The organism is Vibrio barjaei (assembly GCF_001639065.2).
GTDB classification, from domain to species: Bacteria; Pseudomonadota; Gammaproteobacteria; order Enterobacterales; family Vibrionaceae; genus Vibrio; species Vibrio barjaei.
This window is the reverse complement of the sequence record NZ_LQXO02000013.1, coordinates 57,672-173,014: the sequence shown is the minus strand read 5'-3', so window position 1 is coordinate 173,014 and position 115,343 is coordinate 57,672. Positions and strand designations below refer to the sequence as shown.

General features: G+C 43.4%; 121 protein-coding genes. 73 read left to right on the top strand and 48 right to left on the bottom strand.

Annotation, left to right across the window (positions count from 1 at the left end):
* Positions 1-167 precede the first annotated feature (167 nt).
* Together AWH66_RS09080 and AWH66_RS09075 are read right to left on the bottom strand one after the other, a co-directional pair.
* Positions 168-1,019, bottom strand: coding sequence for an alpha/beta fold hydrolase (locus tag AWH66_RS09080; protein ID WP_063604775.1), 852 nt, complete (start codon positions 1,017-1,019; stop codon positions 168-170).
* A 63-nt stretch (positions 1,020-1,082) separates the two neighbouring features.
* Positions 1,083-1,667 (bottom strand): TetR/AcrR family transcriptional regulator, encoded by a 585-nt coding sequence (locus AWH66_RS09075; RefSeq protein WP_063604774.1) that lies wholly within the window; start codon positions 1,665-1,667, stop codon positions 1,083-1,085.
* A gap of 130 nt (positions 1,668-1,797) precedes the next feature.
* Between AWH66_RS09075 and AWH66_RS09070 the strand changes: the two genes are divergently transcribed.
* The 4 genes from AWH66_RS09070 to AWH66_RS09055 all read left to right on the top strand — a co-directional run bounded on the left by AWH66_RS09070 (position 1,798) and on the right by AWH66_RS09055 (position 5,164).
* Positions 1,798-2,754 (top strand): AEC family transporter, encoded by a 957-nt coding sequence (locus AWH66_RS09070; RefSeq protein WP_063604773.1) that lies wholly within the window; start codon positions 1,798-1,800, stop codon positions 2,752-2,754.
* A gap of 104 nt (positions 2,755-2,858) precedes the next feature.
* Entirely contained in the window at positions 2,859-3,650 is a 792-nt protein-coding gene (gene thiM, locus AWH66_RS25665; RefSeq protein ID WP_063604772.1) for a hydroxyethylthiazole kinase, read from the top strand.
* A gap of 9 nt (positions 3,651-3,659) precedes the next feature.
* Positions 3,660-4,289, top strand: a complete 630-nt coding sequence (thiE, locus tag AWH66_RS25660; protein WP_063604771.1) for a thiamine phosphate synthase — start codon at positions 3,660-3,662, stop codon at positions 4,287-4,289.
* Positions 4,290-4,297: 8 nt separating this feature from the next.
* Positions 4,298-5,164 carry a hypothetical protein gene (locus AWH66_RS09055; protein WP_063604770.1) on the top strand — a complete coding sequence of 289 codons (867 nt, stop codon included), beginning with the start codon at positions 4,298-4,300 and terminating at the stop codon, positions 5,162-5,164.
* A 30-nt stretch (positions 5,165-5,194) separates the two neighbouring features.
* Here AWH66_RS09055 and AWH66_RS09050 read toward each other — a convergent pair whose 3' ends face one another.
* The gene (locus AWH66_RS09050; RefSeq protein WP_063604769.1) at positions 5,195-5,758 is read right to left on the bottom strand and encodes an SPOR domain-containing protein; all 564 of its coding nucleotides are present in this window, start codon (positions 5,756-5,758) and stop codon (positions 5,195-5,197) included.
* A 202-nt stretch (positions 5,759-5,960) separates the two neighbouring features.
* Between AWH66_RS09050 and nhaD the strand changes: the two genes are divergently transcribed.
* On the top strand, positions 5,961-7,403 hold the full coding sequence (nhaD, locus tag AWH66_RS09045; RefSeq protein ID WP_006070121.1) for a sodium:proton antiporter NhaD: 1,443 nt from the start codon (positions 5,961-5,963) through the stop codon (positions 7,401-7,403).
* Between the two features lie 84 nt (positions 7,404-7,487).
* Here the strand turns inward: nhaD and AWH66_RS09040 are convergent, their stop codons facing one another.
* Complete coding sequence (locus tag AWH66_RS09040) at positions 7,488-7,922, bottom strand: Mpo1 family 2-hydroxy fatty acid dioxygenase (protein WP_063604768.1); 435 nt, start codon at positions 7,920-7,922, stop codon at positions 7,488-7,490.
* Positions 7,923-8,096: 174 nt separating this feature from the next.
* On the opposite strand from AWH66_RS09040, the gene AWH66_RS09035 reads away from it, so the two are divergent.
* The 8 genes from AWH66_RS09035 (at position 8,097) to AWH66_RS09000 (ending at position 18,714) form a co-directional block, all read left to right on the top strand.
* Positions 8,097-9,107, top strand: a complete 1,011-nt coding sequence (locus AWH66_RS09035; RefSeq protein ID WP_063604767.1) for a linear amide C-N hydrolase — start codon at positions 8,097-8,099, stop codon at positions 9,105-9,107.
* Positions 9,108-9,351: 244 nt separating this feature from the next.
* Entirely contained in the window at positions 9,352-10,470 is a 1,119-nt protein-coding gene (locus AWH66_RS09030; protein ID WP_063604766.1) for a DUF1254 domain-containing protein, read from the top strand.
* 208 nt (positions 10,471-10,678) lie between these two features.
* On the top strand, positions 10,679-11,566 hold the full coding sequence (locus AWH66_RS09025; RefSeq protein ID WP_063604765.1) for a LysR family transcriptional regulator: 888 nt from the start codon (positions 10,679-10,681) through the stop codon (positions 11,564-11,566).
* Complete coding sequence (locus tag AWH66_RS09020) at positions 11,567-12,106, top strand: hydrolase (RefSeq protein ID WP_063604764.1); 540 nt, start codon at positions 11,567-11,569, stop codon at positions 12,104-12,106.
* A gap of 129 nt (positions 12,107-12,235) precedes the next feature.
* Positions 12,236-13,222, top strand: a complete 987-nt coding sequence (gene ebgR / locus AWH66_RS09015; protein ID WP_063604763.1) for a transcriptional regulator EbgR — start codon at positions 12,236-12,238, stop codon at positions 13,220-13,222.
* 414 nt (positions 13,223-13,636) lie between these two features.
* The gene (gene ebgA / locus AWH66_RS09010; RefSeq protein ID WP_063604762.1) at positions 13,637-16,726 is read left to right on the top strand and encodes a beta-galactosidase subunit alpha; all 3,090 of its coding nucleotides are present in this window, start codon (positions 13,637-13,639) and stop codon (positions 16,724-16,726) included.
* A 3-nt stretch (positions 16,727-16,729) separates the two neighbouring features.
* The gene (locus tag AWH66_RS09005; protein WP_063604761.1) at positions 16,730-17,182 is read left to right on the top strand and encodes a beta-galactosidase subunit beta; all 453 of its coding nucleotides are present in this window, start codon (positions 16,730-16,732) and stop codon (positions 17,180-17,182) included.
* Positions 17,183-17,274: 92 nt separating this feature from the next.
* Complete coding sequence (locus AWH66_RS09000; protein ID WP_063604760.1) at positions 17,275-18,714, top strand: amino acid permease; 1,440 nt, start codon at positions 17,275-17,277, stop codon at positions 18,712-18,714.
* A gap of 73 nt (positions 18,715-18,787) precedes the next feature.
* Here the strand turns inward: AWH66_RS09000 and pdxR are convergent, their stop codons facing one another.
* Entirely contained in the window at positions 18,788-20,245 is a 1,458-nt protein-coding gene (gene pdxR, locus AWH66_RS08995) for a MocR-like pyridoxine biosynthesis transcription factor PdxR (RefSeq protein WP_063604759.1), read from the bottom strand.
* Between the two features lie 91 nt (positions 20,246-20,336).
* Here pdxR and AWH66_RS08990 point away from each other — a divergent pair, with 91 nt between their 5' ends.
* The gene (locus AWH66_RS08990; protein ID WP_063604758.1) at positions 20,337-20,996 is read left to right on the top strand and encodes a pyridoxamine 5'-phosphate oxidase family protein; all 660 of its coding nucleotides are present in this window, start codon (positions 20,337-20,339) and stop codon (positions 20,994-20,996) included.
* Between the two features lie 152 nt (positions 20,997-21,148).
* Here the strand turns inward: AWH66_RS08990 and AWH66_RS25905 are convergent, their stop codons facing one another.
* The 5 genes from AWH66_RS25905 to AWH66_RS08980 form a co-directional block, all read right to left on the bottom strand.
* Positions 21,149-21,319, bottom strand: coding sequence for a hypothetical protein (locus AWH66_RS25905; RefSeq protein ID WP_167360938.1), 171 nt, complete (start codon positions 21,317-21,319; stop codon positions 21,149-21,151).
* Between the two features lie 303 nt (positions 21,320-21,622).
* Positions 21,623-22,825: an NRAMP family divalent metal transporter gene (locus AWH66_RS08985; RefSeq protein WP_240495609.1), complete on the bottom strand. Its 1,203-nt coding sequence runs from the start codon at positions 22,823-22,825 to the stop codon at positions 21,623-21,625.
* Between the two features lie 173 nt (positions 22,826-22,998).
* Positions 22,999-23,148: a hypothetical protein gene (locus AWH66_RS25900; RefSeq protein ID WP_167360937.1), complete on the bottom strand. Its 150-nt coding sequence runs from the start codon at positions 23,146-23,148 to the stop codon at positions 22,999-23,001.
* 22 nt (positions 23,149-23,170) lie between these two features.
* Complete coding sequence (locus tag AWH66_RS25895) at positions 23,171-23,320, bottom strand: hypothetical protein (RefSeq protein WP_167360936.1); 150 nt, start codon at positions 23,318-23,320, stop codon at positions 23,171-23,173.
* 85 nt (positions 23,321-23,405) lie between these two features.
* Entirely contained in the window at positions 23,406-24,020 is a 615-nt protein-coding gene (locus AWH66_RS08980) for a MarC family protein (protein WP_063604756.1), read from the bottom strand.
* A 234-nt stretch (positions 24,021-24,254) separates the two neighbouring features.
* Here AWH66_RS08980 and AWH66_RS08975 point away from each other — a divergent pair, with 234 nt between their 5' ends.
* Both AWH66_RS08975 and AWH66_RS08970 read left to right on the top strand, forming a co-directional pair.
* Complete coding sequence (locus AWH66_RS08975) at positions 24,255-25,136, top strand: LysR family transcriptional regulator (RefSeq protein ID WP_063604755.1); 882 nt, start codon at positions 24,255-24,257, stop codon at positions 25,134-25,136.
* 119 nt (positions 25,137-25,255) lie between these two features.
* Positions 25,256-26,941, top strand: coding sequence for a thiamine pyrophosphate-binding protein (locus AWH66_RS08970; RefSeq protein ID WP_063604754.1), 1,686 nt, complete (start codon positions 25,256-25,258; stop codon positions 26,939-26,941).
* 38 nt (positions 26,942-26,979) lie between these two features.
* On the opposite strand, the gene AWH66_RS08965 is transcribed toward AWH66_RS08970, so the two are convergent.
* The 3 genes from AWH66_RS08965 to AWH66_RS26120 are packed head-to-tail and all read right to left on the bottom strand — an operon-like array spanning position 26,980 to position 29,892.
* On the bottom strand, positions 26,980-28,839 hold the full coding sequence (locus AWH66_RS08965; RefSeq protein WP_063604753.1) for an FUSC family protein: 1,860 nt from the start codon (positions 28,837-28,839) through the stop codon (positions 26,980-26,982).
* Entirely contained in the window at positions 28,840-29,688 is an 849-nt protein-coding gene (locus AWH66_RS08960; protein WP_240495608.1) for an efflux RND transporter periplasmic adaptor subunit, read from the bottom strand.
* Positions 29,689-29,691: 3 nt separating this feature from the next.
* Positions 29,692-29,892, bottom strand: a complete 201-nt coding sequence (locus tag AWH66_RS26120; RefSeq protein WP_240495607.1) for a hypothetical protein — start codon at positions 29,890-29,892, stop codon at positions 29,692-29,694.
* Between the two features lie 220 nt (positions 29,893-30,112).
* Here AWH66_RS26120 and AWH66_RS08955 point away from each other — a divergent pair, with 220 nt between their 5' ends.
* From AWH66_RS08955 to AWH66_RS08945, 3 genes are all read left to right on the top strand, one after another.
* Complete coding sequence (locus tag AWH66_RS08955; protein ID WP_063604752.1) at positions 30,113-31,180, top strand: acyltransferase; 1,068 nt, start codon at positions 30,113-30,115, stop codon at positions 31,178-31,180.
* Between the two features lie 42 nt (positions 31,181-31,222).
* Positions 31,223-31,948 carry a nitroreductase family protein gene (locus tag AWH66_RS08950; protein WP_063604751.1) on the top strand — a complete coding sequence of 242 codons (726 nt, stop codon included), beginning with the start codon at positions 31,223-31,225 and terminating at the stop codon, positions 31,946-31,948.
* A 141-nt stretch (positions 31,949-32,089) separates the two neighbouring features.
* Entirely contained in the window at positions 32,090-32,563 is a 474-nt protein-coding gene (locus AWH66_RS08945; protein ID WP_063604750.1) for a Dps family protein, read from the top strand.
* 42 nt (positions 32,564-32,605) lie between these two features.
* Here AWH66_RS08945 and AWH66_RS08940 read toward each other — a convergent pair whose 3' ends face one another.
* A complete protein-coding gene (locus AWH66_RS08940) occupies positions 32,606-33,397 on the bottom strand; it encodes a hypothetical protein (RefSeq protein WP_063604749.1) in 792 nt (263 codons plus the stop codon).
* A gap of 169 nt (positions 33,398-33,566) precedes the next feature.
* On the opposite strand from AWH66_RS08940, the gene AWH66_RS08935 reads away from it, so the two are divergent.
* Positions 33,567-34,187, top strand: a complete 621-nt coding sequence (locus AWH66_RS08935; protein WP_063604748.1) for a glutathione S-transferase family protein — start codon at positions 33,567-33,569, stop codon at positions 34,185-34,187.
* Positions 34,188-34,492: 305 nt separating this feature from the next.
* Here the strand turns inward: AWH66_RS08935 and AWH66_RS08930 are convergent, their stop codons facing one another.
* The 10 genes from AWH66_RS08930 to AWH66_RS08885 are packed head-to-tail and all read right to left on the bottom strand — an operon-like array spanning position 34,493 to position 41,536.
* Complete coding sequence (locus tag AWH66_RS08930) at positions 34,493-34,708, bottom strand: hypothetical protein (RefSeq protein ID WP_051868391.1); 216 nt, start codon at positions 34,706-34,708, stop codon at positions 34,493-34,495.
* 16 nt (positions 34,709-34,724) lie between these two features.
* The gene (locus AWH66_RS08925) at positions 34,725-35,168 is read right to left on the bottom strand and encodes a F0F1 ATP synthase subunit epsilon (RefSeq protein WP_006070145.1); all 444 of its coding nucleotides are present in this window, start codon (positions 35,166-35,168) and stop codon (positions 34,725-34,727) included.
* Positions 35,169-35,179: 11 nt separating this feature from the next.
* Entirely contained in the window at positions 35,180-36,565 is a 1,386-nt protein-coding gene (atpD, locus tag AWH66_RS08920) for a F0F1 ATP synthase subunit beta (RefSeq protein WP_063604747.1), read from the bottom strand.
* 20 nt (positions 36,566-36,585) lie between these two features.
* The gene (gene atpG, locus AWH66_RS08915; protein ID WP_063604746.1) at positions 36,586-37,443 is read right to left on the bottom strand and encodes a F0F1 ATP synthase subunit gamma; all 858 of its coding nucleotides are present in this window, start codon (positions 37,441-37,443) and stop codon (positions 36,586-36,588) included.
* A 24-nt stretch (positions 37,444-37,467) separates the two neighbouring features.
* The gene (gene atpA, locus AWH66_RS08910) at positions 37,468-39,006 is read right to left on the bottom strand and encodes a F0F1 ATP synthase subunit alpha (RefSeq protein WP_063604745.1); all 1,539 of its coding nucleotides are present in this window, start codon (positions 39,004-39,006) and stop codon (positions 37,468-37,470) included.
* A gap of 12 nt (positions 39,007-39,018) precedes the next feature.
* Entirely contained in the window at positions 39,019-39,561 is a 543-nt protein-coding gene (locus tag AWH66_RS08905) for a F0F1 ATP synthase subunit delta (RefSeq protein WP_063604744.1), read from the bottom strand.
* 11 nt (positions 39,562-39,572) lie between these two features.
* Positions 39,573-40,043 carry a F0F1 ATP synthase subunit B gene (locus tag AWH66_RS08900; RefSeq protein WP_063604743.1) on the bottom strand — a complete coding sequence of 157 codons (471 nt, stop codon included), beginning with the start codon at positions 40,041-40,043 and terminating at the stop codon, positions 39,573-39,575.
* A 35-nt stretch (positions 40,044-40,078) separates the two neighbouring features.
* A complete protein-coding gene (gene atpE, locus AWH66_RS08895) occupies positions 40,079-40,315 on the bottom strand; it encodes a F0F1 ATP synthase subunit C (protein WP_004727739.1) in 237 nt (78 codons plus the stop codon).
* Between the two features lie 40 nt (positions 40,316-40,355).
* Positions 40,356-41,126 (bottom strand): F0F1 ATP synthase subunit A, encoded by a 771-nt coding sequence (gene atpB / locus AWH66_RS08890; RefSeq protein WP_006070151.1) that lies wholly within the window; start codon positions 41,124-41,126, stop codon positions 40,356-40,358.
* Entirely contained in the window at positions 41,126-41,536 is a 411-nt protein-coding gene (locus AWH66_RS08885; RefSeq protein WP_063604742.1) for an ATP synthase subunit I, read from the bottom strand. The genes atpB and AWH66_RS08885 overlap by 1 nt, the downstream gene beginning before the upstream one ends.
* 691 nt (positions 41,537-42,227) lie before the next feature.
* On the opposite strand from AWH66_RS08885, the gene AWH66_RS08880 reads away from it, so the two are divergent.
* Positions 42,228-43,604 carry a sensor histidine kinase gene (locus AWH66_RS08880; protein ID WP_063604741.1) on the top strand — a complete coding sequence of 459 codons (1,377 nt, stop codon included), beginning with the start codon at positions 42,228-42,230 and terminating at the stop codon, positions 43,602-43,604.
* The gene (locus AWH66_RS08875; RefSeq protein WP_038230815.1) at positions 43,604-44,236 is read left to right on the top strand and encodes a response regulator; all 633 of its coding nucleotides are present in this window, start codon (positions 43,604-43,606) and stop codon (positions 44,234-44,236) included. Before AWH66_RS08880 ends, AWH66_RS08875 begins: the two co-directional genes overlap by 1 nt.
* A gap of 99 nt (positions 44,237-44,335) precedes the next feature.
* Here AWH66_RS08875 and AWH66_RS08870 read toward each other — a convergent pair whose 3' ends face one another.
* Complete coding sequence (locus AWH66_RS08870) at positions 44,336-44,719, bottom strand: DUF1090 domain-containing protein (protein WP_063604740.1); 384 nt, start codon at positions 44,717-44,719, stop codon at positions 44,336-44,338.
* 326 nt (positions 44,720-45,045) lie between these two features.
* Between AWH66_RS08870 and AWH66_RS08865 the strand changes: the two genes are divergently transcribed.
* Both AWH66_RS08865 and AWH66_RS08860 read left to right on the top strand, forming a co-directional pair.
* A complete protein-coding gene (locus AWH66_RS08865) occupies positions 45,046-45,735 on the top strand; it encodes a response regulator transcription factor (protein WP_063604739.1) in 690 nt (229 codons plus the stop codon).
* On the top strand, positions 45,732-46,997 hold the full coding sequence (locus tag AWH66_RS08860; protein WP_338062021.1) for a sensor histidine kinase: 1,266 nt from the start codon (positions 45,732-45,734) through the stop codon (positions 46,995-46,997). The genes AWH66_RS08865 and AWH66_RS08860 overlap by 4 nt, the downstream gene beginning before the upstream one ends.
* Positions 46,998-47,053: 56 nt before the next feature.
* On the opposite strand, the gene AWH66_RS08855 is transcribed toward AWH66_RS08860, so the two are convergent.
* A complete protein-coding gene (locus AWH66_RS08855; protein ID WP_063604738.1) occupies positions 47,054-47,989 on the bottom strand; it encodes a LysR family transcriptional regulator in 936 nt (311 codons plus the stop codon).
* Positions 47,990-48,109: 120 nt separating this feature from the next.
* On the opposite strand from AWH66_RS08855, the gene AWH66_RS08850 reads away from it, so the two are divergent.
* The 3 genes from AWH66_RS08850 (at position 48,110) to AWH66_RS08840 (ending at position 50,288) form a co-directional block, all read left to right on the top strand.
* Positions 48,110-48,778, top strand: coding sequence for an SDR family oxidoreductase (locus AWH66_RS08850; RefSeq protein ID WP_063604737.1), 669 nt, complete (start codon positions 48,110-48,112; stop codon positions 48,776-48,778).
* A 37-nt stretch (positions 48,779-48,815) separates the two neighbouring features.
* The gene (grxB, locus tag AWH66_RS08845; RefSeq protein ID WP_063604736.1) at positions 48,816-49,460 is read left to right on the top strand and encodes a glutaredoxin 2; all 645 of its coding nucleotides are present in this window, start codon (positions 48,816-48,818) and stop codon (positions 49,458-49,460) included.
* A 63-nt stretch (positions 49,461-49,523) separates the two neighbouring features.
* Positions 49,524-50,288 (top strand): DoxX family protein, encoded by a 765-nt coding sequence (locus AWH66_RS08840; RefSeq protein ID WP_063604735.1) that lies wholly within the window; start codon positions 49,524-49,526, stop codon positions 50,286-50,288.
* A 52-nt stretch (positions 50,289-50,340) separates the two neighbouring features.
* Here AWH66_RS08840 and AWH66_RS08835 read toward each other — a convergent pair whose 3' ends face one another.
* Positions 50,341-51,921, bottom strand: a complete 1,581-nt coding sequence (locus AWH66_RS08835) for a BCCT family transporter (protein WP_063604734.1) — start codon at positions 51,919-51,921, stop codon at positions 50,341-50,343.
* A gap of 302 nt (positions 51,922-52,223) precedes the next feature.
* Positions 52,224-52,829, bottom strand: coding sequence for a class I SAM-dependent DNA methyltransferase (locus tag AWH66_RS08830; protein WP_063605146.1), 606 nt, complete (start codon positions 52,827-52,829; stop codon positions 52,224-52,226).
* 161 nt (positions 52,830-52,990) lie between these two features.
* Here AWH66_RS08830 and AWH66_RS08825 point away from each other — a divergent pair, with 161 nt between their 5' ends.
* Positions 52,991-53,617, top strand: a complete 627-nt coding sequence (locus AWH66_RS08825) for a HAMP domain-containing protein (protein WP_063604733.1) — start codon at positions 52,991-52,993, stop codon at positions 53,615-53,617.
* Positions 53,595-55,985 (top strand): hypothetical protein, encoded by a 2,391-nt coding sequence (locus AWH66_RS08820; protein WP_063604732.1) that lies wholly within the window; start codon positions 53,595-53,597, stop codon positions 55,983-55,985. Before AWH66_RS08825 ends, AWH66_RS08820 begins: the two co-directional genes overlap by 23 nt.
* A gap of 78 nt (positions 55,986-56,063) precedes the next feature.
* Here the strand turns inward: AWH66_RS08820 and AWH66_RS08815 are convergent, their stop codons facing one another.
* A complete protein-coding gene (locus AWH66_RS08815; protein ID WP_006070170.1) occupies positions 56,064-56,720 on the bottom strand; it encodes a GntR family transcriptional regulator in 657 nt (218 codons plus the stop codon).
* 187 nt (positions 56,721-56,907) lie between these two features.
* The gene (locus tag AWH66_RS08810) at positions 56,908-57,489 is read right to left on the bottom strand and encodes a HupE/UreJ family protein (protein ID WP_063604731.1); all 582 of its coding nucleotides are present in this window, start codon (positions 57,487-57,489) and stop codon (positions 56,908-56,910) included.
* Positions 57,490-57,763: 274 nt separating this feature from the next.
* On the opposite strand from AWH66_RS08810, the gene larC reads away from it, so the two are divergent.
* Genes larC through larB form a run of 3 tightly spaced genes read left to right on the top strand, consistent with a single transcriptional unit; the run spans position 57,764 to position 60,433 of the window.
* Positions 57,764-58,987: a nickel pincer cofactor biosynthesis protein LarC gene (gene larC / locus AWH66_RS08805; RefSeq protein WP_063604730.1), complete on the top strand. Its 1,224-nt coding sequence runs from the start codon at positions 57,764-57,766 to the stop codon at positions 58,985-58,987.
* Positions 58,962-59,783: an ATP-dependent sacrificial sulfur transferase LarE gene (larE, locus tag AWH66_RS08800; RefSeq protein WP_063604729.1), complete on the top strand. Its 822-nt coding sequence runs from the start codon at positions 58,962-58,964 to the stop codon at positions 59,781-59,783. Before larC ends, larE begins: the two co-directional genes overlap by 26 nt.
* Complete coding sequence (gene larB, locus AWH66_RS08795) at positions 59,771-60,433, top strand: nickel pincer cofactor biosynthesis protein LarB (RefSeq protein ID WP_063604728.1); 663 nt, start codon at positions 59,771-59,773, stop codon at positions 60,431-60,433. Before larE ends, larB begins: the two co-directional genes overlap by 13 nt.
* A gap of 43 nt (positions 60,434-60,476) precedes the next feature.
* On the opposite strand, the gene AWH66_RS08790 is transcribed toward larB, so the two are convergent.
* The 4 genes from AWH66_RS08790 to AWH66_RS08775 all read right to left on the bottom strand — a co-directional run bounded on the left by AWH66_RS08790 (position 60,477) and on the right by AWH66_RS08775 (position 64,874).
* A complete protein-coding gene (locus tag AWH66_RS08790) occupies positions 60,477-61,772 on the bottom strand; it encodes a nickel pincer cofactor-dependent isomerase, group 22 (RefSeq protein ID WP_063604727.1) in 1,296 nt (431 codons plus the stop codon).
* A gap of 79 nt (positions 61,773-61,851) precedes the next feature.
* Entirely contained in the window at positions 61,852-62,847 is a 996-nt protein-coding gene (locus tag AWH66_RS08785; protein WP_063604726.1) for a TRAP transporter substrate-binding protein, read from the bottom strand.
* A gap of 256 nt (positions 62,848-63,103) precedes the next feature.
* Positions 63,104-64,390, bottom strand: a complete 1,287-nt coding sequence (locus tag AWH66_RS08780; RefSeq protein WP_063604725.1) for a TRAP transporter large permease — start codon at positions 64,388-64,390, stop codon at positions 63,104-63,106.
* Position 64,391: 1 nt separating this feature from the next.
* Positions 64,392-64,874 (bottom strand): TRAP transporter small permease, encoded by a 483-nt coding sequence (locus tag AWH66_RS08775; RefSeq protein WP_231892996.1) that lies wholly within the window; start codon positions 64,872-64,874, stop codon positions 64,392-64,394.
* A gap of 208 nt (positions 64,875-65,082) precedes the next feature.
* On the opposite strand from AWH66_RS08775, the gene AWH66_RS08770 reads away from it, so the two are divergent.
* The 6 genes from AWH66_RS08770 to AWH66_RS08745 all read left to right on the top strand — a co-directional run bounded on the left by AWH66_RS08770 (position 65,083) and on the right by AWH66_RS08745 (position 70,413).
* Positions 65,083-66,096 (top strand): C-terminal binding protein, encoded by a 1,014-nt coding sequence (locus AWH66_RS08770; RefSeq protein WP_006070179.1) that lies wholly within the window; start codon positions 65,083-65,085, stop codon positions 66,094-66,096.
* A 2-nt stretch (positions 66,097-66,098) separates the two neighbouring features.
* Entirely contained in the window at positions 66,099-66,752 is a 654-nt protein-coding gene (locus AWH66_RS08765) for a bifunctional 4-hydroxy-2-oxoglutarate aldolase/2-dehydro-3-deoxy-phosphogluconate aldolase (RefSeq protein ID WP_063604724.1), read from the top strand.
* A gap of 2 nt (positions 66,753-66,754) precedes the next feature.
* Positions 66,755-67,441 (top strand): RraA family protein, encoded by a 687-nt coding sequence (locus AWH66_RS08760; protein WP_006070181.1) that lies wholly within the window; start codon positions 66,755-66,757, stop codon positions 67,439-67,441.
* 50 nt (positions 67,442-67,491) lie between these two features.
* Positions 67,492-68,472 (top strand): 2-dehydro-3-deoxygalactonokinase, encoded by a 981-nt coding sequence (locus tag AWH66_RS08755; RefSeq protein WP_063604723.1) that lies wholly within the window; start codon positions 67,492-67,494, stop codon positions 68,470-68,472.
* Between the two features lie 76 nt (positions 68,473-68,548).
* A complete protein-coding gene (locus tag AWH66_RS08750) occupies positions 68,549-69,541 on the top strand; it encodes a zinc-binding dehydrogenase (RefSeq protein ID WP_063604722.1) in 993 nt (330 codons plus the stop codon).
* Between the two features lie 11 nt (positions 69,542-69,552).
* Positions 69,553-70,413: a DMT family transporter gene (locus tag AWH66_RS08745; RefSeq protein WP_063604721.1), complete on the top strand. Its 861-nt coding sequence runs from the start codon at positions 69,553-69,555 to the stop codon at positions 70,411-70,413.
* A gap of 60 nt (positions 70,414-70,473) precedes the next feature.
* Here the strand turns inward: AWH66_RS08745 and AWH66_RS08740 are convergent, their stop codons facing one another.
* Genes AWH66_RS08740 through AWH66_RS08730 form a run of 3 tightly spaced genes read right to left on the bottom strand, consistent with a single transcriptional unit; the run spans position 70,474 to position 73,992 of the window.
* The gene (locus AWH66_RS08740) at positions 70,474-71,655 is read right to left on the bottom strand and encodes a lactonase family protein (protein ID WP_063604720.1); all 1,182 of its coding nucleotides are present in this window, start codon (positions 71,653-71,655) and stop codon (positions 70,474-70,476) included.
* A 58-nt stretch (positions 71,656-71,713) separates the two neighbouring features.
* Positions 71,714-73,141 carry a sugar porter family MFS transporter gene (locus tag AWH66_RS08735; RefSeq protein ID WP_063604719.1) on the bottom strand — a complete coding sequence of 476 codons (1,428 nt, stop codon included), beginning with the start codon at positions 73,139-73,141 and terminating at the stop codon, positions 71,714-71,716.
* Between the two features lie 32 nt (positions 73,142-73,173).
* Positions 73,174-73,992 (bottom strand): NAD-dependent epimerase/dehydratase family protein, encoded by an 819-nt coding sequence (locus AWH66_RS08730; protein WP_063604718.1) that lies wholly within the window; start codon positions 73,990-73,992, stop codon positions 73,174-73,176.
* A 447-nt stretch (positions 73,993-74,439) separates the two neighbouring features.
* On the opposite strand from AWH66_RS08730, the gene AWH66_RS08725 reads away from it, so the two are divergent.
* Positions 74,440-74,850, top strand: a complete 411-nt coding sequence (locus AWH66_RS08725; RefSeq protein WP_062461879.1) for a VF530 family protein — start codon at positions 74,440-74,442, stop codon at positions 74,848-74,850.
* Positions 74,851-74,937: 87 nt separating this feature from the next.
* Here AWH66_RS08725 and AWH66_RS08720 read toward each other — a convergent pair whose 3' ends face one another.
* The gene (locus AWH66_RS08720) at positions 74,938-75,921 is read right to left on the bottom strand and encodes an arginine deiminase-related protein (RefSeq protein ID WP_063604717.1); all 984 of its coding nucleotides are present in this window, start codon (positions 75,919-75,921) and stop codon (positions 74,938-74,940) included.
* A gap of 470 nt (positions 75,922-76,391) precedes the next feature.
* Between AWH66_RS08720 and AWH66_RS08715 the strand changes: the two genes are divergently transcribed.
* Entirely contained in the window at positions 76,392-78,233 is a 1,842-nt protein-coding gene (locus AWH66_RS08715; RefSeq protein ID WP_063604716.1) for an ABC transporter ATP-binding protein, read from the top strand.
* Positions 78,234-78,337: 104 nt separating this feature from the next.
* On the opposite strand, the gene AWH66_RS08710 is transcribed toward AWH66_RS08715, so the two are convergent.
* The 5 genes from AWH66_RS08710 to AWH66_RS08695 all read right to left on the bottom strand — a co-directional run bounded on the left by AWH66_RS08710 (position 78,338) and on the right by AWH66_RS08695 (position 83,094).
* Positions 78,338-79,366: a phage integrase gene (locus AWH66_RS08710; RefSeq protein ID WP_063604715.1), complete on the bottom strand. Its 1,029-nt coding sequence runs from the start codon at positions 79,364-79,366 to the stop codon at positions 78,338-78,340.
* A gap of 83 nt (positions 79,367-79,449) precedes the next feature.
* Positions 79,450-79,614 (bottom strand): hypothetical protein, encoded by a 165-nt coding sequence (locus AWH66_RS25890; protein ID WP_167360935.1) that lies wholly within the window; start codon positions 79,612-79,614, stop codon positions 79,450-79,452.
* Between the two features lie 118 nt (positions 79,615-79,732).
* The gene (locus tag AWH66_RS08705; protein ID WP_063604714.1) at positions 79,733-81,271 is read right to left on the bottom strand and encodes a hypothetical protein; all 1,539 of its coding nucleotides are present in this window, start codon (positions 81,269-81,271) and stop codon (positions 79,733-79,735) included.
* Between the two features lie 2 nt (positions 81,272-81,273).
* The gene (locus AWH66_RS08700) at positions 81,274-82,308 is read right to left on the bottom strand and encodes a nucleoid-associated protein (RefSeq protein ID WP_063604713.1); all 1,035 of its coding nucleotides are present in this window, start codon (positions 82,306-82,308) and stop codon (positions 81,274-81,276) included.
* 78 nt (positions 82,309-82,386) lie between these two features.
* Entirely contained in the window at positions 82,387-83,094 is a 708-nt protein-coding gene (locus AWH66_RS08695; RefSeq protein ID WP_083399984.1) for a helix-turn-helix domain-containing protein, read from the bottom strand.
* A gap of 141 nt (positions 83,095-83,235) precedes the next feature.
* Between AWH66_RS08695 and AWH66_RS08690 the strand changes: the two genes are divergently transcribed.
* The 20 genes from AWH66_RS08690 to AWH66_RS08595 all read left to right on the top strand — a co-directional run bounded on the left by AWH66_RS08690 (position 83,236) and on the right by AWH66_RS08595 (position 97,415).
* The gene (locus AWH66_RS08690; RefSeq protein ID WP_071487846.1) at positions 83,236-83,418 is read left to right on the top strand and encodes a Cro/CI family transcriptional regulator; all 183 of its coding nucleotides are present in this window, start codon (positions 83,236-83,238) and stop codon (positions 83,416-83,418) included.
* Positions 83,419-83,429: 11 nt separating this feature from the next.
* Entirely contained in the window at positions 83,430-83,645 is a 216-nt protein-coding gene (locus tag AWH66_RS08685) for a hypothetical protein (RefSeq protein ID WP_083399983.1), read from the top strand.
* A 33-nt stretch (positions 83,646-83,678) separates the two neighbouring features.
* Positions 83,679-84,224, top strand: coding sequence for a phage regulatory CII family protein (locus tag AWH66_RS08680; protein WP_063604712.1), 546 nt, complete (start codon positions 83,679-83,681; stop codon positions 84,222-84,224).
* A 20-nt stretch (positions 84,225-84,244) separates the two neighbouring features.
* Complete coding sequence (locus AWH66_RS08675; protein ID WP_063604711.1) at positions 84,245-84,661, top strand: hypothetical protein; 417 nt, start codon at positions 84,245-84,247, stop codon at positions 84,659-84,661.
* Positions 84,662-84,663: 2 nt separating this feature from the next.
* On the top strand, positions 84,664-85,068 hold the full coding sequence (locus AWH66_RS08670; RefSeq protein WP_063604710.1) for a hypothetical protein: 405 nt from the start codon (positions 84,664-84,666) through the stop codon (positions 85,066-85,068).
* Positions 85,068-85,295: a hypothetical protein gene (locus tag AWH66_RS08665; RefSeq protein WP_063604709.1), complete on the top strand. Its 228-nt coding sequence runs from the start codon at positions 85,068-85,070 to the stop codon at positions 85,293-85,295. Before AWH66_RS08670 ends, AWH66_RS08665 begins: the two co-directional genes overlap by 1 nt.
* A gap of 25 nt (positions 85,296-85,320) precedes the next feature.
* A complete protein-coding gene (locus tag AWH66_RS08660) occupies positions 85,321-85,617 on the top strand; it encodes a hypothetical protein (protein WP_063604708.1) in 297 nt (98 codons plus the stop codon).
* The gene (locus AWH66_RS08655) at positions 85,618-87,582 is read left to right on the top strand and encodes a replication endonuclease (RefSeq protein ID WP_063604707.1); all 1,965 of its coding nucleotides are present in this window, start codon (positions 85,618-85,620) and stop codon (positions 87,580-87,582) included.
* 11 nt (positions 87,583-87,593) lie between these two features.
* Positions 87,594-87,830, top strand: a complete 237-nt coding sequence (locus tag AWH66_RS08650) for an ogr/Delta-like zinc finger family protein (RefSeq protein ID WP_063604706.1) — start codon at positions 87,594-87,596, stop codon at positions 87,828-87,830.
* A 93-nt stretch (positions 87,831-87,923) separates the two neighbouring features.
* Positions 87,924-89,489, top strand: a complete 1,566-nt coding sequence (locus tag AWH66_RS08645) for a hypothetical protein (protein WP_063604705.1) — start codon at positions 87,924-87,926, stop codon at positions 89,487-89,489.
* A 274-nt stretch (positions 89,490-89,763) separates the two neighbouring features.
* Positions 89,764-90,954 carry a DNA circularization N-terminal domain-containing protein gene (locus AWH66_RS08640; RefSeq protein WP_063604704.1) on the top strand — a complete coding sequence of 397 codons (1,191 nt, stop codon included), beginning with the start codon at positions 89,764-89,766 and terminating at the stop codon, positions 90,952-90,954.
* The gene (locus tag AWH66_RS08635; protein ID WP_063604703.1) at positions 90,951-91,889 is read left to right on the top strand and encodes a hypothetical protein; all 939 of its coding nucleotides are present in this window, start codon (positions 90,951-90,953) and stop codon (positions 91,887-91,889) included. Before AWH66_RS08640 ends, AWH66_RS08635 begins: the two co-directional genes overlap by 4 nt.
* Positions 91,882-92,487, top strand: a complete 606-nt coding sequence (locus AWH66_RS08630) for a phage baseplate assembly protein V (RefSeq protein WP_063604702.1) — start codon at positions 91,882-91,884, stop codon at positions 92,485-92,487. Before AWH66_RS08635 ends, AWH66_RS08630 begins: the two co-directional genes overlap by 8 nt.
* Positions 92,484-92,885, top strand: a complete 402-nt coding sequence (locus AWH66_RS08625; RefSeq protein ID WP_063604701.1) for a phage GP46 family protein — start codon at positions 92,484-92,486, stop codon at positions 92,883-92,885. The genes AWH66_RS08630 and AWH66_RS08625 overlap by 4 nt, the downstream gene beginning before the upstream one ends.
* On the top strand, positions 92,882-93,925 hold the full coding sequence (locus AWH66_RS08620) for a baseplate J/gp47 family protein (protein WP_063604700.1): 1,044 nt from the start codon (positions 92,882-92,884) through the stop codon (positions 93,923-93,925). The genes AWH66_RS08625 and AWH66_RS08620 overlap by 4 nt, the downstream gene beginning before the upstream one ends.
* The gene (locus AWH66_RS08615; protein ID WP_063604699.1) at positions 93,907-94,386 is read left to right on the top strand and encodes a hypothetical protein; all 480 of its coding nucleotides are present in this window, start codon (positions 93,907-93,909) and stop codon (positions 94,384-94,386) included. Before AWH66_RS08620 ends, AWH66_RS08615 begins: the two co-directional genes overlap by 19 nt.
* Positions 94,383-95,489, top strand: a complete 1,107-nt coding sequence (locus tag AWH66_RS08610; RefSeq protein ID WP_063604698.1) for a phage tail protein — start codon at positions 94,383-94,385, stop codon at positions 95,487-95,489. The genes AWH66_RS08615 and AWH66_RS08610 overlap by 4 nt, the downstream gene beginning before the upstream one ends.
* Positions 95,490-95,491: 2 nt before the next feature.
* Positions 95,492-96,484 carry a hypothetical protein gene (locus AWH66_RS08605; RefSeq protein WP_240495605.1) on the top strand — a complete coding sequence of 331 codons (993 nt, stop codon included), beginning with the start codon at positions 95,492-95,494 and terminating at the stop codon, positions 96,482-96,484.
* Between the two features lie 149 nt (positions 96,485-96,633).
* Positions 96,634-96,876, top strand: coding sequence for a hypothetical protein (locus AWH66_RS08600; protein WP_063604697.1), 243 nt, complete (start codon positions 96,634-96,636; stop codon positions 96,874-96,876).
* Positions 96,873-97,415 carry a lysozyme gene (locus AWH66_RS08595; protein WP_063604696.1) on the top strand — a complete coding sequence of 181 codons (543 nt, stop codon included), beginning with the start codon at positions 96,873-96,875 and terminating at the stop codon, positions 97,413-97,415. The genes AWH66_RS08600 and AWH66_RS08595 overlap by 4 nt, the downstream gene beginning before the upstream one ends.
* A 25-nt stretch (positions 97,416-97,440) precedes the next feature.
* Here AWH66_RS08595 and AWH66_RS08590 read toward each other — a convergent pair whose 3' ends face one another.
* The 4 genes from AWH66_RS08590 to AWH66_RS08575 all read right to left on the bottom strand — a co-directional run bounded on the left by AWH66_RS08590 (position 97,441) and on the right by AWH66_RS08575 (position 103,255).
* Positions 97,441-98,892: a hypothetical protein gene (locus AWH66_RS08590; protein ID WP_063604695.1), complete on the bottom strand. Its 1,452-nt coding sequence runs from the start codon at positions 98,890-98,892 to the stop codon at positions 97,441-97,443.
* A 377-nt stretch (positions 98,893-99,269) separates the two neighbouring features.
* On the bottom strand, positions 99,270-100,412 hold the full coding sequence (locus AWH66_RS08585; protein ID WP_063604694.1) for a PDDEXK-like family protein: 1,143 nt from the start codon (positions 100,410-100,412) through the stop codon (positions 99,270-99,272).
* A gap of 106 nt (positions 100,413-100,518) precedes the next feature.
* Positions 100,519-101,487: a phage portal protein gene (locus AWH66_RS08580; protein WP_063604693.1), complete on the bottom strand. Its 969-nt coding sequence runs from the start codon at positions 101,485-101,487 to the stop codon at positions 100,519-100,521.
* Positions 101,488-101,503: 16 nt separating this feature from the next.
* Positions 101,504-103,255 carry a terminase large subunit domain-containing protein gene (locus AWH66_RS08575; protein WP_063604692.1) on the bottom strand — a complete coding sequence of 584 codons (1,752 nt, stop codon included), beginning with the start codon at positions 103,253-103,255 and terminating at the stop codon, positions 101,504-101,506.
* Between the two features lie 132 nt (positions 103,256-103,387).
* Here AWH66_RS08575 and AWH66_RS08570 point away from each other — a divergent pair, with 132 nt between their 5' ends.
* The 12 genes from AWH66_RS08570 to AWH66_RS08520 all read left to right on the top strand — a co-directional run bounded on the left by AWH66_RS08570 (position 103,388) and on the right by AWH66_RS08520 (position 111,664).
* Positions 103,388-104,230 carry a GPO family capsid scaffolding protein gene (locus AWH66_RS08570; protein WP_063604691.1) on the top strand — a complete coding sequence of 281 codons (843 nt, stop codon included), beginning with the start codon at positions 103,388-103,390 and terminating at the stop codon, positions 104,228-104,230.
* A gap of 46 nt (positions 104,231-104,276) precedes the next feature.
* Positions 104,277-105,341: a phage major capsid protein, P2 family gene (locus AWH66_RS08565; protein ID WP_063604690.1), complete on the top strand. Its 1,065-nt coding sequence runs from the start codon at positions 104,277-104,279 to the stop codon at positions 105,339-105,341.
* 112 nt (positions 105,342-105,453) lie between these two features.
* Complete coding sequence (locus AWH66_RS08560) at positions 105,454-105,906, top strand: head completion/stabilization protein (protein WP_063604689.1); 453 nt, start codon at positions 105,454-105,456, stop codon at positions 105,904-105,906.
* On the top strand, positions 105,906-106,385 hold the full coding sequence (locus AWH66_RS08555; RefSeq protein ID WP_063604688.1) for a phage tail protein: 480 nt from the start codon (positions 105,906-105,908) through the stop codon (positions 106,383-106,385). The genes AWH66_RS08560 and AWH66_RS08555 overlap by 1 nt, the downstream gene beginning before the upstream one ends.
* Positions 106,367-106,906: a phage virion morphogenesis family protein gene (locus AWH66_RS08550; RefSeq protein ID WP_063604687.1), complete on the top strand. Its 540-nt coding sequence runs from the start codon at positions 106,367-106,369 to the stop codon at positions 106,904-106,906. Before AWH66_RS08555 ends, AWH66_RS08550 begins: the two co-directional genes overlap by 19 nt.
* On the top strand, positions 106,906-107,109 hold the full coding sequence (locus tag AWH66_RS08545; RefSeq protein WP_063604686.1) for a DUF2635 domain-containing protein: 204 nt from the start codon (positions 106,906-106,908) through the stop codon (positions 107,107-107,109). The genes AWH66_RS08550 and AWH66_RS08545 overlap by 1 nt, the downstream gene beginning before the upstream one ends.
* Positions 107,109-108,254, top strand: a complete 1,146-nt coding sequence (locus tag AWH66_RS08540; protein ID WP_063604685.1) for a phage tail sheath subtilisin-like domain-containing protein — start codon at positions 107,109-107,111, stop codon at positions 108,252-108,254. The genes AWH66_RS08545 and AWH66_RS08540 overlap by 1 nt, the downstream gene beginning before the upstream one ends.
* A gap of 3 nt (positions 108,255-108,257) precedes the next feature.
* Positions 108,258-108,623 carry a phage tail tube protein gene (locus AWH66_RS08535; RefSeq protein ID WP_063604684.1) on the top strand — a complete coding sequence of 122 codons (366 nt, stop codon included), beginning with the start codon at positions 108,258-108,260 and terminating at the stop codon, positions 108,621-108,623.
* Between the two features lie 11 nt (positions 108,624-108,634).
* Positions 108,635-109,336 carry a phage terminase small subunit gene (gpM, locus tag AWH66_RS08530; RefSeq protein WP_063604683.1) on the top strand — a complete coding sequence of 234 codons (702 nt, stop codon included), beginning with the start codon at positions 108,635-108,637 and terminating at the stop codon, positions 109,334-109,336.
* Positions 109,320-109,607, top strand: a complete 288-nt coding sequence (locus AWH66_RS08525; RefSeq protein WP_063604682.1) for a phage tail assembly protein — start codon at positions 109,320-109,322, stop codon at positions 109,605-109,607. Before gpM ends, AWH66_RS08525 begins: the two co-directional genes overlap by 17 nt.
* Positions 109,553-109,750, top strand: coding sequence for a GpE family phage tail protein (locus AWH66_RS26215; RefSeq protein WP_338062023.1), 198 nt, complete (start codon positions 109,553-109,555; stop codon positions 109,748-109,750). The genes AWH66_RS08525 and AWH66_RS26215 overlap by 55 nt, the downstream gene beginning before the upstream one ends.
* Positions 109,751-109,780: 30 nt before the next feature.
* Positions 109,781-111,664: a phage tail tape measure protein gene (locus AWH66_RS08520; protein WP_063604681.1), complete on the top strand. Its 1,884-nt coding sequence runs from the start codon at positions 109,781-109,783 to the stop codon at positions 111,662-111,664.
* A gap of 457 nt (positions 111,665-112,121) precedes the next feature.
* Here the strand turns inward: AWH66_RS08520 and AWH66_RS08515 are convergent, their stop codons facing one another.
* Positions 112,122-113,126: a hypothetical protein gene (locus tag AWH66_RS08515; protein ID WP_063604680.1), complete on the bottom strand. Its 1,005-nt coding sequence runs from the start codon at positions 113,124-113,126 to the stop codon at positions 112,122-112,124.
* Positions 113,127-113,693: 567 nt separating this feature from the next.
* Here AWH66_RS08515 and AWH66_RS08510 point away from each other — a divergent pair.
* On the top strand, positions 113,694-115,115 hold the full coding sequence (locus AWH66_RS08510; protein ID WP_063604679.1) for an anaerobic C4-dicarboxylate transporter: 1,422 nt from the start codon (positions 113,694-113,696) through the stop codon (positions 115,113-115,115).
* The last annotated feature ends 228 nt before the right edge of the window (positions 115,116-115,343 follow it).

The following is a 115,343-nucleotide window of genomic DNA, read 5'->3' as shown; positions in this document are numbered from 1 at the left end:
ACTGTATCCGATGTAGTTATATTAAAGAGGATACGACACTGATACTCAGTTTCTACGCTTATGGGACCAGGCTATGATCCCATATAGAAAACCAAGCGCATAATGAAAAATTATCAATCTGTTAACCACATCAACAATACGGATATATTTACAACATATTGATTTTATTAAACACCAATCAGCTTATCAAAGCTCGATTTTGCCTCCTGACACTGCATAACGCGACCATGGCCTTGTCCGTGTGTCGTAACCAACTCTACATTGACCATCTCTTGCGCTGCTCTCGCTGACACAGAATATTTAGTGAAACGATCTTTCTCATCATGAACGATAATCGTTGGCGCATTGCGAAGCGCCAATTTGTTGTATGGATCGATGGTTTGCAGAGGGTACTGATATTGGGTTTGAATATCATCGACCACAGCTTCAAACAAACGCATCGAATAGCCAGAACGTGCGACGCTACCAAACAAATTATCAAGATAGTCGAGAACCGGTGCAATAAGCAGCAAAGGTTTATCGTGAAGTTTCGCGTGCTTACATTCAATCGCCGAAGCCGTGCCCATGCTATGCCCAACTAACCCAGCAACATCGTCTTCATTATCTAGCAGACCTTCTAAACCGCCGACAAAAGCAGGAATATGCCCAAACGCACCTTCACTTTCACCATGAGCAGGATGATCATACGCAAGCGCAGTAAACCCTCGACTTGCGATGTACTCCATTAGCGGGAAGAATTGGCTTGCCGTACCAGACCAACCATGAGTCAAAATCCACACAGGACCTGTACCAAGACGATATGTCTTTAGCATCCCTTCTGGCGTCGCGATCTCCCCCTTCACCAACCCCTGAGGCTCAGAATTCTTTGGTTTAGAACGAACAGGCGTCAACAATAGCTTCTTCGCGGTATTCTTCGCATGATTGGGCGCCAACTTATGATGAGCGCGCGTCGTAAGGTTAATCATGCGCTTTTTAAAGCTGAATTTATTAGAAGTGTTGAAGTAAATTTTGTCACTCATGACTGACTCTTCCTTACAGCACGTTTCGAACGGTCGTGCTTTTTTATCTTAAAAAAATGTCTATTAGCTCGACCAAGACTCAAAAGACTTAGTCACACTATTCCAAAACCTTTGGCTACTTTCTTCTTGCCCAACGAGTGAATAAAAAACGTGCGCACTAAGATAATGCCCATAAAGTTCAAACGCCGCTTGCTTAACATCCAGATCTTTTTTGAACTCGCCAGTTTCGACGGCCTTGTCGATTTGTATCGTTAAATAGCTGATCCAGCGATAAATCGCTTTGCGTAGAGAAACTTGCAGTTCGTCTTGACGATTATCGCGCCAAGCATCGATAAACATACAACTACCTTGGAATGATTGATTCCAACACATCCAGTTATCAATCAAATGCCTAAGCTTATCAATCACCAACTCATGCTGATGCTCTCTAACAGGGGCGATCACACGAGTCTGGAACGTAGCATCGGCATACTCAACTACCGCTACCTGTAAGTTCACTTTGGAATTAAAATGCGCAAATAGACCACTCTTCGACATCTGACACTGCTTAGCCAGCTCACCAATCGTCAGGCTTTCTAAGCCTTCACGACTCGCTATGCCGAATGCTTGATTAAGAATGTGCTCTTTGGTCAGCTTACCTTTGCTCATTTAAATCTCTAATAAAACGAATACACCATCAATTTAGCACGGTCGTACTTTTTTGCAATCCTTGATTTATTGAGATGAGAAGATGTGGAATAATTATTCAATGCTACTGCGCTGATAATATGGAATGTTTATGGACTCTTTGGTCGACCAATTGCTGTTTTCTATCACCATTACGGGCCCGATTTGTCTTATGATCATTTTGGGAGTGGTGTTCAAACGAATCGGCCTGATCAACGATAATTTTATCGACGTGGCGTCTAAGTTGGTCTTTAAAGTTACCCTACCCGCCATGCTATTTTTAAGCATCGTCAACTCCGAACACAATTTCTCCGCGGCGAGCCAATTCATTACTTTTAGCATTATTGCCAACATACTGTTCTTCATTTTCACATACACCTCCGTTGGCACCATGTTTCGTCATTCCTCGGATAAAGGCGTCATCATTCAAGGAAGTTTTCGAGCTAATACCGGGATTATAGGCTTGGCTTACGTCGCCAACGCATACGGAGAAAAGGGGGTCGCTTTAGCGGCTATCTATGTGGCTGTCACTACCTTTATCTATAATGTTCAAGCGGTGATTTGCCTTACCCCAAAAGGCACAGACTCTGGTGTTTCAGCCGGAAAAATCATGCTGACTACATTGACCAAAAACCCATTAATTATCGCAATTGTGTCTGGTCTGGTATTCTACATGTTGTCGATTCCCGTGCCTGATATAGTCATTGATGCCGGTAATTATTTCGCCAGAATGACACTGCCATTAGCCCTCCTTTGTACTGGAGGCTCGCTAGACTTAAGCTCGATGAAAAAAGAACAGAAACCAGCATGGCTCGCCAGTAGTTACAAACTTATTTTGGCTCCATTTGTGGTGACAACAGCAGGCTACTGGTTCGGTTTTAGAGGCTTAGAGTTAGGCATTCTCTTCTTTATGGGTGCATCGCCAGTCGCTGCTGCAAGCTACGTCATGGCTCGCTCTATGGGAGGAAACTCAGTGCTTGCAGCGAATATTATCGCACTGACAACAGTGCTTTCGACGCTTACTTGCACTGTTGGCATCATTATTCTGACCTCTTTACACGCTATCTAAAGCAAACAGAGCTAATTACCATTACAATCATTCAAAAAGTCATAACCTGAGCCTGTTTTAATTTATTGTCATTCTATCGGCTCAATCTAGGTTTGGAGATAAACATGAACAAAGACCTTATTATCAACGCGCTACAAAAAGTACGTGAGCAAAAGCCACTCGTCGTCAATATCACGAATTTCGTTGTCATGAATAACACCGCCAATGCGCTATTAGCCGTAGGCGCTTCACCAATCATGTCACACTCAAAGCAAGAGATGGCAGAAATGATGTCATTTGCAGGCGCACTAGTCATCAATATCGGTACTTTAGATAGTGTGTGGCGTCCTGGTATGTTCTTCGCCGTAGAACAAGCCAATGAAAATAATAAGCCAGTTGTACTTGATCCTGTTGGATGTGGCGCAACCAAATTAAGAACCTCAACCGCTCGTCAACTTGCAGAACTCGCTGACAACTTAATCATTCGTGGTAACGCATCAGAAATCATTGCCATGGCAGGGGAAAAATCACAAAACAAAGGTGTCGATGCACTGGATTCAAGTGAGGCGGCTTTATCTGCGGCGCGCTCATTAGTAGAAGCCTACAACTGCTGTGTTGTTATCTCGGGTGAAACCGACTACGTCGTCAATAATGAAGCCACACACGCGCTGAGTAATGGTCATGAGATGATGCCTTTTGTCACTGGCATGGGATGCTCACTATCAGCGGTAACAGGAGCCTTTGCTGCGATTGGTGAAACCACAGGCCTCGCGGCTGCTGCAATATTTGCCATCGCAGGTGAAATCGCGGCTGAGCAATCAAAAGGCCCAGGTTCACTACAAATGAATTTGCTTGATGCACTATATCAGCTTAGTGATGAAGAAGTGCTACGCCGTCTCCACATTAAAGAGTGTTAAGGACAAACGATGACTCGCAACCCTTATCGACTCTATCTTGTAACAGACGAAAACCAAGACCTCGATACGTTAATAGAAGTCGTGAAGCAGGCTGTTGAAGGTGGAGTGACAATGGTGCAAATACGTGAAAAGCATCATGATATTAGGACCTTCATCACCAAAGCAGCAGCTGTCAAAAAGGTGCTTGAGGGTACTAGCGTTCCATTGATCATCAATGACCGAGTAGACGTCGCCCTTGCCATCGATGCAGATGGCGTACATTTGGGACAGACCGATATGCCAGCGACCCTAGCTCGAACCCTTATAGGTGAGGATAAGATTCTTGGTCTTTCCATTGAAAGCGAAGCGCAACTGCAACAAGCGAAACAGCTTCCAATCGACTATATTGGGCTAAGCGCCATATTCTCAACGACGACCAAAACCAACATAAAAACCGAATGGGGGCTTGAAGGGCTAACGAATGCACTTCAACAGATAGAGCTACCTATTGTGGCTATTGGTGGTATCAACGAATCAAACTTGTTAGATGTGGCAAAAACTGGTGTTCATGGTGTCGCGATCGTTTCAGCAATTAGTCATGCCGGCTCACCCAAACAAGCAGTTCAGCAACTGTTAACTATTATGGAAAAGGCCGAGTAAGGAATCGAATGCACGATAAACTGTCCACATCCGCACTAGCAAAAAGTCGAAACCAAGAGTCTAAAGCACTGTTTACGCTTTTAAAGCGCGCAGGTTATATCAGCTGGCACGAGTCCAGTTGGTTGCTAACTGATATTGGACATCGTTTCGGCGGTGACTATGTGGACAGTGAAAAATATGGCCGCTTTATCGTGTGGCCGTCAAACCTTGTTATCGACGAAACACTTATTAGTGACTCAACACTGACGGCAACGCAACTTGGTGAACACTTTGCGCTTCCAGCTAAAAAGATCAATCTTCTACTTAGTGAGCTAGGTTGGATAAAGCGTGACGATAGCCAATGGAAGGCGACAGCCATTGGCCTTCGCGCGGGTGCTCGTCTTCGTAAAGATAAACAAAACAACAGTGAGTTTGTGGTTTGGCACCCCTCTGTATTGCGCCACGCTCGATTAAAACAATCCGTCATCGAATTTAAAGGTCACGATGCAGAAGCGCACTCTACTGAAAAATCCTTCTCGAGTTTTCGGCAGAAATTCGCGGCAAAACACCGCACTCTCGATGGTCATTACGTTCAATCGAAAGGCGAGCTAATTATTGATAACTGGCTATATATGGCAGGCGTTGTTCATGCTTATCAACGGCAATTACCCATAGAACAAGATGTCGTGAGTGATTTTTACTTACCACAAGGGAAAGTCTACCTACAATATTGGGGATCAGATAGCGATGTAGCAGACGACAGAACCATTGAACACACACGTGCGCTTTATCAAGAGCATGACCTGAGTCTTATTGAAATATTCCCAGACGATATTCAGAATTTGGATGAGATATTACCGAAAAAATTAAAGCCGTTTGGTATCAAAGCGTACTGATTGGCTCTAATCGCAGTAATCAAGCCTTCGCTAAAAGTAACAGAGGCACGAGTTGCGTCCATGCTGCCCAGCAATCATAAAAGGAGTAGCCGCAACCACTGCGCTATAGCTTTCTTTCAACGAATTCACAGATGACTCTCCTTCAGCACTGGCCACCAACAGGGTTTCACTGGTAGTAATCAAAATACTGGTTGTTCTTATAAACGCATCTTTATAGGCGGGTAGAGCTTTCACCTCGGCTAAATCGAAACTTGCTGCTTCGAAGTTTTCATAAGGACCAATCAAGCAACGATCACCGTCTATTTCAGGTTTTAGCCATATCGATTTACTGACATTTTGCTGCAAATTGCTAGGTACTGCACGCAAACTTCCCGATTGAACAAACCCACATTGTATCCAAAAAGACTTATCACTTTCGCTTGGCGCACTGCGTCCCCACAACCCTTCTCCAATAGGACATTCACTTTCTAAGACTGGGAACGGCAGGTTTACTTTGTTGGCACTGTCACAAACGTAAGGTTGCGTTTCGGCTAGGGCTGGATTCGCAAATAGAAACATTAGTGTCGTCAACAAGAATGAAATGACTGTTTTCATGAGTTTGCTCCCTTACACCAAATTAGACAGATTCCTTCATCTAAGCCTAGGAGGTCTGAAAACATTGTCAAAAGTCTATTTTTTAACCACAAGCTCTTCATCAGATTCGAGTTAGCTCACAACGAAAATGTTGAATAACCTTTAAAATATCGTATCGCAATTGTTAGCGCCTGATTTTATTTAGCTTTTGAAGGATCAAAACATGATGAAAAAAAGTCGATGGCAGACCCTTTTTGTACTCCCTTTTATCGCCACGTCTACTTTCGCTTCTGAAACGGTATCTTCGGATACCTTTAACTTCACTCAATCCACAGTAGGTTATGCGGCATTACTTATTTTTGGTATTGCTTACACCCTTGTCATGATGGAGGAATACCTTAAATTACGTAAGTCGAAACCTGTTCTGCTCGCAGCAGGCTTAATTTGGATAATAATCGGATTAGTCTATAAAGACCTTGGTCAAATAGAAGTCGCGAAATCCGCACTAGAACATAATTTGCTCGAATACGCGGAGCTCTTACTATTCTTGTTGGTCGCAATGACCTACATATCAGCGATGGAAGAACGGCGACTCTTCGATGCACTTCAATCTTGGATGGTCGGAAAAGGCTTTAACTTTAGAACCTTATTTTGGTTAACAGGTATCCTCTCTTTCTTCATTTCTCCTATTGCCGATAACCTCACCACCGCACTATTAATGTGTGCCGTCGTGCTTAAGGTGGGGGGAAGCAATCTACGATTTGTAAATATTGCCTGTATTAACATCGTGGTCGCAGCTAATGCAGGCGGTGCATTCAGCCCATTTGGTGATATTACCACCTTAATGGTTTGGCAAGCGGGGCATGTGTCTTTCTCCGAATTTATGCCTCTGTTCGTCCCCTCAGTGATTAACTACATTGTGCCTGCCGTGATCATGTCGTTGTTTGTTCCTAAGACACAACCCGATGCGGTCCATGCTCACGTAGAACTAAAACGTGGAGCGTTTCGCATTGTTGGACTCTTTATTCTCACCATTGCGACGGCTGTTGCCTTCCACGCTGTGCTTCACTTTCCGCCGGTCATGGGCATGATGATGGGACTAGCTTACCTACAGTTCTTCGGTTTCTTCCTGCGTAAAACACTGCCTCGCTCCATTGCGAAGAAGAAAGCCATCGCTATTGCAAACAACGACGAAACCGCACTGAAACGACTAGGTTCCATCGTGCCATTTGATGTATTTAGACGAGTCTCTCATGCCGAATGGGATACATTGCTATTCTTCTATGGCGTGGTGATGTGTGTAGGTGGATTGAGTTTGCTGGGTTATCTAAGTGTGGTCTCAGAAATCATGTATACCCAATGGGATCCAGTTTGGGCCAACGTAATGGTAGGTATTCTTTCGGCCATCGTTGATAACATTCCGGTGATGTTTGCAGTATTGACTATGAACCCAGAGCTCTCTATGGGCAACTGGCTGCTCGTAACGTTAACGGCAGGTGTCGGCGGTAGCTTACTGTCTATCGGTTCAGCAGCTGGTGTTGCATTAATGGGTGCTGCCCACGGCAAATACACCTTCTTCGGACATTTGAAGTGGATGCCAGTGATTGCCCTCGGCTACGCTGCCAGTATTCTCGCTCACCTTTCGATGAACGGAGGACTGTTCTAAACCGATTGTCGAAGGCATTATTGTTACATACAAAGACCGCTATCCTAGTTTGACTGGGGTAGCGGTCTTTTTTTAAGGCAACCATCATTTCTGGCGAAACACCCAAATAGGCCCAATCAGTAAGAACTGCAAATCATCAAAAAACGATGGTTTTTTTCCTTCAATCTTGTGCCCAACAAACTGCATTATCCAAAGTACCACAAACATACCGATACAGACGGTTAGCACCGATACCCCTAGCATTGCAGTGAAGGTAATAATTGCTAAACACGCGAGAGTAAAGATCAGCATCTGAATGAACACCGACCGTGATAAACGAAAATAGAAAACCATCACAGGTAGCATCACAACCCATACCCAGTTAATAGACATGCCACCAAGTGGTAACTGAGGTAGACACCAAATCAGCCCCACAATAGAAAGATAGATACCGGGAACCGCAATTTTGTGTATTTTTCGATTAGTACTGTTCTGGTGACTCTCTCCGTAAGCATCTAACCACTGCTGTAACGACTTCATTTGACTTCCTTGTTATTCGACTGGTGTTAATACTCTAGACCAAAATCATCAACTCTTCCTATTCATCCGATTACTCATCCTGTAAGCAATACTTATAGGTGTTAATTTAAGCTATTAACGTTAGTTGTCTATTATGGCCTCAACAAAACACGACACCCAACAAGTGAGGTCATTATGAAAAAGTCAGTTCTAAGTTTAGCTCTAGTCGCAACACTATCAGCAGGTTACATCGCTGATGTAACAGCGTGTACATCTGCAATCTACAATAATGGTGATGCTAGTCTCTCAGTGAGAACCATGGATTGGTTTGGACACGATGATGCTGTGGTCGTCGGCACGGGTAAAGGAATCTCAAATCAATACAGCACAACCAAAGAGTCAGTTAACACGACCAGCAAATACGCGTCTATCAAAATCAAATCATTCGAGCCGAAAATTGTCGCCGAAGCAATGAACCAAGAAGGTTTGGTCGCTCGTATTCTTTACCTTGGATTGGAATACACTGAAATGGCACCTAACCGCGCCGGCGTGCCTGACGTCGATGCATCACAATTTGCAAACTATGCGGTTGATAACTTCGCTTCCGTTGAAGAGGTCGTTGCTACATTAGATAAGATTGATGTTGTGCAAGACAAAGTATGTGATTTGCCAGGCCATGAAAATGAGTGTCTTCCAGCGCCTGTGCATTATCACCTCACCGACGCCAATGGAGATAGCGCGGTGATTGAGTTTGTTGGTGGCGACGTCAAAATCTATCACGGTGATGTGACGGATGCGCCGAGTGTCCAGTACTTATCCAATGATCCTGAGTTCGGCTTCCATATGAACTTGGATAAAGAGAAAGCAGAATCGGGCGCCACAATCCGCGCTTATGATAGACGACTACGCGCTAAAGAAGTGGTTGAAGATATGTATAAGCGTGACGTTACAGACAGTGGCGAAGCATTGAATAGCCTGAAAGCAGCTGGAGCTACGGTCTTTGCGGGCTACGACCAAATTGACCCATATGTCAATGATGTCTTCCCAACCCTATGGACAGTCTACACCGACCAGAATGCTAAAGCGATTTACCTAGACCGTTACGACACATGGCAAGTGGAGAGTTACAACTTCACGATGTTCGATAGCAATCAAGCAGCAGAAGTCGTACTCGGTGCTCATCCTAACGCAGAAGCCGCTAAGTAATTACGTAGTTAATATCCAAGGCTACATCATGGTTCGTTGGTTACAGCGAATCATGATATGCACCAAAAGCATATCCTAAATAAGATTTAATGATTTCAAAATATATCTTTCTCTCTCTATGATTTACCCAGACCTAAGGAAATAAACCAATTGTCGTTCTAAGGAAAGTCATACGGTCAAACGAACGGTCGGGCAGCGTCCTCAATGCTCGAACAGTACAATAGAGACACGAAAGGTTATTGAAATGAAAAAACTGACAATCATCGCTTCCCTGACAGCTACCCTGTTCACTTCTGCGTCAATCGCTCACGATCTTGGTGACCATTTGCCTAAGAAAGGGCAACCGACTGAGACTCAAATCTTGAATGGTGGCTCTACAAAAGTAACCAAAGATAACTTTATCCTTGCGGAGTCCGACAAATACTTTTTCGAGCAGCAAGAGAAGTCTGGCATCAACCAGTTTACTCACGATCGTCAACTACTCACCATGGATACTCAGACCGTTGTACGCCAGAATCGAGATACGCTCTACTCTAAATCAATCTGGGATGCCGAGGGTGGCGTAACATTCGAACTACCAATACTCGATTCCTATCAGACTCTTCAGATCATCGATGAACAGCATCGCACTGTCGCTGTCCTATATGCAGAGAAAGGAAAAAATAGGATTACCATTACGCCAGAGATGCTCTCTTCTGGTAAGCATGTTTGGGTCATCGCACGCACCCAAGTCGCTTCCAACTCGCCTGCCGATATTAAGGCCGGAAATGAGAAGCAAGATATGATTAAAGGAACCGCCAACTTTGCAAATCCTTATATACCAAAAGGATTTGACCAGTTTGATAGAGAAAATGTTCGTTTATCTTTAGAAGCCGATGTACTCAAGCTCGATTTTACCAAGGCAATGGGTGCACCTGAGGGCAAGCCTTTAAAACCAGAACAGAATCTAGAACAACGTAAAGTCGAACTTTTCCATGCAAGAGGCTTAACGTCAATGGGATTCGGAGGACTGCCTAGCGAGCACGCTTACTACAAAGTTTTACTTGCTGAGGATCGCTCAGGTCAGTGTCAAACAATGAACTTCGACGCCCCACCACTGGGTAAAAACGGTTTCTTCTCAATCACGACTTACGGCGCAGATGCCTACGTTCACACTGAGAAATTTGCGTTATCAAGTCGTGAAGATGAACTCAGACAAAATAGCGATGGCAGCTATACCGTTAACTTTAACTGTGGTTCTCAAGCCATCAACAACATTGAGGTGGAACAAGGCTGGACCGGAATACTACGAATGTATAAACCTAATTCCGATACCGAAATCGTGACGTATGCAAAAGGTGTAGAGCAGCCTCACTCGAAATAACTTCGTTCCGTTATCATTAGCATTAGCATTAGCATCAGCAGCGCTACTTGACATCTAGCTAGCGCTGCTAGTTTACAATGTAAAACATAGGAAATACAAAGGAAGGGCCTCGACTAATGCCCTTCCAATTAAGAAAATGCCCCTTCATGCTTTACCTCTCTACAAAATTCAAGCACAGTAGAAACACCTTCTTTTCTCGGAGATCAGTATGTTACTTAATACCGAGCGACTTCAATATTTGGTTTGTATTGCCGAGACTGGGTCATTTTCTGCGGCGGCTAGAAAGCTCAATGTCAGTGCATCCGCTGTTAATCAAGCTGTACAAGCGATGGAAATTGATATCGGCATTCGTTTATTTGAACGTGTCGCCGGAAAGTCTCCCTCACTGACACCTGAAGGAAAAGCGCTGTACTTCCAAGCGCTTGAAATTGTTCCCCGCTTGCAAGCTATAGAACGAAAAGCACGTACGCTGCAAAGTGGTGAAGAGCCCTCGCTGACGATTGCTACTCACAGTATGACCTTATACCCAAGGTTTGCCGAACTAATGTCTTTATTAACCCAGCAGTTTCCAGAACTAGAGCTGATTTTAGTTGATGCAGAAAAGCACCAACTATCAACCAATGATGAGATCTTAGGCGCTGACATCATGATTGCTCCTGGCGGGTTATTTCCCCAGCGAGGCTCCAATGCACAAATTATAGATAGTATCGAATGGTGCTTCATAACCTCACCTAATCATCCGTTGGCAAAGCTCAAAGGTGAGATTACTCCGGAAGATCTAGAACAATATCCCCAACTATTATCTTTAGAAGGTAAAGTTGCGACCAGCGAATTATTAGAATCGCTGCGTTTTAGCCCTCGCCTCATTCGTTACGAAACCCCTGATCAACTGCAAGACATGCTGCTTTATGGCGCTGGTTTTGCGGCTTACCCAATCAAACTGGCGCAACCGTTTATCGACCATGGTCTAGTAACCAAGTTAAATGTAGGACATTATGATAGTTCTATGGTGTGGCCAGTTGACCTGTCGTGGCGCAGTGGACTCGGCACAGTGGGAACGTGGTTTATAGAACAAGTATTAGAACAGGAGCGTTAAATGCTAGAGCAAGACAACACCCAATTAATGATCATCGATGTACAAGGCAAGCTTGCCCAAATCATGCACGACAAAGAGCACTTGTTCTCCAACCTAAATACACTGACTAAGGCCGCACAGCTCATGGCGTTACCCATTGTTTGGGTAGAGCAAATCCCAGATAAATTAGGTCATACCATTGATGAAATTCGCCAAGAACTTCCTCACCTATCCCCCATTGCTAAAGATGTTTTCAGTGCCTGGGGTGAAAAGTCAGTTCAAGAAACACTCCAATGTAGCAACAGAAAACAAATTCTCTTAGTGGGGATTGAAGCACATATCTGCGTTCACCAAACCGCTTGTGATTTGATTGAGCAAGGGTATGAAGTCCATCTTGTTGTCGACGCTATTTCTTCGCGTGCACCAGAAAACAAAGAGCTCGCAATCCAACGCCTCTCAAAACAAGGTGCTGTGTTAACTTCGACTGAAATGGCACTCTTTGAACTACAAAAAGTCGCCCGAGGCGATCAGTTTAAGCGATTGCTGAAACTTATTAAGTAATCGCTGCTATTTTCAACGATTAACGCTGTTTTTTACTAAAATTTTAGTATTTACTGATGAAGATTGTTTACAATAGAACCCAATAGATAGGATTAGTTTTTTCGGTATGATGCCGAAGGATGTGATTGAATGGCAACATTGAAAGATATCGCTAATGAAGCCGGAGTTTCATTAGCGACAGTATCTCGCGTACTGAATGATGACCCAAGTTTGAGTGTCAAAGAACAAACTAAGCTACGAATTTTAGAGATCGCAGAAGCCTTAGAATATAGGACCAGCAGTTCGAAGAAGTCGACCCAACCTAAGAAGCGTGGCCACCATTTCATGGCTATTTATAACTATAAGCAGGAAGCGGAAGTTAACGACCCCTACTACTTATCCATTCGTCATGGTATAGAAACACAGTGTGAAAAGCTGGGTATAAAACTGGTTAATTGCTATGAGGGAGAGTTAGCTCATTCAGACGCTAAAATCACCGGAATACTGTTTGTTGGACGTTGTCCCGAAACGGTTCGCTCCGAAGCCGAAAGTATCACTGACAATATCTGCTTCATAGACTTCTCTGACTCAAACTCAAAGTACGACTCTGTTGATATCGACCTCACTAAAATTAGTAAAGAAATCACAGACTTTTTTGTTAATCAAGGATTTAATCGGATCGGCTTTATCGGTGGTCAAGATACGCCTAATAGCTCTGACATCCGAGAAATGGCATTTGTAGAATATGGTAGCTTAAAGGGCGTGGTATCACTTGATGATATTTACCGTGGCGAGTTTACCAGTCAGTCAGGCTATGAATCTGCGAAAAAGATGTTGGCTAACAATAACTTCCCTCGAGCACTATTTATCGCTTCAGATTCTATTGCTATTGGTGTGTTGCGAGCTATTCATGAGCACGGTCTCAAGATACCGGAAGACATCTCTCTTATCAGCGTTAACGATATTCCTACAGCAAAGTTCACCTTTCCTTCACTTTCTACCGTCAGGATTCACTCTGAAATGATGGGTATTCAAGGTGTTAACTTATTGATAGAAAAAGCAAGAGATGGACGTGCGCTGCCATTAAAAGTCTATGTGCCCAGTAAGCTGAAACTACGAGGTACAACAAAAGAATAAGCACTTTCGTGTTTTTTAGTAAAACTTATCTATCTATTCTACCTTCCATCTAAGTTCGACTTATTTACATCTATTAGCCAACTTTATTCAGAGTTGGCTCACCATTCCCCTTCTCCGTAAAATCATTAAACACGATAAAAAATAAATAAGTTATTGTATTTTAACAATTAAAATCATCATTCCCAGATAAAACCCTACTCATGATACCAAGTTAAGCCCGCCCCCATCATTCACTCCGTTTATTTAAACCCGATCACAACTTTACCTCTCTTGATTGCTTAAATCGTGATCAAGTTAAAGTAAAAAGCAAATATCAATATATTTTAGTAAAAGTTTTACTAAAATATCCTCATATCCTAAACGGGCATTTTTAACACAGCATCGACACGGTTTACCGGTCGAGGGAGATTTAACGTGAACAACTGGGAAAACTTTCTTCATCTTCATGAGAACCGCATGGCTCCACGCGCGTATTTCTTCTCATATCCCTCAGTTAACGCCGCTCAAACATTTCAGCGAGAGCTTAGTAGCCACTTTATGCTGCTAAGTGGTCGGTGGCAGTTTCAGCTTTTTCAAAACCCTATTCTTGTTCCCGACGAGTTTTACTCTCAACCAATGACACAATGGGGGCAGATCACCGTACCTAACATGTGGCAAATGGAAGGACACGGCGACCTTCAATACACAGACGAAGGATTCCCGTTTCCAATCGATGTGCCTTTTGTACCCACTGATAACCCAACAGGCGCTTACCAACGTACTTTCACTCTCGGTGATAACTGGCAAGACAAACAAACCATCATCAAATTCGACGGCGTTGAGACCTACTTCGAAGTTTACGTTAACGGCAGCTATGTTGGCTTTAGCAAAGGCAGTCGACTTACGGCAGAGTTTGACATTTCGTCCTTTGCTCAAGTTGGTGACAACCTACTGAGCGTTCGAGTCATGCAATGGGCTGATTCGACTTACATTGAAGATCAAGATATGTGGTGGACAGGCGGGATCTTTCGCGATGTCTACCTCGTAGGTAAAGAGCTGCTGCATGTACAAGATGTCTCTATACGTACCGACTTCAACGATGACTATTCACAGGCAACATTATCTTGTGCACTACTGTTGGAAAACCTCGCAGCAGTGCTTAATGACACCGTTTCAATTAGCTATGAGCTAAAAGATCATCAACATAACATTGCCACTGGCAATATAGACCGCATATCAGTACAAGGCTCTACCAAAGCAGATTTCACAATTGACGTTGAGGAGCCGATACATTGGACGCCTGAGAACCCTCATCTTTATCAACTGTTTCTAACTCTAAAAAACAGCCAAGGTGAAATCATAGAAGTCATTCCACAACGGGTTGGCTTTCGAGATATCAAAGTTCGAGATGGCCTGTTCTACGTTAACAACCAATACGTCATGCTGCATGGCGTTAACCGACACGATAACGATCATTTAAAAGGTCGAGCGGTGGGCATGGATCGTGTTGAAAAAGACATCATCTTAATGAAGCAGCACAACATCAACTCCGTACGCACTGCTCACTATCCTAATGACCCGCGATTCTACGAACTCTGCGACATCTATGGTTTATTTGTTATGGCAGAAACTGATGTGGAAACCCATGGATTCGCCAACGTTGGCGATCTTAGCCGCATCACTAACGATCCCGCATGGGAAGCCGTCTTCGTAGACCGTGCTGAACGTCATGTTCACGCACAAAAGAACCACCCTTCAATCATCATGTGGTCTCTAGGCAATGAATCTGGCTATGGCTGTAACATCAAAGCGATGTATGACGCGACTAAAGCCATTGATAACACAAGACTTGTTCACTACGAAGAAGACCGTGACGCTGAAGTCGTCGATGTTATCTCAACCATGTACTCTCGCGCGCAATTGATGAATTACTTTGGCGAACACCCCCACGAAAAGCCACGTATCATCTGCGAGTACGCTCACGCAATGGGCAACGGCCCTGGTGGTCTGACTGAGTATCAAAATGTGTTCTACGCTCACGACCATATTCAAGGACATTTCGTTTGGGAATGGTGTGATCATGGCATTCTCGCCACCGATGAAAAGGGACAAAATTTCTATAAGTATGGTGGGGACTTTGGTGATTACCCAAACAATTACAACTTCTGTATGGACGGACTGGTTTACTCCGACCAAACACCAGGACCGGGTTTGAAAGAATACAAACAAGTCATCGCTCCAGTGAAAATTACTGAGGTAGATGCACGCCTAGGTACGTTCATTGTTAGCAATAAACTGTGGTTTACCAACCTAGACGATTACACCATCACCGCTGACATTCGTGCAGAAGGTGAGACGCTTCGCAGTGTTCAGTTTAAGGTCTCTGAACTTAGCGCGAATAGCGAGCGCCAAATTGAAATTAATCTTCCTCAGCTCGATGACCGTGAAACATTTATCAACTTCACCGTCCGTAAAGACAGCCGCTCTTTATATAGCCAAGCGAATCATGATATTGCCGTCTACCAGTATCGAATTAAAGAAAATACCGCACAAGAAACCAAATTTATTTGTGCTAATACAACACCCCTTTCCCTAGAGGAGAGTCGATTAGCGTACCTAATTTCTGGTCATAACTTCACAATGACCTTCTCTAAAGTCAACGGCAAGCTCTCTTCATGGATTGTAAACGGGAAACAGCTTATCGAATCAGAGCCTAAGCTCAATTTCTTCAAACCGATGATCGATAACCATAAGCAAGAACACGAAGGTCTATGGGAACCTGCTCACTTACCAATTATGCAAGAGCATTTCCGAACCATTGAAGTACAGCAGATCGACGGGCGAATTGAAGTGCGCACCACCAGCATTGTTGCACCGCCTGTGTTCGATTTTGGCATGCGCACTGATTATCGTTACCAGATTTCACCTCAAGGTCAGCTCAATATCGAGCTTCAAGGGGAGCGTTATGGTGACTATCCGCATGTGATTCCTGTTATTGGTTTTGAACTAGGAATCAATCAACAGTTCGACCAAGTGAAATACTATGGCCGAGGCCCAGAAGAGAATTACCTCGACAGCCAACAAGCCAATATTATCGACGTGTATCAAAGCACGGTCGCGGATATGTTCGAAAACTATCCATTCCCACAAAACAACGGCAATCGCCAGCATGTCCGCTGGGCCTCTCTGACTAACCGTGACGGCAGTGGTCTGTTTATTAAGCCACAACAAGAGCTCAACCTCAGCGCTTGGTTCTACAGCAATGAAAACTTACACCAAGCGCAGCACACCAACGAGCTTAAACCAAGCGGTCACATCACGCTAAACCTTGATCACAAACTCATGGGCCTAGGGTCAAACTCATGGGGAAGTGAAGTCCTCGATTCTTACCGTGTCTACATGGATACCTTCCGCTACGGTTTAACGTTACTTCCAATGCAGTCCGGAGACTGTAACGCCAATACGTTGGCCAACTATGACTTCAGTAATCAGTTTTTTACCCGCACAACCACAAACGAGGCATAACCCATGATCATCTTAGAGAGCTTAGAACAATTTAAGTCGGTCTATCGTGATGGCCGAAAGTGGAACCGCTGCATAGAAGCTATTGAAAATATTGAAAATATCAAAGATGGCGTAATGCACTCTATAGGGGACTCTCTGGTTTATATGATTGAAACCAACGAGAGCAAACAGCCTGAACTCTTTGAGGGCAACCGTCGTTACTTTGATGTGCACTACTACTTGGCAGGTCATGAGGTTGTCGAGTTTGCAAGCAAAGCCGACCTGACTCTTGAGCAGCGCTATCGAGACGAAACGGACAGAGAGCTTTTCTCTGGACAAGGTGAGCAACGCGAAGTCCATCAAGGACAGGTTGCGATTTTTGACAATAACGAAGCGCATCGATTTGTCCGTAACGAGCCTGTTCGCAAGGTCGTGCTTAAAGTCACCATCGAAGATGGCTACTTCCTAAACAAATAACACTATTCGGGCCAGACACAAGTATCTGGCCCCTTCAAATAACTGCTCTTCAAGAATGAGAGTACAATAGACGTGATTCATTGGAGGACACTATGTCTGAATCTATGCGCGGAACAATAGGCAAGTTTGCCCTGTTGTCCATGACATTTGCGGCGGTTTTCAACGTTCGCAACATTGTAAACAACAACATTGAGTTGGGCCTAAGCTCTGCTCCTATTTTCCTATTGGCTACAGTCGTTTACTTCATCCCTTTCGTATTTATCATCGCTGAGTTTGTATCTGCAAACAAAAACTCAGAGTCTGGCATGTACGATTGGCTCAAAAAGCCACTAGGCACCAAATCCGCCTATCTGGGTTCTTTCCTTTACTGGTTTGTGAACCTATTTTGGTTTGTCTCTCTACTACCTAATGTCATTGCGTATGCTTCTTATGCAATGCTGGGGTATGAATACACCTTTTCACCGTTCGTAACATCAATAATCTCCATCGCACTGTTTGCAGCCGCTACCCATATCTCAACAAAAGGCGCAAGTTGGCTAGGTAAAATTGCCGAAATCGTTGCCTACGGTGTCTTTGCTTTATTTGCTGTTTATGTTTTAGGGGCTTTGATGGCGCTCAGCGGCGACCATACGCCAGCAGAGCCAATTACACTGCAAGCCATGACGCCAACAGTAAACTGGGCAACACTAGGAATTATGTGTTGGATCTTCCAAGCAGCCGGTGGTGCTGAAACCGCTGCTGCTTATCTCAATGATGTAAAAGGTGGTCATAAATCATTTATCAAAGTCATTATCGCAGCAGGCGTTGTTATCGGTGGAATGTACGCCCTAGGCTCACTACTCGTAAATGTATTTGTCGCACGTGAAAACCTAACTTACGCAGGCGGTATGGTTGAAATCTTTAGAGGAATGGCACAGTACTTCAACATCTCAGAAACCTTAGTGGGTCGTTTCGTTGGCGTTATTCTCTTCATCGCCATGTTCGGTTCAATGATGATGTGGACTGCTGCACCCGTTAAAATTCATTTCTCAGAGATTCCAAAAGGTGTCTACGGCGAAAAAACCACAGAACTTAACGAGCACGGCGTACCAGTGCGTGCAGCATGGTGGCAATTTGCCTTTGTCTTCGTGATGCTGGTTATCAACGGTTTTGGCTCTGAATCAGTGCAAGACATGATGAACACCGCGATTAACCTCACCGCAGGTACCGCGATGCTGCCACCAATCTTTATCATGGTCGCCTACTTCGTATTTCGACTCAAACATGACGACACACCACGCGACTTCCGCATGGGCTCTCGAAAATTCGGCATGGGCGTAGTATCAGTACTGATTGCTATCTTCGTGATCAGTATGACAGCCTCAGCCTTCCCAACTGGAGTGGATTTAGTCAGAGCGTTCTTTATCAACGTCTTTATGACCGCTGTTTTCTCCGGTCTTGCCTGGTGGTGGATTTCCCGCTTCGAGAAAAAGCAGGCTGAGAAGTCTCGCCTAGAGGAGCAGTTAGAAAGCAAACCTGTTACTCAATCATAAGTTGACTATCGCGGAATAATGAAAAGGCACAAGTGGGTTACTTGTGCCTTTTGCGTATTTGTGGACTACAGATTTATTCCGCGAGATCGACAGCATTGTCGTTCTTTAGCTCAAAATAAAGCTCCGCTAATTTTTCAACACTTTCTACTATCGACTCTAAAGGCGCATTTCCATAACCTAAAACAACCGAACCGTAGCTACGCTTGTGGTTAATAGGTTCATAATAATTCATCGGCCGCACCACGATATTATGAGATAGGGCGAGCTCGGAGAATTGATGTTCATCGACGTCACTTTGCCACTGAACGGTAATGTGTAGCCCAGCTCCTTGAGAGACGACTTGCCACTCACTTCCAAAACGCTCAGTAATGCATTGCTTCATCAGGTGGTATTTTTGCTCGTATCGACGGCGCATTTTGCGTATATGGCGAACCAGCATACCTTCATCAATGAACTCGGCTAACGCCGCTTGTGTGTGCGATGGGGTATCACCAGAAAGCGCGTCTTTTATCTCTAGACAGACTTTAACTAAATCTTCCGGAACCACCATATAGCCGATTCGTAATGCATTAAACATTACCTTACTCATTGAGCCGATATACACCATATGATTAGCATTACCACTCTCTGCTGCCAGCCCCTGCATACTTCGTAGCGGACGACTATCAAACTGAAACTCACTGTCATAGTCATCTTCAATAATCCAACTTTTGTTTTCTTGAGCCCAGTTAATTAACTGCAAACGTTGCTCCGTCTGAATGGAGCTGCCCATTGGATATTGATTGCTTGGCGTTAAGTAAACACCTAGTGCTTTTTGATTGATAATATATTCGGTATTCAATCCACGCTCAGCTGTCACGTCGACAAGTCCATAATCCAGATTGAAGGTATCGAGCACCTTAACGACTTGACGGTAACCGGGGAACTCAACCAGCAACTTTTCGTTGTTTCCCAAGCTATTGATTGCCAGCAAAGCGATAGCTATAGATTGCTGAGCTCCAGAGGTAATAATGATTTGGTTCGGATTACACACAACAGAGCGACTGCTGATTAAATAACGATGCAACGCTTCACGAAGTGGCAGATACCCTTGTAGATCTTGGTTTCCCAATAGAGAAATGCGGATGCTATGACGTTGTAATAAGCGGTTCCATTGCGCTGTAGGAAACAGCGCAAATTCAGCCACACCAGGTGCAAATAAACCACTGTTAGGCGTGTTATCAACGCCCAGCGCACTTTCATTCTTACCTTCAGGCGCATTGAGATATTGGTCGGGCAGTGTTAAAGAAACAAAAAAACCACTGTGCGGCTTCGATACTAGATAGCCTTCCGCTACTAACTGATCATAGGTTTGAATAATGGTATTACGACTCACCTTAAGTTGGTTCGCCATCGTACGAGTGGACGGCAGTTTGGCGCCCGATACCCAACGTCCATTGAGGATCCTTGAGCGTATTTGGCTAAAGAGATTGTGCTGAAGCGTGACACCGGATTTTGCCAATGAGATGTCGCTGATATCAATAACATTCAAACTGGATCCACCATTTTTATCTATTTGGACCTAACTAGAGTACCAAATATTATTTACTTTGGCGTTAACTGCAATCGAATGGAGAACGCCAGTGCTTTCAAACACGACAAGAACACAGATTAAGAAAGGCAGTCATAAAGCCGTCTTCGACCCACAAGCACTCTATGACATTATTGATGAGTCATTAATTGCCCACGTCGCCCTCAATGATGACAACGGTCCTATCGTGATTCCTATGCTGGCATGGCGAGTGGACAATAAAGTCTACATACACGGCGCCAAGAACAGTCGGTTGCTTCGTACGCTCAAAGCGGGGCAAAAAACCTGCTTAACTTTTACCCTGTTTGATGGCTGGGTATTGGCCCGCTCCGCTTTCCATCATAGTGCGCACTATCGAAGTGCAGTCGTCTTTGGTCAATTTGAGAACATTGAAGAGAATAAAGAGAAAGACCGAGTGTTAAACCACTTTGTTGAGCATATTGCACCAGGTAGAACTGAAGAAGTTCGCCTCAGCAACGATAAAGAGCTCACCGCAACGGACGTGCTCGCTATTGAACTCAACGAAGCTTCGGTGAAAATTGGCCGTCATGGAGTCAATGACGACAAAGAGGATCTCGATCTAAAAGCGTGGGCAGGCATTCTACCCTACCGCACCGTTATAGGACCGCTTGAGCCTTGCGATGATCTCCATCCTAGTATCGAAACACCTGATTATTCGAGTGCATACAAGAGTCGTTGGCACGAGCAATAGGCTATTTAACAATTGTTGTTAAGCCGTCAATAAATGGTCGCTTCCAATACTAAGAGGTGGCCATCACTCCGATTAGCACTCCCATCGCAACCGCTAAATAGAAACTCCAGCACAGGGTCAGTCTGCGTATTGCTTTCGCCTCTTGAAGATCTTTAACCATCGAAACACACTCGATAGGTAACAATCGCAACGGCACCGCCTAAAATCAGTAGAAACACCATTAACTCTATTAACCATTCTTTGTCATTCCAACCAAGAAACTCAACCTCACTCTCATTTAATTCAAAATTGAGGTCATCATAACCTTCATCTAACTCACACATAGCCACTCCTGCTCATCACGTTACAGATGAATACTACTCAGAGGTGGGCGTTCAATATATCAAGTAATATCTAAATATCGTTCAGATAAACTTAACTTTACGTGCGAGAAAAATGAGAGAAAAAAACGGCTCCTAGTTGGGAACCGTTGAGATTGGAAAAGTGCGTCTACACCATGTGTCAATCAAGACTTAAATCGTTGATTCAAGTTAATTACAAGCTCAAGGTACCAATGCACTTAAGTGCTTTGATAGACCCACTTTATTAGATTCCCTCATTTGCAGCAAAATAGAACCTATCAGTCTTCAAGATGGTTGGCCTACGACCAACCACATTACAAACAGAAGACAAAAGCCGACTAAATAGATGAATCCAAGCTTAGTCAGTAAATTAAGCCCATACGTAACCCTAAATGTTGAGTTTAGCTCTGTTGAATTTAAAACACGATAATTGAGCCACGCAAATACAGGAGTCATCAAAAACGCCGCAATCATAGTAAAATGCAGCATGTCTTTGAGTGAACCGATGGAAGTAACAACAATAACTCCTGCGCCCGTTGACACAAACAGAATCCAGAAAATGTAATAGGTCGAATAATCATCACTTTTGGCGGACACTAACAAACTGAAAGATTCTGATAAAACTCTTCCATACCCATCTAGTATCGTAATAGCACTACCGTAAATACAGAGAAATGCGATGAGTGCGATAATATATTTGGACCAATCACCAGTAACTGAGCTGTATAGGTTTACAAGTTGATGCGTGAAACCAACGCTTCCTTGAATCATTTGGTCTTCTGAACCTTTGAACACTAAAGCTCCAAGCGACAAAAACACCAGTGCCAAAACAATAGTTGATATATAACCAACGTGGAAGTCGGTCTTAATCGTGTGAGGCTCCACATCTTGGTGTTGTACTTTTTTCTTCAACCACATTGACGTCAGCGTTGAGATTTCTATAGGGGCGGGCATCCATCCCATGGTGATAATTAAAAATCCAATAGCCCCGATAGTCCAAGGAGAATCTCTCATTACAACTGAGCTGCTTAGTGAGTATTTCTGAAAGGCTAAAGTGACTGCGAATACAGTAGTCAACGTTAAAATCAACATTGTCATTTTGGACAGAAAATCTAGTGCTTTGTACTTTCCGGTTATCAAAACAATGCAAGTCACTATTAGTACGCCCAAAAACAACTGTACTTTACTTGCTGCGAAAGGGAAAAAATATTCTAGTAAGCTTGCGCTAAACATCATCAATGCGGCAGTGTTGATAAAACTAGATATCAACATAAAGATAAAAAACATCAGAAGATGCCTTCGACCTAACTCAAAATAACCCTCAACCAAGCTCTTTCCCGAGCTTGCTGTGAACTGCGTCCCAGCATAAATGAACGGGTATTTAAACAAGTTAACCAAAAGTATTAAGCCCGCCAACTGCCATCCGTAGAGCGCTCCAGCCTGAGTTGACGCCACGAGATGCGAACCGCCGACTGCAGCTGATGCCATCAAGATTCCCGGCCCAAGTCCTCGAAAGAAAGTAAAGTATGATCTGTTCAACATCTGTAAATACACGCGTCAACTATCCTATTGAATAGAGTAGTATAAATACGCCAAATGCTGATCATATTGCATGAAACAAAGAAAGCCGCATTTATGCGGCTTAGGGATTCAACAAGTAATTAGATTTCCACTGTATTTGCGGGGCAAACTGTCTTATTCGTCGTAATGGTATGTCCCGACTCAGTTTGGCATATTGTACCCGGTCCGTCACCGGCATTTACCGATGCTGAAAATAGAATTACCGATACCATTGTGATTAGTGTTTTCATCGTACTTTCTCCTTGGGGCTGATTATTTTAGTTTTGTAGTGTTGGTTGGACATTGCTCTAGGTGTACCGTAATAGAGTGCCCAGTATCTGTTGTGCAGACTGTCCCAGGACCATCTCCTGCGAAACTAGCTGTCGAGAATAAGATTACAAGTGATGTCATAATTAGTTTCATGTTACTTTCTCCAATATTTATCAGTTCTATTGAGTTTCTATTTATTGTTGCGATGTTCTAGGTGAATCGCTGCTACCTTGACTAATTAAGAAACTAGACCAAGAATTTTTAGACCATCAGCGACGCCAGACAAAATCATTTGCATAGCAAGAGCAGTCAGTAATATTCCCGCAATTTTCGCAATAATCTGAATAATTTCTACACCGATAAAATCCATGACACGTTTGATATTCAGCATTACCAACAAGTTTAGAAGTGCAATAGCAACAATAATAACTACCAGCATCAACTCACCTGATAAAGATGCCATATCAGCTGAAATTGTAGTAATAGCAACCAGAGCTTGAGGAGTAGCCATAAATGGCATAGCTAAAGGAGATATTGCTATACTTTTACTTGGTTTTACGTTATCGCCACTATCACCTTTATCATCTCCCATTACCATTTGGATTGCGTATAAGAATAGTATTATCCCACCAGCAATATTCAGTGATGCAGTATCAATATGGAATAAACTGAGTAAAACACTACCACCTAAAACAAAAAATATACATATACTAGCAGCGACTAAAACTGTTTTAATTGCTACGGCTTTCTGCTCTTCCTTTGTCATACTAACGGCATATTTTGAAAATACGATTGATACTTTCATTGGCCCCATTGTTGCTAGCAATAATGTGACAATATCTAATGTACCCATTGTTGTAACTCCGGTTATTTGAATAGACAGTTAGTGTCGAGCTTTAGGATAAATTTGATATCTTAGTTTTGTTGTGTCGCTCAACATGGGTATAGATTAGTAACTAACCAGAAAAAGTTACAGATCACATTTTGAGAGTAGTAATCCCAAAAATGAAATCGATCATAACTCTATAACTTGCAGTATCCTGAGATGTACTAACCTTAAAGGAAACAACAGATATAAGGAGAAGCGATGAAAGCACAACTTGATGATTACTATGTTTTTTGCCAAGTCGCCAAATTTGGCAGTATGAAGGTCGCTAGTGAGCGCATTAATCTTCCTCTCTCTACCGTCAGTCGACGTATAGTTTCATTAGAAGAATCTCTAGGATTACAGCTTTTCGTTCGCAGCAAGAACAAACTGACATTATCTAACGAAGGCGAAAAATACTTTAAGAGTTTGAATGAGCATTTAGAAGGCATGTTAAATGCGGTGGATGAACTCAACAGTAAGCCTGGTTCAATTACAGGACGTGTTGTAATATCAACCACCAAGGTTTTCTACTTCCGGTATATACATGACGCCATTTCAACATTACTACACGACAATCCTGGTCTAACGGTTGAATTAAAAAATGCTCACTCAGCAACAACTCTAGGCGAAGATATTGATATCGCAATAGTAAATGGTCCACTACCTGAAAGCAGTTATATTGCAAGAAAACTCATTGATGTAGAATTGAACTTTGTGTCAACTAAGCAGTTTTATAACGAGAATAAAGATAATATAGACAGTGGATTATTTGATTCCGTTCCATATATAGCAACTTTTTCACATCCAAGCTTACCAGTAGAGAACATTAATACAAAAGAACTAATCAAAGTGAATCCTAGTAGCCGATTTATTGGCATGGATATAGAAATGGTATTAAAAGCAGTCAATGACTCCTTAGGGTATGCAATACTCCCTTATTACCATAGCGACAACCAGTACTCTAGCAGTGATTTAATTACTATTTTTTCTGGTTATGAATTAAAACCTGTTTCTTTCTCTATATTATATAGAAGTAGAAACCTCCAATCCGTTGCACAGCGAGCAGTAATAGATTCTATTCTTCAATCCTTCAATAAATAAGTAGGTAATCCCATTTCTGGGATTACCTCTCTCAAAATGAGCTCTATATTAAATTCTAATTAAAAAATAATATTACCTCCGACAACAAGAACTGAACCAATATCAGAACGAGGTAAATCATGAAACAAGTAACTTTATCAACATACGTCCTTACTCGCCTAAAAGAGCTTAATACCAATCACATTTTTGGTATTCCTGGTGATTACGTTCTCCCATTCTTTGATGAAATTCTAGATGGTGACCATGGTGTAAAACACATCATGCCAAGAAACGAGCTTAACGGTACTTATGCTGCTGATGGTTATGCTAAGCAAAATGGATTTGGTGCGATGGCCGTAACTTTTGGTGTAGGTTCATTAAGCTGTACCAATGCAGTAGCCGGCGCATATGCGGACGACACACCTATTGTAGTTATCTCTGGTACACCTACTGTCGACGTTTTGAATACTCCGACAGAACGTCGCTATCACCATGTAATCGAAAATGACTTTAATACCAACATTAAAGTATTTGAACACATTACGGTGGCTAGCCACCGTGTAGAGAAAATCGAAACCGCTGCTTTTGAAATCGATAATATGCTTCGCAAAGCTATGCAGTACAAAAAGCCTATTTATTTAGAGATTCCGTACGATCTTCAAACCATGCTGGTCGATGTACCAAGCAAACCATTAGATCTGATGCTAAATCAGTCGTCTAGCGCTAATCTAAATGAGGCACTGGACGTGGTTTCTAAGATTTTACACAACTCGAAAACTCGCAGCGTTGTTACCGGTCATTTGATCCAACGCGAAGGGTTGGTTAAGCAAGGAGTTGAGCTAGTCGACCAATTGAATGCCGCAGTAGCGACAACGTTTACATGTAAGATGGGCGACTTTGAAGAGCACCCTAACAGTATCGGGATTTACATGGGCGAAGTAAGTGAAGACTACACAAAAGAAATGGTCGATGGCGCAGACGTATCCATCGGTCTTGGGGTTACCTTCAATGAATTTGATACTGGCGTTTTCTCAACTAAAATGGGTAAAAACCAGAACGTAATTTGGCTTCGTAAAGATTATGTTGAAGTCAACGGCAAGCGTTACGATCAGGTTTTCCTTCGAGAGTTTTTGCCGGCATTACTTGATGCAGTTAAAGACATTCAACCTGGTGAAATCGCGCTTCAGAATCGACGTAAATTCGCATTCGAACTCGCTGACCGCTTTGAACCAACTGACGATGCACTGACTATCGACCGTCTATTTGTTCAGTTCTCAAACTACCTAGAAAAGGGGGATATGTTGTACGGTGATACAGGTGGCTTCATCAACAGTTCTCAAGCTGAATTTCCAGCAGATGTTATCATGCATGGCTGTGGAAACTGGGGCTCATTAGGTGCAGGGTTTGGTATGTATGTAGGTGCTAACTTTGCCAATGAAGCCAACAATCGTCGTTCAATTTCTATACAAGGCGAAGGGGCATTTACTATGAGCGCTCAAGACCTTGCTACACTCATCGAACACAAGAAAGACTTAGCACTATTTATTTTGGATAATGCTGGCTATGGTGCAGAACGTGCTATCCACCCAGGAAAAGAACGTTCTTATAACGATATCGCAGTATGGAAGTATGAGAAGCTAGGAGAGGCACTAGGTGGAACGGAAGGACAAGATGTGCATAGTTTCGTTGCTCATACAGAGAAAGACATGGCTGAGATTTTTGCTCACTTAAAAGAGCCAAAAGGCATCAATATTGTTCGAATCATGCTAGACCCAAATGATTCTGCAACCTTCAATCTACGCTTTAGCCAACTACTACAACACTAAGCGCGAGAAACTTTCATGCAAAGCGAAAGGAGTCAGGTCTAACCTGACTCTTTTAATTTTAACTTACCTAAGAAAATCTCGAGCCTCCACCAAGCACTAGCCGCATCTATATCGGTCATAGTCTCTCGTTCAATTTGTTGACCCAATTCATTCTCAAGCAACTCTATAGATTCCTGCCATTTCTCAGAAGATGAACGACTCATTCCAAGCCGGATAATCGCCGCTTGTGCCTGTTTGTTGATCGCTCCCAACTCTTCTAACCTCATTCCCTCTAATAACACTAAAAGCTTGTAGAAATCAGTTCTAGCCGTCTGATCCTTAATCAACACCGGGTAAAGGGCATAAACTTGTTGAGATACATACTCAGATGATAAACGCCCCTTCTCTACTTTTCTGAATAATCGTTTAATATCTGCTAGCACTGCTTTGTTGTCAGTCCGTACAGGAATCAAGCGATAAGCGAGTAGAACACCCACAACCGCTGTCAAATTCGCAATAGCTGTATTGGTGTAGGAGATAAAGTCCATTGATGGCAGGTTAGTGAGAGGGATATAGTTTGCCCAGAAAATAAGTAATAACATGCAAACCAGTTTGAAGGGCGTTCGTGAAACCATAAAGTGGTAACTCACAAGGAGCAGGAAAACGAAGACCATTGAAAAAAACAAGCCTGGTGAACCAAGAGGTGCATTTACAAAAGTAACGATATACCCAAAAAGAATTGCAATGGGTTGTGCTTTTAAAATAGCAATGTTCCCCATATTGGCATTTGGTATTGTCGCCATCATCGAACAAACTATTCCAACTAGTAGCAGCGCGTTCATACCGCTAGTCCATTGAAGCTCTATCCACATATATGAAAAAACCAGCATCACAACGAGTGCTCTAATCATGTTTCGTAGCATATTGGGGACATCGATATAACTCGTCAGCCTAATCGTTCTCGGCGGAGTTAAGGTTGAATTTTGTCTGTATTCCAATTGAAGCCAAATGATATCTTTGATAAATATCAACAACTGACTATTGATAATTTGTGCTTTATTTCCCCCTTCTACCTTTAGTTTATCAACGATTGATACTGCATCAGCGTCTGGTTGAGCCGCATCACGAATAGCGCTCATAAGAGAGTCTAACGTTTGAGTTCGACCATCATGTTTTAACAGTGATACCAGCTTTAATGTGCTAAAAGCGATGGAGACACAGTGGACTAAAGAGAGTTTTTCTATCGGCTGTTTGACAGGATTACCACTTGAGGCAATTAAAGACTCCATCGGTAGCTGCTTGTTTTGCGCTACTAGGCCTAGGAATTTTGTTAAAGCTGTATGAGAAGCACCTGAGCTCTGTGATTGAATCAAAGCTTCAACTAGCTTCATTGTAGCCGTTTTTATCTCATCCAGACGCTCTGTATCATCACCAGCAGGAATGATGAAGCACACCACTTGAGTCACTCCTACGCCAAGTAAGATACCAATGGTTCTAGACTGCGTCACATCAAAAGCATGAAAGAGATCGGGAGATACCGTAATCGGAAAACCAACGACTGAGGCCGTCATCCCCGCCATTGCAAACAAATACGCATAGTTTGTGTCATATAGGCTGGCTAATCCCACACATAATACTATCCAAATAATCATGAGCGTGTTAAATAGCCATGGATCAACTAGAGCTGAAGAAGCAATAAAGAGCACGTATCCACAACCTAGTAATGTCCCTACAACTCGCGTCAATGATTTGAGTAGGCTCGCACCTTGGCTATTCGACATCAGCATCATAATGATGGTGACCATCGCAGCACTGCTTGATTCGACATTAAGCCTTAGACACAACAACCAAGTTATAATAACACTCAGCGATACAGACAGCGCAAAAGCCATTGCCTTTTTATCTTGCCAATAACTCATTTATGGCTGGACCCTAACTGTGACAGTGGTGCCCGCAATAAGCCTGATCTCCTCCACAACATCTGAGCTAATACTAATTCGGACAGGTACTCTTTGGCCCAATCTAACCCACGGGATTGTGGGCTGGACATTCGGGATTAATCCTGACTGATCAGAGCTTTGATCAACAATCGCTCGCCCAATACTATCGATTTCCCCTACAACTTCATCAGAAGAAGTGTACGGGTAAATCATCACTTTCTGGCCTTTCTTGATGTGTTTTACTTTTGCTTCATTAAAATAACCGAGCACGTAGTATGAATCAGCTTCAACAAGAGCAACAAAGGTTTCACCCACATTAATATAGTTTCCGACACGCTGCTTCAAGTTAGTAACAAAACCATCTTTAGGCGCCAACACCTTTGTTCTCGTTAGGTTTAGTTTTGCCTGTGCTAGGTCGGCCTCCACTTTTGCTACTGTTGATTGCTGAGCTTCAACTTCTAGCTTTTCATTAAGCACTTGTTTCTCAGACACAAGTTTTTTGGGTAGCAAAGATCTGTTACGCTCATAGTTATTCTTGGCCTGCTTCAGTGTTGCTTTCGCTTGTGCAAGCTCAGCTTCTACCTCATTTAAGTGGTTAACATAGTCGGTATCCTCAATATCGAATAGCGGGCTACCCTTAGATACATAGTCATTGTCCATAACATGAATGGCTACAATTTCTCCGGAAACTTTAGGCGCAATCTGAGAGATTTCAGCTCTTACTCTGGCATCTCTCGTCCAAGGATCATTCATATAGAGTGACCAAACTTCATTTCCCATAAATGCAGCCGTCACAATAAGAACCATTGGGAGTATAAATCTGACCATAAATTACCCCATTTTAGCTTGGAGGAAAAAGTAGAAAATCACTATGAAGATGGATAGTTCACAGATAGCAGGATGCCACACATTCCATCGATACAGTAAAGGTAAGTATGCCATCCGAGCGAAAAGCCAAACACCAATACTCATCAGCAGAAGCTGAAAAAACGCGGGCAGGTAATAAGCATCAAATAAAATGATGTCCTTCATTGGTAATCCTTTGGAATTGCATTACTTTTAGGCTAGTAGAGCGCTATAAGTATTTCCAACTAAATACGAAAACCTCGATAGGTTTACTAATCCCATTTCGCGACAAACTACAAATTGTTGCAATTTGAAACGGAGCGTTTTGCAGAAAATTGATGTCAAACACCTCTATTTTTTATTTCGATGCTATTGTTCGTTCGTTGTAAGTTTTTAAAGATAAATCATGCCAAACAAGTCTAAAATCGCCAGTTTTGAATGCGCCAGAGTTCTAGCATTAATTGCCGTCATTTCTATCCACTGCCAACTTTTTATGGATTATGGTTTTGTTAACGGTGAACCTTGGCTTAACTATATTACCAATCAACTTGCTCGGTTTGCCGTGCCGTTATTTTTCCTTATTGCTGGATACCTTATCTATCCCAAGCTAAACGAAAAGCCATATCAAACCACCAAAGCTTACACTTTGCCTTTGATGCTCATTTGGGTAATTTGGAGCGCGATCTATTTGGTATTGCCTTTCAATTTAGCCGTAGTGGCCGAACATGGTTATTTAGCCGAGCGCCAAGGCTATTGGAATTATTTGCTACAAACCCCGCTCAACTCGCTGTTTGAAGGCGGATTAGTACACTTGTGGTTTATTCCATCTCTTGCGTTAGCCGTTTTGATGATTGCATGGTTTGTGGACAATAAATGCCGATCACTTCTACTGCCATTCGCCGCCATCTTCTACGTACACGGCTTAATGGCGGGCAGTTACTTAAACATTACCGAAATCGAAACACCGATATTTAGTCGAAATGGGCCATTTTTTAGCTTTTTGATGGTCGCAATCGGATTTGAAGTAAGACGTAGAGAGTGGTCAATTACCTCGACACAAGCTGTGGTACTTGCGCTGTTTGGCATGTTGCTGCACTTCTTTGAAGCGTTTTATCTCAACTCTCTAGGGCAAGTGTTCAACATGAATGACTTCCTGCTTGGCACCGTGTTCTGGTCGACTGGCATTTTCTTCTGGCTTCTGAATCATCCAAATTTGGGGAATCACAAAGTCTGGCATAATCTGGCGAAGTGGGTACTTCCTATTTATGTCGTACACCTGCTCGTCACTATCTACATGAATAATATAGCGGGAATGTTGGGCGCAACCCAATGGACACGAGATCTCATTGTGTTCTTTGGAACGCTATTTGGTTCGTACCTGTTAGTTATCTTGTTAGAAAAAACACCACTTGCATTTAAAAAGCTAAGAGGTTTGCCTAAGCCAATTACGCCAAGCTCTTGTGAACCTCGATAAGACCTGTTAGAAAGTGTCCAATTTCAATAATTGGACACTGCAATGAGCCACCCATCTCATCTAGAACATCTTCTTAATACTCGTCGCTCTGTTCGTAAATACGATCAGAGCGCGACCTTTGACCATGATGCCGTTAAAAAGGCCCTTGAACACGCCACACTGAGTCCGAACAGCAGCAATATGCAGATGTGGGCCTTCCACCGAGTGATCAGCGAAGACAAACGCGCTGCGTTAAGTGAAATCTGTATGGGGCAAAATGCCGCTAAAACCGCAAACGAGCTGGTTGTGGTGACGGTGACACCAAACAAATGGAAGCAGCGCGCCACGATGAATGCAGATATTGTCCGCAGCAACTTTAATGGCCGCGAAGATGAGACCTCAAAGCGAGCATTTAAGTATTACGACAAACTGATCCCAATGGTTTATAACAATGATTCACTTGGCATCCGTGGGGTACTGCGCAAAATATACAGCTTCTGGCTTGGCAGAAACAAACCGATGGTGCGTGAAGTCAGTAAGGAAGACGTTCGAGTCTGTTTACATAAGAGTGCAGCTCTCGCCTCTATGACCTTTATGTTGTCAATGCGCGAACAGGGCTATGATACTTGCCCTATGGAAGGCTTTGACTCGGTAAGAGCAAAACAGCTTCTCGGCTTAGGTGACAATGATGAAATTACCATGATCATCAGTTGTGGTGTTCGTACCGACGAAGGTATTTACGGCGAGCGTCACCGCGTACCCAACGAAGAGGTGATTTTTAGTCACTAAATTTGGTAAGGGTTCACGCCCCAAATTGATAGCATTTAGCTATCAATACGATATTTACAATCGATTTAACCTAAATTGATATTGCTCATATACTGGCCTCAACGAAACAAGATTCCACTCTGATTCAAAGAGGACAGTATTATGACAAACACTAACTTTATCGGTCTAGACCAAGTCGCTTCTGACTCTATTGCGATTGAACTTAATCAGCTACTCGCTAACTACCAGGTGTTGTACATGAACACTCGTGGTTATCATTGGAATATCAAAGGTGAACAGTTCTTCGAATTGCACGCTAAGTTCGAGGAGATCTACACGGACTTACAAACTAAGATTGATGAGCTTGCTGAGCGTATTCTGACTATTGGTCATACTCCAGACCATGGCTTTAGCCGCTATCTAGAACTAAGTGCAATTGAAGAGCACCAAAATGCCTTTCGCGGCAAAGAGTGTGTCTCTGGTCTAGTGAATGGTTTCTCAGTGCTTATCAATAAACAGCGTGAAATCCTAGAGCAAGCTGGCGAAGCGAGTGATGAGGGTACTGCAGCATTGATGGGCGACTATATTCGCGAGCAAGAGAAACTACTCTGGATGTTGAATGCTTATCTTCAATAATTCGACCGCAACAAAAAAGGCGCTTAAGCGCCTTTTTTGCCATCAATCTGTCTGCGATGTTAGCGTGATATTCCCTGAATATCGATATTGACCATCTGGCCAAAGATGGATCGGATAATGATAGTCTCTAGACTCCATTAAAGAGACTAAATCTGGCAATAAATGCCTCAACTCTTTGCGACTTTTTACTCGCATTTCATCACTTTGCAAATCAGCACCAGACCCTAAATACGCCGCAGTTGCCAAGTAAAAGAACTCAACGGTTTTGCACGCATCATCACACGTTGGGTCATCATAACTGTACAATCCCTTTTGCTCGGCTAGCTGCCATTGCTTATAAAGCGCACTTTGTTTTGCGTTTTTGTCGCTAAATACCGCCGGTAAATACGGCTGCCAACCCGCATTGACTATCAAATGATGTATCTCTTCTTGCGACGCATCTCGCCCAATCGTCGGTGCAGTTTCATCTGCGGATAAATCTTGCCCTAACATATGGTCAAAGTAGGGTTCGAGCTTTTCAAATGCTTCATCACTAAAGCCTGATTGGCTCATCAACAAAGTAGCGTGATTATTTCGAAGCGGCTCAATGATATTCGGTTCATCAATCTGACCATTTTGATCGTTGTCTAGCCATTGTGCGGTCACATTGGCGGCATGTTTGAGCTTATCTTGAGGTACCGACGAGGTGGCACAAATCGTAACCACGTCAAAAACTCGAGCTTTCTGGGTAAAGAAATCACCCGGGCACCCAGCAACTGGCGATTCGACAGAAGAAAACTCTCCCGCACTAGATAATGCACTGAAAAATAATAGTAAGCCTATACAACGTTTCATCCCTGTTCCTCACGCGTTGCTTATTTCTGATCCTCATTCTAATAACAGCGATAAAGACTTACTGTATTAACAGGTCATTAATTGTCAGTGTTAGCCATTATTCTATTGCCTTAACAAATTAAATAGGTAACAATTATATTGCACACAATATAATTTTAAGGATATAGATATGATCAAGCTTCACCATCTCAATCACTCTCGTTCAAAACGAATTATTTGGCTGTTAGAAGAGCTTGGTCTCGATTATGAAGTAGTGCCATATCAACGTGACTCAGTTACGTTTCTTGCACCGCCTGAGCTCAAATCTGTACACCCGCTTGGCAAATCTCCAGTAATAGAATTAGACGGCCAAATCATCACCGAATCCGGTGCTATTACTGAATATCTAATCGAGCGATTTGGCGCTGACCAATTAGCACCAAATCGTGAAAGTCCTATCTATGCAGATTATCTTACTTGGCTACACTTTGCAGAAAGTTCGGCGATGCTTCCGCTACTCCTGAAAGTGTTTCTTGCAAAAGAGCCAGCAGAAACCGCCTTCCTATCAAGCTATGCAGATATGGAACAAAACAAAGTACTGGATTATGTGAATCAGCAACTTGGGGATAAACGCTATCTGATTGAAGATCGTTTGACTGGTGCGGACATCATGATGTCGTTCGTGGTGGATGTTGTCACCAATTTAGGCGTCATTAGCCAATACGCAAACATTCAGCGCTACTCTGAACAGCTGGAGAAAAATCCAAACTACCAAAAGGCTATGGAAATAGAGCACGCGCATAATCGTTAAGTCTAACGCTAAAAATAAGCGGCCGTAGAAAATAAAAAACCGTCACTCCCAACTATGAAAAGAGTGACGGCTAAGTGCTGAAACCAATCTGGATAAGTGGCGATGGAGTCACTTATATAGATTGACCTCACCTCAGTGTCCGGTTTGTTGAGTGCTGAGTTCAACTCAACGGAGCTGAGAGGACGGTATAGCCAGTTCTTGTTTTAGAAACATCAAAGCCTTCATTGGTGAATATGAGCCTTTAAGATTTCGTTGCCGGGTTCGTCCTGTTAGCTAATGAGATTCGAGCCTCATCGTTGCTTGTCTTATTTCTTGTCTTCTGGTTTGAACTCTTCGTCATCATCCACGGTCAGTGGTTTTCCATCTGGTCCAAAAATCGCAATTGCACTGCCCAAACTCACTAGTCGCATCGCCAGTGATGGAGAAACTGCTTTCTGGACCCCTTTCTCTGCTAAGATCTCACCTTCCCAAGCTCGGTCCATGTAGCGACCACTTTGTGTAAACTCAATAACTGTTCTCATGATCTTTCCTCCGGTTTTAATATCTGGCTCGCGCAACGGTAAGTTCTACCGCTCGTAGTTGAGCCAGTGCTTTTGCTAGTTCGAGCTGTGCCTGAGCAAAATTAACGTCGTCGGTATACTTGTTAATGTTCTCTTCGGCTGCACGGCGTGCCGCTTCCGCTCGAGCTTTATCAATATCTTTGCCGTGTAATGCCGTATCTGCGAGTACGGTAACCACGTCAGGCTGTACTTCTACCAAGCCACCCGATACATACAAGATCTGCTCTGGTTGCTTGAGATCACCAAGGATTCTTGCAACACCTGGCTTGATCTTGCTGATTAATGGGGAGTGGCCGGGACGAATCCCGAGCTCACCATCCGCTCCGGCAACGGCGATTGCATGAGCTGGCCCTGAATACAGCGTCCCTTCCGCACTCACCACATTGAGTTGAAAGGTTGTTTGTGAAACACCTATTGCCATCACGTCACCCCTTACAGTGTTTTCGCTTTCTCAAGCACTTCGTCGATAGAACCACAGTACATAAATGCTTGTTCTGGGATATCGTCATATTGACCGTTAAGCAGACCTTGGAAGCCCGCGATAGTGTCTTTCAAAGGTACAAACACCCCAGGCTGTCCAGTAAATACCTCAGCTACGTGATACGGCTGCGTTAAGAAACGTTCTACCTTACGAGCTCGAGATACCAGTTGCTTGTCTTCTTCAGAAAGCTCATCCATACCCAAGATGGCAATGATGTCTTTGAGTTCTTTATAACGTTGCAGTGTTTTTTGTACCGCTTGCGCTGTGTCGTAGTGCTCTTGACCAATTATTTGCGGATCAAGCTGGCGAGACGTTGAGTCTAGCGGGTCGATCGCAGGGTAAAGGCCTAGTGCTGCAATGTTACGTGACAGTACAACCGTTGCATCCAAGTGAGCAAACGTCGTTGCTGGCGATGGATCCGTTAAGTCATCCGCTGGTACGTACACCGCTTGAATCGAAGTAATCGAACCATTTTTGGTAGAGGTAATACGTTCTTGTAGTACACCCATCTCTTCCGCCAGCGTTGGCTGATAACCTACTGCTGATGGCATACGACCTAGTAGCGCTGATACCTCTGTACCCGCCAAGGTGTAACGGTAGATGTTATCTACGAATAGCAGTACATCACGACCTTCATCACGGAAGCGTTCCGCCATGGTTAGACCTGTCAATGCAACACGAAGACGGTTACCCGGTGGCTCGTTCATCTGACCATAAACCATGGCAACTTTGTCTAAAACGCCAGCCTCTTTCATTTCGTAGTAGAAGTCGTTACCTTCACGAGTACGCTCACCAACACCAGTGAATACCGAAAGCCCTGAGTGTGCTTTCGCGATGTTGTTGATAAGTTCCATCATGTTGACGGTCTTACCTACACCAGCGCCTCCGAACAGACCGATTTTACCGCCCTTAGCAAATGGACAAATCAAGTCGATCACTTTCACGCCAGTCTCAAGTAGTTCAGTACTGTTTGACTGGTCTTCGTAGCTAGGCGCTGGACGGTGAATCTCATACGAGGCTTTTTCACCAATTGGTCCACACTCATCGATAGGCTGGCCCAGAACGTTCATAATACGCCCAAGTGTTTCTTCACCTACTGGTACCGTAATCGGACTACCTGTGGTTTCAACTTGCAGGCCACGCTTGAGGCCGTCAGATGAGCCCATCGCGATACAGCGAACCACGCCGCCGCCAAGCTGTTGTTGTACTTCTAAAACAAGTGAGCTGTTTTCATCACCTACGACTTTTAGAGCGTCGTATACTCGCGGACCGCTGTTTTGTTCGAACTCTACGTCGACAACGGCACCGATGACTTTGACAATTTTGCCAATACTCATAATCTTACCTCTGAATCCTGTTACACCGCTTGAGCGCCGGCGGTAATCTCACTCAGTTCTTGAGTGATCGCTGCCTGACGAGCTTTGTTATACACGAGCTGCAAATCATCAATCAGTTGACCTGCATTGTCCGTTGCGGCTCTCATCGCAACCATTCGCGCTGCTTGTTCACAAGCAATGCTCTCTACCACACCTTGATACACCAGAGACTCAACATAGCGCAGCATTAAATGGTCCAAGATATCTCTTGGTGCTTGCTCATAGATGTAGTCCCAACGTGTCTCTTTTTCCGTTTCTTCTTGCTTAGGAAACGGCAACAATTGCATCACGGTAGGTTGTTGCGTCATGGTGTTTACAAATTGGCTATAAACCAGAAATAGTCGGTCTATTTGCCCTTCTGCGTAATGCTCCATCATGGCGTGGACGGTACCCAGTAGCTCTTCGAGCTTTGGGTGGTCTCCCAAACCAGAGGTTTGAGCTATGACACGCCCTGATGATTGAAAAAAGCTGATTGCTTTTGAACCAATCAATGTGGTGTCAACTTCTACACCTTGCTCCTGCCAGCTTTGCATTTCAGACAAAACTTTGCGGAACAAGTTAGTGTTTAAACCGCCACATAAGCCTCGGTCTGAAGAGATAATGATGTAAGCAACGCGCTTAACTTCTCTCTCCTGCAGGTACGGATGGCTATATTCCAACGTACCGCCAGACACGTGACTGATTACCTTTTTCATGTTGTCTGCATAAGGTCGAGACGCTTCCATATTGTCTTGAACCTTACGCATTTTGCTTGCCGCCACCATCTCCATCGCACTGGTGATTTTCTGAGTACTTTGAATACTCGCAATCTTGGTGCGTATCTCTTTGGTATTTGCCATTACTGACTCCTACTTGGTTGATGGTTAATATTGCAGCGCAGAAAACTCTTCTAGCAGTGCATAAAGCTTGCCTTCGATTTCCTTGTTGTAATCACCGGTTTTGTTGATCTCTTCGAGTAGATCCGCTTGAGTCTGTTTAGCAAAAGCCACCAAACCATCTTCAAACTCCGCAAGCTTGTTCAGTGCGACATTTTCCAAGAAACCTTTTTCGGCAGCGAAGATGACCAACGCTTGATTCGCAACAGACATTGGCGCGTACTGCTTTTGCTTCATGAGTTCAGTGACTTTTTCACCGTGGTCAAGCTGCTTACGAGTCGCTTCATCTAAGTCAGATGAGAACTGCGCGAAGGCAGCTAGCTCGCGGTACTGAGCCAATGCAGTACGAATACCTCCAGAGAGCTTCTTGATGATCTTGGTTTGTGCTGCACCACCTACACGCGATACTGAGATACCAGGGTCAACAGCCGGGCGTAAGCCAGAGTTAAACAACTGAGTCTGCAAGAAGATTTGACCATCGGTAATTGAGATAACGTTAGTCGGTACAAACGCAGATACGTCACCCGCTTGCGTTTCGATGATCGGTAATGCGGTTAACGAGCCAGTACGACCTTTAACTTCACCATTAGTAAAACGCTCTACATAACCCTCATTAACTCGAGCTGCGCGCTCTAGAAGACGTGAGTGAAGATAGAAAACATCACCTGGGAACGCTTCACGACCCGGTGGGCGTTTTAGTAGTAGTGAGATTTGACGGTAAGCAACAGCTTGTTTAGACAGATCATCGTAGATGATCAATGCGTCTTCGCCGCGGTCACGGAAATATTCACCCATGGTGCAGCCTGAATATGGTGCCAGGTATTGTAATGCGGCAGATTCTGACGCTGAGGCCACCACAATAATGGTGTTTGCTAGTGCGCCATGTTCCTCTAGCTTACGAACCACGTTAGCGATCGTTGAGGCTTTTTGGCCAATCGCGACATAAATACATTTAACGCCAGTGTCACGTTGGTTGATGATGGCATCGATAGCCATCGCCGTCTTACCTGTTTGACGGTCACCGATAATCAGCTCACGCTGACCTCGACCGATTGGTACCATGGCATCAACCGCTTTGTAGCCAGTTTGAATTGGCTCATCCACTGATTTACGGTCGATTACACCCGGCGCAATCACTTCTACAGGGTCAAAGCGTTCAGCTTTAACTTCGCCTTTGCCATCGATTGGCTGACCCAAAGTGTTCACCACACGGCCAAGCAACGCAGGGCCAACTGGCACTTCTAAGATACGACCCGTACCACGGACCTTCATCCCTTCACAAAGGTCAGCATAAGGGCCCATCACTACCGCACCAACAGAGTGGCGTTCTAAGTTAAGCGCTAGGGCAAAACGGTTATCTGGTAACTCAATCATCTCACCTTGCATAGCATCCGCAAGACCGTGAATGGTGATAATACCGTCACTGACCGAAATGATGGTTCCTTCATTTCTCGCCTCACTCGCCATGTCAAAATTGGCGATGCGCTCTCTGATCAGTTCACTAATTTCATTTGAATTCAATTGCATCTCTTTCCCCTACTATGCGTGTAGGTTGACAGCAAGACGGTGTAACGATGAGTAAATACTTCCATCTAACACCTGCTCGCCCGCTTTAATCATCACTCCACCAACAAGGGATGGATCAATTTGCTGTTCTATCGTTACCGTTTTGCCAAATTTGGCTTCAAGCGCGTTCTTAATGTCCACCAATTGGTCTTGTTCCAATGGTTCTGCGGTGTAAACCAATACTTCCATGGTTTTTTCATATTCCGCTTTCATTTCGAAGAACAACTCAACAGTGGTTGCCAGTAGCTTGAGTCTCTTGTTTTCAGCCATAACACGTAAGAAATTCTTCACGTATTGGCTAAGCCACTCATCACACGAGGTCAGTACCATGTCGAGCAAGACTTGCTCCGAACTTTCCTCTTCAAGGTCTTCAATCACCTCGACGACCGCTGGCTGTGATACCACCATTTTTAAAAGCCCTAACGCTTGTCCCCACTCATCGAGCAGTGCCTCATCAAGGGCAAACTCAAACGCCGCTTTGGCATAAGGTTGAGCAATTGAGGTAAAGTCATTCATCTGATTTACCCCTACATTTCGCTAATCATGTGCTCAACAAGCTCACGGTTACTCTTAGAATCAAGGTTTTTGCGAATCAGTTTGCCGGCACTTTCAATCACTAAATCTGCCATTTCAGATTTTAGCTCCTGACGAACCTTGCTCTTTTCGCTCTCTACCTCAGCTTTACCTTCAGCGATGATTTTCGCTTTCTCTTTTTGCGCTAGTTCTGCCGCTTCTTCCACTAATTGGTTTTGACGTTGCTGCCCTAACTCAATAATGGATTGTGCTTTTTCGCGCGCTTCCGCAACGATGCTCTCACCGTTTGCTTTTGCTAGTTCAAGTTCTTTTGCCGCAGCTGCAGTATTCTTAATACCAGTCGCGATTTCGTCTCGACGCTCGTCAAGCAGTGTTACCAATGGTGGCCACACATATTTCATGCAAAGCCAAACGAAGATAACGAAGGAGATTGCTTGACCCAGCATGGTTGCATTTAGGTTCATAACATCCTCACCAATGTTTACTTATTAAAAATCAATTAAGCCACTGCGAAGATGATGTAGAGACCAATACCAACACCAATCATAGGAACCGCATCCACTAGACCCATCATGATGAAGAACTGAGTACGAAGCATTGGGGTTAAATCTGGTTGACGTGCTACACCTTCTAGGTATTTACCGGCAAGGTTACCGATACCTGCTGCCGCACCTGCCGCACCAAGACCAATTAGAAGTGCACCTGCTACATATAAAACAGCACTTACAATATCCATAACAACTCCTGAGAAATATATTTAGTAAATTAAGTTTGAATTAGTGATGTTCTTCTACTGCCATGCCCATATAGACAACAGTGAGAACCATAAATATAAACGCTTGTAATCCGACAATTAATATATGGAACAATGCCCACGGAACACTTAACGCCCATTGCATCCACCATGGCATCAGTGCGATAAGAATAAATATCATCTCACCCGCATACATATTTCCAAATAGTCGAAGACCTAATGAAATAGGTTTTGAAATTAGTGTGACTAATTCAAGAACCAAGTTCACCGGATATAACAAAGGATGTGAAAATGGCTGAGTCGTCAGTTCTTTAATAAATCCTTTTATGCCTTTATGCTTAAAGGTATAACCAAGGACTAGAATAAATACTCCTAACGCCATTGACATGGTGACATTAACATCCGCTGATGGTAGGTCTCTAAAGTGACCAAGTCCTATTGCTCGAGTAAAGGCCGGAATAAAATCGATAGGTAATAAATCGATAGCATTCATCAAGAATACCCAGACAAAGATAGTCAGAGCCAATGGACCTATTAGTTTATCTTGTGCTTGGAAAATTTCTTTTACCAACCCGTCAACAAACTCAAATACCAATTCAACGAGACATTGCAATCGGCTAGGAACCCCACTTGTCGCCTTGGAAACCGCATAGCGAAAGCCTACGATAAAGACGATACCCAGTAACCAAACCATCAACATTGAGTCTAGGTTTATGCCCCAAAAACCATCACCCGAAGTCCAGAACGTCAAATGGTGTTCAATATAGTCATGTGCTGATTGAACGTTTTCCATTACGCTTTCCTCTGTAGTTCAATGGTTTGCTGATCTTTAAGCATTGGACTGATAAAGAAACCTAATACCGTAATGCAATACCCGGCTAATACAGTAACGTTACTCAGTTCCATAAATCGAAATGTCAAAATGAACATCACTATGGTGTAGATCATCTTGATATTGCGACTCAAACGCATCAGATCTTTTAAATTTTGTTGCGGCTTATATTTAGCTTTTAGCGATGCGAATATCATGCCTATGAACGGAGGTACAACTGCAATAATCACTCCGGTTAGCGCCGATTCTATATCTAGTTTGTCTTTAAAAAAGAGCTCGTAGAGTATAAAGACCGACCCAAGCATCAACTGGCTGTATAATATCCGCTTCCCAGCTAGCATTATATCTTCGCTGGGGATACTAGCTTGCATCAGCAATCCTTAATTGTATTTAAAACATATTGATAAATTTAATTACCGACTAAATTAATTAATAGATAACTAAATTTATCATCGACACAAAATGTAGTTATTTATCTACACAGCTTGCGAGAAGAAAGATACACCCAACAAAGTGATAATATAAATAATAATTAGCGAAACTTATCATTTCATTTTTGGAGGATTTATTTATTTGTATTCCATTAATAATCAGGCTACGTTTATATAGTAAGCCAATACTTACAGACTAACTTATTCACAAGGATGTGAACTCTTTAGTTATTTACATTTAACCTTTACTATTTTTTGATAATTACATTTATCAAGTTATATTATATTTGATTAACTATATTTCACTCCTTGATTGTTTATTCTTCCCCACCCAACAGAATAGATTTTCAAGGAGTGATTTTTTTATTTCTGATCCTTGTGAATTTTCCTTCTACCACCACTCTTCGTTAATGTAACGCTTTGTCACTCAAGTTAACTACATTAGTAACAACCTAGCGACAAATCACTCAACAACTACACAAAATACCCATTAGTATCAATAGGTTAATGTCATTTCATACATTCTTACATTTGTTCATTTTCAAAAATAGAAAGTAAGATATCAGTGATAGAGATCACATAGAGAAGTGCTATAACACTAATACTGATTATCTTGTAAACAATATTACTCATGGATACTCTCTTTGTATTTAAGATTTATCTCATTTATGGACTAGCATTTATAACGCTATTTTTCGCGATATTACTGCGCGATATGTCCAGCAGTGAAATAAAAATTGCTAAGGTTCTTCCTTACTTAGGCATTTCTGGATTGGTGCTTGGCTTCCATGAGTGGAGCGAATTGTATCTTGCTATTTACCAACAAGAGTTCGTCATTACTAAACCGATGGAAGTGCTACTTCTGTTAAAGTTTGTTATTGCTTATCTTCCTTTAAACCTGTTTGCATGGAAGATGACCGAACTTCTGGATACTACTATTGCTAAAACCGTTCGCCGTGTCTGGTTAAGCCTAGCGACTCTCTTATTCGCGATTTCCCTCTATCAGTTTTCTACTCAAGATTTTTACGCCTTTACCATTAGCGCCACTCGAAACGCACGACTCCTTTTTAGCTTGATCGCTAGCTGTGTTGCAGGAATTGGTCTTGCGTTGTATTCAAAACAGTTAGAAGAACAAGACGTCCCCAACCATCTGTACTTCTTGCTATCTGGCATTGCCTTTTTCATATACGGCCTCGGCAGCGCCCTTGTTTTTGCTCAGTATGGTGCGTGGGTCTTAGTCTTCCGCTGTGTTGGTGCTGTCATGCTATTGGCAACACTGTGGCAAGCGTTGAAGATGTTTGATCTCGAAAGAAAACAACAAATAGAAGAGGCACTTTCGCTGTCTCTACAAAATCAGAAGTTAAAAGAGCTTGGAGAACTGTCTTCAGCCATCGCCCATGAAATAAAAACACCTATCAGCAGCGCTTTGATGAGCTGTGATTTGTTAGAGCAAAATCGCGAGAACCAAGAAATCGCAGACCGTCAAATCGTCCGTATACGTCGAGGACTTGAGCGAGCGGCCTGCATAAGCCAGGAAGTACTGCGTTACTCACATCAGCACAGTATCCAGCGTGAGCGTGTCCATGTTGAGAGCATCGTCAATGCCGCTCTGGATATGCTTCGCTACCGTCTTGCTCAATATGACCTCACGTTAGATATTGACCCCAAACTCTATGTCAGAGGCGATAAAGCCTTGCTTGAGGAAGTCGTTATCAACCTTGTATCCAATGCTCTTGATGCCAGCGCCAATCAACGCAAGTTGGCCATCAGAGTTCAAAAAGATCATGACAAAGTGTCATTGAAAGTACGTGACTGGGGTACAGGAATGTCCCCTAAAACCTTAGAGAAAGCGACACAACCTTTCTTTACCACCAAACCAAAAGGCAAAGGTACCGGTATGGGCCTTGCCCTCGTAAAACAAATTGCCACACAACATAACGGCTCTATTACATTCTCGAATGTTTGCCCGGGGCTACTTGTTGAGTTCAAACTACCAGGAGTTAAATAATGAAACTGCAACTACTTTTAGCTGAAGATGATACGGACTTAAGAGAAGTATTGGAGGAAGCATTATCACTTGAAGGCTTTGAAGTCACCGCCGTCGATAATGCCGAAGATGCTCTTGATCTCGCAAAAGAAAAGACGTTTGACCTAGCCCTATTCGATGTGGTGATGAGTGGAATCACCGGTATTGATGCGCTGACAACACTACGCCGATTCCAACCCAATATCGGTGTGATCGTCACGACCGCATTTGCTACGGTGGATCTTGCGGTTGATGCCATGAAAAAAGGCGCAGATGAGTTTCTAACTAAACCATTTAACCTTTCTGCACTCTCCGTCACACTCAAACGTGTTCATGCAGAACGCTCTCCTAAGGACGTGCAAAATGCCGAGTCTCGTGACCAAGTATTCAGCGCACTATCGAACCCAATTCGCCGCACCGTAGTGAGACAACTAAAAGTACACCACAAAATTAAGTTCATGGATCTATGCCGTATCGTCGGCATCGAGGACCATACGAAGTTCAACTTCCACCTAAGACAACTTGTAAACTGTGGACTTGTAACGAAGGACAACGGCAAGGTATACACCTTAACTACCTTGGGGCAACAGGTTTACACCAGCATGCTTCAATAAATTCAAAAAGCAGCAATCCAGTCTTGGTAGGCACTTCCGTTGTGAGAGTGCCTACCCTGTCTTACAAGAGCCATTTAAGTGCTTTCGAATAGAGAATAATTACTCAGATAACTCTGAAATTGCCTCCTGTAACTCCTCTTCAGCATCCGCTAGCTTTCGCTCCTTTTTTTTGATTTTTTTCGGATCACCCTTAGCTTTTGCTTGCTCCAGTTCCTGAGTTCTTTCCGCTACCCTTTTCTTCCTGCTCTCCACTTTCTGCATTCGTTCCTCGTAGAGCTTTTCATCAGTGCAGTAATTTTGAACATTCTCTATGGCTAATTCGAGGCTTTGGATCTCATGAGTGTTGTTATACTTTTTAGCATATTCCAGCTTGGTCTTGAGTCGCTGCTCTTTGGCTGCGCATCCCGTTAACGCTTCTTGGGCAGACACACTGCCACTAACGGATACGGTAAGTGCTAGCAAGGTTAATGTCATTTTTCTCATAGTGTACCTAAATAGATTACGTCTCTTAGACTTCGGCTAAAGAAACTAGTGGCATAAAAAAACAAACGTCATTTAGCTTAACACTAAGATACTACACGTAAAGATTAATTATCTAAATTGGCATGAATTGGAGCCATGCGCCCAAAATGGCGTGTCGCGTCAAACGAATAACTTAGATTCCTCTTAATGACTTCCCGCTACTCGTAATATCTGCCTTGGCCAACTTACTCTGTAAATACGCACTTTAGAACTTAACAATCGTGATTCGACAAAAAATCGACACAAGTTTGCTATCATCAATTCACGCTATTGAATTGGAAAGGTGTATGAGTGTGCTATCTAGCAGCCAGATCTTAGTCGTAGAAGACAATGAAGAGCTACAAGGCATATTGGCGGACTTTCTTGAAGTCAAACAAGCGGAAGCGGACTTTGCAAGCAATGGTGAGTTAGGCCTATCGCTTGCGTTATCTCATGCGTTCGATGCCATTATTCTAGATGTAATGATGCCAAAAAAAGATGGAATGCAGGTGGCACGAGAACTGCGCCTTAAAGGCTGCACGACACCTATTCTTATGCTGACAGCACTAAATGGACAATCTGACTTATTGACCGGTTTCGATTCTGGAGTTGACGACTTCCTCACTAAGCCGTTCCAGTTTCCTGAACTCGAAGCCAGACTTACCGCACTAATTAAGCGCTATCGTGGTCAAGTTGCCAAAAGCACACTGAGATTTGGCGATATTGTTATTGATGAAAAAAGCCATCAAGTGACACGACAAGGCGAAAATATAGAGTTAAGCCCAGCGACCTATCAAATCCTACTCGCGCTAGTAAAAGCTCAAGGTGAAGTGGTATCAAGAGAGTCATTAATTCAGACCCTTTGGGGGGAAAATGTGCCCGATAAAGACGTATTGCGAAGTCATATCTATTTACTGAGAAATGTTTTAGATAAGCCGTTCGACGTTCCATGCCTAATGACGGTACCTAAATTTGGCTTCAAACTGGTAATTCAATGATGAAAAAGTCAAAGTCACAACCTAGTTATTACTCCATAAAACAAGTCAAAGCGCGCTTGTTACGAACCTTCTCTCTTATCGCTTTGGTCACTTCTTTTTTGGTTTTCTTTGCCTTTTCGCTTCACTTGGCCTTAGAGGAAGACGACCAGATCGAACATCACTTAGTGTCATTTGAAGAAATAGCCCAATCCTACTATCAACTTCGCCAAGTAAATCAGGCTCAGCTCAGTAAAAGCGTTACCGCATACTTTGACGCTAATGTGCTACCGCAAAGAATCGCACAACAAGGGCCTTTCCCATTAGGAAAAGTAACGAAATACAATACCTTCCTCGAAGATGGCTTTTTGGTCTATCACACCAAGTTTCAGTTCAACGAGCAAACTGTCCCGCTTTATCTCTCCATTGATTCGAGAGCGATGGACTTTGGAGATGACTCTTGGGACACATTGATGATCATTTCAATGCTACTGATGGTCTTTCTGATTTTTGTCTTGCGGTTATCGCTTAAAAGGGTCTTCGACACATTAATGTCGCCAATCTCCTCCCTCAGCCACCAACTCGCTAGTAACCAAGACGGTGCATTCTCCATCACAGAGCATTCAATTTTAGAGCTGCAAACACTCACCGAGCATCTTAATAGTTACACGCAAATGAAAGAGCGTGTCGCCAAACAAGAGCTTATGTTTGCCAAGTATGCGAGCCACGAGTTGAAAACGCCCATTGCCGTGGTATTGGGTGCCGCCAACTTACAGGCAATGAAACAAGATGAGGCTTTTCAAACCAAGCAGCGTGAACGCATACTCAAAGCGGCGAATGGTATGCAACAGACCGTGGAACTGCTACTAAACATCGTTAAACAAGAAAATGCGAGTCCCGATAGCTTATCGACCAAAGTCAATGAACAAGATTTGGAGCTAGCAAAATACCATTCAAGTGCTTCAAAAGACACGAAGGTAACGGTGCAGATCGAAGAAGGGACAGCGGTTAATCTGCCATTGATAGCCGTACGAATGATAGTGGGAAATTTGCTAGACAATGCCATACGTTTTACAACCAAAGGAGAGATTTCCGTCCGAATCTCATCTCAGGAAATTTGCATCACTGATAACGGCTGTGGACTGAACAATAATAACGATATTGAGCATGGGCTGGGGTTACTGATTGTTCATCGGATCGCAGAAAGCTATGGTTGGCAATTTACGCTTTCGAATAATCCTAACGGTAATGGATGCTGCGCGAGACTCATACGGATTAATAACTAGAGGCAAACGATAGGAAGCAGTCGTTCCTATCGTTACACTTTTGTCACCAGTAATCCTTAGTTATCGCTGGATTGCTTGACTAGATCAGGAAACTGGTCGAACAAAAAGTCTAAGAACAAGCGAATGCGTTTGGGTTGGTATTTTTTACTCAAATAGACCACATTCAAATCCGCGCTCGATACCGTTGTCGACGCATTGAAGTTTTTCATATAGCCGTTAAGTACCGTTACCAGACGACGATGGTTAATATCTGCCTGAACATCCAACAGTGACTTAAGAGCAATACCCGCTCCCTCTAACGCCCATCGACGAATCACTTCGCCATCATCTGAAAAACGTTTTGGTGTTACCGTAATGGATTTCCGTTGATCATTTTCTCGAAAGTGCCACGTCTTTAACTCTTCGCTATGACGCAGCATCACTAAACAATCATGCCCCACCAAATCCTGAGGAGTAATAGGGGTGCCACGCTTTGCTAGGTACTCTGGTGAGGCACACAATACACGGCGACTGGACGCCAATCTGCGAGAAATGAGATTACTATCCGCCATTTCCCCATAACGAATAACAATATCCATACCGGATTCGTTAACGTTAGACAGGTGATCATTGAGGTAGAGATAAGGAATAACGTCAGGATAGCGTTCTGAAAACTCATTTAGAATAGGGACAATATATTGCTTACCAATATCTTTTGGTGCAGATACTCGCAGCGCGCCTTTTACCTCTTTAACGCCACTTTGGATGATATTTTCCACCTCATTAACGTTATCCAATATATCCAAACAAGCTTTATAATAGAGCTCTCCTGAATCGGTTAACGATACGTGGCGAGTGCTTCGATTAAGCAGTTTAACGCCGTAACGCTCCTCCAAAGCCTGAAGCCTAGCCGTCATTGAGGCTGGCGACAATCCAAGATCTCTACCTGCAGCGGCTAACCCTTGGTGCTTAACGATGCTCGCGAACATCTCCATATCTGAAAACTTATCCATTGGCACTCCATTATTTAACCAATCCGAATAATGATTTCGTATTTTACCCAATTATAAAACTAAGTCGAATAAATATAATGGGCGTTATCAAATGAAGTCATCGAATTGGGAGAAACAATAATGAACCGCGAAAAAACAACTTACGTCATTCTAGGTGGCACATCAGGTATCGGAGAAGCTATCGCTCAGCTCGTTAATCACGAAGAGAATATTGTCCATGTTGCCAGTCGCTCAACTGGTCTAGACATCAGCAACGAGAAAGAGATGCACTGCTACTTCGAATCCATCGGTGCTTTCGACCACCTTATTGTCACTGCAGGATCAGCAGCGCCCGCAGGCAAAGTAACCGATGTAGCTATTGATGAGGCTAAGGGGGCATTTGACGTCAAATTTTGGGGTTCCATTAACGCTGCAAAACAGGCTGCTCGCTTTATCAAACCAAACGGTACCATTACGTTTACGACGGGCATGTTATCTCGAAAAGTCGTTCCTAACACTTATGCGAAAACAGCGATGAATGCCGCACTAGAAGCCGTGACAAAGATCTTGGCCAGAGAACTAGCACCAATTCGCGTCAATGCTGTCAGCCCTGGCTTAACAAAGACCACCGCATACAAAGGGATGGATCAAGCAACCCGCGATACCATGTACGAAAACGCCAAGAACAGTCTACCTGTCGGTAAAGTTGGTGAAGCGCAAGATGTCGCAAAAGCGTATTTGTTTGCTATCGAAAACACCTATATGACCGGTGCCATTATTGATGTCGATGGCGGCGCGTTAATCAACTAAGTCAACACCAAGCCTACTCTTATTACAGGTATTCAACATGAAGCTTTATATCTATGACCATTGCCCGTTCAGTGCACGTGTTCGCTATGTGGCGGGCATGCTCAACTTATCACTGGATATTGTCACATTAGATTATGACGACGACACCACCACAAAAAACATCATTGGCAGTAAGCAAGTGCCCGTGTTTGTCACCGGTAGTGGAAAAGCTCTGGCGGAAAGTCTCGATATCATCGGTTATCTGCTTGATTTAGCAGATTCGGCAGAAAACAGTACGCCATCTCAAGACGTGTTGAGATGGCAGAAGGATGCCTTCTTGCCACTGCAAAAAATTGGATATCCACGTTGGAGCGCCTTGCCACTCAAAGAGTTCTCAACCACCAGTGCAAAAAAAGCATGGCGTACTAAGAAAGAAACGTATGAGCTTAATTTCAACAGCTTATTAGAAGACACCTCGCAAATTGCCTCGCAAGCAGAGGTGTTGATCACTCAAGCGAATGAACTGCTTCAGCTGGGCGCCGGAAGTCGCAGGAAGTTGGTGGACGAGGCCATTATATTTTCCATATTACGAGGCTTTTTCAGTGCACCTGAAGTGCGCTGGGACCCGAGTGTCGCTGATTGGATGGTCACTCAGAGTCAAGCTACTCATGTGAAATTACTCAACAACGAACAATACCAATAATTCAGAAGTTAAACATTTGTGGCCTTTGCCAGTCATGACGAAGGCTACGTAAGGTGTACGATTATGGAAAGCAAAAACTACGCAAATATTATCGTTTTCACAGGATTACTCGCCGCAGCAAGTGCCATCATTAACGCCGACCTTTACGATGGCACCTGGTCTGAAGTCGCTACCATTGCCGCCGCAATAATGATTCCCGTGACTGCCTATTTCAATAGGAAGAATGTCGCACTGTCTTTTCTGTTACCACTATTTTTTACCACCATTGTTGTTAGAAATGCTGATCAACATGATTGGTCAATGATCGGTTGGATAGCGGCGATATCTTATCTGCCGCTGCTCGCACAATGTGTTGTGGTCATGCGACGTACCTTTATCAAAGAAGGCCCGACAGAAACAGCATTAAGTATGCTGCGTATATTCATCGGTATGAACTGGTTAACGCATTGTACAGAAAAACTGTTTGTTTCTTCCCACGACGCTGGCTTAGTTAGCTTTTTTGCCAACGGATTTGGTAACTTGGTGGTTGGACACCCATTAACGGATTCAACCGCCAATATTCTGATTGTGCTTGGTGGCCTAGTGGAACTCGCTACCGCTATTTCATTGGGACTAGGGGTACTTTCTCGGTTTGGAGCGTTCATGTCAGCAGGATATCTGATCGTTGCCCAGATAGTGGGTGGTCACTTTGCCGTTGGCTATACGTGGATTTTACCGGGTGGAGGATGGGAATTGGCGTTCTATTACTTTATGGTCACCATACCATTTATGCTTCCAAACGTAGGTGGCTCTGTCGCTTTGGAACGAATGAAGTTCGTTCGCTCTTAATCAAGTAAAACAGGTGCCCTGAGAGCACCTGTTTTTCATCAACTAAGCAACTTTACGAATAAAGTGCTTGTTCCGTCCTCAAACCTTTTATCAGGCTAAAACACATCAATAGCAGAACAAAAGTAAACGGCAGAGCCGTTGCCACTACGCCCGACTGCAACGCTTGAAGCGCCTCTTTACCGCCAATCCACAACATTACTGCTGCAATTGCCCCTTCAATACACGCCCAAAATATCCTCTGAGGTATTGGTGCATCAATCTTGCCGCCAGCAGTGATACTATCGATAACCAGCGAGCCAGAATCCGAAGATGTTATAAAGAAAATCAAAATAAGAACAATGGAGATCACGGACAAAATAGAGCCAAATGGTAAAGCATCGTATACATGAAATAGCGTTAGTGAAATGTCGGTTAAGCCATTCGCCCCCAACTCACCAACATGATTCGCTACTTGATCAATAGCGATCCCGCCAAATACTGACATCCATATTAACGTCACTGCAGTTGGAATAAAGATAACCGCTAACAAGAACTCTCGTACCGTACGTCCTTTCGAGACTCGAGCAATGAACATACCAACGAATGGAGACCAAGAAATCCACCACGCCCAATAGAATACCGTCCAACCATGCATCCAGACAGTGTCTTCACGTCCATGAGGACTACTGAGCGTAATGATATTTTCTACGTAACCAAGCGTTGTATTCCAGATTGACGGCAGAGCGACATCCAGACTTACAGCCGTGACAAAAATCAGCAATAAAAAGGCCACAACCATATTGATGTTACTAAGAACTTTTACTCCACCATCAATACCGCGCACCACTGACATAACCGCGATTAAGGTAACAAATACAATCACCGCCAGTTGCATACCAATGCCACCGTCTAGACCAAATACATAGTTGATGCCACTTGTCGCTTGTTGAGCACCTAAGCCCAGCGATGTCGCTAGACCAAACAAAGTCGCCAAAACCGCCATGATATCAATCACGTGGCCTAGCCAACCCCAAGCTCGGTCACCGAATACTGGATAGAATGCTGAGCGAATAGATAGAGGCAACCCCTTGTTGTAGGTGAAAAACGCGAGTGATAACGCCACAATAGCGTAAATACCCCAACCATGGATGCCCCAGTGGAATAGCGTTGCCCCCATAGCAAGCGACTTAGCCGCTTCCGTATTGGGTTTTACATTGAGTGGCGTTCCCCACCAGTCTGTAAAATAAGCCGTTGGCTCCGCCACTCCCCAAAACAGTAAGCCGATACCCATACCAGCCGCAAACAGCATCGCCAACCATGAAATGGTTGAATGGTCAGTGGTTGCATTTTTACCACCGATACGAATTTTCCCAAGAGGAGAAATCAATAACGCGACGGCAAAGAATAGGAAAAAATTGGTTGCCCACATGAAGAAGACATCGAAATCATTAATGATGCCGTTTTTGAGGCCATTTAGCGCATTCAATGCGGTGGCAGGTTCTACGAGAAGAAGAGAAACTAGGCTAAGAATAACAAGTGCCGCACTTGTTCCGAATACGGGGTTATGAATATCGAAGCCCCATTTTTGAATGTTGTCCTGACCGACTTGATAGTCAGTCGTCTCAATACTGTACTTCTTTAATGCATTGTCCATAAATACTACTACTACGTGTCCAAATTGCTTTCCTTAAAAAGGAAAAAACTAGAAACCGCCCTCCATTTAATTAGAACTCTAATGAATAATTTCGGCAGGAATGCTAACACACGTCCATAAATGATTCAAATAACGCATTTTTTGCACTAAAAGTCAGATCTTTCTCGATAGCCACTAGAAAAACAAACGAACTCTAATCATTAGAATGCTAATTATTTTTTCTGTAAAAACGTAGTACACCACTAATCGACAGGTCAACAATAGCGAAGAACGGCGTTAGTTCATGCTAGAGACAGCGGGAATTACCCGATCATCTTTTCAGCAATAAGGTAGGTGTGAAGTTCTGGATGCTGGTCGAACTCCAAGTGACGAATAGTGCAGCCAAGTTTAATGAAAAGCTCTAAAAAGCCATTAGTCCCAAGAGACGAGTAATACACTTCTGGCCCCATGAAATCATCAGTATGCTGCCCCGCTTCTTGTGTGCCTCCAAAAGAAAAAACAAACACACCACCCGGATTTAGACCGGCAATAATTTTGGTCAGAACAGGGATTTGCTGCTCTAGTGGAATATGCCAAATGCTGTCCCAAGCGGTAATGAAATCATAACTACTTGATAGTTGAGCCTCACAGATATCTTGGTGATAAAAGGGAATGTCTGGATGACGCTCTCGCGCAAGCTGAATCATTTTTCTCGAGATATCCATCCCCTCGGGTTGAAACCCTTCTTGTTGCAATAGATTGATAAATCGTCCGGTACACCCACAGCCGATGTCGAGTGCCTTGCCTCTGGACGAAATAAACGCAATCGCTCGCTTATGAGCTTCGATGCCATTATCGAGATTAAACTCTTCACTCAACCACAGGTGAGTAATCTGATCGTAAGCTTTCCCTGTTTGTTCTGGCGTCATCTCGTTCCCAGCTTGTCTGTTTTCCCTGCGCACTATTGCTATGTCACTATAAAACATATTGATGTTTAACGCTTTCTTTAGGGCAACCGCCAACGAATTTTGCAGAAATACGCTTAAGCCCATCCTAGACTCTTAATGACAAAATCCGAGGGAGAGTGAACATGCAGCAATTCTTGCGCCTAACATCCATCACGCACAGCTTTAAGGTGGGATTATCTCGGCGACTGATTTGGCGAGTGCTGTTCATCGCCGTACTCAGTGCCGCGATTAACGCAGCACAGTTCTATTTCTTTTACTCTCAAACGCTCGATATGCTCGCTCAACAGCTCTCGTTTCAGTTGCTTCCCGAAGAGTTTGCCGCGGTAGCTAACTCCATGCCTTCAATGTACCAAGCCATGAGTAATTGGCTGATTCTATTACTGTTACTTCAATTGGCACTGGCAACATGGGCGGGATGCTGGCTCAGCTACAGACTTTATGGTCCAGTAGAGCGGATTCGACAAGCTCTGGTCGACATCTCCTTAGGTAAGTTAAAGACAAAAGTGAAGACTCGGAGCGGTGATGAACTCAGCGACATTGCAGAAAATGTCAGTGACAGTGCCGCCCGTTTACAAGTGATTGTATTAAGCATGAAGCAAAGCCTTGATGGAATTGATAGCTGCGCGATGACTCCAGAACAAGCAGCTCACATTGAAATGGTTCGCAGTAATCTAGACTACTTTGAGACCATTGACGTCAGCCCATCTAATGAATCCGAGCCGCCTAATGACTTTAGCTCAGAACGCTAACTTAGCGTTATGGCAACCATTGATGCTTGCGTTGTTGCTTCCCTTATTACTCACCATTGGAAGTAGCCAAGCCGTGAACGCTTCCCAAGCAATCGTCGGTCAAGGAATTCAACTGGTCCAAGTTGGACAAGTCACACAAGCCAAGTCAAAACTGAGCCAGTTACCACAGCCATATTCAGGAGAAGCACTATTTTTGGCAGCTCGTATTGCAGAAGCAGAAAACAACTGGGCAACAGCGATGTCCTTGTATCGCGAATATTTAGCCAGTAACCCTTTTAGCGTCCACCAATTAGAAGCAAGGGCGGCATTTGCACTATTGCGAACCTATCAAAATGATCCGTTACTTGGCGACTTCTTCACTCTAATTAAGTTACGCGACCTAAATCATATTCAGCAACTTCAAAACACTAGCGCCAGGCTATATGCCACACATCCGCAAGCGCCGTTGGCGATTCGCGGACAGCTTCTCACCGCATACAGTTTGTTAGAGTTGGCCCAACAACCTCAAACTGCACTGCAGCTTTACCTTTCCATTGCAGCAGATACTCAGAATGCCGGCGCAGATTGGTACATTCAGGCATTGTTTGGGGCGGCTTTCGCAGCCATTCGCGCCAACCGTTTACCGCAAGCCCAACGATCTATCAATGAGATACAGAGTAAATTGAATTCGAGTTGGGGCAACCGCAACAGCCTGCTAGCGCGAAGTTGGCAACAGCGCATCAACGCCATGACCTTTATGTTGCCTCTAGCACAACAAACGACGGTATCAACAACGCCCTTTTTATGGGGAGTCGGCGCAAGGTTGCTGTTAGATAACCCTGTAGGCAGTGGTAACAACTTCACGCCAATCTGGCACACCCTTACCAATAATGATTTACAGGTAAACAGCGTCAGTTTGTGGATCACTCAAGACAGCGATTGGAATTGGCTACGCACAGACTTACTTCGCGGCGCTCATTTGCATGGCTATATTCCTATGATTAATTACTGGTTTTTTGGTGACAAAATCAGCCCTGACTACGTTGCTGCTAATCGTCAGCGCTACCTTGAGCAGATAAAAAGCAAGCTGATTCCGTTATTGCGAGACCTTCCTCAAGCCTATCTGATTCTTGAACCAGAGTTTAACAAACAGGGCATTGAAACTTGGGACGAATGGGATCCATTAATGCTGGAGGTAATCCAACTAATACGACAAGGGGCACCGCAAGTTAAAGTAGGATTAGGGCTGGGTGACTGGGATAAACCCGGTGGCACGCCAAGTTACGCCAGCGCCGAGCAAGCCATTGAAGCCAGTGATTTTGTAGCAAGTATGCTGATGCTCTCTAGTTATACTGAACGCGCTCACGCCGCACCAGATTGGTCCGCTTGGGTTCGAGCTTTGCGGCTAGGCGATAGGTTAAAAAGGCGCTTCAACAAACCATGGATGCTGGCGTATTTATCCATCGCATCTCAACCTTCATGGGAGCAGCAACAAGCCGTGGAGATTGAGAAGTTGGCGTTTTATCTGCCGATGCTTCGTAACCTTGGGCTGTTCGCCCTTAATTGGTTTTCTCTCACCGATGAGCCCCAACAGCAAGGTTGGTTTGCCGAAGCAGAGCAAAGCTTTGGTCTTCTCAATGCCAACTACCAACCCAAGCCCGCCTTGGCTGACTATCAACAACTCATCAGTACGCACCGTAACGAACAAACGCCAGAGGTTAAGCAGTTTCATGCAAAACTAGTGGCAAACCACCAGCTAGAAATCACAGCTCAGTTAGCGTATTGGACGCGCTGGGAAGTCGTTATTCAACAGGGCACAAACACCTGGCTTGAGAAAGGCGTTGGTGATGCTTTTACTATTCGTTGGAATGGGCAAATGCTGCCAACTTGGGCTGAAAATGGCGAGGTATCTGTAACGTTAGTCATCAATGGTATGATTGACAACTCACTGGTAACGAACTGGAATGCTCCCCCTACCCTCCGCCAGCAAGCTTTCAATGAGCCAGTCTCACTCGACAGATGGCAAACCTGGCAGCAAGCGCCAGAACAGATCATTACACTAGAGCAGTTAAGTACGGACAGTCCAACAGCTATTGAGCTTGTTCTAAAGCGACTCACTTCTCCTCAACTTGAGGCGCTGCATATCGGGCTCATCGACCAAATAGGGTTCCAACAAACCGTCTCCGCCTCTTCTTACACCTATCAAATCGGTGATAGCATAGCCATTTATGTCCCATTGCAACAATTCAATCGACAATGGGTCAGATACGTCGACGGTAAACCAATATGGCGAGATAGACCCAGCGGCGTCATTTCTGTCGTATTGCAAAATAGTGGCGCTGAGAATGTGGCATTTGAAGTGAGTAGGTTGAACCAACTTACACCGTAATTTTAGACATGCTGTTAATAAAAAAAAGGTCACTTATGCCGCTAAACATAAATGACCTCTTTTAGAAATTCGAGAGACTTACTTGCCTAGCACACAGGCGTCAATCAGTGACTTAATATCTAGCACGTGCTTTCTCAACATAGACTTAGCTTCTTCAATCTCACCATCGCTAAGCATTTGGTAAATACGACGATGATCATCGAGGATCTCAGCATAAGCGTCTTCCGTACTGGTTAGGTGACTACGAATGGCCCCAATGTGGAACTGAACTAACTGGTAGCTCTTTTGCAGTAACGAGTTGTTGCAGTGTTTGAAAAAGGATTCATGGAACTCACCGTCTAACAATAAGAACGCTTTGAAGTCTTTGTTCTTAAATTTGTGTTCCATTTTAACGATGCTAATTTCTAGGCTTTCCAAAAATGCTTGAGAGTCATTTCGCATTGATTCTTCAATTGCGATTGGCTCTAAATAGCTTCGAAAATTACATAGTTCAACAATAGACTTTTCATCTGGTTGAAAAACAAAGCTACCTTTCTGAGGAATGATATCGATCAGCCCTTCTTGCTTAAGAATAAACAGTGCTTCTCGTACGGGCGTTTTACTGACTCCAAAGGTCTCTGACAGTGACGCTTCTGAGAGTGGTTGACCTAGCTTCAATTCACCACTCACAATTGAATAGCGTAAATTCTCAGCAACATTTTCTGTTAAACTTTTAGGGCGAGTGATGACTTTCAATCTCGTTACCTCATGATTAATTCTACTGACGTTAGTCTACCCCAATATCTTATTGTTGACAGCAACTAATAAGTGGCGAGACCGGCTTACTCATGCATGTTAATAACACATATTATATTTATTTAATTTAGCTATATCACTCGTTGTTTCAGTGCGTTAAATCGCATTTGATTAAAGACCTCGAGATTTAAACTAGAAACATTGCCGTCATCGCTAGGTACATACTACCGGAGTATAGAAACGCTTTTTTCTTCGATTGCGGGCTTTCGAATTGAGCACCTAAAATGAAACCAACAAGGTACAGCACGGCACTAGCAGTAACAAAACCGAGTGCGTATAACATAACGGCTGCATTTGTTGGCATTTCAAATAAGTGAACATAGCCATGAAAACAGGCAAAAGAGGCTAACATATAGACTAACCATCGACTCAACTGTCGACCCGAAACACCAAACGTCAACACCACTCCTACTAAGACCACCGATAAGGCGATCAAACTCTCAAACATCGGGATATAAAAACCCGTCACTGCTATTCCGGCACCGAAAACCAAACTTAACGCAAGCACGCTAAGTGAGACCCATTTCATTGATTTGTCACGGCCAAAGTACAAGCTGCAAACTAAACCAATACCCATCATAGCTGCAACATGGTCAACACCGGAAAGTGGGTGCAGCATACCCGATAGAAATCCTACTTCAGAGTGACCAGAATGAGCACTTGCCAAAGAAGGAAAGAGTAAAGCCAATAGCATCCACGCGTTTTTCATAAACCTAGCCTTTTGTTTATTAGAGAATTCAAATGACGGCAACGTCTTATTACAACCAAACTACGACAACTAACATATCAGATATCAATTATTATTTTGTATAAACATTTTCTTTTAATGGCATCGATCACATTTAGAGAAAAACATCATTAAACATAGCATAACAAACTAGATAACTATCATTTTTGAACTTAAAGTATCTGACATATCACATTTAAGAAAAATCACTAACATTTTATAAAAGTGACAGATAATGACGACTCGGAGTACGAAAATGCATATTCATTTGGATCTTGTCGGTGGAATTGCAGGTGACATGTTTACTGCATCCATGCTTGATGCATTACCAGACTTGGAGTTACCACTTCTAGCGGCTCTTGAGGTGGTGAAAGAGACTGCGCAAGTTAATTATTGGACCGAGAGTGCTATAGATAAGGGCTTAACCGGTAAACGCTTCTATGTTGAAAGTCAGCATGGCGAAACGGACGACCATCACCATCACCATCACCATCACGAGCATAGAAGTTGGAAACATATACGACAGCTAATTTCTGAGTTGCCGGTAGATGAACCGACTAAAAAAAACGCGCTTGGTATATTTGGACTTCTTGCGGAAGCAGAGGCGAAAATCCACGGTAAAAGTGCCGAGGATGTCCACTTTCATGAGGTAGGAGCGTGGGATTGTATTATCGATATCCTATCTGCTAGCTGGCTGATAGAACACTCAAAAGCCACATCATGGTCGTGCTCAGATATTCCATGGGGCGGAGGCACTGTGACATGTGCTCACGGCGATATCCCTGTTCCTGCTCCGGCGACCTTATCGTTGCTAAAGGGCTTTCAGATGATAGATGACGGTATCAAAGGAGAGCGCGTGACACCAACTGGCGCTGCTATCCTTGCGTGGCTCAACCCTTCACATAACGTAGCTAAGGGGCAAGTCTTTGACATAGGTTACGGTTTTGGCAAACGCAAACTAGATGGAAGAGCAAACCTTCTGAGAACCACCTTGCTGGCAACAAAGGAAGGCTGTCACAACAACCATGAAGAAATCTGTGTCATTCAATTTGATATTGATGATATGACTGGAGAGTTACTCGCGATCGCTAGGGAGAAAATTCGCGCTCAACACGGCGTACTTGAAGTGACAGAGACTGTGGCGCATGGTAAGAAAAATCGCCATATTAATACCATAACGGTGCTCACTCAGTTAACGGTTCAAAACCCTATGATTGAGTTTATATTCAATCATACCTCAACTCTTGGCGTACGTTATTGGACCTGCCAACGAATGATATTACCTCGCCACCATCATCAAGTCACAATCGATGGCAGTCAATATGACGTAAAAACGGCAGAGCGACCTGATGGTACCTTGACCAGCAAAATAGAATCGAGCCACTTAGTACAGCCCCGCATGAACCTGAGCCGTCAGATTGAAATCAAATCACTTACAGAGAAGCTAGCGACCCATGAATTCAATAAACAACAAGATTGAGAGATTAGAAAATCAACTCCAACAACTTGGTAAGGTCACTGTTGCGGTAAGTGGCGGTGTAGACAGCATGACACTCGCCTTTGTTGCTCACCGGGTGTTGGGTGCCAACGCAAAAATGGTTCACTCCATCTCTCCCGCAGTCCCGCCACAAGATACCCAGCGGATTGAGGACTTTGCTACCAGGTACGGATGGAATATGATGTTTGTGGAAAGCGGCGAGATAGATACTCCAAACTACCAATCCAACCCTGTCAATCGCTGCTACTACTGTAAATCATGCCTCTACACGACACTCGGAAGCTTATCATTTGGACAAGTGGTATCAGGCACAAACTTAGACGATTTAGATGATTACCGACCTGGCTTAATCGCTGCAAAGGAACACCAAGTGGTGCATCCTTTTGTCGACGCTTCAATCAATAAGCAAGATATCCGTGATATTGCTAAACAGTTAGGACTACCTAAGCTGTCTAAGTTGCCAGCTTCTCCTTGCTTAGCCAGCAGGATAGAAACCGGTATTTACATCAATGAAAGTAACTTAAATTTGGTCAATTCGGTCGAACAATACTTACGAACCAAAGTAGAAAGTAATACGCTTCGTTGTCGTGTTCAAAAGCAGCGTTTGAGCATAGAGCTTGATACTCAAACCATAACAGCCCTAAGTGAATCTGACATTAAAGTACTAACACAGCAAATAACGGTCATAGCCAGAAAATTTGAGGCTTCCGTTCCCATTCAGTTTATGCCCTACCAGAGAGGCAGTGCGTTTATTGGAGAGAAAGAATGTCAGGCATAATAATCGATTTTGAACGCAAGCAACGCTGTGGTGTTGAAGAAGCTATCTTATGTTCTAGCAAGAGCCCGCTTCAAATAGAACAGATTATTCAAATGGCTCTAGAACGAGATGCGCGAATGTTGTTCACTCGCTTATCACTAGAAAAGTGGCAATCTTTAAGTCCCACCTTTCATCCAAAGCTATCTTATTGCTCTGTTTCTGAAACCGCTATTTTGGGAACAATAACAGACCTTACACAACAAGAAAGCCCTATTGCTATCGTGTCAGGAGGGTCTTCGGATACTAGCATCTGTCATGAAATCTTACGGACGTTAAACTATCATGGCGTGAGTGCTTCACTGTATGAAGATATTGGAGTTTCTGCGTTGTGGCGCTTAACAAATGCACTGGAAGACATTAACAAGGCCAAGATCATAATCGCAGTCGCGGGTATGGAAGCGGCACTGCCAACGGTTTTGGCCGGTCTAACACCTAGACCTATTATTGCAGTGCCCACTTCTGTTGGCTACGGTGTGTCAAATGGCGGTGAGCTCGCCCTACACTCTTGCTTGGGGAGTTGTGCTGCAGGCGTCATGACGATGAATATTGATAATGGATTTGGTGCGGCCTGCGCAGCGATCAAGCTACTAAACAGTTTCCAGCATAATTGATCACAAAAGAAAAAGGGCTCAGATGAGCCCTTTGTAACGATTGCTATTCAGTCCAAGGCAATAGACCGCCTGATTCATCAAACGCAAACGCTATCGACTCCGAAATACACACTACGCCCTCTAGCGACTCGACGACATCTTTAAGCCCTTCTGATACATAAATATTGTCGAGTTCAAGCGTGTTTTTTATCCACACGATTTTCGCATTCTGAATATCATGAATCGGTCCTGTTTTCAGCGCAAATACAATCGCTTCTCGGTCATTCCCCATAACCATGGGGATCTTTGCAGTCGCTAACGTACCCGCCGTCGCTGCGTTAGTGTACATCGCGGAGAAGTCTAGGTTTTGCACCAATTGACGAGTAGTTATGTCAGCCATGCCAATCCCAACGCCATTACCGTGAGTTGCTTCTGTAAGAGAAAGCACTACAGTGCTTGAAATATTAGGCCCAGTAAAGCCACTGACACCTGAGCCCGGACGTCCCGTCACGTTCGGATCCATCCCTTCACCACTGATGTTCTTGCCGATTTCTTGAATAATCAGCACATCGATATCCGGTATCTTAATCGTCGCGATATTCTGTTTGGCTTTTTCCAAGTACTTCGGTTCGAGTGATAAGATATCGGCTTGTTCTACTACCTCAATATCCATTAACTCATCATAAGCATTCTCTACTAAGCCAATAGCGAAAGGCACATTGATTTGTTCAAGCAAACGTCCTCCTGCTTCCGGAATTACTCGATGAAAGTTATGGAACCCATAACGATGAAGTGATGAAGCACCAACGTGATTCCCTAACCCAATACACAGCATTTTCAACAAACCGCTTTCGACCTGACCTTTGAAATCAGCATGAGGTTTAATTTTGTTACACAGAATAATGCCGTCTGCTTCCATCGCCACCCTATCTAAGTAAAGCGAGACTCCATCGGACATTTGAGCAACTTCAATAACCTCCATGGAGGAAACGATAGGTACCTTCATCGAGCTTTCTGTAATGCCGTAAGTTGCCAGTATCTTGGTTTGCCCTTCAGCATTCGCCGAACCATGACTACCCATAGAAGGAACAATAAAAGGGATAGCACCATGGCGCTTTAAAAACTGTATCGTTTGTTGGAGCACTGGTATTAGCCCAGAGATCCCACGACTACCAACCGTAATGGCCAAGCATTGTCCCTGCAAACGTTCTGGGTTAGGGTAACGTGCTAATTCTTGGTTTATACGCTGAGGAATATCTTCCAACTTGTTTCGGCTAAAGTGCTGACTCACCTTCACCATTTTAGGTAGCTCGCACTCAAAGCCACCATCTAACGTAAACTTTATTTCTCTATCAAACATGACTTACTTCTCACCAAGAATGAAAACGAAAAGAGAGGGCACTGCCCTCCCAAACCGTGGATGTAGAATTTGTTACTACTTAGCTTTTAGATGTCACTTCTTGAATAGTTGCCATCCATGCGTCATAGACTTCAGCACCTAGTTTTTCTTTGTACTCTTGACGTACTGGTTCAGTCGCATCAATAAATAGTTGAAGTTGTTCTTCACTCAATGCGTTCACTTGTGTGCCCTGCTTCTTAAACTCTTCAATCTGTTGACCTTCTTCCGCAGACACTAGCTCCTGTTGATAGATTTCTGCACTGCGCATAGAGTCTTTGATCAAAGCTTGGTCTTCTGCAGACAGGCCATGCCAGAACTCTAGGTTCATGACTGGGATGTAGAAGGTAACTACGTGACTGGTTAGACTTACGTAATCCTGCACTTCATAGAAACGTTGAGCGTAGATATGCGCGATTGGGTTCTCTTGACCATCAATCACTCCCTGCTGAAGTCCAGAGTAAACTTCACCAAAGTTCATTGGTGTTGCCGAAGCATTGAGCGAGTTGAAGGTTTTAACATGCGCAGGAACCTTCATTGTTCTGATTTTCAAGCCTTTTAGATCTTCAGGCGTTTCTACTGGACGGCTGTTGTTTGTAACGTGACGAACACCATTCTCCAACCAACCGATACCTTGAAGGTTCATGTTGTTAAGTTTTGTTAGCAACTTATCGCCAGCTGGGCTATGTACCGTATCCAGTGCCGCTTGCTTACTTGGGTAGATGAATGGAAGTTCTACTACGTCAAAGGATGGGTCCCAAGATGAATAAAAAGAAGAAGGAGATACCGCCATTTGAAGCATGCCAGATTGAACACCTTCAATCATCTCACGGTCAGGGCCCATTTGAGAGTTGGCAAAAATCTGGACTTCGAACTTACCCTCTGATTTCGTCTCAACGTCTTCTTTGAATTTTTCTAGAGCTCTATGTAAGTGATAGTTTTCATTAGCACCATGTCCAATTCGGATTGTCGTTGCTGACATTACTGAAGTTGATAGTGCGAGCATAGATACCGCGGTAGCCATAATTAGTTTTTTCATTGTGCCCTCGTTTCTCGTTTGCAGGGTGACTCTGGTTCATCGTTAAAGGCCGCTACATAGCGTGCAGCAACAATATAAATATTCTTCATTTCATCTAACATCTGACATATCAGATGCTAGATGTTAATTATTACCGACTAATCTAATTATTGCTGTGAGAATGGTCACGAATATATAACGCTTTTTATTAATACTAGAAATAAAAAAAGCCTTAGTATGAACTAAGGCTCCTATTTACTACTCTAAAGTATTAGTACTATCCAATTAATTCTGTAAGGAATAGTGACAGCTCTGGTATAAATGTAACTGCCAATAATAATACTAACATCGACAATAAGAATGGAATTAATGCTTTTGATATTTTCTCTATACTTACATTAGAAACTTGGCTTGCAACAAATATATTAACTCCTAACGGAGGGGTACAGAAACCAATTGCCAAGTTAACCGTTAATATTACACCAAATACAATAGGATCAACGCCTATCTGTTTGACTACAGGTAATAGAATCGGGGTAAGTATGATAATCGCCGAAATGGTCTCCATAAACATACCAATTATCAACAACATACCATTAATTAATAGCAATAAGACTACTGGATTATCAGACAGTCCTACCAGAGTACTAGCAACCACAGATGGTATTTGTTCAAACGTAACCAAGCGACCAAATGCTGCTGCAAATACCACAAGAACTAGAATTGTTGCTGATGTTAGAGTCGAACGAGCGAATATTTTTGGCAAGTCGGAGAATGAGATTTCTTTATATATAAATAGACCACAAATCACTGCATAAACAACCGCAACCGCCCCTGCTTCAGTTGGTGTAAATACACCACCATAAATACCACCAAGAATAATACCTGGAACAATTAAAGCCCAAATTGATTCTTTAAACTGTGCACCAACTCCAGCCCATGAAAATGGCGTAGGTTCCACATCCATAATAGGCTGATTGCGAACAACTACTCGGCTCATTGCCATAAAGGTAAGTCCGAATAAAACGCCTGGAATAATACCAGCTAGGAATAACTTACCAATAGAGACTTCTGCAGATACACCATAAATAATAAATGGAATACTTGGCGGAATCATAACCCCAATCATGCCAGCAGATGCCGTTAATGCTGATGAGAAATCCTTTTTATAACCTTGCTGAGTCATTGAAGGAATAATATTAGAGCCGATTGCTGCCACCGTTGCTGGCGCCGAACCAGAAATAGCCGCGAAAAACATGGAAGCAATCACGTTTACGTAACAAAGAGAAGCTCGAATATGCCCAACAAGAGAATATGCAAAACCGATAATACGTGCAGACAGACCACCTTTTTGCATCAAATCACCAGCCAAAACAAACAGCGGTACAGCAATAAGTGGGAACGAATCAGCCCCAGTCACAATTGAGCGAGCCATCAAACTTAGTGGCGGCGTTCCATCAACAAAGCTCATCACGAACAGAGAGCTCATTCCTAAACTCATTGCAATGGGCATACCTAGGATTAATAAGAGGCCCAAAGCGCAAAATAGTATAATTCCAGACATTTTATACCTCTACTGGCGATGATGTTTGTGTTGGTTTTACAACGTAAAACTGAATAATTCTAAATACGGATAGCAGCGAACCTACCGGAGCGGATGCATACATAATGGCAATTGGAAGGTTAAGCACCACTGACTTTTGCGATAGAACATAGGGAAGAGTAATAAGCTTGTAAGACTGGTATGCCATTGTTAATAAGAAGGCAACAATGGCAACATCAATCAAAATTTCTAGTACTCGTTTTGCCTTCGCCGGAAGTAGGTCTTGGAAAAACGTAACTTTTACATGCTTTCTTTCTTTAAAAGCATAGGCGATACCAATCCAAATAAACCAAATAAACGTCCATAAGGTGAGCTCTTCAGACCAAGACAATGCATTTTGAAATACATACCGCATCACTACTTGGACTGTAATCAATATTACAATTCCCGCGAGAAGTAACCCGCCAAGGGCCGCTTCTAAATTGTCATTTAACCATTTCATCATACTAGTCTCATCGTTACCTGATTACTGATATGTCAGATATCATAGACCTCAAACAACGCCAGAAACAGTCAAAAACATCAATTATACCGTCAAATATCGAGTTTCTTGTGATTGATCACAGTTTGAAAACATCAGAATTCCGATCTTAAAATTCAACTGATATGTTAGATCTCAGATATCAAATATTACAACAAAGAGGTGATGTGACATGACTGCTGAGACCAAATTCAAAGTCTATGTATCCGACTATGACTATCCAGATCTGGAGATTGAGCGCAGTGTTTTGGAACCAATTGGCGCAGAAGTTATCGGCCTAAAATGTAAAACCGGTATTGGACTTGGTGAGTTAGCTAAAGACGCTGACGCTATTTTGCAGCAATATGCCAAAATCCCTCGCACCACTATTGAGCAGCTAGACAACTGTAAGATCATCTGTCGTTACGGTATTGGCGTGGATATTTTGGATGTAGAAGCGTGTTATGACCACGGCATCAAAGTATCTAACGTCCCAGACTACTGTATTGATGAAGTCGCTGATCACTCAATTTCACTAGGCTTGACACTGTTTAGACGCATTCCTGCCTACAACAAATTCACCCATGAGGGCCAATGGCACTGGGATATCGACGGCTTAGTTCCTAAACGTTTTCGCTCTTCTACATGGGGTTTGATTGGCTTTGGTCGCATTGCCCAAAACATCGCCAAAAAGATGACTGCATTGGGTTTCAAAGTTATCTCTTTTGATCCTTATGTATCAGGTTCTTATATGAACACCTTTGGCGTAGAGAAAGTCGATCTTGATACTCTGATCAGTACGTCTGACGTCGTTAATGTGATGTGTCCACATACACCAGAAACCGACCGCTTAATCAATGAAGATCGTCTACGTCAAATGAAGTCGAATGCCGTACTTGTTAATGGTGCCCGCGGGAAAGTTGTTGATAACAAAGCACTTTACAAAGCACTTGTTGAAGGTTGGATAGCGTCTGCCGGTCTTGATGATCCAGAAGAAGAGCCTGCGAAACTCGATAATTGGAACCCTAATGACAACCCAATTTTTGGTTTAGACAACTGTATTGTGACACCACATGTTGCTTATGTTTCACAAGAAGCTTTCCAAGAATGTCGTCGCATTGCCGCAGAAAACGCGAAAGCCGTCTTATTAGGTGGTGAGCCTCTCGATCCAGTAGCGCGTGTCAAAACACCAATTTCGGAACAGTAATCATGAGACAAACAACTATTGCCGCCATTGAAGAGCATCAGGTGTTTGCCATTGTTCGTGGTCTTGACCTGGACAATGTTCGCCCAACGATGGAAGCACTTTACAGCGGCGGAATTCGTTTAGTCGAAGTGACATTTGACCGAAAAAACGGTGACGAAAATACGTTGGCAGCACTCGATATTCTCGCCAGCGAGTTTCAAGACAAACTGATTTTCGGGGCAGGCACCGTCACTACGGTGGAGCAAGTCAAAGCTGTCAAAGCCCTGGGTGGACAATTTATCGTTTCCCCAGACTTTAATGCCGACGTCATTAAAGCAACTCGCGAATGCGACATGGTGTCTTTACCCGGCGTCATGACACCAACCGAAGCCGTACAAGCCAATGAAGCTGGTGCTGACTTTATCAAGCTGTTTCCAGGTGGTTTGTTAGGACCTGAATATCTAGCTGCATTAAGTGCCCCCCTGTCGGATCTTAAATTTATTGCTGTTGGTGGTGTTGATGCAGACAACATCCCAGACTTCGCTAAAGCCGGCGCAGTTGGGTTTGGTATTGGCTCTAACTTGGTCAACAACACTCTCGTTGCAAACAACGAATTTGAAAAAATCTACCAAAATGCTTGTCGTTTTAAGCAAGCGATTGAATCTATTAGGAAGTAAAAATGGAATACGCAAAAAAAATCATTAACCCTCGTCCAGAAGTAAACGAAGAGCTCATCGCAAAGTGTGCAGAAATGACTGATGTTTTGAGCGTAAGTGCGGTCTTTAGTGATGCGTTTAAACGCGATGGTGTTATGGATCACGAGATCAAATTCCGTTCATCAAACAAGCCATTTATTGGTACTGCACTTACTGTAAAACTTAAGCCAGGCGACATCGTTGATTGTCTTCCAATCTTCGACATTGCTAAACCGGGCGATGTGGTTGTTATAGACGCAAACGGCACACCAAATACCTCAATCTGGGGTGGCTTAATGTCTGGCCTAGCTCGCGCTGCAGGTGTTGTCGGTGCAGTTGTTGACGGTTCTGTTCGTGATACTGATGAGTCAAAAGTGCTAGGTTTCCCAATCGCATCTCGCTCTGTATCACCGCGCGCAGCACACTCAGCAGAGACCGGCCGCACTGAACCAATCGAAATCAACGTACCAGTTGTTGCTGGTGGCCAAATTGTTAAACCTGGTGACCTAGTGGTTGCAGATGAGCTAGGTGTAACCGTAGTTCCTTACGAATTTGTAGAAGAAGTTTATCCAGCAGCTAAACAGCTTGCTGAAAATGAAAAGAAAGTGCGTGAAGAGATTCTTAACGGTGCAACAGTAGAGCAGCTTCTAGCTAAGTTTGGCCGCATCTAAACAATGATAGAGGCCCATTGAAAAATGGGTCTCTTCAGAGGGATATTCCATTGATCATTACAATAGATACTGGCACTACCAATACTCGCGTAGCGCTATTTGATGGTAAACAACGCGTTGATCTGGTTAAGGCGAATATCGGTGTTCGTAATACCAGTATCGACGGCAATAATCAGCAATTGATTAGTATTATTGCCAATGCTATTAGTCAGCTGAAAAAGACTCACTCTCTGCAAGATTCGGACATAGAAGCCATACTAGCCGCTGGGATGATTACCTCTAACTTAGGTCTATACGAGGTTCCACATCTTGTCGCTCCAGTTTCTCTCGAGAGCTTTGCCAACAACATCAAATCGGTTGTGATTCCAGAAGTTTCAGCTTTGCCAATCCACTTTATACCAGGCGTGAAAAACCTCGATACTGAAAACCTTCAGTCTGTTGTTGGTTTGGATATCATGCGAGGTGAAGAAGTTGAAGCACTAGCGATTGTTGATTTGTTTAACATTGAACAGGACGCCATAATTGCTCTCCCTGGTTCACACTCAAAGTTTGTTGCGGTTGATTCTAAGCAGACAATTAGAGGGTGCTGCACCACGCTTGCTGGTGAATTAAATGCCATCGTGACGCACCACACCATTCTTACCAACTCATTGGAAGACCGTTTTTCTGATACGTTGTGCAACGAGTCTCTATTAGAAGGTTATCAATCGGCTGACCGTTATGGTCTTGGTCACGCTCTGTTTATGATTCGACTTCAGGAACAATTCGGTGGCAAACAGCATGAGCAGCTCGCCAGCTTCCTAATCGGTGTGATACTACATTCTGACATAAAGGCTCTAAGCTCCGCTCCACAACTGCACTTTAACTCAGAAACTCCAGTGTACATTGGTGGCTCAGGATTGCTCTGCGAAGCGACCGCTACGCTACTTAATTACCAATTCCCTGATAACTCTGTGACTCGCTGTGAAGATGTTCATGATTTGTCAGCTATTGGCTCTATTTATGTCGCCCAGAAGGCGAACCTTATTTAGTCACTCACCCCAAGTGACCTTTCTGGAGCTTTCGACCCCAATCGAAAGCTCCTTTATTGTTTTTGGAGACCACAACATGAAAGCTCTGACCTATCAGCCTTCCATCGATAAGTTTCAGATTCAGGATTTGTCTATTCCTACTCCTAATACTCACCAAGTCTTGGTAAAAGTTCTTGCTTGCAGCTTAAATCCCGTCGATACCAAAATTGTAAACTGGCACACATTGGTGAATGACATGAAAGACGATTTTGTTGTAGGTCTTGATGTCGTTGGTGAAATCGTCACTATCGGCGAGCAAGTCGACAACTGGAAAGCTGGGGACAAAGTGCTATTTCACGGCAATATGTTTAGCCAGCATGGTGGCTTAGCCGAGTTTTGCTTACAAGACAATCGTACATTAACACGACTACCGAATGTTCCTATTGCCATGGCTGCCTCCACACCTTGTGCAGGTTGGACTGCGTGGCGCGCGTTGTTCGACAAACTGAAGATAAAAAACCGTAACTCAATATTCATTGCTGGCGGTTCTGGTGGCGTGGGTAGCTTTGCTATTCAAATTGCCAAGCATTTTGGGCTTGAGACAATCATCACGACCTGCTCTGGTCGCAATATTGATTACGTTAGAAGCCTCGGCGCTACTCATATCATCGATTACCAAGCACAAGATGTGGTTAAAGAAATCATGGCAATAACTCATGGTTCTGGCGTTAATATCGCCCTTGATTGTGTGGGTGGCAAATCTGAGTTTTATTGTGCGGAGGCACTGGAATTTGACGGCGAGATGGTAGAGCTTGTCGGAACAGCAGACCTAAACCAATATCGACAAGCCAAAGCAAGAGGTATAGGAGTTCATCAACTGAGTCTGGGCGCTGGCTACAATAATGGCATCAAAGGCCGGAACTCAATTTTAAAGGCGGGAGAGTCATTCAACCTATTGCTCAATCAAAACGCGATTAAACCTCCTCACATTCAAACCATCGATCTTGAACAAGCAGCTCAAGCGCTAATGGAAATGAGAAAGCAGAGGACGGTTGGCAAAATTGTTGTCATGTTCCCAGAGGCTGAATAAGGAGAAAAGCTATGGTGCGTTCTGTCAGGGGAGAATGGTATCTACTTATCGCTACTCTTTTTGCTGCTGTTGGCTGGGTCGCGTCAAAATATGTTTTACAAGAGATGGCCAGCAGCGCCTTTATCGCGGGACGCTTTTTTATTGCTAGTGGGCTATTGCTGCCTTTTTGTTGGAAGGAACTAAAACATCTCTCGATGACATTGGCTCTGAAGCTGAGCGCTATCGGTATCTTGCTAGCGTTATCGATACACGTTTGGGTCTACGCTGTCAGCATCACCAAGAGCCTCTCCGAAGGAGCATTTATCATGAGCTTGGCGATGATTATTGCTCCACTCACGCGCTGGGTGTTATTCCGACAACGTCCCAACCGAGCATTCTGGCTTTCCTTACCTATCGCTATAGTAGGCATGGTCTTTCTCACCCTGACAAATGGTTGGAGGATCGATATCAGTCAGGGGTACTTTTTGCTTTCCTCCTGCCTTTTGTCCGTTCATTTTGTCTTAAACAAACGCGCCAGCAGTGCCGCTTCCCCATTATCTTCTATTTGTTTGCAAATGTGGGTGGTAGGAATGAGTGGTTTGCTACTTTATCTCATTCATGGTGCGCCTTCCCTGCTTTACTCTGATAATACTTGGGTTTGGTTCGCAATCGCGACTTTTGTCGCAACTGCATTGAGATATTTAACTCAGACTGTAGGTCAGCACTCAGCCAATATTGAAGTCGCAGCACTAATTATGATCTTGGAGCCTATATGGACACTGATCATGAGCGTAACCTTACTAGGTGAATCACTAAGTGGCTACAAATTGCTCGGTAGTGGATTAGTCGTATTGTCCTTGTATCTTTATATTCGTCTATCTAGGCGGGGGTAGAGTGCGTTTTAGGAAGCAAGTAAAAGCATTCAAAACCGTTTCTTTTGAATGCTTTTATTTTTATCGATTAATGAACACAAAGTCTGTCGGTACTGGGCAATGTATTATTTGAGAGTTTTGTTGTAACTTTCCATTTCGTTTGTCGATCTTAAACCGAGCAATCGTGTCAGAGTTTTGGTTACCCACAACCACATAATTTCCATCAGGTTCTATTGATAAGCCTCTTGGAATACAACCTTCTGTCGAAACCCAGTCGATTGCCGTCACCTTGCCAGATTCACCACACACAGCATATACCACGATGCTGTTCATTCCGCGGTTAGTGGCATAGATATAACTCCCATCATCATTAATACAAATTGCTCCTCCAGTATTACCTCCCACGGGAACTTTGCCTGGATTGGTTGGGTCAAATATCGGTCGTTGAAAGTCGGTATCTGCCGGTAGCAAAGACGCTGATTGTTTCCAAACCATACTCCCAGTAGCTTCATTAACGATGAAGACATCTAATGTTGACGACAGCTCATTGAGTACAAAAGCAAACTGACCACTAGGATGATTTACCATATGGCGAGGTCCACTACCAGAAGCCACTTGTGTTGAAGCTTGAGCGATGGGAGACAGCACCCTATCTTCTTGCTGTATTGACCATGTGTAAATTTTATCACTCCCTAAATCGACGCCAAATAAGAACTTTCCGGAAGGATGAGCCGTCATCATATGTGGATGTGATGCTGATTGACGATTAGGGTCGGCACCTATTTTGTCCAACGTAATCATGACTTCATCGACTAGTAAACCGATTGAACCGTCTTGCTCAATTTTATGAGCAATAAAGTTTCCAGTTCCATAATTGGCACTCACTAAATAGCGGCAACAAGGCGTAACCTCGCAATGACAAGGCCAATTACCATTGGTAGATTGCGTGTTCAAAAAGGTTAATAAACCGGTGTGAGCGTCTATTCGATATGCACTAACTCGACCTTCCATCTTCCTATCATCCACGCCCAGCTCATTGACACAATATAGGATGGACTGATCGCTATTACATGAGAGATAAGATGGATTGGCCGATTCCATGACTTGAATAAGTTCGTGGTTACCGCTGTCGTCAATCTCATACACTGATATGCCCTTTGCTGTACTAACCGTGTCTGAACCGGGTGCAGAATGAGGGTAAGTATAGCTAGCTACATACATATACTTCTTGTGTGTCGACGGACTTTTATGAGCATCAATCATTCAATATTCCTTTTACAACATCACCTAAGCGAAGAAACTTCGCTTAGGTGAAAGGTCTTTATGCTTTCGCTGAACTTAGTTCGCTCTGCTCTTCTTCGTTCGACTGCGCTTTCCAGTGCTGCTCAATCTCTTCAAGCGACATTCCTTTGGTTTCTGGCATCACCTTGAGTACAAAAAAGATCTGCGGTACCAAAATTAGAGCAAAGAAAATGAAAATTGCACCAACTGGGATGATTTCTCGAAGCATCGGGAAGAACTGGTTCAAGAATGCTTGGCACACCCAAATAGTGATAGTGGCAATGGCGACAGCTCGGCCACGCACTTTAGTTGGAAAGATCTCGTTCATGATAACGAACTTGATAGGTCCCATTGAGAAGGCGAAGAAGGCCACAAATGCACACATCAAGAATACAAGAGCAAAGCCCGTGTCATAGTTATTCAAGAACAGAATACCAATCGCTGTATGAGCCAAAATCACGCCAACAGTACCTGTAAGAAGCAGCTTTTTACGACCGGAAATATCCATAAGCCAAAGCGCCACTACGGTAAAGAGCACATTCACGATGCCGATGATAGCAAAGCCGCCTAACGAATCACCCAGTGAAAGTCCTGCTTTTTCAAGAATGGTAGGCCCATAAAAGAACACAACTGTGATCCCACTCATTTCAGAGAAGATTGATAATGCAACGGCAATCGTGAGTGCCGTTTTATAACCGCCCTTAAATAAATCAGAGAACTTACCCGTTTCTTCCGAGATAACCTCTTTAATTTCACTGATCTGCTTTGATGCCCATTGCTTTCCAGCCACTCGTGAAATGATCTGTTTTGCTTTATCTTCTTGGCCGTTACTAATCAGCCAACGAGGTGACTCTGGGATTAATAAACAAAGTAGTACAAAGAAAATGCCCGGGATACCTTCCGCCAAGAACATTCCACGCCAAGGCTCTGAACCGAACAACCAGCCTAAGGTACCTTCTAACTTTCCGCTTGCGATAAGAGAGTCTGACCAGTTCTTAATCGCTGCGTTAGAGAAGAGTGATATCATTATCCCAACAGTGATAGCGAACTGGAACAAAGTAACCATTCTACCCCTTACATTGGCTGGAGAGATTTCAGCAATGTAGAGAGGTGACACCAGCGTTGCAACGCCCACGCCAAAGCCACCAATTAATCGATAAAAGATTAACGAGTTAGCATCGGAGGCAAACGTACAGCCCATCGCTGAAATGAATAGCACTAACGCGGCCAAAAATAAGTTGTTTTTCCTACCAAAACGGTCACTGAGTTTCCCTGCAACCGCCGTCCCTGCAATAGCGCCAACTACCGCACTACTAACGGAAAAGCCTTCTTGCCATGGCAAAAATCCGAATTGAGCTTTTACCAGACTTATCGTCCCTGAGATAACAATTAAGTCAAACCCAAAGAAGAATCCACCTAAGGCAGATACTAAACAGATAAACCAGAGGTAGTGATTACTCCCACTCATATTTTTTCATTCCTTTTGTTTGTTATTTTTAATTAAAAGCTTGGTTTGTTTACCCATTTCCCTAGAGATGGAATGAGCCGTTGTCCTAGCCAAGCAATGCACTCTTTAATTCTTATCGTTATAGGTAATTCAGCTGTTGCACTGTCCTGAGGTTGGTAACCGATCTGTTGAGCCGAACTTTCAAGACACCATTTCATGCCTTTGTTGTTTGACATCAGGTTAACAACGACATGACCTTCAACTTCGGCAAAAAGCGAGCGCTCCATTCCATGCAGATAGTCTCGGTCACTCAGCCACATTAGTTGCCCCCAACGCCCCATTTCCATGTGCGCACCAGGCTGGTTATCATGAGTCCATTGAGTCCAGCCAATTCTCGCGCTGACCACACTCATGTCATATTGCTCACTAAAGAAATTCCCCATACGCTCACCAACTAATTTGGTTACACCATAAGGGTTTACAGGATTAGGTAAGATGTCAGGTGTAAGGCGAGCATCGATAAATCGATAGCCACCTACAACCCAATTGGAACTGGCAAATACAAAACGTTTCACGCCATGTTTTGCAGCTGCTTGAAAAACATTGATAGTCGCATCGATATTATTAGGAATTGCAGAGTCCCAATTACATTGATTATCTCGGTCTGCAGCTAAATGGACTACACCATAACAATCTGCAAAGACATCCACCCAAGCGTCATCATATTGGGTAATGTCACCAACAATAATTTGGGGGTTATCACTTGGTCTTATATCAAGACCCCACACATCCAGTTGATCGTTTTGCGATAAGTACTCATATAGCTTGTTTCCCAGATGACCTGTCGCACCTGTTATCACAATTTTTTTCATACATTCACTCTATATTAAACTCATTAACATTTCGCAAACTAATATATCAGATGTTAGATATGATATTTCGATCGAGGTCATGTTTAGAAAAAAGCAGTCTAATAACCCAAATTGGCTCACTAATAAGAAACAATAAATTACAGAAAATTGACTTAGTAGCCATTAAATCTAAATGGATTTACTAGATAGAGTGATATGTAATTCAGAATAGAGGAGTAGCAGGATACGAACCTTAAACAAAGCTTGACCGAATTAAAAATCTAAATCGCCGTTCTATAAAGAAAGCGGATACTTTATAAAAATGTTGCAAATTTAACCGGAAATTAAAGGGATATTTTATTTAGGTCAATTAAAGCTACTTTGTTAGACTTCGCGCTTTATTTCCCTTGAGTAATGTATGCTCATAAGCATCGTCTTACTAATCACCGACTGATGTAAGGACTTTTCATGATGACAGATGAAGAAAGAATCGAACTCCAACAAAATAACCCATTACATGGCCTTAAATTAGAAACAATGTTGCAAGAGCTAGTCGACTTTTATGGGTGGGACATTCTTGATACAGCGATGCGCTTTAACTGCTTTCATACTAACCCGTCGATTGCTAGCAGTGTGAAATATCTCAAGAAGACCGAGTGGGCACGAGAAAAGTTAGAGAACTTCTATCTGTATCGTTTTAAGCGTATGCCTCGTGCCTCTGCTGAAGAGTACGATTTACCGCCACGTGCGCGCACTTTTCCTCATGGATTAGAACCTAAAGAACCAATGGCACTGACGGTTGATTCTATTTTGAAGTCTCAAGCTAAAGCTGCCTCTGCTTTCAAAAACCGCTCATCTCGTGGACGTCATTCTCGCTAATAAGCACATTCATAAACTATGAATAGACAACAGCCGCAACCTTTTTAAGGGCGCGGCTGTTATGATAATAAATAGCAAGAAAATTGCTTACAGAGACTTCACTCGTGTTGGTAGAAACACTTCTCCCAACATACATCTCACGCTACCTCCACCAATGTTCTCAATGGTAGAAACATCAAAAGGAAGCAGTTTTCCGTGGGTAGACAATTGCTGTTTTTGTGCGGGACTGAACGCATCGAATGCGGATTTAGACATCGCGATCACCTTGTCACCATTAACCGTTTCAAGTTGCAAAATATTGCCGCAAAACTGATTAACTTGCTCAAGTGTAATATCAATCACCTGCTTTGTGTTTGCCAAAGACTTCACTACAAATCGACGTTCGTATTCAGGGATCACTTCTGAGCAAATCACCGCAAAGTGCTCACCAACTGCCATCATCACATTGGTGTGGTAGATCGGTTGCCCAGATGGCAGCGCCGTTTGAAATGATACGACGCGATGATAACCAATGCGCTTGGCGTAGTCTTCGAGTGCTTCACGCTCACATCGTTGAGAGAGTGCCGCATAAATCGTTTTGTTAACATGATCTTTTACCATCACACCCGTGCTCTCCAAAAAAGCACCTTGCTCGATGTAATTGGTCAACGAGTCCACAGCGACTACTTTTCTTCCCGCAGCTCCAAGACTATCAATCAGCGCCTGTGGCCTCACTTCTTGTTGCCGATTCTTACAAGCCATAGGGAAGGTATAGAAGGCACCTTCATGGGTGGTGCTAAACCAGTTGTTCGGAAAGACTGCATCAGGTGTTTCACTGGCATCCATAGGATAGTCAAACTCAACCACTTGAACGCCAGCGCGGCGCAAGCCAGAGACCATCGCTTTAAACTCAGACATTGCATTTTGCTTTACAGAATCGGCATCAAGAGAAACTTGGTGTTGAAATTCATTATCGGCTGCCGTCTGTGCATTAAAACCAAACTCTTTCGGCGGTACCATCACCACACAATTGGCATTTTGAACTGATCGACTAAGATGCGTCGGCTCAGCTGTTTCGATACTAACTGTCATTCCATGATTCATAGAGGGTCCACTTAACTACTTTTGCGTGCAACAATCTTTAAATTGTAAATAATGTGTTAAATATTAATTTACTGAATACGTGTTTTTTTCGTTTTCCCTCCACCGTTAATTACTGGATATTTTAAAAAATACAGTAATAATCACTGCCACCTATATTGTAAACCTAACTTCATCAGCGGAGTAAGGTAACGGTAAGGTGAGAGTCACAGCCAATATTCTGCGGTTAAATTGCTACAATTGTTGAGCAGTTTGATTAAAGGTTATACACTGTTTCATATCTGAATTTTCAGATTTCTTTCTCTTGTTCTAACCCGCGAAATGGATCTTTCGCCATGTAAAATTACATTATAAATTCGCTCTTACTATTACTCTTATCCTCGGATTGGAGGATTTTTTGTCTCTTCTCGAAAGCTCGAATTAACGTTGAAACACGGGCTTTCTAACGATTTAGGTGAATCATGTTTAAGCGCTTTGAAAATTTCACAGAAGCTTTTCCAAAGCAAGAACCCGATCAGCCGCCTGAGGGCATTTTTGCGTTTTGTCGACACTACACGCGTGGCTTTGAAAAACCATTACTGCTTATGGCGCTGCTCAGCACGACAGTGGCTATTATCGAGGTTGCCCTTTTTGGATTTATGGGTGAGCTTGTTGACTGGCTGACGTCGAGTAATCCTGAAACCTTTATGGATGAAAACGGCGCAACACTAATGTGGTTGGGCTTGGTGATATTGTTTGTAATGCCTGCGTTAATCTTGGTGTATTCATTAATTACGCACCAAACCTTGCTCGGCAACTACCCAATGTCCATCCGATGGCAAGCACACCGTTACTTACTCAAGCAAAGCTTATCGTTTTACCAAGATGACTTTGCTGGGCGCGTCGCTACTAAGGTGATGCAAACGGCACTTGCTGTTCGTGAAACTGTCATGAAGACGGCGGACGTATTTATTTATGTTTCCGTTTACTTTACTTCCATGTTGGTGATTTTGGCGCAAGCCGATTTACGTCTGATGTTACCTATGCTGTTCTGGCTTTTTGCGTATATTGGTATCCAAATTTACTTTGTACCAAAGCTCAAAAAAGTGGCTTCAGAACAAGCCGATGCGCGCTCTTTAATGACAGGTCGTATCGTTGATAGCTACACCAATATCTCTACCGTTAAACTGTTTTCACACAGCCGTCGCGAAACTGAGTATGCGGAAGAAGGCATGGAAGGCTTCCTAGACACCGTCCATCGACAGATGCGTCTAGTCACGGGTTTTGATGTTGCCGTTCAACTGGCAAACTACATTCTGCTGTTTTCAATTGCCGCTATCTCCATTTCTCTATGGATGGACAGCGCCATTACCGTGGGTTCTATTGCGATCGCCATCAGTTTAGCACTGCGTATTAACGGGATGTCGATGTGGATCATGTGGGAAGTAGGTGCGTTGTTTGAAAACATGGGTACGGTCGTTGACGGTATTAAAACCCTATCAAAACCTATCGCTATCCAGGACGAGCCTAATGCCAAACCAATTAAGGTCGATCAAGGCGGTATTGAGTTCGATGATGTCAGTTTTCACTACGGTGAGAACAAAGGCGTCATCAGCAATTTAAACCTTAATATTAAACCGGGTGAGAAAGTCGGCTTAGTCGGTCGCTCCGGCGCAGGTAAATCCACCTTAGTGAACTTGCTACTTCGTTTTCACGATGTTGAGGGTGGCAGTATTCGTATTGATGGACAACCCATTGATAAAGTTACCCAAGATTCACTGCGCAGCAAGATCGGCATGGTGACGCAAGATACGTCGCTGTTACACCGCTCAATTCGAGACAACATCTTATATGGTAAGCCTGATGCCAGCGAAGAAGAGCTCTTGGCTGCAACTCGACAAGCTCATGCACATGAGTTCATTGATACCTTAACCGACCCGTTTGGCAACGCAGGTTACGATGCTCAAGTAGGTGAACGTGGCGTAAAATTATCTGGTGGTCAAAGACAACGTATTGCTATTTCGCGCGTACTATTGAAAAACGCACCGATTCTTATTTTGGACGAAGCTACATCAGCACTCGATTCCGAAGTAGAAGCGGCCATTCAGGAAAGCCTCAATGAGTTAATGGAAGGGAAAACGGTTATCGCCATTGCGCACCGACTCTCTACTATTGCCGCGATGGATCGCTTGATTGTTCTAGATAAAGGTGAAGTCATTGAAGAAGGCTCGCACCAAGAGCTTATTAACCACGGCGGCATTTACGCGCAACTATGGGCTCACCAAACTGGTGGTTTTATCGGAGAAGACGCAGAAACCGCATAAATATCTGATTTATATAAAATCTAGTTGAAGCTAACAATGGCGACAAGCTGACTATAACCGAGTAAAACCGAGGTTAATTGACGGTTGTCGCCATTTTGTCGCCATTAATTTTCGAGTGGATTGAGCTGAACAGCTTGCATGAGATGGTCAGGAGAAAAGTGCGCATAAGCCATCGTTTGTTCAATTTTACTATGGCCTAGAATCCTTTGAAGAACTAAAATATCCCCTCCGTTCATCATAAAATAGCTTGCAAAAGTATGCCTTAAAATATGTGTAGCTTGTCCACTAGGAACATGATCAGGTAGAGCACGTTTCACGCACTCCCACGCCGCATAATAACGAACATCAAACAAAGCATGCTCACTAACTGCAACACTCAATAATTCATTATACAAAGAAGTTGAAATCGGCACTGAGCGATTCTTCTTGCCCTTCGTTTCAGTGAAGAACAATTTCTTTCGGCTAACTTGAGAACATTTTAACCTTAACGCTTCCCCAATTCGGGCTCCAGTTGCTAAGCAGATTTTACAAGCTACATATATTTGTTCTGCTGAAGGGCTATTATCGTTCCGAACACGCTCAAGAAATGGCTTAATCTGCTCTTTGGTCAAGTAAGCTAACTCTCGCTCACTGCTAGCCACTTGTTCAATACCAGTAAGTGGGTTTGGCATATCCCAGTGACCGTACTTGATGAGCTTGTTGAACATCGCTCTTAGGGTTTTGAGCTCAATATTGTGGGTGGTAGCAGATATAACAATATCAGGCCTTGTTGGATGATGGCTCACACGATTGGCACGATAATAAAGGTAGTCGTTCGCCGTAAACAGTCGGGCCAATGGATTGCCAAGCATCTTGACCGTTTTTTCCATAACAGCATAGGAGTTCTTACCTGTTTTCACGGTATGCCCGTGGACTTGCCACCAAGTATCAAGCAAGTCTTGTAAACGGCGGCTATCTGTCTTCCTGCCTAACCAAGGTTTATCATCCACCTCTTTCATGGTGAACAACTCAAAAGACTTGGCTTCTCCTTTAGTAGCAAACTTTTTACGAACACGCTTACCATCCCTTCCTTGAGGATAGCATTCACATAGCCACGGCTTTTTCGAGCCGTCTTTTAAGTTTCGAATAGACATAAAAAACCACAAGCAACTGTATAAATAAACAGTATCGCTTTATAGTTAATTTATCAATGTTCAACTTTGTATTGAATGTACAACTAAGCCCCAAAATCATCACTGAACGCGTGCTCTAAATTCAGGTGGTCACGCCACCATCTGGCTTCTTCCATATCCATGCCTGTTTCATGAATAAAAGCTACCCAATTCACTGGGTCGTTAAGATGCTCTCTGAAAAGCTCCTTTAGCACTGAATGTAATAACACTCTCATCTCCTGCAAACTAGATTGATTACAGCATAAAAGAGCTTTTTAAACAGGGAGTATGATTTTAGTATGACGTGTTGCGAGTGATATAAAAAAGGAACCATTAACTCCTTATGACTTATCCACTGATATTCATGGCATAACAGCTGGCAATTATAAGTGTGGTTGAGATAACAAATAGAACACTGATCCAAATCCAAATGTAAAAAGTTCGTCTACCTGATATAAATACGTCATTTTTCTTAAAGTACTCATCATCGCTAAGAATGTTCTTCATATCTTCTGTCGTTAGTACATTTTCATAAGTCTTCTTAGACTGATCATACATCTCTTTGAACCTAGCCTGATCTTGAAACGATTCAAACAGAGCCAAACCAAATAAAGCAGAAAAAATAATCAATGCAAAAACTATCATCGAAACAAACAATGGAGACCCAATGAAGGCAAACAGATCAGAATAGCTATGAATGTCTCCACCTTTTGAAAAAATTCTAAATAAGATTGTTGAAATCGCGAATGTTGCTAAGCCAAAAACGCCAGTTTTAATCGAGTTTGCAACTTTTTCCGCAACGTCACCGGCTTTCTGAGTTGTTGCTTGAATTTGATCAGCTAGCTTGCTGGTAGCGTCAATGTAGCTCTTCACATCATCTTTCTGCGAAAGAATGAAGCTTGAGTATGCTGATGCTAAAACAGACTCATCTACACTTAGCAAATCTTCTACATGCAAAGGAATAACGTTACGTGTGACGCCAAGTTTATCCACTGAGTTTCCAGCATATACCCACTTAAACAGCACCCAAAGATAACTTGAATCACTATTAACTAAAGCGTCAAAGTCAAGACATGCAGAAATATCTTTCAGCCCCTTGAGTTGATACTCAATAGATTCATTATTAATTGAGGTTAAATTAGCTAAAAAACTTATTAAATATGCATTTAGCAAACCATTATAAATGTCAGAAAGGACCTTAAAACCCCTAGGTTTATTCCCTAGAAACTTAAAATGCCCCGGGGAAAATGGCCACTCAGATGCATTTGAAAAATGAGCTAAAGTTCCGCGAATGCGCTTTGCTTCATCTGAACTAGTTTTATTAAATTTGGGGTCAAATGAATCAACTGAGAATTGATTCTTAGGAACAAAGTAGAAAAACTCTGTATGAGACAAATACTCAAAGTCCCCTAAAAAAGCCACTCCTCGGGTATCTGTCTCACCATAACGAGCCACGATCTCGCTATGAACTTGAACTAAAGACTTCCCTTCTAAATACGACGACAGTGACTCGACGGAATAAACTTGGTCAACTAATACCCCAGGTTTCGGTTCAGCTGTCGACTTATAAATAGATAGAGAAACTGAAAGCTCCTCTTCACCATCTAGCCCTTCAATCTCATTTCGGAGGTCAGTGAAACGTTGTTGAAGAATATCTTCTGATGTTGTATTCGAAAACTCTATAGATTCATCGAAATCATAGAAGACTTTTAACGTAAATCGGTTCTGATGCTCTCGGTACTTCTGGAGAAAATTAGCCAACGAATCAACATCACCCTCTACCAAGTTAGCTAATTTACAAAATGCAGAGAAGTGAGTAAAAGACTCCTTCATAGTCTCCCACTCTTGAACTTGTGTCGCCCAAATACTTCTCACGTCATCCAACATTTTTATTCTTTGTCCTCAATGTCTTGATCAACCTTGAAATGTTCATAGCCTTCATCAGAGTAGATGATTACACCTTTGCGGCCATGTTGTTCAAAAGGAAGGATAGTTTCATCCAAGTTGTCGATACCATCTTTTAAATTCAAATCAATCTTATCCGTCAAGCTGATGACCGTTTTTCTCTTTGCCTTCACATCAGTCATATCAATCTGGAAGTGCGGGTCAAAAGCATTTTTTCCTTTCTTCTTAGCAGGTAGCTGTCTTAGATCATCAGCGAAATTTCTTGCTAAAAAGCGCTTATCTAGTGCCTTGTGTTGACCAAAAACAGTATCTATAAGTTCACCATAAACCACTGTTTTTCCTTGATTGTTTCTTAGGTAAGTAATGAGATGATTTCGCAAAGCGGTATAATCTGATTTAAAACCATCTCGCTTGACTTTCTTAAGTGCACCATCAATCGCGCTAAATGCATTGGCAGTATTTACATTATCAGCTCTTACTGGATATACATCCAGAAATTTTATCCAAAATGCGTTTGCTCGTGAAACAAGCATACTTGCTGGCTTACCTGCCTCAAAGCGAATCAGTGCCGTGTTCAGGGCTTTTTTCTCAGTAGGTAGACCATATTGATGTTCAAAGTCTACAACGTTGGCGAACTCCTCTTGCTCCATTTTGACTAGAACAAGAATATCGACGTTTGCTTCAGGAGGTTTACAGTGGATAAGTAGTAAGCTACCAGGTGTAACCTTTTTATCTAGGTGCTCAATGCGCTTCTGCGAAGCTTGCTGAGAATCTAAAAGTGTGGCTGAAAACTCCTCGCACATTACCTGCCAATGAGGGGGGTGATCTAAGTACTTAAGGAACTCCTGTTCAACCAATGAACCTTCATTGAAAATGAACTCTTGGGTATTATTATTACTTTGTGTGTGATTTACTGCTAACTTCGTGAATTCTTGGAAATTCGCACTTGAGTTATCATCGCCAACAAATTTTTTGTACTCACCTTTCTCAATGAACAGGTGATAACAGCTAGTATTCATATATTTCATTAACTATCAGCCCATAACTATAATTAAAACCATCAATAAAAAAGGCACCCCGTAGGATGCCTTCGCTTTCTATATCACCGCCTTCATGACGGTAGTAACAACCTTGCCAATCACCGCAAACTCTTGGAGCTTGTCCTCATTCACAATAAATGGTTCATATTCTTCTTTGTTGTCTGATATGACTTCATAGCCTTCGGCCATGATGTCGTACTTCAGACGTTTGATGTAAACATGTTTACCGATACGAACGACATACACCCCATGCTTCACTGGGTGCTCTAACTCTCGAATATCTACAAGAACCTCATCGCTGTCGCTCAAAGTGTTTTCCATTGAATCACCGTGGCAGATAATGATTCTGGCCGTTTCTTCTGTTAAACCAAAACGCTTTAACCATTCACAAGGGAGGAACTCAGTACGAAGTTGAAACTCAGCATCGTTCAGTGTGCCAAAACCGCAGGACGCGTAGACGTTATAGACAGGGACAGCACACATCTTTTCGATTTGAGATAAGTTTCTAACCGACTTTACGTTTGAAATCTCAGTGACATTATCAGGCACATTAGAGATAGCCTCCGGTGAACCATGTCCACTCAAAATCCACTTTGCGTCACATTTTAAGACTTTAGCCAACAAAAATAGACTCTCACCTTTTGGAAAAGCGTCTCCTTTTTCCCACTTAGAAACAGCTTGCTTGGATACCCTTGCACCCTTTGCAACATCAAGCTGTGTAAGGCCTAACTCTTTCCGTCGCTCTAATATTCGTTGGCTTTTCATGCGAAATATCTTCAATTAAATCAGTCAACCAAAGCTTACTATCTCATAGTAAAGGTCAACTTTAAGTGACACAACTATTGACTAATTAAGTTGACAAAGCCTATTATTAAGTCAACCAAAGACAACTAAAGGGGACTCAATGTGGAGACTAGAGACGCTATAGAACACTTCGGTACAGCTGTCGCGCTGGCAAAAAGCTTGGGTATTACAAGGCAGTCGATTTCTAGGTGGGGTGAAAAGGTACCACCACGCCGAGCATTTGAAATAGAACGACTTACTGACGGTAAGTTAAAAGCAGATTTCACTCCGCCTACATTGGCTTAGAGGTGGACACTATGAACCAACCACTAATGACCACCATCACTTGCCCATATGTCACGGTAGCGCACTACTGCACTTTAACCGGCTTGGCAGAAGGCACTGTAAAGCAGTTTATTGATGAAGGTCGCATCATCATCAAACCCAAGGCCAAACCTAGAGAAAAAACGCTGATCAATATGGTGGCGATGACGGAAATGGCTGCTCGTGAAGCTATGGAACAGCTCGGCTAACTCAATCCTTACGCGTTGTAGAGAGTATCTGATATGGAAGCAAACCAAACAATGTACGTCTTTTTGGCGGATGTACAACATGAGTACAACGAGGCATGCAGCTTGTTTCGCCAACGTCACCGCAATGAGCTAACAGAGATAGCCAACGCATGCGGATTACGGGCAAACATGCTACGCAATAAGCTAAATACCGAGCAACCACATGTTCTTTCCTTACCAGAGATGATGGCAATTTCTAAAACCACGAACGATTACGTGATTTTAGAAGTTGTGCTGCGCAAGCTTGATCTAGTTACCGCTCATATTCCACGAAGTATCGAGGCTGAAAGCTTCATTAAACGAGCTCTAAACAACTCAATTCTCGCAGGAGAGCTTTCACAACTGGCACTTGATAACGCTGGCAACAGAACGCTCCCTCGCACCACAAAAAGCTCAATTATCGAAACAGCACAGGCAAGCATTAGCAACCTAATGCTACTTATCAATAACCTAGAAAGCCGCACTGGCAGCGCCCAACCATTCTTTGCTATGGGTGTCGATTTCATCGCTAGCGGTGCGCCTTTACCGGGTCTTTCTTAACTATCTACAGGGGTGTAGTTATGGGAAACAATTCAAACTATCTAGAGCAAATACTGACTAGCTCTTTTGAGCAAATCACTGATCGTTTTAATGCAAGTAGTGAAGAGAAGCAATACAAGATTCTTATCCAACTTGACGCTATTGCCAAGAAACAAACGTTAGTCGAAACACACCGACCTCAAGCCGAAGTGCTCTCAGACATTCGAGAAGCGATGCAAGGCGATCGTGCTCGCGTGTTCTTCTCGCATTCGTTCGTTAGTTGGTATCGCTCTGGTCAAAGTGAAAAAGCAAAAACTCAACTGCACCACTGGTCGCAGCTCGATATGAGTAATCGCCACCTATACCTAGAAATGTTAGGGCTACGCGACTTGGGTCGTTGGGATGATGAAGCGTTATACCAATTCGAGCAGTACTGCTTAGAAGTTATCGGGGGTTAGGCATGAGCAATGTAATTACTGTCTTTCGCCATGAGCTTGAACACGGCCTACGTAATGAAGGTTTTACTACTCGCAAGATTGAGCAGTTTGTGCGCATCTTCAATGCTGTTAAATCTAGTCAAGGCGACATGCTTGAGCTGGATTCAACACGCGCAATGCTTGTAAACGTAAATGGTACTGAGCAGGGTTTATGCCTTTCTGACTTCATTACTGCTTGGTGGGTTTATTGGGTTGTCGTTTTTAATCAGTCAACCGATGCTGCAACTCATCATCAAGCCCTAGGCGCTATTCGTGCTCTTTTCTTTGTTTCCGCCAGTGTTCGTGACACTAGCCAAAAGACCACTATGCAGATTTGGTGGCGCGACTGTGAGCCTATTCATGGTTACCCAACTTTGGAGGCTGGTTAATGAAATATTTCGCCCTTCGTTTATTCGGTGATGGCGCTATGAAGCGCCACGCTAAAACGTTTGAGCCTGAAGTCACTGAATTGGGTGATTTTGAGAACCTTGACGATGCAGTCAAGCAAGCTTGCGCTCAACTGGAGTGCAATCACTTGCTGCGTGGTGTTTTGAGCCAAGGTGAAGGCGCTGGCGGTTATTTGGTTTTAGATGCACATGAGCTAGAAGCTGTGTGAGAAACATAAGTACGCTGGAGGTTATATGTTTACTGATGATGTTAGCTACACACCTGCTATTTCTCCTTACACTGGAGAGGTCGCAACCGAACACCCAAGCTTTTTACCCTGTCCTGATATGGCAGGAATGGCAAAAGAACCACTAGATGACAACCAATGCCAGAGGGGGCTGTATTTATTGGAAAAGTTACGGAAGAAACACGGACTAAAACGCAGAGCACAGCCCGAACCAAAAGAGGTTCTTGAACCTAAAAGAGGCTGGCGCGAAAAGCTTAGAGTTTCTGCCAATCAACTCCCTGACAGAACCGTGGCAAAAAAGTAAATGAAACAGCATAGCGTCAATCTTAATAATCCACTTAATCGGCTCCCAAGCAACTTGCATCGGGAGCTGATGACGTATCTACAGAACAAGGATACTTACAGTAAGGTTTCGCACTTTGATCACGAGTCGCGTCAGTTCGTCTACAAAGATGAACCATCACCACGTGAACGTGTTTTCGAGTTTGCTTCGAGCACTGCTAACAAGCTCAAGTTGCCATTCGATATTCGTAACTATATTGATAAAGCGTCTGCAGCTCGGCTTAGGAAATACGGTTTTAAGCGTGCTATCAACTTTATCGAAAAGCGCAGCAGTGCGGTAGCTGCGGCATTTAGTGTCGTTCCTGAACCTTGGTGGAAGGTAGATAGTGAAATTAAGCGAGCTAAGTTAGCCATTGAGTTGGCAGGTCGATGCGGCAACCGTATTCGTCTTGCTGCTGAGAAAGGATTAACCCCTTTAGAGACCATCAAGTTCATTAATGAGTTTGTTGGAGCTTCTCTGTGGCTACCTCAGTTCGCTCATGTAGAAGATAACAACCAAGCTTACTCTATGATGGTACGCCTAATGGATGAAAGCTTCTGGCGCAGAGCCATTGGTCGAATTGTCGTTGCTGCGTTTGAAAATGCCCGACGTGCGGCAGGAATGGTTTCTCCACATACCTCACCTTATGCTTCGATCTCTGCATGTGAGTGGCTCACAATTCGACAAGATAGACAGCGTGAGTGGATAGAACTTATGGCTATCGAGTCAGAAAACGGCGATACCGTAGATCTACAAACTGTTGTTGATTCTTCACAAAGTAACCCTGCTAACCGCCGTCATGAGTTGATGACTCGTATTGCGGGATGTCAAGAGTATGCAGAAAGTAATAATCACATTGCTGTATTCATTACTTTGACCGCTCCTAGTCGCTTTCATCGCTTGAAGAAGCACGGAAAATATTGGATTGAGAACTCAAACTTTGACAGCAGTGCACCTAAAGACGCTCACGCATGGTTAAGCAAAGGATGGGAATTGTTTCGAGCTTGGGCAGACTACCGTAACCTAACTTACTACGGAATGAGAGTTGTTGAGCCTCACCAAGATGGAACACCGCACTGGCATGGGGTGTTTTTTATGCCACTAGAACAAGTCAAAGCTTTTATTGGTGGTCTACAAGCTTATCAATTTCGTGAGAAGCAAGACCTATTTTTTGAAGACGGTACGCCTAAAACCAAAGCAATGAAAGCTCGCTTTGATGCGAAATTTATTGATAAGGATTCTGGCGGTGCTGTTGCTTATCTAGCGAAATACATTTCCAAAAACGTAGACGGTCACGCCCTTGAAGGCTTGACTGATACCGACAACAAAAGAGCGAAACTACAAGACACTGTAAAGAACGTGACAGCTTGGTCACGGACTTTCTGTTTTCGTCAGTTTCAATTTCAGCGTACTCCACCTGTAACTATTTGGCGCGAACTTCGCCGCATTGATGAAGAGCAAGAGTTTTGTTTGTTCGAGAAAGCAAGAAGAGCAGCAGATAACGGTTTCTTTTCTGTTTACATGGATTATATGGGCGGTCACCGCTTAAGTGCTTCTATGCGTCCAATCAAGTTGCTCAAGAGAGAACGTGAAAACAAATACGGTGAGATTATCAAGGCTACAGACGGGCTTAAGGGCTCTGGTTTAGTGGTGTTTACCCGTGAGACAGAGTGGAAGTTAATTAAGAAAGCCTCCGACTTGTCGGAGGCTTCTGAAGGGAGCGGGAGCGACCGCCCTTGGTCCAGTGGCAATAACTGTAGAATTCCACTCAAAAGCCAAAAAATCATAGATAACTTCTTCTTGGAACAGGAACTAAACCGCTCCGATCCAGAGTGGGAGGAGTTCATAAACCGAGACACTTCCTCAAGTGGCCTAGTTCAAGCAATTGAAACCGACTCGTTACCTATACCTCGCAAGCAAGGTAAGTATGAGAGTGTAAGAGATTAAGGAGTAAGTCAGTGCTAATGCCATGCCCCAAGTGCGGTTGCAAAACCCGAATCGTTACCTCTCAAGAGATGACGAACGAAACACGAAAAGCCTATTGGCAATGTATGAACTTTAACTGCGGGGTTCGCTTTCACACACTAACGTCTGTTGAGGGGATTATTGATACAGTAGGCCAACCGCCTGATCCGAAATTGCAGCCCGAACTATGCAAGGGCGATGTGAACCAGATGAGTTTTTTCGAAAGTTGAACCTAAGTAACCATTAATATTTTATGCTCTTGTTTTTCTATCAGATTAGTAGTTACATTACTTATCGGTTTCCCGCTATATTCGATTTTTTATATGAGATCCTCACACAAAAGGCACGATTTCCCTGAGAGCGTGAAACGCTCCTTACGTGAACATGTCAACGGTTTCTGCTCAAATCCAGATTGTAGAGAACTAACTATATCTACAAAGGCCGATAGTAAATCCCTATTAAACATTGGCATAGCAGCACATATCTGTGCTGCATCTCCAGGAGGACCTCGTTATGATAACGAGCAATCAGAGGAATCTAGAAAGAGTTACGATAATGGTATTTGGCTATGTACCAAGTGTGCAACATTGATAGACAGAGATGAACACCGTTATCCTGTCAAAACACTAATAAGTTGGAAAGAGTCTGCCCATGCTTTTATAAGGGACAATATTGGAAAGGAATTAATTCCAAAAGAAGATATAGACTCAAGAGTAATGAGAAACACCCTTGAATTCATTAGTGGAAATAGCCGCTTGCTTAACGCATCTAAAGCAATCAAATTCATTGACGATCAACTCAACGCCCTAGACCCACGCTTTTCTGTACAGACTAGTATCGTTGACGGCAAAGAACTCCGTGAGATTTCTGCTAAAACTAATGATGCTAGCTTTGGTTTATCAATGCCATTTCATGAAGGACAGAACTTTCAAAAGCAGCTTGATAAGATGAGAAGCACTGGGGAACCCGTAACATTGGATTCTACCTCTTTCAACTTCACTGGTTCCAAATTATTTGAAACAATTGGGAATAACCTAAGCGAAGGTTCTCAGTTATCAATCGAGCCCGCGTCCACTAGGGTTAAAGTTGATCTTTATGCTGTCTCCAAGTCACAACAGGTGTATTTGGGGACTTTTAAAGGGAAATATATCACTTTAAAAGACGGCCTGAAATTTACAGCATTAGCGTTCAATCGACTTTTAGAAATTACGGCGTTCTACAACATAAATACGTCTTCAATGACATTCAACTACAACTTTGATAGTACAGTTTGGTACGGAAAAGACATCCAGAAACTGCCATTTTTCAATAAACTACTCTGGGCAAAAGACGTTCTACATGACGGAGGTGTTTTAAGTGTCGCCATTGAATTTGAAGAAGGGTATACAACAGACGTATTCTACTCAAGCCAATGCATCAATGAAAACCAACTAAAGCTTTTCTCAAACATAGCTAGCCTACTTCATGTAATTGAGTGTTATAGAAAAATCACTAAGAAATACTCTTTGAGCACGCCAATTTTCGGAGAGATAGAGGTAACGCCAAAGCAATATGAAGCAATTGACTTTATATCGAGTCTGCTCGAAGGTGAGGAAGTAGTGTTAGGCAAAGATGTCGCCACATTAGACTTCGATGTCCCATCAGAAGAATATAGAGAGGCAACATCAAACAAATGCGACAGTGATCTTGATGAACTTAGCTTTACACATGAAAACGTTATCCCCAACTTCTTCAATTCGGACTTTAGTTTTTTAGCGCTAAAGCGCACATTTATAGACATGTATATCGAAGCTAGCCCCAACGGTGACAAAACTGCACTTCACATTACGCCAACAGAAAGTTCAAGAAGTGTCACAAGTTTAGAAGTTATTAGAGACATGTCTAACTAAGTATTGCTTGGTAACGAGCTGTCTATAACGAACATAAACGATCTCTAACGATCTCTAAATTCCCCATCTAAAACAGCCCTCGATATAGATTTTTCGGGGGCTGTGCTTTACTAATCCTACCGAAACACGATCACTTTTAGGATCGCAAAATTGCAGTGTGGAATTTTGGTGTGGAGGGAGGGGTGAGTCCGAACGAGCGCTGAGCGCCCTAACCAGTTCCAAAACTTCCAATCGCTGCCTATTTCCTATTTTTCTTCTATTGGTGGGTTTTCTCATGTGGGAACGACAACACGAGCACGCTAGATGGAATGGGCTTAAGCTCAATATCCTGTCTACCTCCTTTGATGGTGGTAAGCGTCTGCAAGTGAGTGAAATCCCATACGCTGACTTACCACACATAAAAGTCATGGGCACGAAAGCCCGAGCCTTCACCTTTGAAGTTGTGTTCGTGGGTGCGAGCTCACTTGCAGATACGAATGCACTCATCGATGACCTTGAAACGAACCCACAAGGAGAGCTTGAGCACCCTTGGTTAGGTGAACTACAGCTAGTCTTTAAAGACCATTCGCTAAGCTTCAGCACGAAGAAAGGTCTAGTAACATTAAGTCTTAAGTTTGTGCGCTCTGGTACTTCGCCTTCCATCACTGCACCGACAACAGTACGCACCAAGGCACAAGCTGACATAGTAGAAAGCCTGTCTAAACAATCATTTGTTGAAGAGGTTAAAGGGCTGGATGTGTCTCAAATCAACGAAGCTCAAAACAACGCAACCAATGCGCTCAATGTGTTGGTTGATATTACTAACCGCCTGAACCTAGCCGATGATTCGCTGCAAGATATTAACCTAGCAATAAATGAAGCCTTCTCTGCCGTGAGCAGTTTGAGCACTAACCCTGTCCAGTTTGCTGATCTGTTTTCAAGCGCTGTCGATACGGTATCTGAAGGAGTTCAATCAGAGCCAGCTTCTGAGAGTGAAGCCGTAGATAACTCACGCAGTGCTCAAGCTTTAATGCTTGGCGAAGTAAAAACCGATAGCCCAACAAAACACCACAATGTACAAATAGTGACGGGCGCGGTGAAGATGAGTAAAGACGTGACTGACCTAGAAGCCAATGACAGCTTTGAGGTCACCCTAGCCCAAAAGCAACCAGAGATTATTCAAAGTGATCTCTCAACGCTAATTGGCAACGTTGATGAACGCATCAAGGAAACCACTCAAGTCTCTACGCAAGAAAGCATCGAGCTCTATGACGCCCTCACCTCACTAAAAAGCAACGTGCAGACTCAGTACGACAAAGTAGCCGAGGGAACCAAAGCGCACAGAACTGTGCAGTCACCTCACTTTAAGTCAGCGTTAACCATTGCCCATGACGAGTACACCAATGAGAACGTTATTACCAAAATGAATGCACTTCAGCACCCTTTGTTTATCCGTGGTGATATAGCGGTGAGGGATGCACGATGAATCAACTCACGATGTACATTGACGGAAAACAGCATACTTTCTACCAAGCTAACTTGAACTACTCAACAGAGCAATTGGCCCACACATTTAGCTGCTCGATTGAACCAATGAACATTGAGCGCCCGTTGTCGGTAGAGTTCTTCCTCAATGACCAATCCATCTTAATCGGTCAGATAGATGAGGCAGAAAACGAGACAGGTGCAAGCGCTTTAACTATGCCAATAGTAGGACGTTCCAAGAGCGCCAACATGATTGACTCGCGCATCACTATGGATGCGCTTTACAACCTCAATGTTGAAGAACTGCTTAGAAAACTGGCAAAGCCATTTGGTTTAGGGGTAAAGAGCCTCGTTAAAGGCATGCCGAAGATTGAAGAGTTTCAGATTAACGCCGAGTCTCCGGTTGAAAATGTTGCTCAGCTCATCCGTGAACAAGGCTACATGCTTATCGAGCGAAATGGTGTACTGACTATTGAGAACACAGCGCATGCAACGATTAACAATGTTGGCCTTGAAACAGGCAACAACATAGACAGCTTAAAGATAAAACGCGCCTTCAATAGGCAGTTTCATACCATTGATGTGCAGGGTCAGTGGGATGATGCCAGCGCTCAAGTCACTAACCCTAGCATTGATAGCTCGCGCACTATGGTGATCACTTGTGACCAACTGCAAAGCAGTGCAGCGTGTTTATCTCGCGCCAAGTATGAACGCAACATAGCCATAGCGGAAAGCCTGACCGCTTCAACGTCTGTCGCAGATCTCTTTCCTCAGCTTGCGATTGATGGATTAAACCGAGTGATTCGAGTGATCGACAAAGAGCAGAGTTTTAGCGAAATGCTGGTGATCAAGTCTCTTGGCCTATCGGTGTCCGAAAGCTCCGCGAGCACTTCCGTTGAGTTGGTCAGACCGTTTAAGGAGCAAAGTCATGTCTAGTGCTCAGCGTCAGCAACAACAGCGATTAATGGCTCGTATCAAGAACTTGATCGGAACAGGCACGGTGACAGGTGCAACCACGGGCATGTTGCAAATCAGAACGGCAACAGGCCGCACCAATGACCGAATTAAGCGCGTCCACAACTACGGCTTTATGAGCCGACCACTACCAGAAGCCAAGGCTTACAATCTGTTTATCGGCGGTGTCACTGCGCGTGGGATTACCGTCAATGTTGAAGATGAGCGCTACCAAATCGACTTAAAGCCCGGTGAGGTCGCCATGCTCGATGACAAGGGAAATTTAATCCATCAAACCGAAGAAGGCATTAAGGTTTATGCGACCAAAGGTAAGGTCGATGTAGTAGCAGCGAATGAAGTCTCTATCAAAGCGCCATTAGTGAACGTTATCGCTGACAAAACCACGTTTTCTAAAGATGTAGAAATAGGCGGCAACCTGAGCGTGGCGAAGAATGCAGAAGTTGAAGGCTCTGTCGGTGGTCAGTCTGGTACGTTCGGCGGCGTCAAAGTCGAAACGCACGACCATGATTATGAAGACGACAACACGACCAAGACTACAGAAGGACCAAACAAAGCATGAGCCATTTTAAATTGAACGCACTGATAGAGTCTGTGGATTCCAAAGACGGTATGACTCATGCGGTACTGCAAAGCGTCTACAACTACGCAGAGTCAACCAAAAATGACCGCGCCAGAATGGACAACCATGAGCGCGGCGGTACTTGGAGCGGTGAACTGATAGAGATTGTCGGCTCTCGTGACTGGACACTCAAACGAGCCAAATTAACTGACGAAACCTTAAGGCTTGCCAAGCGCTTTTATGAAGAAGCTCTCGCCTGGTTAATTCAACAAGGTCACGCCAAAACCATTGAAGTCAATGTTTGGAGAGAGAAACCAAACCAAATGGGCCGTAATGTCATGATAACCCTAACGGACGGCTCCACATTTGATGTTCCACTATCGAAGGTAGATAAATGAGTACACAAGTGAGCCTTGAGAGCTTAATCGCTCGTGCTGAAGCCAACCTGACGGCAGAAACAGGGCAAAGTAACCCAGCCACCAAAGCGATAGCCTCTGCCATTGCTGGAGTCAGCTATGGGCAATATGGCTATCAAGATTTGCTTTTCAGACAACTGCACCCTGAAACCTGCTCTGAAGTGTGGCTATACCTGCATGCTAATCGCCACAATACGGCACGCCTCTTACCTACCTTTGCAAAGGGCACAGTACAGTTTACTGAGCTAGGTGGAACAGTAGTGATCGCAAAGGGTACTCGCCTAATCTACGGTGACAAAGAGTATGAAACTACTAAAGAGCAGTACAGCAATGTGCCTGTAGACGTCATTGCACTTGAATCAGGGACAGCCAGTAATTTACCAAACGGCGCTAAACTCACCCTCACTGAAGGACTAAGCGGTATCGACCCTAATAATATCTTATCTCTTGGTATTGAAGGTGGTGCAGATATCGAAGAGTTAGAGCATTGGCGAACGCGAGTAATTGTGGCATTCGAGAAGAATGAACTTATCGGCAAATCAGAAGATTATGAAGTGTGGGCAGTATCGGCTCACTCTGATGTCGATTTTGCTTGGGCGCTCGATAACACGCCAGAGCGCGGCATGGTAGAGGTCTATATTGGTGCACGTGAGAACGACCCAACGCTAAGCGGTGAAGTGGTAAACCTTGTTCAAGAGACCTTTGAATCTAACCGACTCGCTGGTTGTCATCCGTTTGCTCATCTCCCAGAAAAAGCCCCACTCGCTATAGAGATTCAAGGCATTGAAGACCAAACAACTCGTGATGATGTTGTCACGGCCCTTGAAAACTTTGTCAAAGGGAAAATGGGCAAGATAAACCCTGATACCAAAAAACCAGACTCCATCACCAACACTGAAATTGTGTTAGTGATTTCAGCGGTGACCAATAACTTTATTGTCAAAGCACCTGTGGGCGAAGTGGCTATCGACAATAACCAGATTCATGTATTAGGAGCCGTCACATGGACACCTCCGACTTAATTATTGAGTACAACGAAGGGGATTTTGCTGATGCTTACCGTGGGTTACTTCCTCAAGGTGAATACTGGCAAGACACCGAGAATGCAGAGCTGACCAATACCATTAACGGTATAGCGAAAGACTTTAAGAAAACCCATGACGATATTGAATTATCACTATTAACAGATTTTGAGGAACAAGGGTTTGGCTGGAGGATTTCAGACTATCAGACTCTTTTAAACAACACAGCAGGCCAACAAAGTGGGCGGGTATTTGATGATGTGCAAGAGCCAAACCTTATGTATGGCTCATTGTATGACGAATCTCGTCATCACAGCGCTCAAGCTTGGCAAGCATTTGAGAAATACAGATTACCGCATACCGAAATTGCTTGGATTTATTACTCAAAATTCAGAGTTCATCACCAGATGGCGAATTATCGACACATTAGAAACCTGCATAAATACGAGGTCACACAATGAGTTTATTGATTACCGATGCGGGTATCGCGGCTTCAATTAGAGCTGGCGAACTTGGTATCAGTTACAAAATTTCAGAAATCAGTATAGGCACTGAAGGCTATATACCTAACAAAGACCAGACGAGCTTACGTAACGAAGTTCAACGCAAAGCAATCACTCGTGGTGAAGTAACAGCACTTGGTCAACTTCATTTTGAAACTACATGGGATGGAAGCGAGGCCTTTGAAGGTAAAGAGTTAGGATACTGGTTAGATGATGGCACTCTATTCGCTGTCGATAGTAGAGATGGTGATGTCATTACTTATAAACAACAAGATTCAGCTGTGACTGAAGCATGTGAATTAAACCTAGCCGCTTCAACGATTGAAAATATTACGGTGGAAATGCTCAATCCTTATAGCGCAACAGAAGACCGAGCAGGTATTGCAAAAATTGCGACCAATAAGCAAGTTGAAGAAGGAACTAGTGACAACTCTTTTTTGACCGTTAAAAAACTGGTCTATGCCTTAGGTGTTCCCCACATCATAGACAAACTGGTAAACAACTTGTGGGAGCCATTGGTTGAGAAAATGTGGCTTTCACTGTCTGACCGAATTTATCCCGTAGGTGCTCCTATTCCGTGGTTTTCGGATACTCTTCCGGGGTCAGATAAATATGCTTTTATGCTTAACCAAGCATTTGATCAGCAAGCTAATCCCAAATTAGCACTAGTATATCCAAGCGGCATCATTCCCACCATGGAAGGATTGGGGCTAGTCGGTAAAGAAAGCAATGAGACTGTAGGTGTATATGAAGAAGGACAAGTTAAAAATCATGGACACCCTAATTCAAGAGTGGATACAACAGATCTGGGAACCAAAACCACAACGTCAAACACTCACTCTCACGGCGTTGATGCCGGATCATCAGACTCTGGTTCCCCCTTAAAATATGCGGATTGGAATGCCAATTCGAAGACAGGCGAACCGAGAACAAAAGCAGACACGCATAATCACTCAACATATATAGGCACTCACTCTCACACTCTAACAATTGCGCTATTTGGTGCTTTAAAAAACACTATCAACCACCGTAAATGTAACTTTATCGTGAGGATGGCCTAATTATGATTAACAACTACTCAAACAATGTAGACTTTGACAAACCAGTAAGCACTATGAAAGCAGTGTTTTTTGACAAGACCCAAATTGTACAAGTATCCAGATTTACGCAAGATGGTTGGTGGATTCGCAACGAATCAGAGCACGTGGCGAAAGGCACGGCATTAAGTCCAAACTGCACTTTAAATCTGTATAAGCCATCTCAAGAGGGCATGATTGCTCGTTATGACCAAAAGACAGAAAAATGGTCAGATGAAATAGAAGATATGACATGGAAGCCTTTTTGGAATGAGTCCGGTCAACGCTTTATCATTGGTGAACCTGATGGTGATTATCCAAAATGGGCAATTCGCGAAGAGCCTCCAGAATATGACAAAGAAACTCATACTGTTCTTCACTCAAAAGAAACAGGCTGGAACGTCTATAGAATCCACATTGGGCGACCTTTCTATGATGAGTGGGGTAATGAGTTCATTGTTTCTGACTATAACTTTGAGTTACCAGAAAAGCATTCTTGGGAAGAACCACCAAAACCAGATACAGGCTACGCGATTAAACTAGTTGATGGCCAGTGGTTACAGCTTATCGATCATCGAGAAAAAATGGCGTATGCCAAAGACCGCGACAACAGAGCACTCATTGACTATCTAGTTGAAGAACTCGGAGAGCTGCCCGTAACTCACACACTCTTAGCTTATGAGCCCTACGATTCATGGGTGAGCGATGAAGCAGGTTGGCAATATGACATTGATCGTCATCGACCTTTCAAAGTTGATGAAGAAAAAGCATGGAGAGGAAGCGAACTTTCAAAAGTACTCAACCGCATTGACCAATACGAAAAAGATCAACAGTACCCTACTGACCTACGAACTTCTCCAATTAAGAACAGTGAACAGTTTCTGCAACTGCTCCAAGACCGTAAAACATTAAGCGACTACCCTGAAGCACAGGACTTTCCATTCGGCGAACGCCCTACTCTCTCTGGTATAGCTAGCTAACCACCTCACCCAGCCTAGACGCTGGGTGTGTTCTTTCTGCCTCCAAACTTCTATATCTCCGCACTAGAAATGCCATAAGTACCCTTTAAACCTCAGCTCGATACACTGGTTTTGTGGGGAGCTAATCACTAGTTACGAGAGAAAAATCAATGAACCAAACAGAGGTAAAAGCGTTAGTTGTTTCTTTGCTAGACATTACTGGATTAAAGAAAACTCTAACGTCTGTTAGTGCAACCCTAATCAGCTTTGGTGTGAACGATATAGCGCAGCTTATCGCAATCTTTGTAGGTATCGTTTCGGGCGTCATGGCTATTCGCCACTATGCCGTTGCCACCAAACTCAACCAAGCCAAACTAGACAAGCTGAACTCACAACAGGACGAAGCAATATGAGCCTAAAAACCAAAGCAATACAGGCGGTGGTGTGCTCTGTCACTTCAATTCTTGCCATTGTCTTTACTATCGACTCAGAGTTAAGCGTCAGTGAAAACGGATTGCGCCATATCGCCAACGAAGAAGGTTGTCGCCTTAAATCCTACCAATGCAGCGCGAATGTCTGGACGGTCGGTTTAGGCCATACCCAAGGCGTCACTCAAAAGACCAGACTAACCGACCAACAAGTCGCAGAGTATTTCGTCACAGACATCGCCACTGCACAGCGAGTGGTGAACAAACATATCAGCCAAACACCCAGCCAAGGCGAATACGACATGATGGTCAGCTTCGTCTACAACCTGGGCGCTGGCAATTTTGCGCGCTCCACCCTGCTTAAGAAGTTCAATCAGGGCGACCGCGTTGGCGCCTGTAACGAGTATCTAAGATGGGTGTTTGTGAATGGTAAAGATTGCCGACTTGAACAGAACTCATGTAAAGGAATCGCCATTAGAAGAAAGACAGAACAAAAGTTCTGCCTTTCAAGTCTAGAAAAGTAATCATAGCCCCGTTAAATACCTGTATTTATCTAAAGAGAAGTCTAAAAAAACTAGCTATAGATAAAACAACTTGTAAGAGTACAGGGACAAAAGGAATAGCTAGAAATACGCAGATACCTATGAACAAGTACTGCCCCCAAGAACCAATCCCAAATGTGGGTATAAATGTGTCCACTAACCCAGATAAAGCTCTGTCTATCAAAGAATCCTTGATCTTTAACTGAGCCTTTTCTTCTATACCACCCCATTCAGATGCTAACGGAGTATATTGTGTTACCCAGTCTCCGTAAGCAAAAAGATGAATCGCAAAAACAAACCTATAAGCTTCAGAGGTGCGCTTTTCCCCAAGAAAAAAGTTGCCTTTAGATAAGGTGCCAATATTGGCGATATTAATAAGGCTGTATTGCGTCTTATTAAAGAACTTGCTGTTTACAACTTCATCCGACGAACTTCCTTTCAAACGCTTAATATCTTGTCTAAGATCTTTTTTGCTGCTGCCTTCCTGTAGATTGTCCCGATTAGAGCTTAGGGGAAGTAATTCGAATTCTGGATACAGAGGCAATGTAAACCCTGCGGTAAAATGCTTGGCTGACCCCATCTCTCCTTTAGACTTTTTATCATAAGCGTAGTCTTGACTTCTAATCAGCTCAACGGCTGCTACGGCGAACTTTGGAGAAGATACGTTTTTCTCTGCAGCTAGTTCTGGGCTTTGGGGATTAAATGAAAGGGCTATTTTTATGTGTGGGTATCTTATATTGTCCCACTCATAATTGTTTTTAATATCTTCTCCGAAAACATCTTTTTCATACTTCTTTTTGTATCCTTTTCTATAGTTTTTTTCATCGAAGTGGGTGTATACATCCAGAGCGAATTGTAATGCATGTTCCTCAATTAACAATGTATGGTTATCTGTTTTCCAATAGAAAGCGTCAATCTTCGAGTTTTGTTTACCAGTAAAATTGGCGCCACTGTACAAAAAACTACCATCAGTCATTCTCTCAAGGAAACTTTTATCGCTGAACGGTTTAGGCTCTAAAACTGTTATGTATAGATTTGGATAGCCTCGATTAGGATAATCTGGGTCGAATGCTACATGGTTGGGTTGAAAGCTCGTCAGGCCAGAATATTTTTTCTCGATGTTGTAATGATTTTCATAATTAAAAAATTTAGTATCGACCTCAATACCTTCTATTTTAACTTGGATTCCTTGATGCAGGTTTGTCATACCTATACCTGTAAACAAGTTTTCTGCTTCAGTTTCTTGTACTACGGTTTGTTTTTCTACATGGTTCTCTACTTTCGATACATATTCAGTAACTTTTTTCTTCTGACTCTCAATATTATTTTTTGCTATTTCACTGTTTTTCTCCGAAATATCTTTGATATGTAAGCCAGATAAATAGAAAACTAAGCTTATAAAAAACATTGCTGAAAGCAATGCAAACAGGATCCAGACTTTGTGTTTCAACCATTTCATAATACCTAGAACCTTTTCATTTGTTTTACGAATGCATTGCCTATATATCAGTAATTAGATTATTTAAAATGGTTTTATAGTCATCATCAATAATTACTTTCTGATTTGTGACATCATTCAACTCCTGCAGTGCATCGTTCAGCGAAAGCAGGTCGTTCTTGTGGAACAGTCAGGTCGAGGGAGATAATACTCTCACGACGAACGCTCGTCCTGATTTAGAGATGTATAACATCATACTCGACCTGCAAGCACACAGTTTGAAATATCAGTCCCCATGAATGAAATGCACCAAGTAAAAATAGAACTAGAGCAGTTTATGGGGGGGCGAGTTCTGAAAGTTGCTCGCCAATGATTAGCTCCCTGACAACCCCTGAAGGTTACAACGCATCCATTATCGATTGATGCAAAGCAACAAGCTCATCAACTATCTCTTGGGTAAAATCATTTAAAAACTCTGGATTTAGAAGAGACTTCACGTCATTTGTGCTAAGGTTTCGAAAGTTTATTTTTTTCTTTGGATACTTAAACAACGTGGTGCCATTTTCCACCTCATAGTCATGTTCTAATTCGGGGAGCTTGGTTTGCTTTGCTTGTTTTGAATCCTTGTTTTGATACAGACCAAAATACAAATGGTGGTCTTGTTCTACATATAAATAGAACGAAGGGTAATCACGTAATTCAAACTCTTGAATGATCCATTTAGAATTACGTCTAGCTTGAACATATTTTCTGACTGTTTCCCTTGGATCATGTTCGTGAGCTATTGAGTCGCTTGATAGCTCACCCAATTGTTCAGTCATTTTCTTACCAAGCATCTCCCACATTGACAACTGGGCATCGACAACGATTTCTTCATACGCTTGATTTAATTCGGAGACAGACTCTAAGTTGTCACCTTCCAACAACAGTTTCTTTAATCTTTCGATGTGTTCCATATTCTCAACCCGATTAGTTAAATGGTTTATTAAGTCTAGGTATTGAATGAAAGCTTCACGCAAAGGGGCATTACGAGCAGAGAGTTCAGTACAACGATCGATCCAGTCATGTATATCTGAGCGATAGCTTATATTGGTAATTTTCTTGTCCAAAGTACCAATACTCTCTGGACTAGGTTCTTTGCCATCTAACGTAAGATAAAAAAGATGGATATCTTTGTATCCTTCGTCATGCATGGTTTGGTAGTAACGCTGAAGTTGCTTATCCTGATCACCAGCATAGATTTTATTTTCTATGATGACAGCTGTGTTTTCAGAGCGTATCAAAATATCAATGCTCTTATACTCGCAAAGAACTTCAATGTTTCCTGAAACCTCTAACCCCTGACGCTTAAGAAAACTAGTGAGAAATAGCTCACCTTGATTGTGGCAGCCACTCGGACTAAGAACATCGACTAAAAAACGAGAATGAAGCCTAACTTCATCAGACTCCGATCTAAGGACACTGAAAAGGTTATATTGTGGTGGTTCCTCGTATGTGTCTCTCAACAGCTTTAGGTGGCTGAAGAATTGTCTGTTAATCATAAATGCCTCGTATGCAATAAAATACGTATGATAAGATAGCTTAATTTATAACGACATGATTCAATTTGACTTTTGTTACTTGAAACACAGAAAGTTATCCTAGTTTCTACACATCATCTAACTTCTTATACTCCTTAGCCATAATCACCTCCTGCCCAACAAAATCATCCAGCTCCTGCATCATATCAATCAGCGGTAGTAGCTCATTTTTGTGAAACAACCAATCAACCTTACTGAGATCGAGTGACGTAATACTCTCGCGGCGAACACTCATTAACTCGATAGGGACACGATGAAGAGCCAATACATCCGTCATGGTCTGATTTTTCACATCTTTAAACGCATCTTTCGCTTCAACCTGCCCTATCGCTTTTAATTCAGGTGATTTGGTATCTTTACCCTTCGCATTAACAAACAGGTTCTTGAATGCCATGCCTTCTTGTGCCTGAAGCTGTTTCTTGATCTCGTCTTCCTGCTTTTTGGTCATTGTTGGCTCATTCATATACAACAAATAACCAGCGTGATTACCATTACGGAAATACTGACGACGAAACAAAGTGGCATCTTCATTTAGCCAGATAGAGGTGAGACCACTAACATGACTTGGTAAGCCATAAAGCTCTTGAGCAATATCATAGTCACCCAAATGAAATACTTGCCCGTACTTATAGTCAATGCGCCCTTCATCATCGTAAGCGCGTGGTTTGTATGTCCAGCCTAAGTCTTCACGCCTACGCATATAAAGCGCGGGCAAGTGCTTCAACTTAACAGGCTCACCTAGCCCACGGAAGCTGCGTATAACTTGCAGGTAGCCATTACCAAACGTTAAGTAGTCTTGAATAAAGCGCTTTGCATCTTGGCGAGATAACAACCCACTCAACGCAATAGCCAAAATCAACGTATTACGTTTGAATTCTATTGCGCTGGCATGCATGGGGTTCACGCGTAAGGCCTTAGCCAAAGTATCAAGCGGTATTGGCGGCTCATATAAGCCATCAATTAACGCCACTTCTAAATAGCTCAGAATATCGCTATTCATCACACTTACGGGTTTAGAAAATTCAATCTCAATCACTTGTTCTCTCCAGTTCTTAGAAGAACGTTACGCTTGTATCGTTATCTGCATTAACATCTATTGGTTCCCAGGCTAGAACGTGCATTGAGGCCCATGCTAAATCAGCATGCGAACCTATCTTGCTACGATTGGAAACAAAGGTGACTTGTCCGCTTTTATCGGTGGTTTGCTGGCGAATCATCAAGAAGGAATGCACTAGGTCATCCCAATCCTCATCAAACAAGAAGCGCCCATTGTTGATAATCTCTCGCGCTTTATATGCCATCATGCGCTTCATCTCTGGTGAATAGTTCAACTCAACCAGAGCCGGGTAAAACTTACGTACCAACTCCGCTACCGCCGAGCCCACGCCGCCAGTGTCCATCGCTAAATAAACCACGTTGTACTTTTCGGTAATGCTTCGAATGGTTTCAGCTTGTTGTTCATAACTCGAACCTTTCAAGCGAAGTTTCTCAACAGCCCGAAATACGCCACCTTTGATTTTGGGCTTCAGTGCAACCACTAAACCTGCATCATCCGAACCTTCACCAGTGCCGCCACCTCTTGGATCATAACCAACCAAAACCTCTGCATTACCAACTGGTCTCGCTTTATCGTGGTCTACGTCCTGCCACAAGTCAGTATCTGTCTTGCAAGCCAACAACGCCTTGAGCGCAAAGAACGAGGCGCTATCATCCAAGAATTTACAGCGAAGCAGGTTGTCGAATACCTCTTTAACCGGATACTTACGCTTAAGCTTCTCCATGTTGAAGAGCTTGTCACCACCTTTGGCAATGGCATCATCAACCGTGATCATTTGACGGAAGATGTAGTCGGGGCCAAGCGCACCGTCTTTCAGTGCTTTATGGCTTAGGTCAATGTTGTCTTCTTTCTTACCAGACCATTTTGGGTAAGCCTCATGCGCCATAGTAGAAGGGGTTGATATGTAGGTTGTACGGTACTGAGCCTGAATCGACATACCACCTGCATAGTCATCAAGTGCCCCAAAGCGAGGTATCCAGAAAACCTCATCCCAATACATGTGACCGTTAAAGCCCTGAGAAGATGAAACATTAGTTGAACAGAAAATAAGGTTAGCGCCATTGCTTAATTCAATGTCGTCTTTACCTTTTAAATCAATGCCAGCAAGCTCTAAGGCAAACTTGCGAATGTAGTTTTTAAAGATGTAAGCCTGCTTCTTGGACGCAGAAATAAACACCTGGTTATCGCCGCTAAGCACTGCATCTTCAAACGCTTCCCATGCAAAATAGAACGACAAACCAATCTGGCGAGATTTAAGATAAAAGCGAATCTCGTTGATCTCATCATTTTGCTTGTGCTCATGAATTTCTTTCTGGTAGGCAAAAAAGGTCTTTTCACGGTATTCATCCAGCATCTCTTTGGTGATGCCAGAAATATCATTTTTAACCTTATTTGATTTACGTCCTCGCTTATTCTCACCACCACTAGAACTAGCTGGTCGAGAGCGCTCTTCTGATTTCTGGTTTTTATAGTGCTGCTCTAGCAGCATCTTCAGCTCGCGCTCTTGGCATTCGAGTTTATGGTCAACCCACATCAAGTAGGCAATACGCTGCCTTAGCATTAATTCAACGGGTGCATCGTCCCTCAGCTTTTTCCAATCAAACTGAGTTATCCATTTCTGAACCGTGCGAGTAGCCACACCAACTTGCTCCGCAATTTCAGGCGGCTTTCGTTGACGCAAAAACAATTCCAACGCTCTCGTTTGGTCTGTGGTGTATAGCGCATCGCTAATAACATTCGTATCCATGTTGGCATAGTGCTATAGCCCCCTAAATTACTCAGCTTGTGCGCTTTCTATATTCACCATTTAGAAACAGCACAAATACAAAAAGACAAAGGCATTGGTTAGATTGGAATCATCGAATTTAGGAGAGAAATGATGTTCAAGTCTGAGCCAATTTGCATTTTAAAGGCGGGGCCAACGGTAGACGGACGTAATGTACCTCAACAGGTTATTGACGATATCGCTGACACTTATGATCCGAAGAAGTACAACGCCTTAATTAATGAAGAACACTTTCAATGGAGTTGGAAGTACGGCTCAGTGCTGTCAGCTGAAAAGCGCAACGATGAGCTATGGGCAGTAATCAAACCCAATTCAATGTTACTTCGCACTGTCGAGAACGGCCAATTACTCCACACCTCAGTTGAATACCAAGAAGATTTTGGTGAAACCGGAAAAGCCTATCTAACGGGCCTCGCACTTACTGACAACCCCGCGTCACTGGGTACAACACAGATTCAGTTATCTAATAAATCTGCGGATAAGACCTACGTCTCAACGGGGCAGACAGTCAATCTTTCCACTCTTTCTGGGCAAAACCCCGAACAATCAGAGCAAGGTCTATTCAAACAATTCAAAAGCTGGCTCAAAGGCGAAGGCTATTCTGAGCAGCTCTCACAAAAACAGGAACCCGACGAAATGAGCAAAAAAACCGAAGAGCTGCTTGAGCAAAGCATTGAGCAGAACAAAGGGCTTAATAGCCAACTAGGTCAATTGGTGACCCAGCTATCCGCCCAAAGCAAGCAAACAGAAACACCTGAAGAAGGTAAAGCTGACCAAGAAGAAAACAAAGAAGTTACTGAACTAAAAGGCCAAGTAACCGAGCTTTCTGGTCAAGTCGAGAAACTGTCCAGTCAACTTGAGAAGTTAAGCAAGCTGACTGATGAAGATGAACGCAACCCAGCAGGTTCAGGCGGCGAAGAAGACGCGTACTTGTAAGCACTGATTCTATCCAAACCAACAACGAATTGAATTAGGTAACACAATGCAAAAACATACCAAAGAAAAACTTAGCGCTTACGTAAAAGCGGTAGCAGCACAAAACGACACTGATGACGCAACAGAGAAGTTTAATGTAAGCCCAAGTGGTACACAAAAAATCATCGCAGCCATTCGCGAAAGCAACTGGTTCTTGAAGAAAATCAACGTCATCTCAGTGAAAAATCAGAAAGGTGAATCAATCGGCCTTGGTGTTACAGGCATGATCGCCAGCCGCACCGACACTTCTGGCGAAGGTAAGCGTACACCTAAAGATCACTCAAGCATGGGGGCAATGCCTTACATGTGTGAACAAACCAACTTCGACACTGCGGTTCGCTACGCAAAGCTTGACGCATGGGCGCATCATAAAAACTTCAACACACTGCTAAGTAAAGCAACCCGAGAGCAGATCGATGCCAACAAAATTACTATCGGTTGGTATGGCGAAACAGTAGCCGCCAATACCGATGCAAACGCCAACCCTAACGGTGAAGATGTAAACAAAGGCTGGTATCAAGCAATGCGCGACCACAACTCAGAGCGTCTGATTTCTGAAGTGGTTGATGGTTCAAATGTGATTCGTATCGGTGAAGGTGGTGACGGTTCTGCTGGTAAAGAGAAAGGCGATTTTATCAACTTAGACCTAGCCGTACTTGAAACCAAGAATCTTCTACACGATGCGTGTGAGAACGATGGCAACCTAGTCGCAATTATCGGCTCTGATTTGCTTGCTTACGATAAGGCTAAGTTCTACGAAGCGCACGGCAATACGCCTAGCGAGAAAGGCAAAATTCAAGAAATGCAAGTTATCGGCACTTATGGTGGCCTACCTGCGGTAAAAGTACCGGGATTCCCTTCTACAGGCATCATGGTCACTAGCTACGATAACTTGTCTATCTACATTCAAGAAGGTTCTGTGCGCCGTTCTACAGGTAAAAAGAACGATGAGAAAGACCAGATTGAGAACTTTGAGTCTATGAACATGGCTTACGTTCTTGAAGAAAAAGGTAAGGCCGCTGCAATGGAATTCAAGAATGTGAAACTGTGGATCAAAGGCGCTTGGCACTAATTAACTAACACCCCACAAATGCAGGCTCTCTCGCCGCTTCATGTGTACTTATGTACTCAATGATAATCGCGAGTGCTGCCTGCATCCCCTACCCAATGAATAAGGTTGAGTCATGGCTGATTATGTCGGAAACAAAAACGAGATATACAACTCTGAGCTACCTGCTTTTGGCAAATATCCAGCGCTAAAAATTTCAGAGTTTCAGTCTCTGTTCCATTTCCAAAGCAATGAGACAGAGGCAGGCATTCTGCACCACGCAAAAGTATCGCGTGTGAAAGTTCATTCAGAGCTAAAAGACACCTTAGAACCTTTTGCTAACTTAGCCGATTTGTCGCAAGCACGGTTTGAGGATGAAGAGTCAGGCGAGACGCTCTACAAGCAAGCCGTGTTTGCGCTTACCGCCGCACAGCTAATCAGCACACAAATGAGCGGAGATGCCACCAAAGACGCGGCAGAAAGGCAAGAGGCCCTAAAAGACAAGAAAGAAGAATGTGAAGTCCAGTACCGCCAAGCGGTAGACATGCTCATTCATGGCGAAGAAACCTACCGCTTTGAGAGGGTGTGATGAAAGCGTTGCAAAATCTAACCGACCTGTTCAAGACGCATATTGTTGATGCAAAAAGCTTTGATTCATGGGCTGAAGACGGCGCTATTTTTTGCACTCAAGGCGATGAAATTGACGGGTTTGAAGTCGAGTATACCGCCATTATCTTTGTACAAAATGCCTCTCTCAACCCAGACAATTTGTTTATGCACATTGTCAGTTGGCTAAACAAGTATGACCAACACCGAAGCGAGAAAGGTTTAACCATGCCGACATTTGCTGTCGAACGTCTAGACAAAGGACATTACGACATAAAGCTAAAGCTCGATATTCGAGAAGAATACAACCTGATCAAAGATGAACAAGGCGATTGGAAACAAGCCGGTGATCTATACCGATGTGATAACCAGTTTGAAGCCGCAGTTGATGAAGATGAGTTAGGTGAACTGGTTCACTTTGTTGGTCACGAGAATGACTTGCCATGTCAGAACTCACACTAAAAACGCCCGAACAGTTAACTCAAGTTGTTGAGGGCTTAGTGCTCACTGCATCTAAAAAATTCGACCTGAACAGACGAATGGCGAATCGCACACGGCAATTCTTTCGAGCCCAGATAAGAGCTCAGCGAGATATTGATAACAACCCATACCAAAGTCGAACGCGAAGGAAGAAAGTCAAAATTAGGGAAGGTTTGGAAGGCGCCCATACCGCCAACAACAAAAACATGCTGTTAGGGTTTGGTCGCTCAATGCGAACCATTGTGACTGAAGACAATTTTGAAGTCGGGATTAAAGGAGTGGCTGGCGATATTGGACGCGAGCACAACGAAGGGTCACAGGTGTCATTTACTACTCGAGTAAACGGCTTTTTTGATAGCAAGGTTGGTCGCTGGAAAGGCGGCACACTGACTAAACGAAATTACACGATGCCAAAGCGAACCTTCATTGGTTGGACGCCAGCTCTAGAGCGAGAGCTACTAGCAATGGCAGCGGAATACTTTGCACTAGAGGATGCAGCGTAATGGAAAAAACCAAAGTACTAACATTCACAATCAAGCCCAAAGAAGGCGTCACTGTAAAAGACCCTAAAACGCTTGAGCCCTTAAAAACTTCAGGTGAAAGCAAACCTCGTAACACCTATTGGCTACGTCGCGTCAACGATGGTGACTGCACGGTTCTTGACACTTCGACAAAACAAACAACCACCAAGAAGGATGCTAAATAATGAGTATTAGCTTCAACGAAATTCCTAGCAATATTCGCGTACCAGGTTGTTTTATTGAGATCGATAATAGCCTAGCGAACAGTGCAGAAGAACAACAGATCATCTTAGCCATTGGTAATGCGATTGAAGGTGCCAAAGTTGGGCCAAATACCGTGACTTTGTGTATGGACGAAACCATTGCCGCAGAGAACTTCGGCAAAGATGGCGCAACCTCTGAAATTGTGGAGATGGTGGAGTACTTCCGCAAACAAGATGAAATTATGCCTATCTTCGCAGTCAGTGTTGACGCTGGTGATATCACTAGTGCTCTAGCCGCTTTGGGGGATGTTCAATATAACCACATCATGTGCTCACTCAATGATGAAACCACCATTCGAGAGTTAGGTGAGTTGCTTGAAGAGCGTTATGACGCGATGCACCAGATCCCCGGTTTAGCTTACATTCCCAAAAAAGGCACACACGCAGAACTAATCACCTTCGCCCCTGTGAGTAATTGCTCGTTGATTAGCTTCATGCCTATCAATCAATTCTGTGATTCAGCAAACAATGAACTCAGTGATGCGGCTGCAATTGGTGCTTGGGTTGGTCAAACTGCGCCTTCGCTTGCTACCGACCCTTGCCGACCTTTGCAAACGTTGAAGCTTAGTGGCGTTTACTCAAAGGCTGCAAGTGAATGGACGTTTGCAGAGCGCAATATGTTGCTATACGAAGGTATTAGTACCTTCACCATTAGCTCAGCAAAAGAAGTGATGGTTGAGCGTCCTATTACTGCTTACACAGAAAACGCCGCTGGTATTGCAGATAACAGCTATCTCGACGTGATGACACCTGCCACAGCGATGTATTTCCGTCAGAAGCAACGCTCACGCATTCTCAGCAAATACGCACGACACAAGCTGGCGAAAGATGGAACTAAATTTGCTCCCGGTCAGGCCATCGTGACACCAAGCATGCTCAAAACCGAGCTGCTCGCCTTGTATCGAGAGCTGGAATACAACGGTATTGTTCAGGACTTTGACGGCTACAAAAAGTCGCTCATCGTTGAACTAGACGATACCAACAAACAACGTGCGAACTACCAAGATTCTCCTCAGTTCGTGAATGGTTTAATCATTACCGCAGGTAAGGTTCAATTTAGGAAGTAACTTATGTCAACGAAAATTACTAGCCGTGCAGTCCTTAACGCTGGTTCGTTAGGTCGCCTGCCATTAAAGGAAGGTGCTGAAATTGGCTTTGGTAACCTAAAGCGTGAAGCCGTCATGGGTGATGATGGTCCATTAGGTTTTACCGAAGAGTACTCTGATGCTCCATTTATCAAGGCAACCATCGTTCACGCTAAAACTACAGATGAGGAAGCGATCGCAAACTTCGTAGGTGAGAATGTCACCTTGGAAACCAACAGTGGCAAGACCTACACCTTGAAAGATGCATGGACGGTTGATCCTCTTACTCTGAATGTGAAAGACGGTCAGCTTGAAATCTTACTTAACGGCACTGAGCTGATACCACAGTAAGGAGTAACCTCATGCTATCTATCCTCATGAAGAGAAAGCACCATTTACAGGCAACGCAGCAACAACCAAAGCAAACTCAGCGACCAGAGGCGAGCACTTCTACTCGCCCGGCTTTTGTTGATAAGCCCTGGGAAGAAACTCAAACGGCTTTGAAGAATGACTTAGGCTTCTTAAAAAGCTTGTCAGGCTCTAAAGAGAAAGACCCTTACAAAGAAGAGCTGGTGAAAAAATACCGCCCACTGGTAGAGAAGCTGCTTGAAACCCATAAAGGCAACTACCACAACCTTGAAGTAATGTGGTGGTTCTACTTGTGGCAAGTCGATTTAGGTCGATTTGAAGAAGTCTATGATGATTTCCGCTTAGCTATCGAAGGTGGTTTAGAGCCTCCTATGACATGGCGAACCAACGGACATACCGCGTTTTGTGATCTTGTTTTCACATACTCACACAAAGCTGTTCAGAAGAAAAAAGAGTTTAAGCGAGAGTATTTAATCAATGCCGTCAGAGACCTTCGCTCTGGACAGCTCACAACTAATGCGCCACTAAAAGTGAAAATGTTCCGCCTAGTCGGTGATTGGCACTTTGACGCTGGCGAGAAAAAAGAAGCTCATGATCTATTTGAACAAGTAATGAAGCTTGACCCACGTAAAGGCGGTCGCAAGACCAAGCTGAATGATTTAAAAGAGGAGCTAGGCTATGACAGCCCCAATTAAGAACCAATCAATTATTGAGCCTGTAGAGTTGGTTGTACCGATTGTAATAGATGGAAATGAAATCAAAACGCTCGATATCCAAAAACCAAACTCAGGCAACCTTCGTGGCCTTAGTCTTGTTGATGTGTGTGATATGCGTTTTGAAGCAGGCCAAGTACTACTACCTCGGATATCTAATCTCACTGAGCGCGACGCTATTAATATGCCTGTTGAGAACTGGGCACCAATTCTGACAACAATCGCCTCTTTTTTCGTGGATGTGGAACACTAATAGAGCACGTAGAAGACTATTACGCAGATCTTGGTGCAGTGTTCCACTGGCAACCTAGCGAAATAGACAAACTCAGCTACGAAGATCTATTGTTGTTCCGCGAAAAAGCACGACAAAGAACTGAACAAGAAGAGAGCGAATAAGCTCTCTTTTTTATTTTGGGAAGGATATCTATGAAGATGAATCTCTCTATCGTGATGGGCATGAAAGATAAGACCAAGCCTATCCTAAAAGGTATGAGCAGCGAATCAGACCGCTATGCAAAACAAATCAAAAAGGTGCAAAAAGCTCAAGCTGACGACTCTAGTGCTATGGCTATGATTGATCGCTTTAACGACATTAAGAAGGCCAAGCAGAAAAATATACTCGCTCTGAAAGCAGAACAAGAGCAGCTAGATAAACTGCAAAAGAAAGCAAAACAACTTCAGGCACCGAGTGCCGCCCTTACGGCAAGAATAGCCAAGCAGCAAGAAAAGTTGAGCAAACTCAACACTGAGCAAAAACAATATCAAACTGGATTAATGGGCTTACGTAAGAGCCTCAAAAAGTCTGGTGTTTCTGTGTACAAGCTCGATAGCGAATATGAACGCTTGAATAAGAGTTACAAAGAACATGGCAGAGAGATCACCTCACTACAAAAGAAGTACTCGAAACTACAAGGCATCATGAAACCGATGCAAAAGCTCAATGGAAAAATAAAGCTACCTAAAGTCGGTGGAGCAGTAGCAGGAAAAGGAGCTGCTTTGCTAGGTGGTTTGAGTATTGCTGGCTTAGTAACTGAATTGAACAGTGCAGCAGCAGAAATGGACGCTCTTGCGAAAAAATCTGCCACTCTGAAGATTTCCATTAGTGAACTGCAAGCTATGCGTAAACAAGCCTCGCATGCAGGTGTTGACGAAGACACTATGTCATCGGCCTTAACACGCTTTACTAAGCGTCTGGGCGTACTACAGCAGACAGGAAGTGGTATTCTTGGCTCGTACCTTAAAAAGAGCGGTAACAGCGCTTTCGCTGACTTAAAAGGCGCGAAAGATACTCAGCAAGCCTATGAGCAGCTATTGCAGTCATTCTCCAAGTTAGAAACAGCTCAAGAGCAAATGGCTTTTGCTGATGCGGCTTTTGGTCAAGATGGACGAAAAATGTTGCTCTTGCTCCGAGAAGGAACTGATGGGTTGACCAAAGCCCGTAAAGAGCTAGCAGATCTAGGAGGTGGTGCTAACGCGGAAGATGCAGCAAAAGCAGAAGCCTACAATGATGCTTTACAACGTATTCAAGAAAGCATCAAGTCAATCAAGTATGCTGCCCTCGCCCCTATCATGGAAAAAGCAACTCAAGCCTTTGGCGAATTCACGAATAAATTCAAGAATGCCAAATGGCGAGATGAAACCATCTCCAAAGTCACTCAAGTGGTAAAAGGTCTCTACAACGGACTCATTTTTCTGGGTAAGGGAATTATTTTTGTGTCTCAGCACTTCCGTGAGATTGTTGCAGTAGTGGCTTTGGTCAAAGCAGCCTTAATAGCACTAAACGCAGTAATCTTAGGTAACCCTATTGGTTTAATTGTCGCAGCAGTCATGGCGGCGGTTGTGGCGGTCACCTATCTAGTAGATAAATTCTACGGATTAGACAAGGTAGTCGCCGCATTTGGTGAGATGATTCAAACCGTTTGGTCAAAGGTGAAAAAGATCATTAATATGCTTCCTGATTCATTAATTCCCAAAAGCTGGAAGCTACAAACGGATGAAGCAGGAGAACAAATCGATAACTTAGCGGAAAAGCTAAATAAGATTAAAGACAAGAACACCAAGCTAGGCATCACCACCGCCGAAACCCATAAGCGCAACGAACGCCAAGGTTACGGCGGCTACACAACCGGAAACCTAACCACGCAAAGCCAGTACCACCCATACCAACCACTGGCCCCACAGACAATGAAAAGCAAATCCGAAGTCGAACTGCGCATCAAGTCCGATAAGCCAGTCACGGTAGACAAAGCAAAGAGCGAGAAAGACACCGAGCTAAGTCTGGATGTGGGGAGTTTGGGATGGAGTTACTAAAAAAATGGCTGCATCATAGCAGCCATTTTTGAATACAGTCGTTACATTGGAGCAATGTCCTAGCCTACAAATAACTTACAGTTGCGTCACCAACTTTTCCCATCCAACAGGTAGAATCGGTAAGTACACTTACTCTAGAACATCTTCAGTTAAGCTTTGCAGCGCGCTAAGGGCCTGCGTTCTATCTAGGACAATTTGCCTCTCAAAAAACCGACACCACATTAGCTACCACCGAATCCATCTCAGCTTGTCACACAACAGCGCATGAGTATGAACCATACCCTTGTAGGATGCGAACACTTAGCAATTCTACCAGAAGGCACCTCCTAAGTGTCATTCTGTATATGACACAATCCATTTATACCAGCAAATAATCTAACTGTTCAAGAACCACTTACATGATACAAGCGAGACTATAGTTCTGATTACATTATTGACAAAGAAGAGGTGGTGGAAACTAATAGAAAATCTTAAACCCACCTAAATTTGCGGGTATCTTACTACCGCTATGTAGTACAGACTTATAAGCCTTTGGTTCAAGACACGGAGTTGGATAACGAATGACGGTATTGCCGATGATTACCCAAGCATTTTCTGGGCCATAAACCCTTAAGTATGGGCGAGGTGCTGATTTGGTGGCGCTATAGTAATATGCCTTTGCGTTCAACGTATCACAGAGTAAAACATGAGAAACTAATGCAGAATACTCGTCTAAAGCCATTCTCGAAAAAGTAAATTGCGTAACGATAAGCTCTCGATTAAGTTGATTAAAGAATTCAGATAGTTGTTCAACTCTACGCGGGAAGCCATCTTTGACATCAAGCATTGCTAACAATAATAGTGCATATTTCTTCTCCAAAACTGCGGAATGTTCGTAAGATTGAAATCCAACATCTTTAAAAAATCTATTATTGCCAGCCACATACCGAAGCCAAGATGTAATTAATATTTCAGCAGACACTGAAATGCTTCTATTGTTTAAAGGCAAGGGATATCGCTGAACTGTGTCTTTTGGCATATCAATAAAGTCATGTACCTCCAAATGATGGTAATAAAGAACCAAGTTGGGAATAAGGCTAGAGTATGAGATTTTCGCTATTTCAATATGGGAATCTACAGTAATGTCCTGAAGGTACGAAGCAAGTTCGTAGTATGCACTACTTATGAAGAGCCATTTTGCATCTGTTTGTACACTTGAGTCTTGTAACTTAACGTTAAGAGCATCAATGGCAGACCTGTAGCTGTTCAGAGCCACTTCTGACTTGTACTCAGATTTACGGGCTACATTATCTCTAGCGAGATATATTAAAGAGCCAACAGTGCCTACAGCAGCAACCCAAGTGGCGACATCACCAATAACACTTTCAACTGCGGTAAAAGCCGTTAAGCCCACACCCAAAATAAAAAAGAACAGTGAACTAACGATAGCAACGAGAAGTGAAAAAGAATCAAATTTCCGCACAACAAATACTCTGGTTTTACGATGTACGCATATTACACCATATGCAACCCACCTAAATAGCTGATACGGGTATAAAATGTGACCCGAAATAGACAGACGTAAGGTTTTTAGACTACGAGTAGCTATGCTTCTAAGGTCTTAAGATCGATGAACATCGCAGGGTGTTTGGTTTTATGGAGCGCGATCATTAGCCCTAAAAATGGCTATAGGCTTGAAAGCTGTCGCCTTTTTGTCGCCACTTTTAAATTAACACCTTCATAATCAATTGATATTTAACAGATAGAATAAACCAATTATAAAACTGGTGGTTTTATAGGTGCCGACGAGGACAACGAACAAGATATCGTTGCCTAACTCTCATCCTTGTGAAAAACGGAGCTCAATCGAGCTCCGTTTTTTTATTTACACTTTTATTTCAATAACATATACCAACAATCCCGCAACAATGTGACCCGCTTTTGAAATTTACATTCTCGTAGGATTATGCAAACTTTTTCCTACCTAGATCAGTATTCGGTCTGTCATTGATGCGCATTATAACTCTGTCGTTATAAAAAAGGAGTTGTTATGTTTTATGTTCATATGCTGCTACTTTTGGCAGTAATATTTGTAGGTATTCGGTACGGGGGTATCGCTTTTGGTTTGCTAGGCGGACTGGGCGTCTCCATTTTAAGCTTCTTCTTTGGTATCGCACCGGGACAACCGCCCATCGGTGTTATGCTTATCATTCTTGCTGTCGTTGCTGCTTCCGCTACATTGGAAGCCACAGGCGGCCTCAAACTGCTAGTAAAGTACGCTGAAATCTTATTGAGAAAGCACCCTTCAAAGGTGGTTTTTCTCGGCCCTCTATGTACTTACTCTCTAACAGTTCTAGTCGGAACCGGTCACTCGGTTTACCCACTGCTTCCTGTTATCTATGATGTCAGTATCAAGCGTGGAATTCGCCCCGAGCGCCCAATGGCCATCTCTACCATTGCGTCGCAAATGGGTATTACTGCAAGCCCAATTGCTGCAGCAGCGGCTGTAGTTATGGCGACAGCCGCTACTAACAATTTGGACATTACACTAGGTCAGGTATTGCTCGTTACTATTCCGGCGACTCTTACTGGTGTTCTCGTCGCGGCAACGTGGAGCCTTAAACGCGGTAAAGATCTTAACGACGATCCAGAGTTTTTAGAACGTTGTAAAGATCCACAATTTAAAGCGCAATTAATTGATACTAGTGAAGCAAGTACAGGAGCTGCTGGACAACAAGAAGATCAAAAAGCAAAACGTGGACTAACAGTCTTCTTGCTCGGTATTCTAACGGTTATCTGCGTTGCCATGTTTGGCAAAGATTTAGGACTGCTGCCTGATGGTGTGAGTACGTCCACTGCACTGCAATTTTTGATGCTGTCGGTCGGTGCCATTATCTTGCTAACCACAAATGTTGACCCGAAAAAAATCGTCAATACCAATGTGTTTATTGCTGGTATGAGCGCTGTCATTATCATCTTTGGTATTGCTTGGATGAGTGACACCATCATTGCTCACAACAAACCATACATCATTAGCTTGGTTGAAGATGTCGTTCAAACTCACCCTTGGACATTTGCTATCGCCATGTACGCCTCTTCGGTATTCCTTAAGAGTCAAGCTGCCGTTCTAACCATTATGTTACCGCTTGGTTTTGCTTTGGGTATTCCTGCAGAAGTGCTAATCGGTGTCCTACCAGCTTGTTACGCTTACTACTTCTTCCCATTCTATCCTTCAGACTTGGCAGCCATCACGTTTGACCGCTCTGGAACGACGAAAATCGGCAAGTACATCCTGAACCATAGCTTCTTGATCCCAGGTTTCATCGGTGTATTTGTTGCAACCTGTATTGGTTATGCGCTATCTACTGGCGTATTGCCAATCTGGTTATGGGCTATTGCGGTTGCTGGATTAGCCTTTGCGGTAAACAGCTACATGAATCGATTGAGCAGTGAAACACTTAAACTGGCTTAATCGATAATCACCGGATTTCAAACGGAGCTATTTAGCTCCGTTTTTTTTATATCGATACAAACAACCACTCCTCGTAAAGCTTGCTGTACTGCTTTTAGCCAAAATTTACACCCTGTAGCACATCGTGAGCCCTCTCACAGGCAACAGAATCCTCTCTTAGTTTTCAATTAGTTAATTTTGCGCTTAGTGTTCGCTACGCCCATAAAATCCACTATGTAGCAAAAATGT

Bases quoted from the DNA above. Each gene is read 5' to 3' on its own strand.
- AWH66_RS08970 (WP_063604754.1), top strand. From the start codon at position 25,256: ATGAAACAAGTAACTTTATCAACATACGTCCTTACTCGCCTAAAAGAG.
- AWH66_RS08605 (WP_240495605.1), top strand. From the start codon at position 95,492: ATGATTAACAACTACTCAAACAATGTAGACTTTGACAAACCAGTAAGC.
- AWH66_RS08775 (WP_231892996.1), bottom strand. From the start codon at position 64,874: ATGATGAAATGGTTAAATGACAATTTAGAAGCGGCCCTTGGCGGGTTA.
- larB (WP_063604728.1), top strand. From the start codon at position 59,771: ATGTCAGGCATAATAATCGATTTTGAACGCAAGCAACGCTGTGGTGTT.
- AWH66_RS08735 (WP_063604719.1), bottom strand. From the start codon at position 73,141: ATGAGTGGGAGTAATCACTACCTCTGGTTTATCTGTTTAGTATCTGCC.
- AWH66_RS08750 (WP_063604722.1), top strand. From the start codon at position 68,549: ATGAAAGCTCTGACCTATCAGCCTTCCATCGATAAGTTTCAGATTCAG.
- AWH66_RS08945 (WP_063604750.1), top strand. From the start codon at position 32,090: ATGACAAACACTAACTTTATCGGTCTAGACCAAGTCGCTTCTGACTCT.
- AWH66_RS09040 (WP_063604768.1), bottom strand. From the start codon at position 7,922: ATGAAGTCGTTACAGCAGTGGTTAGATGCTTACGGAGAGAGTCACCAG.
- AWH66_RS08905 (WP_063604744.1), bottom strand. From the start codon at position 39,561: ATGAATGACTTTACCTCAATTGCTCAACCTTATGCCAAAGCGGCGTTT.
- AWH66_RS08820 (WP_063604732.1), top strand. From the start codon at position 53,595: ATGACTTTAGCTCAGAACGCTAACTTAGCGTTATGGCAACCATTGATG.
- AWH66_RS08950 (WP_063604751.1), top strand. From the start codon at position 31,223: ATGAGCCACCCATCTCATCTAGAACATCTTCTTAATACTCGTCGCTCT.
- AWH66_RS08745 (WP_063604721.1), top strand. From the start codon at position 69,553: ATGGTGCGTTCTGTCAGGGGAGAATGGTATCTACTTATCGCTACTCTT.
- AWH66_RS08570 (WP_063604691.1), top strand. From the start codon at position 103,388: ATGTTCAAGTCTGAGCCAATTTGCATTTTAAAGGCGGGGCCAACGGTA.
- AWH66_RS08980 (WP_063604756.1), bottom strand. From the start codon at position 24,020: ATGGGTACATTAGATATTGTCACATTATTGCTAGCAACAATGGGGCCA.
- AWH66_RS08830 (WP_063605146.1), bottom strand. From the start codon at position 52,829: ATGACGCCAGAACAAACAGGGAAAGCTTACGATCAGATTACTCACCTG.
- AWH66_RS08550 (WP_063604687.1), top strand. From the start codon at position 106,367: ATGTCAGAACTCACACTAAAAACGCCCGAACAGTTAACTCAAGTTGTT.
- AWH66_RS08730 (WP_063604718.1), bottom strand. From the start codon at position 73,992: ATGAAAAAAATTGTGATAACAGGTGCGACAGGTCATCTGGGAAACAAG.
- AWH66_RS08575 (WP_063604692.1), bottom strand. From the start codon at position 103,255: ATGGATACGAATGTTATTAGCGATGCGCTATACACCACAGACCAAACG.
- AWH66_RS08695 (WP_083399984.1), bottom strand. From the start codon at position 83,094: ATGAAAAGCCAACGAATATTAGAGCGACGGAAAGAGTTAGGCCTTACA.
- AWH66_RS08545 (WP_063604686.1), top strand. From the start codon at position 106,906: ATGGAAAAAACCAAAGTACTAACATTCACAATCAAGCCCAAAGAAGGC.
- AWH66_RS25905 (WP_167360938.1), bottom strand. From the start codon at position 21,319: ATGTGTGAGTTAGATGAAGGTTATGATGACCTCAATTTTGAATTAAAT.
- larC (WP_063604730.1), top strand. From the start codon at position 57,764: ATGCATATTCATTTGGATCTTGTCGGTGGAATTGCAGGTGACATGTTT.
- AWH66_RS08525 (WP_063604682.1), top strand. From the start codon at position 109,320: ATGACAGCCCCAATTAAGAACCAATCAATTATTGAGCCTGTAGAGTTG.
- AWH66_RS08840 (WP_063604735.1), top strand. From the start codon at position 49,524: ATGGAAAGCAAAAACTACGCAAATATTATCGTTTTCACAGGATTACTC.
- AWH66_RS08850 (WP_063604737.1), top strand. From the start codon at position 48,110: ATGAACCGCGAAAAAACAACTTACGTCATTCTAGGTGGCACATCAGGT.
- atpB (WP_006070151.1), bottom strand. From the start codon at position 41,126: ATGGAAAACGTTCAATCAGCACATGACTATATTGAACACCATTTGACG.
- AWH66_RS09050 (WP_063604769.1), bottom strand. From the start codon at position 5,758: ATGAAAACAGTCATTTCATTCTTGTTGACGACACTAATGTTTCTATTT.
- AWH66_RS08880 (WP_063604741.1), top strand. From the start codon at position 42,228: ATGGATACTCTCTTTGTATTTAAGATTTATCTCATTTATGGACTAGCA.
- AWH66_RS08875 (WP_038230815.1), top strand. From the start codon at position 43,604: ATGAAACTGCAACTACTTTTAGCTGAAGATGATACGGACTTAAGAGAA.
- AWH66_RS08765 (WP_063604724.1), top strand. From the start codon at position 66,099: ATGAGACAAACAACTATTGCCGCCATTGAAGAGCATCAGGTGTTTGCC.
- AWH66_RS08535 (WP_063604684.1), top strand. From the start codon at position 108,258: ATGTCAACGAAAATTACTAGCCGTGCAGTCCTTAACGCTGGTTCGTTA.
- AWH66_RS09075 (WP_063604774.1), bottom strand. From the start codon at position 1,667: ATGAGCAAAGGTAAGCTGACCAAAGAGCACATTCTTAATCAAGCATTC.
- AWH66_RS08630 (WP_063604702.1), top strand. From the start codon at position 91,882: ATGTCTAGTGCTCAGCGTCAGCAACAACAGCGATTAATGGCTCGTATC.
- AWH66_RS08635 (WP_063604703.1), top strand. From the start codon at position 90,951: ATGAATCAACTCACGATGTACATTGACGGAAAACAGCATACTTTCTAC.
- AWH66_RS08705 (WP_063604714.1), bottom strand. From the start codon at position 81,271: ATGTTGGATGACGTGAGAAGTATTTGGGCGACACAAGTTCAAGAGTGG.
- grxB (WP_063604736.1), top strand. From the start codon at position 48,816: ATGAAGCTTTATATCTATGACCATTGCCCGTTCAGTGCACGTGTTCGC.
- AWH66_RS08585 (WP_063604694.1), bottom strand. From the start codon at position 100,412: ATGATTAACAGACAATTCTTCAGCCACCTAAAGCTGTTGAGAGACACA.
- AWH66_RS08770 (WP_006070179.1), top strand. From the start codon at position 65,083: ATGACTGCTGAGACCAAATTCAAAGTCTATGTATCCGACTATGACTAT.
- AWH66_RS08560 (WP_063604689.1), top strand. From the start codon at position 105,454: ATGGCTGATTATGTCGGAAACAAAAACGAGATATACAACTCTGAGCTA.
- AWH66_RS08965 (WP_063604753.1), bottom strand. From the start codon at position 28,839: ATGAGTTATTGGCAAGATAAAAAGGCAATGGCTTTTGCGCTGTCTGTA.
- AWH66_RS08860 (WP_338062021.1), top strand. From the start codon at position 45,732: ATGATGAAAAAGTCAAAGTCACAACCTAGTTATTACTCCATAAAACAA.
- AWH66_RS08785 (WP_063604726.1), bottom strand. From the start codon at position 62,847: ATGAAAAAACTAATTATGGCTACCGCGGTATCTATGCTCGCACTATCA.
- AWH66_RS09035 (WP_063604767.1), top strand. From the start codon at position 8,097: ATGAAAAAGTCAGTTCTAAGTTTAGCTCTAGTCGCAACACTATCAGCA.
- ebgR (WP_063604763.1), top strand. From the start codon at position 12,236: ATGGCAACATTGAAAGATATCGCTAATGAAGCCGGAGTTTCATTAGCG.
- AWH66_RS08540 (WP_063604685.1), top strand. From the start codon at position 107,109: ATGAGTATTAGCTTCAACGAAATTCCTAGCAATATTCGCGTACCAGGT.
- thiM (WP_063604772.1), top strand. From the start codon at position 2,859: ATGAACAAAGACCTTATTATCAACGCGCTACAAAAAGTACGTGAGCAA.
- AWH66_RS08655 (WP_063604707.1), top strand. From the start codon at position 85,618: ATGAAACAGCATAGCGTCAATCTTAATAATCCACTTAATCGGCTCCCA.
- AWH66_RS08595 (WP_063604696.1), top strand. From the start codon at position 96,873: ATGAGCCTAAAAACCAAAGCAATACAGGCGGTGGTGTGCTCTGTCACT.
- AWH66_RS09005 (WP_063604761.1), top strand. From the start codon at position 16,730: ATGATCATCTTAGAGAGCTTAGAACAATTTAAGTCGGTCTATCGTGAT.
- AWH66_RS08865 (WP_063604739.1), top strand. From the start codon at position 45,046: ATGAGTGTGCTATCTAGCAGCCAGATCTTAGTCGTAGAAGACAATGAA.
- AWH66_RS08955 (WP_063604752.1), top strand. From the start codon at position 30,113: ATGCCAAACAAGTCTAAAATCGCCAGTTTTGAATGCGCCAGAGTTCTA.
- AWH66_RS09020 (WP_063604764.1), top strand. From the start codon at position 11,567: ATGCTAGAGCAAGACAACACCCAATTAATGATCATCGATGTACAAGGC.
- AWH66_RS08700 (WP_063604713.1), bottom strand. From the start codon at position 82,308: ATGAATACTAGCTGTTATCACCTGTTCATTGAGAAAGGTGAGTACAAA.
- AWH66_RS08620 (WP_063604700.1), top strand. From the start codon at position 92,882: ATGAGTACACAAGTGAGCCTTGAGAGCTTAATCGCTCGTGCTGAAGCC.
- AWH66_RS08855 (WP_063604738.1), bottom strand. From the start codon at position 47,989: ATGGATAAGTTTTCAGATATGGAGATGTTCGCGAGCATCGTTAAGCAC.
- AWH66_RS08720 (WP_063604717.1), bottom strand. From the start codon at position 75,921: ATGACAGTTAGTATCGAAACAGCTGAGCCGACGCATCTTAGTCGATCA.
- AWH66_RS08725 (WP_062461879.1), top strand. From the start codon at position 74,440: ATGATGACAGATGAAGAAAGAATCGAACTCCAACAAAATAACCCATTA.
- AWH66_RS08685 (WP_083399983.1), top strand. From the start codon at position 83,430: ATGAACCAACCACTAATGACCACCATCACTTGCCCATATGTCACGGTA.
- AWH66_RS09025 (WP_063604765.1), top strand. From the start codon at position 10,679: ATGTTACTTAATACCGAGCGACTTCAATATTTGGTTTGTATTGCCGAG.
- nhaD (WP_006070121.1), top strand. From the start codon at position 5,961: ATGATGAAAAAAAGTCGATGGCAGACCCTTTTTGTACTCCCTTTTATC.
- AWH66_RS09055 (WP_063604770.1), top strand. From the start codon at position 4,298: ATGCACGATAAACTGTCCACATCCGCACTAGCAAAAAGTCGAAACCAA.
- AWH66_RS08935 (WP_063604748.1), top strand. From the start codon at position 33,567: ATGATCAAGCTTCACCATCTCAATCACTCTCGTTCAAAACGAATTATT.
- AWH66_RS08675 (WP_063604711.1), top strand. From the start codon at position 84,245: ATGGGAAACAATTCAAACTATCTAGAGCAAATACTGACTAGCTCTTTT.
- AWH66_RS09080 (WP_063604775.1), bottom strand. From the start codon at position 1,019: ATGAGTGACAAAATTTACTTCAACACTTCTAATAAATTCAGCTTTAAA.
- AWH66_RS08520 (WP_063604681.1), top strand. From the start codon at position 109,781: ATGAAGATGAATCTCTCTATCGTGATGGGCATGAAAGATAAGACCAAG.
- atpG (WP_063604746.1), bottom strand. From the start codon at position 37,443: ATGGCAAATACCAAAGAGATACGCACCAAGATTGCGAGTATTCAAAGT.
- AWH66_RS08660 (WP_063604708.1), top strand. From the start codon at position 85,321: ATGTTTACTGATGATGTTAGCTACACACCTGCTATTTCTCCTTACACT.
- AWH66_RS08900 (WP_063604743.1), bottom strand. From the start codon at position 40,043: ATGAACCTAAATGCAACCATGCTGGGTCAAGCAATCTCCTTCGTTATC.
- AWH66_RS08665 (WP_063604709.1), top strand. From the start codon at position 85,068: ATGAAATATTTCGCCCTTCGTTTATTCGGTGATGGCGCTATGAAGCGC.
- AWH66_RS08780 (WP_063604725.1), bottom strand. From the start codon at position 64,390: ATGTCTGGAATTATACTATTTTGCGCTTTGGGCCTCTTATTAATCCTA.
- AWH66_RS08940 (WP_063604749.1), bottom strand. From the start codon at position 33,397: ATGAAACGTTGTATAGGCTTACTATTATTTTTCAGTGCATTATCTAGT.
- AWH66_RS25900 (WP_167360937.1), bottom strand. From the start codon at position 23,148: ATGAAAACACTAATCACAATGGTATCGGTAATTCTATTTTCAGCATCG.
- AWH66_RS26120 (WP_240495607.1), bottom strand. From the start codon at position 29,892: ATGAAGGACATCATTTTATTTGATGCTTATTACCTGCCCGCGTTTTTT.
- AWH66_RS09000 (WP_063604760.1), top strand. From the start codon at position 17,275: ATGTCTGAATCTATGCGCGGAACAATAGGCAAGTTTGCCCTGTTGTCC.
- AWH66_RS08600 (WP_063604697.1), top strand. From the start codon at position 96,634: ATGAACCAAACAGAGGTAAAAGCGTTAGTTGTTTCTTTGCTAGACATT.
- AWH66_RS08555 (WP_063604688.1), top strand. From the start codon at position 105,906: ATGAAAGCGTTGCAAAATCTAACCGACCTGTTCAAGACGCATATTGTT.
- atpD (WP_063604747.1), bottom strand. From the start codon at position 36,565: ATGAGTATTGGCAAAATTGTCAAAGTCATCGGTGCCGTTGTCGACGTA.
- AWH66_RS09030 (WP_063604766.1), top strand. From the start codon at position 9,352: ATGAAAAAACTGACAATCATCGCTTCCCTGACAGCTACCCTGTTCACT.
- AWH66_RS08610 (WP_063604698.1), top strand. From the start codon at position 94,383: ATGAGTTTATTGATTACCGATGCGGGTATCGCGGCTTCAATTAGAGCT.
- AWH66_RS08625 (WP_063604701.1), top strand. From the start codon at position 92,484: ATGAGCCATTTTAAATTGAACGCACTGATAGAGTCTGTGGATTCCAAA.
- AWH66_RS08510 (WP_063604679.1), top strand. From the start codon at position 113,694: ATGTTTTATGTTCATATGCTGCTACTTTTGGCAGTAATATTTGTAGGT.
- atpA (WP_063604745.1), bottom strand. From the start codon at position 39,006: ATGCAATTGAATTCAAATGAAATTAGTGAACTGATCAGAGAGCGCATC.
- thiE (WP_063604771.1), top strand. From the start codon at position 3,660: ATGACTCGCAACCCTTATCGACTCTATCTTGTAACAGACGAAAACCAA.
- AWH66_RS08645 (WP_063604705.1), top strand. From the start codon at position 87,924: ATGAGATCCTCACACAAAAGGCACGATTTCCCTGAGAGCGTGAAACGC.
- AWH66_RS08640 (WP_063604704.1), top strand. From the start codon at position 89,764: ATGTGGGAACGACAACACGAGCACGCTAGATGGAATGGGCTTAAGCTC.
- larE (WP_063604729.1), top strand. From the start codon at position 58,962: ATGAATTCAATAAACAACAAGATTGAGAGATTAGAAAATCAACTCCAA.
- AWH66_RS08760 (WP_006070181.1), top strand. From the start codon at position 66,755: ATGGAATACGCAAAAAAAATCATTAACCCTCGTCCAGAAGTAAACGAA.
- AWH66_RS08715 (WP_063604716.1), top strand. From the start codon at position 76,392: ATGTTTAAGCGCTTTGAAAATTTCACAGAAGCTTTTCCAAAGCAAGAA.
- AWH66_RS08925 (WP_006070145.1), bottom strand. From the start codon at position 35,168: ATGGCAATAGGTGTTTCACAAACAACCTTTCAACTCAATGTGGTGAGT.
- AWH66_RS08710 (WP_063604715.1), bottom strand. From the start codon at position 79,366: ATGTCTATTCGAAACTTAAAAGACGGCTCGAAAAAGCCGTGGCTATGT.
- AWH66_RS08885 (WP_063604742.1), bottom strand. From the start codon at position 41,536: ATGCAAGCTAGTATCCCCAGCGAAGATATAATGCTAGCTGGGAAGCGG.
- atpE (WP_004727739.1), bottom strand. From the start codon at position 40,315: ATGGATATTGTAAGTGCTGTTTTATATGTAGCAGGTGCACTTCTAATT.
- AWH66_RS08615 (WP_063604699.1), top strand. From the start codon at position 93,907: ATGGACACCTCCGACTTAATTATTGAGTACAACGAAGGGGATTTTGCT.
- AWH66_RS08790 (WP_063604727.1), bottom strand. From the start codon at position 61,772: ATGTTTGATAGAGAAATAAAGTTTACGTTAGATGGTGGCTTTGAGTGC.
- AWH66_RS08670 (WP_063604710.1), top strand. From the start codon at position 84,664: ATGAGCAATGTAATTACTGTCTTTCGCCATGAGCTTGAACACGGCCTA.
- AWH66_RS08835 (WP_063604734.1), bottom strand. From the start codon at position 51,921: ATGGACAATGCATTAAAGAAGTACAGTATTGAGACGACTGACTATCAA.
- AWH66_RS08930 (WP_051868391.1), bottom strand. From the start codon at position 34,708: ATGAGAACAGTTATTGAGTTTACACAAAGTGGTCGCTACATGGACCGA.
- AWH66_RS09070 (WP_063604773.1), top strand. From the start codon at position 1,798: ATGGACTCTTTGGTCGACCAATTGCTGTTTTCTATCACCATTACGGGC.
- AWH66_RS08590 (WP_063604695.1), bottom strand. From the start codon at position 98,892: ATGAAATGGTTGAAACACAAAGTCTGGATCCTGTTTGCATTGCTTTCA.
- AWH66_RS08565 (WP_063604690.1), top strand. From the start codon at position 104,277: ATGCAAAAACATACCAAAGAAAAACTTAGCGCTTACGTAAAAGCGGTA.
- AWH66_RS08810 (WP_063604731.1), bottom strand. From the start codon at position 57,489: ATGAAAAACGCGTGGATGCTATTGGCTTTACTCTTTCCTTCTTTGGCA.
- AWH66_RS08825 (WP_063604733.1), top strand. From the start codon at position 52,991: ATGCAGCAATTCTTGCGCCTAACATCCATCACGCACAGCTTTAAGGTG.
- AWH66_RS08870 (WP_063604740.1), bottom strand. From the start codon at position 44,719: ATGAGAAAAATGACATTAACCTTGCTAGCACTTACCGTATCCGTTAGT.
- AWH66_RS08680 (WP_063604712.1), top strand. From the start codon at position 83,679: ATGGAAGCAAACCAAACAATGTACGTCTTTTTGGCGGATGTACAACAT.
- AWH66_RS08975 (WP_063604755.1), top strand. From the start codon at position 24,255: ATGAAAGCACAACTTGATGATTACTATGTTTTTTGCCAAGTCGCCAAA.
- AWH66_RS08740 (WP_063604720.1), bottom strand. From the start codon at position 71,655: ATGATTGATGCTCATAAAAGTCCGTCGACACACAAGAAGTATATGTAT.
- gpM (WP_063604683.1), top strand. From the start codon at position 108,635: ATGCTATCTATCCTCATGAAGAGAAAGCACCATTTACAGGCAACGCAG.
- AWH66_RS08960 (WP_240495608.1), bottom strand. From the start codon at position 29,688: ATGGTCAGATTTATACTCCCAATGGTTCTTATTGTGACGGCTGCATTT.
- AWH66_RS25895 (WP_167360936.1), bottom strand. From the start codon at position 23,320: ATGAAACTAATTATGACATCACTTGTAATCTTATTCTCGACAGCTAGT.
- AWH66_RS08985 (WP_240495609.1), bottom strand. From the start codon at position 22,825: ATGGCATCAGCTGCAGTCGGCGGTTCGCATCTCGTGGCGTCAACTCAG.